Annotated in this window: 99 protein-coding genes, 1 tRNA gene and 1 pseudogene (1 of these 101 running past the window's edge); 23 read left to right on the top strand and 78 right to left on the bottom strand. The window is 35.8% G+C overall.

The window, feature by feature from the left end:
- The 5 genes from pheT to dnaN all read right to left on the bottom strand — a co-directional run.
- A protein-coding gene (pheT, locus tag OMO38_RS13735) for a phenylalanine--tRNA ligase subunit beta (RefSeq protein WP_264750770.1) crosses the window boundary here: on the bottom strand, nt 1-2,055 show its 5' portion. 348 nt of this gene lie to the left of the window's left edge; only the first 2,055 of its 2,403 coding nucleotides appear in the window; its start codon is at nt 2,053-2,055; its stop codon lies off the left edge, out of view.
- 184 nt (nt 2,056-2,239) lie between these two features.
- Complete coding sequence (locus OMO38_RS13730; RefSeq protein WP_264750769.1) at nt 2,240-2,965, bottom strand: LytR/AlgR family response regulator transcription factor; 726 nt, start codon at nt 2,963-2,965, stop codon at nt 2,240-2,242.
- Complete coding sequence (locus OMO38_RS13725) at nt 2,966-3,991, bottom strand: sensor histidine kinase (protein WP_264750768.1); 1,026 nt, start codon at nt 3,989-3,991, stop codon at nt 2,966-2,968.
- Nucleotides 3,992-4,344: 353 nt separating this feature from the next.
- Nucleotides 4,345-5,571, bottom strand: coding sequence for a dipeptidase (locus tag OMO38_RS13720; protein ID WP_264750767.1), 1,227 nt, complete (start codon nt 5,569-5,571; stop codon nt 4,345-4,347).
- A 312-nt stretch (nt 5,572-5,883) separates the two neighbouring features.
- Entirely contained in the window at nt 5,884-7,014 is a 1,131-nt protein-coding gene (gene dnaN, locus OMO38_RS13715; protein ID WP_056078450.1) for a DNA polymerase III subunit beta, read from the bottom strand.
- A gap of 231 nt (nt 7,015-7,245) precedes the next feature.
- Here dnaN and OMO38_RS13710 point away from each other — a divergent pair, with 231 nt between their 5' ends.
- Entirely contained in the window at nt 7,246-7,602 is a 357-nt protein-coding gene (locus OMO38_RS13710) for a diacylglycerol kinase (protein WP_264750766.1), read from the top strand.
- Between the two features lie 61 nt (nt 7,603-7,663).
- Here the strand turns inward: OMO38_RS13710 and OMO38_RS13705 are convergent, their stop codons facing one another.
- From OMO38_RS13705 to OMO38_RS13640, 14 genes are all read right to left on the bottom strand, one after another.
- Nucleotides 7,664-7,996 (bottom strand): gamma-glutamylcyclotransferase family protein, encoded by a 333-nt coding sequence (locus tag OMO38_RS13705; RefSeq protein WP_264750765.1) that lies wholly within the window; start codon nt 7,994-7,996, stop codon nt 7,664-7,666.
- A complete protein-coding gene (locus tag OMO38_RS13700) occupies nt 7,997-8,626 on the bottom strand; it encodes an SGNH/GDSL hydrolase family protein (protein ID WP_264750764.1) in 630 nt (209 codons plus the stop codon).
- Nucleotide 8,627: 1 nt separating this feature from the next.
- Nucleotides 8,628-9,014: a barstar family protein gene (locus tag OMO38_RS13695; RefSeq protein ID WP_264750763.1), complete on the bottom strand. Its 387-nt coding sequence runs from the start codon at nt 9,012-9,014 to the stop codon at nt 8,628-8,630.
- Nucleotides 9,015-9,144: 130 nt separating this feature from the next.
- Nucleotides 9,145-12,843 carry a phosphoribosylformylglycinamidine synthase gene (locus OMO38_RS13690; RefSeq protein WP_264750762.1) on the bottom strand — a complete coding sequence of 1,233 codons (3,699 nt, stop codon included), beginning with the start codon at nt 12,841-12,843 and terminating at the stop codon, nt 9,145-9,147.
- A 42-nt stretch (nt 12,844-12,885) separates the two neighbouring features.
- Nucleotides 12,886-13,902, bottom strand: a complete 1,017-nt coding sequence (locus OMO38_RS13685) for a hypothetical protein (protein WP_264750761.1) — start codon at nt 13,900-13,902, stop codon at nt 12,886-12,888.
- 38 nt (nt 13,903-13,940) lie between these two features.
- Complete coding sequence (gene purB, locus OMO38_RS13680; RefSeq protein WP_264750760.1) at nt 13,941-15,368, bottom strand: adenylosuccinate lyase; 1,428 nt, start codon at nt 15,366-15,368, stop codon at nt 13,941-13,943.
- A 399-nt stretch (nt 15,369-15,767) separates the two neighbouring features.
- Nucleotides 15,768-18,095: a beta-glucosidase BglX gene (gene bglX / locus OMO38_RS13675; protein ID WP_264750759.1), complete on the bottom strand. Its 2,328-nt coding sequence runs from the start codon at nt 18,093-18,095 to the stop codon at nt 15,768-15,770.
- Nucleotides 18,096-18,230: 135 nt separating this feature from the next.
- Complete coding sequence (locus tag OMO38_RS13670; RefSeq protein ID WP_264750758.1) at nt 18,231-18,797, bottom strand: hypothetical protein; 567 nt, start codon at nt 18,795-18,797, stop codon at nt 18,231-18,233.
- A 31-nt stretch (nt 18,798-18,828) separates the two neighbouring features.
- Nucleotides 18,829-19,536: a carboxylesterase family protein gene (locus tag OMO38_RS13665; protein ID WP_264750757.1), complete on the bottom strand. Its 708-nt coding sequence runs from the start codon at nt 19,534-19,536 to the stop codon at nt 18,829-18,831.
- 387 nt (nt 19,537-19,923) lie between these two features.
- Entirely contained in the window at nt 19,924-21,309 is a 1,386-nt protein-coding gene (locus tag OMO38_RS13660; protein ID WP_264750756.1) for a glucoamylase family protein, read from the bottom strand.
- A gap of 199 nt (nt 21,310-21,508) precedes the next feature.
- Nucleotides 21,509-22,903, bottom strand: coding sequence for a glucoamylase family protein (locus tag OMO38_RS13655; RefSeq protein WP_264750755.1), 1,395 nt, complete (start codon nt 22,901-22,903; stop codon nt 21,509-21,511).
- A 44-nt stretch (nt 22,904-22,947) separates the two neighbouring features.
- Nucleotides 22,948-23,931 carry a LamG domain-containing protein gene (locus OMO38_RS13650; protein WP_264750754.1) on the bottom strand — a complete coding sequence of 328 codons (984 nt, stop codon included), beginning with the start codon at nt 23,929-23,931 and terminating at the stop codon, nt 22,948-22,950.
- 15 nt (nt 23,932-23,946) lie between these two features.
- Nucleotides 23,947-25,410 carry a RagB/SusD family nutrient uptake outer membrane protein gene (locus tag OMO38_RS13645; protein WP_264750753.1) on the bottom strand — a complete coding sequence of 488 codons (1,464 nt, stop codon included), beginning with the start codon at nt 25,408-25,410 and terminating at the stop codon, nt 23,947-23,949.
- A 17-nt stretch (nt 25,411-25,427) separates the two neighbouring features.
- Entirely contained in the window at nt 25,428-28,220 is a 2,793-nt protein-coding gene (locus OMO38_RS13640) for a SusC/RagA family TonB-linked outer membrane protein (RefSeq protein ID WP_264750752.1), read from the bottom strand.
- Nucleotides 28,221-28,656: 436 nt separating this feature from the next.
- Here OMO38_RS13640 and OMO38_RS13635 point away from each other — a divergent pair, with 436 nt between their 5' ends.
- Both OMO38_RS13635 and OMO38_RS13630 read left to right on the top strand, forming a co-directional pair.
- Nucleotides 28,657-29,337: a DUF4197 domain-containing protein gene (locus tag OMO38_RS13635; RefSeq protein ID WP_264750751.1), complete on the top strand. Its 681-nt coding sequence runs from the start codon at nt 28,657-28,659 to the stop codon at nt 29,335-29,337.
- 38 nt (nt 29,338-29,375) lie between these two features.
- Nucleotides 29,376-29,681 carry a DUF493 domain-containing protein gene (locus tag OMO38_RS13630; protein ID WP_264750750.1) on the top strand — a complete coding sequence of 102 codons (306 nt, stop codon included), beginning with the start codon at nt 29,376-29,378 and terminating at the stop codon, nt 29,679-29,681.
- Nucleotides 29,682-29,733: 52 nt separating this feature from the next.
- Here OMO38_RS13630 and OMO38_RS13625 read toward each other — a convergent pair whose 3' ends face one another.
- From OMO38_RS13625 to OMO38_RS13540, 18 genes and pseudogenes are all read right to left on the bottom strand, one after another.
- The gene (locus tag OMO38_RS13625) at nt 29,734-30,084 is read right to left on the bottom strand and encodes an ArsC/Spx/MgsR family protein (protein ID WP_264750749.1); all 351 of its coding nucleotides are present in this window, start codon (nt 30,082-30,084) and stop codon (nt 29,734-29,736) included.
- Between the two features lie 87 nt (nt 30,085-30,171).
- Complete coding sequence (locus OMO38_RS13620; RefSeq protein ID WP_047446061.1) at nt 30,172-30,786, bottom strand: deoxynucleoside kinase; 615 nt, start codon at nt 30,784-30,786, stop codon at nt 30,172-30,174.
- 42 nt (nt 30,787-30,828) lie between these two features.
- Complete coding sequence (locus tag OMO38_RS13615; protein ID WP_264750748.1) at nt 30,829-31,731, bottom strand: hypothetical protein; 903 nt, start codon at nt 31,729-31,731, stop codon at nt 30,829-30,831.
- Nucleotides 31,732-31,818: 87 nt separating this feature from the next.
- A complete protein-coding gene (locus OMO38_RS13610; protein ID WP_264750747.1) occupies nt 31,819-32,844 on the bottom strand; it encodes a glutaminyl-peptide cyclotransferase in 1,026 nt (341 codons plus the stop codon).
- A 28-nt stretch (nt 32,845-32,872) separates the two neighbouring features.
- Nucleotides 32,873-33,895 (bottom strand): glutaminyl-peptide cyclotransferase, encoded by a 1,023-nt coding sequence (locus OMO38_RS13605; RefSeq protein ID WP_264750852.1) that lies wholly within the window; start codon nt 33,893-33,895, stop codon nt 32,873-32,875.
- 84 nt (nt 33,896-33,979) lie between these two features.
- Nucleotides 33,980-34,315 (bottom strand): annotated as a pseudogene (locus OMO38_RS13600) (VOC family protein); the annotation flags it as partial.
- Nucleotides 34,315-34,740 (bottom strand): SRPBCC family protein, encoded by a 426-nt coding sequence (locus OMO38_RS13595; protein WP_264750746.1) that lies wholly within the window; start codon nt 34,738-34,740, stop codon nt 34,315-34,317. The gene OMO38_RS13595 and the pseudogene OMO38_RS13600, both read right to left, overlap by 1 nt.
- A 106-nt stretch (nt 34,741-34,846) precedes the next feature.
- Nucleotides 34,847-36,457, bottom strand: a complete 1,611-nt coding sequence (locus OMO38_RS13590; RefSeq protein ID WP_264750745.1) for a Na+/H+ antiporter — start codon at nt 36,455-36,457, stop codon at nt 34,847-34,849.
- 116 nt (nt 36,458-36,573) lie between these two features.
- Nucleotides 36,574-37,578: a bestrophin family protein gene (locus tag OMO38_RS13585; RefSeq protein WP_264750744.1), complete on the bottom strand. Its 1,005-nt coding sequence runs from the start codon at nt 37,576-37,578 to the stop codon at nt 36,574-36,576.
- A 33-nt stretch (nt 37,579-37,611) separates the two neighbouring features.
- Complete coding sequence (locus tag OMO38_RS13580; RefSeq protein WP_264750743.1) at nt 37,612-38,286, bottom strand: DUF2490 domain-containing protein; 675 nt, start codon at nt 38,284-38,286, stop codon at nt 37,612-37,614.
- 114 nt (nt 38,287-38,400) lie between these two features.
- Entirely contained in the window at nt 38,401-38,793 is a 393-nt protein-coding gene (locus tag OMO38_RS13575) for a DUF1398 domain-containing protein (protein WP_264750742.1), read from the bottom strand.
- Between the two features lie 116 nt (nt 38,794-38,909).
- On the bottom strand, nt 38,910-39,359 hold the full coding sequence (locus OMO38_RS13570) for a VOC family protein (protein WP_264750741.1): 450 nt from the start codon (nt 39,357-39,359) through the stop codon (nt 38,910-38,912).
- 106 nt (nt 39,360-39,465) lie between these two features.
- A complete protein-coding gene (locus OMO38_RS13565) occupies nt 39,466-39,837 on the bottom strand; it encodes a VOC family protein (protein ID WP_264750740.1) in 372 nt (123 codons plus the stop codon).
- Nucleotides 39,838-39,954: 117 nt separating this feature from the next.
- A complete protein-coding gene (locus tag OMO38_RS13560) occupies nt 39,955-40,353 on the bottom strand; it encodes a hypothetical protein (protein ID WP_264750739.1) in 399 nt (132 codons plus the stop codon).
- Nucleotides 40,354-40,355: 2 nt separating this feature from the next.
- Nucleotides 40,356-40,826, bottom strand: coding sequence for a hypothetical protein (locus OMO38_RS13555; RefSeq protein WP_264750738.1), 471 nt, complete (start codon nt 40,824-40,826; stop codon nt 40,356-40,358).
- A gap of 11 nt (nt 40,827-40,837) precedes the next feature.
- On the bottom strand, nt 40,838-41,293 hold the full coding sequence (locus OMO38_RS13550) for a DUF1569 domain-containing protein (protein ID WP_264750737.1): 456 nt from the start codon (nt 41,291-41,293) through the stop codon (nt 40,838-40,840).
- Nucleotides 41,294-41,457: 164 nt separating this feature from the next.
- Nucleotides 41,458-41,946 carry a serine protease inhibitor ecotin gene (gene eco / locus OMO38_RS13545; protein ID WP_264750736.1) on the bottom strand — a complete coding sequence of 163 codons (489 nt, stop codon included), beginning with the start codon at nt 41,944-41,946 and terminating at the stop codon, nt 41,458-41,460.
- 42 nt (nt 41,947-41,988) lie between these two features.
- The gene (locus OMO38_RS13540) at nt 41,989-47,988 is read right to left on the bottom strand and encodes an alpha-2-macroglobulin family protein (protein WP_264750735.1); all 6,000 of its coding nucleotides are present in this window, start codon (nt 47,986-47,988) and stop codon (nt 41,989-41,991) included.
- Between the two features lie 18 nt (nt 47,989-48,006).
- Between OMO38_RS13540 and OMO38_RS13535 the strand changes: the two genes are divergently transcribed.
- From OMO38_RS13535 to OMO38_RS13525, 3 genes are all read left to right on the top strand, one after another.
- Nucleotides 48,007-48,762 carry a UbiA prenyltransferase family protein gene (locus OMO38_RS13535; protein WP_264750734.1) on the top strand — a complete coding sequence of 252 codons (756 nt, stop codon included), beginning with the start codon at nt 48,007-48,009 and terminating at the stop codon, nt 48,760-48,762.
- Between the two features lie 3 nt (nt 48,763-48,765).
- Nucleotides 48,766-49,869 (top strand): DNA replication/repair protein RecF, encoded by a 1,104-nt coding sequence (gene recF / locus OMO38_RS13530; RefSeq protein ID WP_264750733.1) that lies wholly within the window; start codon nt 48,766-48,768, stop codon nt 49,867-49,869.
- 92 nt (nt 49,870-49,961) lie between these two features.
- On the top strand, nt 49,962-50,258 hold the full coding sequence (locus OMO38_RS13525; protein ID WP_264750732.1) for a hypothetical protein: 297 nt from the start codon (nt 49,962-49,964) through the stop codon (nt 50,256-50,258).
- Here OMO38_RS13525 and OMO38_RS13520 read toward each other — a convergent pair.
- Genes OMO38_RS13520 through OMO38_RS13510 form a run of 3 tightly spaced genes read right to left on the bottom strand, consistent with a single transcriptional unit; the run spans nt 50,236 to nt 54,013 of the window.
- A complete protein-coding gene (locus tag OMO38_RS13520) occupies nt 50,236-52,269 on the bottom strand; it encodes a site-specific recombinase (RefSeq protein ID WP_264750731.1) in 2,034 nt (677 codons plus the stop codon). The genes OMO38_RS13525 and OMO38_RS13520 overlap by 23 nt on opposite strands.
- A gap of 13 nt (nt 52,270-52,282) precedes the next feature.
- Entirely contained in the window at nt 52,283-52,927 is a 645-nt protein-coding gene (mtgA, locus tag OMO38_RS13515) for a monofunctional biosynthetic peptidoglycan transglycosylase (RefSeq protein ID WP_264750730.1), read from the bottom strand.
- Between the two features lie 39 nt (nt 52,928-52,966).
- A complete protein-coding gene (locus OMO38_RS13510; protein WP_264750729.1) occupies nt 52,967-54,013 on the bottom strand; it encodes an ABC transporter substrate-binding protein in 1,047 nt (348 codons plus the stop codon).
- A 47-nt stretch (nt 54,014-54,060) separates the two neighbouring features.
- On the opposite strand from OMO38_RS13510, the gene OMO38_RS13505 reads away from it, so the two are divergent.
- Nucleotides 54,061-54,134 (top strand) — tRNA-Arg (locus OMO38_RS13505).
- Nucleotides 54,135-54,474: 340 nt separating this feature from the next.
- Entirely contained in the window at nt 54,475-54,630 is a 156-nt protein-coding gene (locus OMO38_RS13500; protein WP_264750728.1) for a hypothetical protein, read from the top strand.
- Here OMO38_RS13500 and OMO38_RS20325 read toward each other — a convergent pair.
- The 3 genes from OMO38_RS20325 to OMO38_RS13490 all read right to left on the bottom strand — a co-directional run bounded on the left by OMO38_RS20325 (nt 54,557) and on the right by OMO38_RS13490 (nt 55,953).
- Nucleotides 54,557-54,802, bottom strand: a complete 246-nt coding sequence (locus tag OMO38_RS20325; protein ID WP_406567328.1) for a PepSY domain-containing protein — start codon at nt 54,800-54,802, stop codon at nt 54,557-54,559. The two genes, OMO38_RS13500 and OMO38_RS20325, sit on opposite strands and share 74 nt — an antisense overlap.
- Before the next feature lie 78 nt (nt 54,803-54,880).
- Entirely contained in the window at nt 54,881-55,144 is a 264-nt protein-coding gene (locus OMO38_RS13495; RefSeq protein WP_319804250.1) for an SDR family NAD(P)-dependent oxidoreductase, read from the bottom strand.
- Nucleotides 55,144-55,953 carry an SDR family oxidoreductase gene (locus OMO38_RS13490; RefSeq protein WP_264750727.1) on the bottom strand — a complete coding sequence of 270 codons (810 nt, stop codon included), beginning with the start codon at nt 55,951-55,953 and terminating at the stop codon, nt 55,144-55,146. Before OMO38_RS13490 ends, OMO38_RS13495 begins: the two co-directional genes overlap by 1 nt.
- A gap of 1,109 nt (nt 55,954-57,062) precedes the next feature.
- Here OMO38_RS13490 and OMO38_RS13485 point away from each other — a divergent pair.
- From OMO38_RS13485 to ade, 4 genes are all read left to right on the top strand, one after another.
- Nucleotides 57,063-57,635, top strand: coding sequence for a hypothetical protein (locus OMO38_RS13485; protein ID WP_264750726.1), 573 nt, complete (start codon nt 57,063-57,065; stop codon nt 57,633-57,635).
- An 87-nt stretch (nt 57,636-57,722) separates the two neighbouring features.
- The gene (locus OMO38_RS13480; RefSeq protein WP_264750725.1) at nt 57,723-58,433 is read left to right on the top strand and encodes an ABC transporter ATP-binding protein; all 711 of its coding nucleotides are present in this window, start codon (nt 57,723-57,725) and stop codon (nt 58,431-58,433) included.
- A 55-nt stretch (nt 58,434-58,488) separates the two neighbouring features.
- Complete coding sequence (locus OMO38_RS13475) at nt 58,489-58,941, top strand: hypothetical protein (protein WP_264750724.1); 453 nt, start codon at nt 58,489-58,491, stop codon at nt 58,939-58,941.
- A 67-nt stretch (nt 58,942-59,008) separates the two neighbouring features.
- The gene (gene ade / locus OMO38_RS13470) at nt 59,009-60,640 is read left to right on the top strand and encodes an adenine deaminase (protein ID WP_264750723.1); all 1,632 of its coding nucleotides are present in this window, start codon (nt 59,009-59,011) and stop codon (nt 60,638-60,640) included.
- Between the two features lie 32 nt (nt 60,641-60,672).
- Here ade and OMO38_RS13465 read toward each other — a convergent pair whose 3' ends face one another.
- The 19 genes from OMO38_RS13465 to OMO38_RS13375 form a co-directional block, all read right to left on the bottom strand.
- A complete protein-coding gene (locus tag OMO38_RS13465) occupies nt 60,673-61,464 on the bottom strand; it encodes a patatin-like phospholipase family protein (RefSeq protein WP_264750722.1) in 792 nt (263 codons plus the stop codon).
- 79 nt (nt 61,465-61,543) lie between these two features.
- Nucleotides 61,544-63,118, bottom strand: a complete 1,575-nt coding sequence (locus OMO38_RS13460; RefSeq protein ID WP_264750721.1) for a membrane dipeptidase — start codon at nt 63,116-63,118, stop codon at nt 61,544-61,546.
- A 92-nt stretch (nt 63,119-63,210) separates the two neighbouring features.
- On the bottom strand, nt 63,211-63,825 hold the full coding sequence (locus tag OMO38_RS13455) for a PH domain-containing protein (protein ID WP_264750720.1): 615 nt from the start codon (nt 63,823-63,825) through the stop codon (nt 63,211-63,213).
- Between the two features lie 285 nt (nt 63,826-64,110).
- Complete coding sequence (gene lpdA / locus OMO38_RS13450) at nt 64,111-65,499, bottom strand: dihydrolipoyl dehydrogenase (RefSeq protein WP_056082259.1); 1,389 nt, start codon at nt 65,497-65,499, stop codon at nt 64,111-64,113.
- 176 nt (nt 65,500-65,675) lie between these two features.
- Nucleotides 65,676-65,948: a hypothetical protein gene (locus OMO38_RS13445; protein WP_264750719.1), complete on the bottom strand. Its 273-nt coding sequence runs from the start codon at nt 65,946-65,948 to the stop codon at nt 65,676-65,678.
- A 122-nt stretch (nt 65,949-66,070) separates the two neighbouring features.
- The gene (locus tag OMO38_RS13440; protein ID WP_264750718.1) at nt 66,071-67,381 is read right to left on the bottom strand and encodes a PQQ-dependent sugar dehydrogenase; all 1,311 of its coding nucleotides are present in this window, start codon (nt 67,379-67,381) and stop codon (nt 66,071-66,073) included.
- Between the two features lie 233 nt (nt 67,382-67,614).
- Nucleotides 67,615-70,278, bottom strand: coding sequence for a beta-glucosidase (locus tag OMO38_RS13435; RefSeq protein WP_264750717.1), 2,664 nt, complete (start codon nt 70,276-70,278; stop codon nt 67,615-67,617).
- Between the two features lie 247 nt (nt 70,279-70,525).
- Nucleotides 70,526-71,968, bottom strand: a complete 1,443-nt coding sequence (locus OMO38_RS13430; RefSeq protein ID WP_264750716.1) for an alpha-L-fucosidase — start codon at nt 71,966-71,968, stop codon at nt 70,526-70,528.
- Between the two features lie 927 nt (nt 71,969-72,895).
- Nucleotides 72,896-73,618 (bottom strand): YqjF family protein, encoded by a 723-nt coding sequence (locus OMO38_RS13425; protein WP_264750715.1) that lies wholly within the window; start codon nt 73,616-73,618, stop codon nt 72,896-72,898.
- A gap of 60 nt (nt 73,619-73,678) precedes the next feature.
- Nucleotides 73,679-74,128: an SRPBCC family protein gene (locus tag OMO38_RS13420; protein ID WP_264750714.1), complete on the bottom strand. Its 450-nt coding sequence runs from the start codon at nt 74,126-74,128 to the stop codon at nt 73,679-73,681.
- Nucleotides 74,129-74,227: 99 nt separating this feature from the next.
- Entirely contained in the window at nt 74,228-75,010 is a 783-nt protein-coding gene (locus OMO38_RS13415; protein WP_264750713.1) for a fatty acid desaturase family protein, read from the bottom strand.
- A gap of 567 nt (nt 75,011-75,577) precedes the next feature.
- Nucleotides 75,578-75,955 (bottom strand): hypothetical protein, encoded by a 378-nt coding sequence (locus OMO38_RS13410; RefSeq protein WP_264750712.1) that lies wholly within the window; start codon nt 75,953-75,955, stop codon nt 75,578-75,580.
- 100 nt (nt 75,956-76,055) lie between these two features.
- Nucleotides 76,056-76,457, bottom strand: a complete 402-nt coding sequence (locus OMO38_RS13405) for a hypothetical protein (protein ID WP_056078268.1) — start codon at nt 76,455-76,457, stop codon at nt 76,056-76,058.
- Nucleotides 76,458-76,463: 6 nt separating this feature from the next.
- Nucleotides 76,464-76,808 carry a hypothetical protein gene (locus OMO38_RS13400; protein WP_264750711.1) on the bottom strand — a complete coding sequence of 115 codons (345 nt, stop codon included), beginning with the start codon at nt 76,806-76,808 and terminating at the stop codon, nt 76,464-76,466.
- 528 nt (nt 76,809-77,336) lie between these two features.
- Nucleotides 77,337-77,840, bottom strand: a complete 504-nt coding sequence (locus tag OMO38_RS13395; protein ID WP_264750710.1) for a GbsR/MarR family transcriptional regulator — start codon at nt 77,838-77,840, stop codon at nt 77,337-77,339.
- A gap of 612 nt (nt 77,841-78,452) precedes the next feature.
- Complete coding sequence (locus OMO38_RS13390; protein ID WP_319804249.1) at nt 78,453-79,973, bottom strand: vWA domain-containing protein; 1,521 nt, start codon at nt 79,971-79,973, stop codon at nt 78,453-78,455.
- Between the two features lie 304 nt (nt 79,974-80,277).
- Nucleotides 80,278-80,754 carry a hypothetical protein gene (locus OMO38_RS13385; protein WP_264750709.1) on the bottom strand — a complete coding sequence of 159 codons (477 nt, stop codon included), beginning with the start codon at nt 80,752-80,754 and terminating at the stop codon, nt 80,278-80,280.
- Between the two features lie 4 nt (nt 80,755-80,758).
- Nucleotides 80,759-83,281, bottom strand: a complete 2,523-nt coding sequence (locus OMO38_RS13380) for a vWA domain-containing protein (protein WP_264750708.1) — start codon at nt 83,279-83,281, stop codon at nt 80,759-80,761.
- An 11-nt stretch (nt 83,282-83,292) separates the two neighbouring features.
- Nucleotides 83,293-83,811, bottom strand: coding sequence for an RNA polymerase sigma factor (locus OMO38_RS13375; RefSeq protein WP_264750707.1), 519 nt, complete (start codon nt 83,809-83,811; stop codon nt 83,293-83,295).
- A gap of 311 nt (nt 83,812-84,122) precedes the next feature.
- Between OMO38_RS13375 and OMO38_RS13370 the strand changes: the two genes are divergently transcribed.
- Nucleotides 84,123-85,325, top strand: a complete 1,203-nt coding sequence (locus tag OMO38_RS13370; RefSeq protein ID WP_264750706.1) for a C1 family peptidase — start codon at nt 84,123-84,125, stop codon at nt 85,323-85,325.
- Between the two features lie 118 nt (nt 85,326-85,443).
- On the opposite strand, the gene OMO38_RS13365 is transcribed toward OMO38_RS13370, so the two are convergent.
- Both OMO38_RS13365 and OMO38_RS13360 read right to left on the bottom strand, forming a co-directional pair.
- Nucleotides 85,444-85,782 carry a hypothetical protein gene (locus OMO38_RS13365; protein WP_264750703.1) on the bottom strand — a complete coding sequence of 113 codons (339 nt, stop codon included), beginning with the start codon at nt 85,780-85,782 and terminating at the stop codon, nt 85,444-85,446.
- A gap of 134 nt (nt 85,783-85,916) precedes the next feature.
- Entirely contained in the window at nt 85,917-88,349 is a 2,433-nt protein-coding gene (locus OMO38_RS13360; protein WP_264750701.1) for an alpha-ketoacid dehydrogenase subunit alpha/beta, read from the bottom strand.
- Between the two features lie 138 nt (nt 88,350-88,487).
- Here OMO38_RS13360 and OMO38_RS13355 point away from each other — a divergent pair, with 138 nt between their 5' ends.
- Entirely contained in the window at nt 88,488-88,784 is a 297-nt protein-coding gene (locus OMO38_RS13355) for a hypothetical protein (RefSeq protein ID WP_264750699.1), read from the top strand.
- Between the two features lie 53 nt (nt 88,785-88,837).
- Here the strand turns inward: OMO38_RS13355 and OMO38_RS13350 are convergent, their stop codons facing one another.
- From OMO38_RS13350 to queA, 5 genes are all read right to left on the bottom strand, one after another.
- The gene (locus OMO38_RS13350; RefSeq protein ID WP_264750698.1) at nt 88,838-89,815 is read right to left on the bottom strand and encodes a polyprenyl synthetase family protein; all 978 of its coding nucleotides are present in this window, start codon (nt 89,813-89,815) and stop codon (nt 88,838-88,840) included.
- Between the two features lie 72 nt (nt 89,816-89,887).
- Entirely contained in the window at nt 89,888-90,769 is an 882-nt protein-coding gene (locus OMO38_RS13345; protein ID WP_264750697.1) for a hypothetical protein, read from the bottom strand.
- A 542-nt stretch (nt 90,770-91,311) separates the two neighbouring features.
- Nucleotides 91,312-92,346 (bottom strand): dual-specificity RNA methyltransferase RlmN, encoded by a 1,035-nt coding sequence (rlmN, locus tag OMO38_RS13340; RefSeq protein WP_264750696.1) that lies wholly within the window; start codon nt 92,344-92,346, stop codon nt 91,312-91,314.
- Between the two features lie 77 nt (nt 92,347-92,423).
- A complete protein-coding gene (locus OMO38_RS13335; RefSeq protein WP_264750695.1) occupies nt 92,424-92,771 on the bottom strand; it encodes a four helix bundle protein in 348 nt (115 codons plus the stop codon).
- Between the two features lie 47 nt (nt 92,772-92,818).
- Nucleotides 92,819-93,868, bottom strand: coding sequence for a tRNA preQ1(34) S-adenosylmethionine ribosyltransferase-isomerase QueA (gene queA / locus OMO38_RS13330; protein WP_264750694.1), 1,050 nt, complete (start codon nt 93,866-93,868; stop codon nt 92,819-92,821).
- Nucleotides 93,869-94,067: 199 nt separating this feature from the next.
- Here queA and OMO38_RS13325 point away from each other — a divergent pair, with 199 nt between their 5' ends.
- The gene (locus tag OMO38_RS13325) at nt 94,068-94,760 is read left to right on the top strand and encodes an AIM24 family protein (RefSeq protein ID WP_264750693.1); all 693 of its coding nucleotides are present in this window, start codon (nt 94,068-94,070) and stop codon (nt 94,758-94,760) included.
- A 56-nt stretch (nt 94,761-94,816) separates the two neighbouring features.
- Here the strand turns inward: OMO38_RS13325 and OMO38_RS13320 are convergent, their stop codons facing one another.
- The 5 genes from OMO38_RS13320 to OMO38_RS13300 form a co-directional block, all read right to left on the bottom strand.
- On the bottom strand, nt 94,817-95,494 hold the full coding sequence (locus OMO38_RS13320; protein ID WP_264750692.1) for a hypothetical protein: 678 nt from the start codon (nt 95,492-95,494) through the stop codon (nt 94,817-94,819).
- A gap of 53 nt (nt 95,495-95,547) precedes the next feature.
- Complete coding sequence (locus tag OMO38_RS13315) at nt 95,548-96,036, bottom strand: DNA-deoxyinosine glycosylase (RefSeq protein WP_264750691.1); 489 nt, start codon at nt 96,034-96,036, stop codon at nt 95,548-95,550.
- Between the two features lie 144 nt (nt 96,037-96,180).
- Nucleotides 96,181-98,175 (bottom strand): S9 family peptidase, encoded by a 1,995-nt coding sequence (locus tag OMO38_RS13310; protein ID WP_264750690.1) that lies wholly within the window; start codon nt 98,173-98,175, stop codon nt 96,181-96,183.
- 377 nt (nt 98,176-98,552) lie between these two features.
- On the bottom strand, nt 98,553-98,897 hold the full coding sequence (locus OMO38_RS13305) for a phage holin family protein (protein ID WP_264750689.1): 345 nt from the start codon (nt 98,895-98,897) through the stop codon (nt 98,553-98,555).
- A gap of 99 nt (nt 98,898-98,996) precedes the next feature.
- Nucleotides 98,997-99,419, bottom strand: coding sequence for a PaaI family thioesterase (locus OMO38_RS13300; RefSeq protein WP_264750688.1), 423 nt, complete (start codon nt 99,417-99,419; stop codon nt 98,997-98,999).
- 175 nt (nt 99,420-99,594) lie between these two features.
- Here OMO38_RS13300 and OMO38_RS13295 point away from each other — a divergent pair, with 175 nt between their 5' ends.
- On the top strand, nt 99,595-100,350 hold the full coding sequence (locus OMO38_RS13295) for a hypothetical protein (RefSeq protein ID WP_264750687.1): 756 nt from the start codon (nt 99,595-99,597) through the stop codon (nt 100,348-100,350).
- Nucleotides 100,351-100,413: 63 nt separating this feature from the next.
- A complete protein-coding gene (locus OMO38_RS13290) occupies nt 100,414-101,721 on the top strand; it encodes a DEAD/DEAH box helicase (RefSeq protein ID WP_264750686.1) in 1,308 nt (435 codons plus the stop codon).
- A 159-nt stretch (nt 101,722-101,880) separates the two neighbouring features.
- Here OMO38_RS13290 and OMO38_RS13285 read toward each other — a convergent pair whose 3' ends face one another.
- A complete protein-coding gene (locus OMO38_RS13285; protein WP_264750685.1) occupies nt 101,881-102,771 on the bottom strand; it encodes an SMP-30/gluconolactonase/LRE family protein in 891 nt (296 codons plus the stop codon).
- 83 nt (nt 102,772-102,854) lie between these two features.
- Here OMO38_RS13285 and OMO38_RS13280 point away from each other — a divergent pair, with 83 nt between their 5' ends.
- Nucleotides 102,855-103,199 carry a MerR family transcriptional regulator gene (locus tag OMO38_RS13280; RefSeq protein ID WP_034757421.1) on the top strand — a complete coding sequence of 115 codons (345 nt, stop codon included), beginning with the start codon at nt 102,855-102,857 and terminating at the stop codon, nt 103,197-103,199.
- 477 nt (nt 103,200-103,676) lie between these two features.
- Nucleotides 103,677-104,981: a helix-hairpin-helix domain-containing protein gene (locus OMO38_RS13275; RefSeq protein ID WP_264750684.1), complete on the top strand. Its 1,305-nt coding sequence runs from the start codon at nt 103,677-103,679 to the stop codon at nt 104,979-104,981.
- Nucleotides 104,982-105,096: 115 nt separating this feature from the next.
- Here the strand turns inward: OMO38_RS13275 and OMO38_RS13270 are convergent, their stop codons facing one another.
- Both OMO38_RS13270 and OMO38_RS13265 read right to left on the bottom strand, forming a co-directional pair.
- A complete protein-coding gene (locus OMO38_RS13270; RefSeq protein ID WP_264750683.1) occupies nt 105,097-107,220 on the bottom strand; it encodes a type IA DNA topoisomerase in 2,124 nt (707 codons plus the stop codon).
- 94 nt (nt 107,221-107,314) lie between these two features.
- Entirely contained in the window at nt 107,315-108,061 is a 747-nt protein-coding gene (locus OMO38_RS13265; protein ID WP_264750682.1) for a metallophosphoesterase, read from the bottom strand.
- A gap of 348 nt (nt 108,062-108,409) precedes the next feature.
- Between OMO38_RS13265 and OMO38_RS13260 the strand changes: the two genes are divergently transcribed.
- The 4 genes from OMO38_RS13260 to OMO38_RS13245 all read left to right on the top strand — a co-directional run bounded on the left by OMO38_RS13260 (nt 108,410) and on the right by OMO38_RS13245 (nt 114,016).
- Nucleotides 108,410-109,438, top strand: a complete 1,029-nt coding sequence (locus OMO38_RS13260; protein ID WP_264750681.1) for a methionine ABC transporter ATP-binding protein — start codon at nt 108,410-108,412, stop codon at nt 109,436-109,438.
- Entirely contained in the window at nt 109,431-110,087 is a 657-nt protein-coding gene (gene metI, locus OMO38_RS13255) for a methionine ABC transporter permease MetI (protein WP_264750680.1), read from the top strand. The genes OMO38_RS13260 and metI overlap by 8 nt, the downstream gene beginning before the upstream one ends.
- A gap of 234 nt (nt 110,088-110,321) precedes the next feature.
- On the top strand, nt 110,322-111,131 hold the full coding sequence (metQ, locus tag OMO38_RS13250; protein ID WP_264750679.1) for a methionine ABC transporter substrate-binding lipoprotein MetQ: 810 nt from the start codon (nt 110,322-110,324) through the stop codon (nt 111,129-111,131).
- A 623-nt stretch (nt 111,132-111,754) separates the two neighbouring features.
- Nucleotides 111,755-114,016 (top strand): glycoside hydrolase family 3 C-terminal domain-containing protein, encoded by a 2,262-nt coding sequence (locus OMO38_RS13245; protein WP_264750678.1) that lies wholly within the window; start codon nt 111,755-111,757, stop codon nt 114,014-114,016.
- 93 nt (nt 114,017-114,109) lie between these two features.
- Here the strand turns inward: OMO38_RS13245 and OMO38_RS13240 are convergent, their stop codons facing one another.
- Nucleotides 114,110-115,054, bottom strand: coding sequence for an aldo/keto reductase (locus OMO38_RS13240; protein WP_264750677.1), 945 nt, complete (start codon nt 115,052-115,054; stop codon nt 114,110-114,112).
- Nucleotides 115,055-115,343 lie beyond the last annotated feature (289 nt).

The raw sequence follows: 115,343 nt of genomic DNA, 5'->3' as shown, positions 1-115,343 counted from the left end.
CTCGGCATAGAAACAATCCTGATCGATGTCAAAATCTTTCAGCATCTGAGGAGAAACTTTTCCGATTCTCACCAAAGTTTCACCTTCAGCCTCATAAGCCAGAGCATCTGAAAATCTGTCATCAGAAAGCGCGACCTCTTTGTAGTCTATCGCAACTCTTTCTAATAAAACCTTTACAAAAGCTTTTAAATTATAGAAATCAGTAGAAGATTTTGGCTGTAACCAGTTTTCAGAAACGTTTCTTCCACTAACTAAAATTGCCAGTTGCTTTCTCTCTTCGTACTTTTCTTTTTTGTGGTAAATTTTTCCAAATTCGAAGAACTTAATATCCTGATTTTTCCTGTTGATATTGTAGATTGCATTTTGCAGAAGCCCTTCCAATAAAGACTTTCTCATAAATGCCAAATCATTGCTTAATGGGTTTAGCAATTTTACAGCGTCGGTTTCATCTTTCACCGAAGTCAGCGAGTTATTCATCACTTCATTGAAGCTTAAACTCTGCAATGTTCTCGCCCAATTGTTCTCCAATTCATCCTGATCTTTTGCATTCAACTTTACAGGTGTAAATGCAATTTTTTGTGGAGCTTCAATTTTATTGTATCCGTAAATTCTTAAAATTTCTTCAATAACGTCGATTTCTCTGGTGACATCAGCTCTGTAAGCAGGCACCGAGATTTCAAAACCATTTTGAATTTCATTAAGAACCTGAATTTCAAGTGCTTTTAAAATTTCTTTTACTTTCTCTCTGTGAATTTTTGTTCCTAAAATCTGTTCGATTTTTGAGAATCTGATAATCACATAATTATCCTCAATTTTCTTTGGATACTGTTCTAAAAGTTCACCCACCAATTTTCCATCTGCCAACTCCTGAATCATTTTGATAGCGTGAGTAATGGCAGTTCTGGTGATATTCGGGTCAACACCTCTTTCAAATCTAAAAGAAGCATCTGTATTTAAACCGTGAGCTTTAGCTGCTTTTCTAACCGCAACAGGATTAAAATAAGCACTTTCTAAGAAAATAGTTTTTGTTTCAGAAGAAACTCCTGAAGTTGCACCACCGAAAACCCCGGCAATACACATCGGTTGATCTTTTCCATCTTTAATGATAATTTCCGAACCGTTTAATGTTCTTTCAGCACCATCCAAAGTGGTAAATTTAGTTCCTTCGGCTACAGTTCCTACTTTCACTTTTTTGTCTGCAATTTTATCTGCATCAAAAGCATGAAGCGGCTGTCCAAAGCCATGAAGGATATAATTGGTAATATCTACAATATTATTAATTGGGCTGAGGCCTATCGCTCTCAACCTGTCTTTCAACCAAGATGGAGACTCTGAAACTTTTACATTTTCAATCACAGCACCGATGTATCGTGGCGTCAATTCTACGTCTTCAACGTCTAAAGAGAATTCGTGAGAACCTTCATTATTTAAAGCTACAGAAGAAACTTTTTGAAAATCTCCTTTCTGCTGGTTGGTTGATAAAAATGCATTTAAATCTCTCGCAACGCCATAATGTGACATCGCATCAGTTCTGTTAGGCGTTAAACCGATTTCGAAAACTTCGTCATTCGTTAAGTCGAAATAATCTGAAAAATTCTTTCCTATTTCATACTTGGTGGCATCTAAAACCATAATTCCGCCGTGATCGTCGCTTAAACCCAGTTCGTCTTCTGCGCAGATCATTCCCTGAGAAACTTCACCTCTGATTTTAGCTTCTTTAATTTCAAAAAAGTTTCCTGTTTTATCATAAATTTTAGTTCCTACAACGGCAACAGGAACGGTTTGTCCTTCTTCAACATTCGGAGCGCCACAAACAATATTCAGAACTTTTCCGCTTCCAACGTCTACGGTTGTTTTCTTTAATTTATCGGCATTCGGATGCTTTTCGCAGGTCAAAACTTTTCCTACAACCACACCTTCCAAACTTCCTTTGATGCTTTCAAATTTCTCAATTCCTTCTACCTCAAGACCAATGTCTGTAAGAAACTCTCCTATTCTTTCAGATTTCAGTTCTGTTTTGATATAATCTTTCAGCCAGTTATTTGATATTTTCATCTGATAATTTCTATTTTAAAAACAATGCGGATGCAACCATTCGGCATCAGCCCGTATATTTTGAAAATTTTTACTCGAATTTTTCTAAGTGCAAATGTCGTGATTTTTTGAGAAACAGAAAAATTTATAGGTATCTACAATTCGAAATTTATTATGTATTGATAAGTCTAAATTCTAAGAAAAATTATAAATTTTTTCCATTGATGTAATCCATCAAAGCGTCTTTGTAATTTGGCGCGATGGCAATTTGTTCTTTTCCGATAACAATATGATTTCTTTCGATAGCTTCAATTTTATCCAGAGCAATAATGTAGGAACGGTGAATTCTCATGAAATTTCCAGAAGGCAATTCTTCTTCCAGTTTTTTTAAACTCATCAATGTCAAAACCGGTTTTGGATTGTCTTTCAGATAAATTTTAACGTAATCCTTTAAACCTTCGATGTATAAAATTTCAGAAAAACTGATTTTAATCTGCCTGTATTCCGATTTCACGAAGAAAAACTCCTGCTTTTTCTCTGGCTTTAACATTGAAACCGGCTGCTGAGATTCAAAATAATTTCTGGCTTTTGTGGCTGCGTTCAGGAATTCATTGTAATCAAATGGCTTCAGCAGGTAATCAAGTGCGTTGACTTTATAGCCATCAATTGCATACTGATCAAAAGCAGTTGTAAAAATTACCCTGCTGCTCTTTGGAACCAATTTTGAAAATTCCAGCCCTGAAAGATCCGGCATCTGAATATCTAAGAAGAAAAGGTCGATATTTTTATCCTCTTCCAGAATCTGCATCGCTTCGATTGCATTGTTACACCTGGCTTTCAATTCCAGAAAAGGGGTTTTCAGGACATAAGATTCGATCAGACTCAAAGCCATCGGTTCGTCGTCGGCGATTAGGCAGGTTATCTTTTTCATTTACTTCGTTTTCAATTTCACTTCTGCAATATACATTCCGTCGTTCAGGCAGGAATGAAACTCGTGTTTTTCTGGGTAAAGCAGATTCAGTCTTTTTTGCAGATTTTCAACACCAATTCCCGAACCGCTTTTGTCAGTGTCCGTTTTTGGAAAATTGGAATTGGAAGCTGTAAACTGAATTTCATCATCAAAAATCTCCATTTTAAAACTGATATCTGAATGCTGTGTAGCAGAAACACCGTGTTTGAAGGCATTTTCAACGATTGATATAAAAAGCAGAGGCGCAACTTCCAAATTTGGAATCTTTGTTGGAAAATTGGTGTACACTTTGGTTTTGTCATTCAATCTCACAGACATTAAATCAATGTATTTATTCAGAAAGTCGATTTCTTCTGAGAGTTTGATTTTTTCGACATCCGTCTTGTATAAAAGATGACGCATCAGTTTGCTTAAACTGTGTACGCTTTGTTTTGCTTTCTCAGAATCGAAATCGATCAGTGCGTAGATATTATTGAGAGAATTAAAGAAAAAATGTGGCTGCAACTGATATTTCAGATGTTTGAGTTCAGACTGCAGTTTAATATTGTCGGCCTCAATTTTCATTTCTTCCGCTTTCTGCATCCTTTTGCTTGCGTTGATGGCAATTGAAAAGGCAACCGGAATAAGGTAAATCAGGAAATCAAAAAAATAACGGATGCCATCCGGCGGACGTCTTCGTGGCATTTTTAATCTCTCTGGTTCCAGCCATTCAAAAATCTGACTTTTCAAAATCACGAGAATGATCAATAATAATAAATTGAATATAAAAAACCATAATTTTCTGTTATCAAAAAACCTTCTGACCAGAACAAAATAATTGACGTAGAAAATCACTGCAAGAAAGATCAGTTGCAACCAAAAATGTCGGAAAATTCCGTTCCAGTCAGTTTCTGAACCAATCGTAAATGCGGTGGGCAAAAAGAACAAAACCAGCCATATCAAAAGATGTAATCTGATTTCAAGGTTTCTGTTTTTAAGGTTTATCATTTTAATTGTCAACGGCTATTAAAGAATCAGATAATTAAGATCTGTCTCTCCATCTTTTTTTAAAACTTAAATCTGTCCAGTCCTTTAAAAATGCCGGACCGATGAAAGTTTTCCAGAAGTGAATTTAAGATTTTTTCAAGCATAATTCTTTTTCAATTCTCTTTTTATTTCTGAAACTGAACTGTTCAGATAATTATTTTTTAAAAAAACTTTTTGCAAAACCGACCTCTTCTCTACTCTTCATTTTCGGTTCTCATTTGCTGCTTCATTGCCTTTTCATTTCCTCAGCATTTCGGTTTTGCAAAAAAGTTCAGTTTATTATTTGCTCTTTATGTAATATGGCTCAGCACCATTTAATTTTTATGATCAGTTGCTTCACCAAAAATTCTGCAGTAGTTTCCTCCACCTATTTTTCCGATTGCGTTTTCACTGAAACCAGCGTTTAGTAAAGATTCCACCACGCTGTAATAAAACCCGCGTTTCTGGTCAGCCCAATTTGTATTGGTCGTTTTTTCAATGTGTTTCTGTTGCTGCTTACCAGAATTCTGTTCAGACTGATGATCTTTATCCGTATTTTTATTCTGCTTAGGTTTATTTTGAGACTGTCCCCAATTATCATTTGGTGAATGATAAGCAGGCGTCATTTTGGTATCGGTGCCTATCGCGACATGATCGATTCCGACCACACCAACCATTGCTTTGATATTCTCTGCAAAGTCGGAAGGTTTTTCAGCAAGGTGAGTCCATACTCCAATGACGCCACCATTTCCGGCAACTATTTTTGCCTGCTCTTTACTGATGAGTCTCGGAAGCATCATTTTAGACATCATTTCATTATTTCCAAGTCTGGTGTTGAGGCCGGAATGAGAAACGAGAACAGGTTTTTTTGCTATTTTGAGTACAGCATTGATGGTATTGTTATCGCAATGCGAAAGGTCAATTAAAATCCCCAACCTTTCACATTCTCTGACCACTTCCGCACCAAAAGCTGTCAGTCCACCCCATTGTGGAGGATTTGTAAATACATCACCCAACGGAACCGATGCATCGTTATCATGAAGCAATCCAAAATGTCTTAAACCTCGATCATAAGCAACCTTCAACCGTTCAATTTTTCCTTCTAAAAAATGTCCGCCTTCTACAGACTGAATTACGATGGGTGTTTTTGCTCTCTTTGCTTCTTCAAGGTCAGCAAGATTGAGAGCTCTTTTCATTGAATTATCTTCAAGTACCTGATCCATCGCTGTCAAACCATTTAAAAATCTGTCGTAAGCTTGGCCTTTTTCAGTGAGTTTTTGATAGTCTACTGGAAAGGTCATCACAATACCGGACAGACCTGATTTTTTAATTTCACCTCTCAAATCCAACTTCGGTCCGGGAAGTTCGCTCAAAATCAATGGAACATCGACATGATTGTGCGTATCAATACCAAAAGTTTTTGAAACAATTCTTGCAATCTTATCGTCTTTTGCACTGAAATCAGTCCATGACGAAAAAGGATTTATAAAAACAAACGCACCCGCACCGCCCATTGCAGCGATAAATTTACGTCGTGACCAATGATGCTGACTATTCTCCAATTTTTTATTTTTTTAAACAGTTTAAATTTAAAAAGATTACATTCAAGTATTGCACATGATCTTTTCTGATCAGGAAACATTTTAAACAGATTAATATTGTGATTTTCCTTGACTTTAATCTTACATCAATCACTTTTATCCTGTTTTATATGACAAAGTAAAATCAATTAAAACTTAATCTCAAATTTATTAGACGAACTTGCCAATTGTATAGACAAACGAAAGCATTTTATCCCGAAAAATTAATTTACAGAAACAAAAAAGAGGCTTTGAAAATTATCAAAACCTCTTTCAGTATTATTAAATTTAATCTTACAACCCGATTACCGGCATTGATAACATTAAAATGTTTTCGTTTTCTTCCAGACCATCCAACGGCTCAATGATTCCCGGTCTGTTGGGTTGAGACATTTTCATAGTGATATCGTCTGCTGCCAAAATACCCAACATTTCAGTTAAAAACTTAGAGCTGAAACCAATGTTGATATCTTCACCATTGTAGTCACAAGGAATCTGCATATCTGCTTTGTTTGCATATTCTGTATCTTCTGCATGAAGGTGAAGAATATTGGCAGACAGTTTAAATCTCACCTGATTTGTCGATTTATTTGACATGATAGAAGCTCTTCTGATCGCTCCCAACAGTAAATTTCTGTTAATCGTCAATACATTCGGGTTCTCTTTAGGAATTACAGCAGTATAATTCGGATATTTTCCGTCAATTAATCTACAGATCCAGATGTGTTTTCCGAAAGTAAATTTAGCCATATTCTCATTGAAGTCGATGGTTAGATCTTCGTTTGAGCTTGCTAAAATATTTTTGAAAATATTCAGAGGTTTTTTAGGCATAATGAATTCCATTGGCTCGGCATTCATCAAATCTGTTCTTTTATACACCACCAATCTGTGAGAATCGGTAGAAACAAAATTTGTTTCGTTTTCACCAAACTGGAACAAAACTCCTGTCATTACCGGACGTAGAGAATCGTTACTCGTAGCGAAAAGTGTGTTGGTTAAAGCTTCAGATAAAACTCCCGCAGGCATGGTCACGCTTTGCGCAGATTCAAATTCCGGAAGTTCAGGATAATCGTCTGCATTGTCTAATGCCACCGCAAAATTATCTTTCTCATCTAAAATCTCAAGTTGGCTACCGGTACCTTCAGCATTGTCTTTTACGACAAGCGTCAGCGGCTGTTCGCCATAGGTTTTTATAAAATCCTGAAAAATTTTGGCAGGAACCGCAAATTTACCGGCATCATCAGACTTTACATCCAATGAAGTTACCAAAGTTGTCTCGCCGTCAGAGGCGGTAATGGTAAGGTTATTTTCGTTTAACTCAAAAAGATAGTTTTCTAAAATCGGTCTCGACTGAGAGCTTGATATTACGCCACTTACAGTTTGCAATGCTTTCTGCAGTTCACCACTTGAAATAATAAATTTCATATGTAGATAATTATTGTTTTTAATTGGTCACATGTAATCGCAAAACTAAAACAAAAGTTTATTTTAGAAAACAAAAGCGATTTCATAGATTTAAAAATAAGTTTTTACAAATATAACAAATAGAACACAGATAGAAAAGAATAATACTGAGAGTTATTAACAACCATCAAAAGAATTATTTTTTTTCTAAATTATTTAATCAACTATCTTTGCCAAACATCAATTGTAAAAATGAGAAAACCTCCCATCCATAAAAGCTTTATCAACTCCTTTCGTGGAATTTGGATGATGCTTAAGTCTGAGAGAAATTTTCAGATTGAAGTGGTGGCTCTGCTGATTAATATTTTTTTGATTTTTTATCTGAAACTTTCTGCGCTTGACACCGTTTTGGTTTTAACAGTTTCTATTGGAGTTTTAGCCGCTGAAACTTTCAATACAGCCATCGAAAAGATTTGCGATATCATTCATCCGGAATTTGATAAAAGAATCGGTTTCATTAAAGATATTTCCGCTGGAGCTGTGACTATGATTGCGGCAGCTTCTGTTATTGTGGGCGTTTTTGTGTACTGGAAATATATTTTTGGTTAATTTTGTGTTCCCACAGATTTCACCGATTTTTCTGCTGTACTTCTTTTACGAACTTTTAAGCCTATTTTCCCACGTAGATAAATCCTTTCTTTCCGGATTTAAAAACAGTTTCAATTCTTTTGTAGTCGTCCACTTCGTATTTATCAGCCTGAAGAATTTCCTCATCGCTCACTTCAAAAAGAACACCTTCCACTTCATGTGCACTATCTCCTGAAAATTCCAAAATCGGATGGTATTTCTGATTACTTTTCCGTAGAACTTCGGGATCTTTTATTTCAAGCATTTTCAATTGATATCCAATAAGAATATCTTTTTCACCACTTAAAATTCTTCCAAATGTTTCGAGTTGAACCTGCTCTTTCTGTAAAGTTCCGTAAGAAAATAAGTTTGGCATTTATAAATATTTTTCAATAATTGGAATTGCGATTTCAGCCATCATTCCATATCCTTTTTCGTTGGGATGTACACCGTCTTTGGAAAGTAATATTTCTTTATCTTCTAAAAATGCCGAATGAAAATCAATATAATTTAAAGAATTTTCAATGGCAATACCTTTCAGAATTTGATTGTAAACCAAAACTTCTTCATTCGTTCTTACTTTTCCGGTTGCGGAAATTTTACCCGCTATTTCCTCTGAAATAGGAAGAATACTCACCAGATAAATCTCTTTTGAAAAATTCAGCGCCAGCAGAATTGCCTTTTCAATATTCACTTTAAATTGTTCAGGATTTACCATTTGCTTTTGATCTTTCACAGCCAAATCATTAGCACCATAACCAATGAATACAATATTTCCATCCTCGGCATTTCTGGCAGTCATTTCGTTTTGAATTCTTTTAACCAAACCTTCTGAAGTTTCACCGCCAATACCAAGATTGAAAAGAATTAATTCGTTTCCTCCTTCACTGTATTGCTGCAAAGCATACCGTTTGAGAATATCGACCCAGCCACCGAAAACGCCATCGTATTCGCCATAAGTTATACTGTCGCCGAAAAACAATCCGTACATCATTTTCTTCTTCATTTCAATCTAAAACTAAGGTTATATTTTTATGCGATTCAATAATTTCAATTAAAATATTGTACAAGGTCTGTCCGTTTCCGGAAATCAAATCATCCAGTTTTTGTTGAGCTAAATTGATATTAAAAGGCTTTCCTTGTCTGATTTTATCTTCGTAGAATTTCTTTGTTACTTCTAATCCTAAATCTTGCCTTGATTTTTGAGAATCTTTCCAGATCATTTCACCTTTAAATTCATACAAAATATCATCAAATCCATCGAGCGTACCGACTTTCCAATCTTCATCTTTCATTAAAACCTGGGAAACTTCTTCGTAAAATCCTGCTAAATCAGAAAAACGGCTGCCATTGATGACAGCCGATTCTCTTTTATTTTTATTTGAAGTATTCAATCTAATTATAAATATTTCAACAGACAGTTTTCCTAAAACCTAACGGGTTTTGAAAACCCGTTAGGTTTGAAAGTCGTATTTTAAACTCAGTATTTTTAAAGCCAAAAGCAAATTGCCAAAAGCAAGCTGCCTACTTAAAGTACTCCACTCCGTTTTTGAAGATATTATGATAATTCGCAGTCGGAATATTTTTCATTAAACCTTCTGCAAAACGTTCAGGGTGCCCCATTCTACCATAAATTTTTCCACACGGACTTGTGATTCCTTCAATTCCGAATAATGAGTTATTAGGATTGAAAGGCATTCCGTGAGCGATGTTTCCATCTAAATCTAAATATTGAGTCGCAATCTGTCCGTTCTCATACAACTTCTGAATTTCTTCTTGCGAAGCCATAAAACGACCTTCGCCGTGAGAAATTGGGATGGTGAACACCTGATCTTTCATTCCTTTTAACCAGGGCGATTCGTCATTCAGAACTTTCACATTCACCATTTGAGAAATATGTCTTCTGATCGCGTTGTGAGCCAACGTTGGAGAATTTTCGTCCAGATCCTTAATGCTACCGTAAGGCAATAATCCTGACTTCACCAAAGCCTGGAAACCGTTACAGATTCCAATGATCATTCCGTCTCTGTCGAGCAATTCGTGAACGGCGTTTTTCATCTTTTCGTTCTTCAAAACATTCACGATAAACTTGGCAGAACCATCCGGTTCGTCACCCGCAGAGAATCCTCCTGAGAACGCTAAAATCTGCGACTGTTTAATTTCTTCCACCCATGCATCGATGCTTTCGTCAAGCAACTGATGATTGATATTAATCAAAGGCAAGCTGCTAACAATTGCCCCTTCTTTTTGGAATGCATTCAGCGTATCATATTCGCAATTTGTTCCCGGGAAAACCGGTGCGAAAACTCTCGGCTGTACAATTCCGTGTTTTTTAATAACTATATTTCTTGGTTTAATTGAGTTCAGTTTTGAATCTAATTCAACCGTTATTTTTTCTTTTTCAACCGTTGAGAAAAGGTTCTCAAAGGTATTTGTATTCGCTTTAAGTAATTTTTCGATTTCAAAATTCAAACCACTGATTTTGAGAATATTTACATTTTCAACTTCACCGATTAATTGAAGATCAACAGAACTTAATTCTTCAATTGATTCAATGATCAGACTTCCGATATTTTTTGCCAATAAAACGTTCTCATCAGCAACAGTTATTTCAGCCCCTAATCTGTTCCCAAAACTCATTTTGGCTAAGGCAACTGCAACACCACCTTCCTTCACAGTCTTCACAGAAACGATTTTTCCTGCCTTGATATTTTCGAAAATCAATTCAAAAACTGTTTTCAGATTTTCATAGTTTGGAAGTCCGTTTTCCTGTGGAATATGGTTGAAAAAATACAGTTTATTTCCTTCCTGTTTAAATTCTGGTGAGATCACATTTTTCTTCTCACCGTTAGCACAAGCGAATGAAATCAACGTTGGCGGAACATTCAAATCCTGATACGTTCCACTCATTGAATCCTTACCACCAATGGCAGCCAAACCAAGGTTAATCTGCGCATCGTAAGCTCCCAAAAGTGAAGCCAAAGGCTTGCCCCATTTTTCAGGATTCTGACCTAATTTCTCAAAATATTCCTGGAAACTTAATCTTATATTTTTATAATCGCCACCCATCGCAACGATTTTCGCAACGCTCTCAACGACTGCATAAGAAGCTCCCAATAACGAGTTTTGCTTTGAAATTTCAGCATCAAATCCCCAACTTGCAAAGGAAACGGTTTCAATATCTTTAGCTCCTAAAATCGGTAAAGTCTGAGCGCTTCCTTCCATCAAAGTCTGCTGATATTTTCCACCTAAAGGCATCGCAACCGTAGTCGCACCAATTGATGAGTCAAACATCTCTAATAAACCTTTTTGAGAAGCAACATTTTTATCTGCAAGGATTTTCAAGAAATTCTCTTCGTTGAAAACGGGAGTGTCTTCTATCACTTCATTAAGATGCGTAATCTTAACTTCCTGACTTTTTGAACATCCGTTGGTATCCAAGAATTCTCTTGAAAGATCAACAATTTTATCACCTTTCCAGAACATCTGCATTCTCCCTGAATCTGTTACTTTTGCAACTTCTACAGCCACAATGTTTTCAGCCTCACAGAATTTGATGAACTGTTCTTTATCTTTTGGTTCAACCACAACCGCCATTCTTTCCTGAGATTCAGAAATAGCAAGCTCGGTTCCGTTCAAACCTTCATATTTTAAAGGCAAGACATCCAGATTAACCTCCAAAGAATCAGCGATTTCACCGATGGCTACTGAAACTCCACCTGCTCCGAAGTCATTTGATTTTTTAATCAGTCTCGTCACTTCAGGATTTCTGAATAATCTCTGGATTTTACGTTCTTCAACGGCATTTCCTTTCTGAACTTCAGAACTCATTGTGTGGATAGAAGTTTCATCCTGTTCTTTCGAACTTCCGCTTGCTCCGCCAACACCATCACGACCAGTCGCACCACCTAAAATGATGATCGAATCGCCAGCCTCAGGCTTTTCACGTCTTACCCAGTCTACAGGAACGGCGCCGGTAACAAAACCAACTTCCATTCTCTTTGCTTTGTAGCCTTCATCGTAGATTTCAGAAACCATTGTGGTCGCGAGACCGATTTGGTTACCGTAAGAAGAATAACCGTTTGCCGCCTGTTTTGTGATTGTTTTTTGAGGTAATTTTCCTGGCAATGTGTGACTTACAGGTTCTAAAACATCAGCAGCACCCGTCAATCTCATCGCTTGGAAAACGAATGAACGTCCGGACAAAGGATCTCTGATCGCACCACCTAAACAGGTTGAAGCACCACCAAATGGTTCAATTTCTGTTGGGTGATTGTGCGTTTCGTTTTTGAATAATAAATACCACGGTTCTTTTTTACCGTCGTACTCAGCTTCGATCTGGATCGTACAGGCGTTGATTTCGTCAGAAACCACCAGGTTATCCAGGTTGCCTGTTTTATGGAAATACCTTCCGCAAACGGTCGCCAAATCCATTAAAGAGATTGGTTTCAATTCGCGGCCTAAGAATTTTCTTTTTTCGATGTAATCATTGAAAATAGTTTCCAATGTATGTTTAAACTGACCTTCAAATTCAATGTTTGACAGCTCTGTTTCGAATGTTGTGTGACGGCAGTGGTCACTCCAATATGTATCTAAAACTTTCAGTTCAGTTTCTGTAGGATTTCTCTTTTCAGTTTTAAAGTATTCCTGAATGAATTTCAAATCATCCAATCCCAATGCAAAGCCGTGAGAATTAAAGAATTCTTCCAACTGAGCATCATCAAAACTGATGAAATTTTCGTGAACCAAAACCTTCGAAGGCGTTTCTTCTGCAGGAATATTCAGTGTTGACAAATCTTTTTCCTGAGATTCCACTTTATTGATCAAAAGGTCTTTGATTTTCACCAAATCAGCTTCTGAAATGCCTTCAAACTGCATAAGCTTACCGCTTCTTACTTTTGATTTCTCATTTCCAGTCAGTAAAGCGATACACTGCTGTGCAGAATCTGCACGCTGATCGTATTGTCCAGGCAAAAATTCCAATGCGAAGTAAACTCCTTCTGCAGGATTTTCTTCGATTAAAATATCGGTAACAGGATCCACGAATGTGCTGTTGACCACTTTTTCGAATTCACCGTCATTTAATCCAAAAATATCGTATACGTTGTACACTTTTACACTTTGGATAGACGGAACCACCGCTTTTACTTCATCAAAAATTTTTGGACTTTCTACATCGAAAATTCCTCTTTTTTCTACGAAAATTCTTTTGTTTTGAGACATTAGATGTCAGATATTTATATATTATTAGACTTATTTGTTAATTTACTCATCTTTATTCAGATCAGTTTTTTTCCGCGAATTTACAATAAGATAGTACTTTTGAGAAGTATTATACTCGATTGAATTTTCCTGTTTCCACTTTTGGTAGCCTTTGTAATCAAATTGATGATTTTCTGGAGGAACTAATAAATAATAATAACTCTCCATCAAAAATTCATCTATAAAGCCTGATTCTCTAAGCTTTGTAAAGAAGCCAATTAAATTATTTGTTTCGTAACCTCCTTTGCTAGGTTTTGGATTTTTTTCCGTTTTATAATCAATAAAGCTATTAATTCCTGCGATTTGATAGTTTAAAAGAATTCCCGGAATTCCTGAAGCTCTTTCATATTTATTTACATTTTCATATATCCATTTCATCTTATTAGTTGCACTACTCATAGCGCTTCTCAGCATTAAAGAATCACGGAAACAGGCTTTTGCATAATAAATATTCGAATATCTCGTCAAAGGATTTTTTTCAACAATTTTTGAGGGCATTATTTTTTTCAAAAACTCATCCTGTCTATTATCCAGAGCCAATGTATCATTTCCTTTCTGACTTGTTTCTGAAACAAATATCCAAAATCCGGCATCATAAACTCTTACATTGATTAATCTGTCAAGATGCGAAAAATAAGTGCTAATTCCATTGAGTTTAAAATTTCCGTCTTTAAAACTTATTGTTTTATTGATAGCCTCTTTAGGACCGTATCTTCTGCCTTTAAGATTTTCGAAATAATAATTAAAAAGTCTCTCTTCATCAAGACCTCCTAAAACTATTTTGAACTGAAAAGTAGCATCACTATTTTCATTTTTATATTCTGCGGAAAAAACACTATCATTTTTAGAGTTTGTAAATAAAGCTGTCCTTGAAAAACTCCCCAAATTCATTGGCACCGAAATTCCAGAAATAGAATGTTCGAAATCTGTAGTTGATTTTATTTTTTTATTCAGTTTTAACTCCTGCGAAAATATTATCACAGGACCTAAAAGCATTAGAAAAAAAATAAAAATCTTCATACAATTATTAAAAAAATATGCAGCCGAAGCTGCATAAATTATACTTTCAGATCAGATTCTAAACCAATCAACTCGCTGTTCGCATCCAAAATCGGCTGAACTTCATTGGCAATGAATTCTTCCGTTTGTATTGGTGCGAAACCGATAAAGTTTTTAGGATCAAGAACTTCTTTCAGTTTTGATTTATCAAGCTTCAGAGAATGATCGTTTAAGATTCTTTCGATCAAATCATTTTCCTTACCTTCTTCTTTCACCTGCTTGGAAGCTTCCATTGAGTGAACTCTGATTACTTCGTGGATTTCCTGACGGTCGCCACCAGCTTTTACTTCTTCCATGATGATGTATTCCGTCGCCATGAAAGGAAGTTCTTCCATAATATGTTTGTTGATTCTGTTCGGATACACCACAATTCCGTTCATGATGTTGTTCCAGATCAATAAGATTGCATCAACCGCTAAAAACGCCTGAGGAATCGTTAATCTCTTGTTTGCAGAATCGTCCAGTGTTCTTTCAAACCATTGCGTTGAAGCTACCATTGCAGAACTTGTCGTCAAAGACATTACGTATTTTGCCAGTGCTCCGATTCTTTCGCTTCTCATCGGGTTACGTTTGTAAGCCATTGCAGATGAACCAATTTGATTTTTCTCGAATGGTTCTTCAACTTCTTTTAGATTTTGAAGTAAACGTAAATCGTTGGTGAATTTATGTGCAGACTGTGCGATATTTCCTAATAAGGCAACCACTTTCGCATCAATTTTTCTGTCGTAAGTCTGACCTGAAACTCCGAAAACTTTTTCGAAACCGAATCTTTTTGACAATTCTTTATCTAAATGTTTTACTTTAGAATAATCTCCGTTGAAAAGCTCCAGGAAACTTGCTGCAGTTCCGGTTGTTCCTTTTACTCCTCTGAAACGTAGAGTTTCTAAGAAGAAATCAAGTTCTTCGATATCTAAAACTAAACTCTGTAACCAAAGTGTCGCTCTTTTTCCAACAGTCGTTAGCTGAGCTGGTTGGAAATGGGTAAATCCTAAAGTTGGAAGATCTTTATATTGAATTGAAAAATCAGCAAGATTTTTCATTACGTTCACCAACTTTTTCTTTAAAATTAATAGTCCGTCACGAATTTGAATTAAATCTGTATTATCTCCTACAAATGCCGAAGTTGCTCCCAGGTGAATAATTCCTTTTGCAGAAGGCGCCACATCACCATAAGCGTGAACGTGAGCCATCACATCATGACGGAATTTTTTCTCGTAATCTGCCGCTTTATCGTAATCGATATTATCAACATTGGCTTTCAACTCTGCAATTTGCTCGTCTGTGATGTCAAGACCCAAGTCTTTTTCAATCTCAGCCAACGCGATCCAAAGCTTTCTCCAATTCTGGAATTTGTTGTTGTGAGAAAAGTTAAACAACATTTCTTCGCTGGAGTAGCGCTCTTCCAATGGATTTTTGTAGGAATTCATTCTTTCTTTTACTTTTTAGATGCACAAAAATACGGATTTTGATTGAGAGAGAAAAATTGTGAGGCTGGTTTTAGGAGTGGTTTAGGGTTGAATGAAAATTTGCTTTTATCTCACGGCGCTTAGGCTCCTTTCGATTCATCTACGACGAATGGAAATATTAAGAATCAGTGGTAACATTTGATAGGTTTTTAAGGTGACAAAAAGTAGTCATTAAAGACAAAAACCCTAGCCACGATAGTAACGGTTACCCCACAGCACGCGCCGGCAAAAGCTTTGGAGCGAGGAGTATGAGTGGATAGCGTGAAAGAGCTTCTAATAGAAAAATTTAATATCATTACTGACATTTTATTTTGGTGGAGAAATAAAAAAGCCACTCTTTCGAATGGCTTTGTGTATAATTTATTTTGTCCAGTTAATTTTTGAGTGTTTAACTTCTTCAGAATTGGTGCCAATCATGATTTCAAAATCTCCGGCTTCCCAGTCGTATTTTAAATCTCCGTTGTAGAATTTAAGCTGTTCCGGAGTGATATCGAAGGTTACTTTTTTAGATTCTCCTTTTTTCAGCATCACTTTCTGGAATCCTTTCAGTTCTTTTACCGGTCTTGTAATGGTTCCTACCCAATCTCTGATGTATAACTGAACCACTTCTGCTCCGTCATAATTTCCTGAATTGGTAACCGTTACCGAAGCCTGAACCGTCTGATTTCCTTTCGGATTTGCGTTGGAAACTGTCACATCAGAATAGGTAAATTTAGTATAGCTCAAACCATAACCAAACGGATACAATGGTGTATTACATTCATCCATATAATTGGAACGGAATCTTTGATATTCACATTTATCAACCAGTTTTTGGTCTAAAGGCCGGCCTGTATTTTTAGCATTATAATAAATTGGAACCTGTCCAAGACTTCTTGGGAAAGTCATCGGAAGTTTTCCTGAAGGATTTACTTTTCCGAAAAGAACATCAGAAATCGCAGATCCCGCCTCGGAACCCGGAAACCACACATTCAGAATTGCATCAGGAGTATCTTTGATATTCGTTATAGCTAAAGGACGGCCTGTAAAAAGGACGACTGCGATTGGCTTTCCTGTCTTTTTCAATTCATTTAATAAATCAACTTGTGATTGAGGTATGGTGATTTCAGTTCTTGAAGAAGATTCTCCGCTCATTTCGGCAGATTCTCCAATAGCCAAAACAATGACATCAGCTTTGTTGGCAATATCAACAGCTTCTTTTAATAAGGCTTCTTTTGAACGGTTGTCTCTGTCGGTTTTCTTGCCGTGCGCTGCGTAGATTTCTTCGAGCTTAGCATCGTAATCAATGTTCGCACCTTTTGCAGAAAGGAATTTCACTTCTTTTCCGAAGTTTGCCTGAAGACCCTGCATCAGATTGACTGCATTGGCATGCTTCGAAGCAACACTCCATGTTCCCGGCATATTCATTGAGTTGTTGACCAACGGACCGATCACCGCGACCGTTCCTGATTTTTTCAATGGTAAAACCTGATTTTCATTTTTCATCAAAACCATCGACTGAGCTGCTGCACTTCTGGCGATATTACGGTTTTCCATATTGTAGACTTCTTTTGCAGCCAATTTTACATCTCCGTGTTTGTAAGGATTATCAAATAAGCCTAAGTCGTATTTAGCTTCCAGAATTCTTTTAGCAGCCATATCGATTTCCGCCTGAGTTACTTTTCCTTCAGCCAGAGATTTTTTTAATGTGGTTAAAAAGCCTTCTCCAACCATATCCATATCAACACCAGCTTTCAAAGCCAAAGCCGATACCTGCTGCAGATCTCCCATTCCGTGATCCACCATTTCGTTGATTCCGGTATAATCTGTAACGACAAAACCTTTGAATTTCCACTGGTTTCTTAAAACTTCAGTCTGTAACCATCTGTTTCCGGTTGCCGGCACGCCGTCCACTTCATTGAAAGAAGCCATCACCGAAGCAACACCTGCATCAACAGCCGCTTTGTAGGGTGGAAAATATTCGTTAAACATTCTCACGTGGCTCATGTCCACGGTGTTGTAATCTCTACCCGCTTCACCAGCTCCGTATAATGCAAAGTGTTTTACACAAGCTAAAATATTGGTTCCATTCGCTAAATCTTTCCCCTGATAACCGTAAACCATGTTTTTCGAAATTTCACTTCCTAAATACGGATCTTCACCTGAACCTTCGGAAACCCTTCCCCATCTCGGTTCGCGGGAAATATCCACCATTGGCGAGAAGGTCCAGTTGATTCCGTCTGCTGCGGCTTCTCTTGCAGCTACTCTTGCAGATTGCTGAACCAGATTCATATCCCATGAAGCTGCCAATCCTAATGGAATTGGGAATGTTGTTTCATAACCATGAATAACGTCCATTCCGAAGATCAAAGGAATTTTCAGGCGGCTGTTTTCTACCGCTACTTTTTGCACAGCTTTAATTTTCTCAGCACCTTTTATATTGAAAAGTCCACCGACTAATCCCTGCTCTACTTTTTTTCCGATGTCTGAACTTTTTGCTAGACCTGTGGTAAAATCACCTGAACTTGGCAAATTTAATTGTCCTATTTTTTCGTCTAAGGTCATTTTAGCCAAAAGTGCATCGACAAAAGCTTTTTTCTTTGCCTGATACTGCGCAGTCTGATAAGACTGAACGGGCTTCGTGACCATTTCCTGTGCCGAGAACATTGGTGCCAATGCCAAAGTGGCGATTACAATTAACTTTTTCATGTATCTTCTTCTTTAATTATATTTCTTTTTTTTTTAATTTTAATTTTTCGACGCAACGTTTGCTAAGATTTTTTTCTAAATCGTCCTTGCTATGTTTTCGCAAGGGAGTTTCCACTCAGCAAATGTTATTTTCAACTAAACATATACTTCTCGGATATATTGCATTATGTTTTTTAAAATAATCTTGTTAACAAAATCTTTCTTAACAATTCCATTTTCATTGTTTCTTCTCCAAAAATCATAAACCTGTTCGATTTCTTCAGAAATTAAAAAATATTCATATTGCGCTTTTTTAAATTCCTGCAATTCGGAATAGTTGAAAATTCTTTTTTGCTTAAAGTTTCCATTAAGAATTTCTAAATATTCAAATATCCCATCTTTTGGTTCATCTCCAAATTCACCTTTGAAATCATCTATTCTAATAAGCCCAGAATACCATTCAAACTTATTTTCCGGGAAAATTTCTTCTCGTAAAGATTTCATATTAAAATCTATGTCAGTTAACCATTCCAGTTTATTGATACACAACTCATCATTTTTCACTTCAAACTGTGCAATATATCCTTTCCAAAGCGCACTACACGAGATTTCGAATTCAGGACGTTTCTCTGGAAATTCAAGGAAATATCCTTCGATTAATTCAACATCTAAGTAAAATTCCTGATTTTCGTAAATAAGTGTATCTTTTATCTGTTGAGTCATTTTATGAATAGATTTTAATGAAGTCCTAACATTATTTTTCTTTCTTCTTACTTAACATCCATTCGTACAAGGCAGGATTTGAATAAGTTGAATCCCAGGAGTTGTGATTATCATTCGGGAAGATCGTCAATTCTGCTGATGGATTGACCGGATGGAGTTTTTGGTAGAAATTAAAAGCATTTTCGGGCAAAACAACATCATCCATTCCGCCGTGATAAATCTTCATGTTGAGATTTTTGTACTGATGAATATTTGCGTACATCACTCTGTCGGTCGGTGCACAAACAGAAACAACTGCTGCAAACATTTCGGGATGTTCCATCGCTAATTTCAGAGTTCCCCAACCACCCATTGAAAGACCGGTAAGGTAAATTCTGGAATCGTCGATCTTGTACTTTGACTGAATTTCTTTGATTAAGTGATACACCGTCACCGTGTCCCACCAAGTATCTGCCGGACATTGAGGTGCTAAAATTGCGACCGGCTCTTTGATTAAATTCTTATACGTAAAAGGACTGTGCGCTTTTACTTTTTCGAGATCATTTCCCCGTTCGCCGGAACCATGCAGGAAAACCACCAACGGTATTTTTCCTTTTGCATTTTTAGGATAATCGAGGATATAGGATATTTTTTCTGCACGTTTTACGTCTTTACTGAATGTGGTTTTTAATTCCTGAGCATTTAAGTTCAGTGAAAATGGTAGGAGTAAAAGTGGAAGATGTTTTAGTTTTAAACTCATATTTCTTTAAGTTTTGGCTAAAGCCGTTTGATTTTTTTTTTGATCGGCTGTGTTGGTGGTTATTTAAATTGAACCCTTTCAGGGTTCTGAATTTAACAGGTTCTTTTTCCATCGGTTTCACCGACGGCTATTCAAATTAAACCCTTCGGGTTTATATATTTCAGCTTTAAATACTCTGTCACAGTTTGAAACTTTATCTGACCTTCCAGCTTTATACTTTTGGCGGTCAGATGTCACTAGCCCTGATGGGAACGGCATCCTTTTTTTGTGGCAGACGGAACAAAGTGGAGACTGACACAAAAAAAGATACAGTGGACAGCAGGATTAAGCTCCTAAAAGGCAATTGGCTGATGGCTTTTGGCTGTTAGCATTTCGCATAACTGACGTTTATTTGATGTTGTATTTTTCTGATTTAAAACTTAGTTTTTTCAGTCCCTGCTGGATTTCGGGGGCATTCATAAATAATTTCCACAAAAATCCGGTGCGGTAGTTTTCAATCATCGGGGCAATTGTTCCCTGATCGATGGCTAAATACCTTGGCGTCGTCCAGTTGTCATAATGAATGGACGTCGCATCGTAAGGACCTGCAGAGCCGATGAATTCTGGCTTTTGAGTATACATAAATCTCAAAAAGTCCATAGATTCTTTTGGTGTATACGGGAAACTGCTCAAAGCGGCCGTTGGCGTGATAACACCGTGGTCATTTTGTGGAAAATGCGCGTCATACCCCACTCCGCCATCTTTGTTTCGTGAATAACCTGCCGTTAATCCCCAGTAGTTTTCACCGTAGCCTTTCCATTGCTTTGGATTTTCGACGCAGTATTTGTAGTCGATTAAAACCTGATTTTTATTTAAATCAAAATAGTTTTTGATCAATTTATCCGACAGATTTGTAGGATCTAAACCGATGTAGGAATAATGTGCCCAAAAAAGTGGCCCGCCATATTCTTCGGCTCCGTTGTGCTTGACAAACATTGGAAGTCCGTACTTTTCTCTGTCTGATAGATAAGTCCCATTTCTCGTCCATCCTTTTTCATACGTTTCTGCATCGATGGAAAAGGTTGGTGATGACGCCGCAAGAATGTAGGTGATCAGACATTCATTGTAGCCCTGCAACGGAAAATTCATTTCCCACTGATATTCCGGTGACCAGTGCCAGTACAAAACTTTTTCGCCGCCTTTGGTATACCAGTTCCACTGAATTCCTTTCCAGAGTTCGTCGCATTTTTTGGCTAAAGCTTTTTCTTCGGCATTTCCGTTTTTGAAATATTCGCGAACCTGAATGATACCTGTGGTCAAAAAAGCAGTTTCTACTAAATCTCCACCGTTATCTTTCTTTCCAAAAGGAACCGTTTTGCCGGTTTCTCCGTTGATCCAGTGTGACCATGCACCTTTGTGACGGTCTGCTTTTGCAAGGAAATCCATCATCTTGGTCAGTCTTTTCACAGCTTCTTTTCTGGGAATAAAACCTCTTTCTACACCCACTAAAATAGTTGCCAATCCAAATCCTGAACCGCCGGTGGTGATAACGTGTTTGTCGTTATCCGGATAAATATTGTCTTCATGGTAGCGCTCTCTCCCCAGTTTTGAATTGGGTTCTGCGTAATCCCAGAAGTACTTTAAAGCATCTTTCTGAACTTTATCCATCAACTGATTGTCTGAAATATTATCCCCAACGGTTTTGTTTTGAGAAGTATTTTGAGTGGTTGATGATGTTGTTGTGCAGGATATGATGGTCAATGCTGCAATTCCTGTAAGTGCTAATTTTTTCATTCTAAATTTTATTTTTAAAAACTTTGCTAAAGATTTTAAACTTTAGCAAAGCTGTATTAACCGGTTCAATTTCTTATTTCCATATGAATAATAATAACCTAAGTCTTTTTATATTAAAACCGTTTTATTGTTTTAACAAGCTGCTAACATTTTTAAAAGTTAGTAAGCCTGAATTTATTTCAGCCTGATATCCTCAATTTTAAAAACCATGTTGTGAAGAATGGAAACCTAACTTAAGAAGTCCCTGTCGTATATCGGGAGCATTCATGAACAGATTCCACAGAAACTGGTTTTTGTGATTTTCAATCATTGGCGCGATAGTGCCCTGATCAATTGCCAGATATCTTGGCGTTACCCAGTTATAATGCACGGAGTATGCATCGTATGGTCCTGCAACTCCCACGTATTTACTGTAATTTTCGTTATACAAAAATTTAAGCATATTCATACTTTCGGTTGGCGTATACGGCATGTTTGACAGTGCAGCTGTAGGTGTAATAACTCCCAAGTCATTATTCGGCTGATGTGCAGAATATCCGGTAGAACCGTCTGCATTTCGGGAATAACTGGCGGTTAATCCCCAACTTTTAGAGTTGTATCCCTGCCATCCTTTTGGATTTGTAACCGAGTACTGATACATGATTTTTGCATGATTGGTCGTGGCAGTGCCGTAATTTACATAATCATCCGTTAAACCTCTTGGGTCAAGTCCTAGGAACGAATAATGTGACCAAAACATTGGTCCGATGCTTCCCGGAGCCCCGTTGTGAGCAACTACGACAGAATTTCCGTAGACGCTTCCGCCGTTGGCAATGCTTCCGTTTCTAGCCCAACCTTGCGTGTAAACTGGTTTATCTATGGTAAAAGTAGGTGAAGCTGCTGCCATTACATAGGTAATTAAAGTTTCATCAAAACCTTTCAACTGCATATTCATCTGAAAATTGTAATTCGGAGACCAGTGCCAGTACAACGTGTTTTCTCCTTTTGTATACCAACTCCATTCAATACCTTTGAAAAGGGTGTCTGCTTTTTGTGAAAGAGCAAGTTCTGAAGCATCAGTAGAACTTTTAAAGTATTCTCTAACACAAATCAGTCCCTGCGCTAAGAATGCTGTTTCTACCAAGTCACCACCATTATCCTGTGAACTGAAAGGAATTACCTGTCCGTTTGTGCCATTCATCCAGTGTGGCCACGCCCCGTGAAATCTGTCAGCATTTTGAAGAAAGCTGAGTGCAGTAGTTAATCTTGAAACCGCTTCTGCTTTGGTCACATACCCATTTTTTATACCTACTAAAATTGTCATCAAGCCAAAACCTGATCCTCCCGCAGAAACAACGTTAGCATCCTGTCCAGGATTGTCGGTGTGGTATCTTTCTCTGGCGAGTTTTGAATTGCTTTCTGCCAAATCCCAGAAATATTTGAGCGCATCTTTCTGCACCATCTCGAGAAGTTGGGTGTCTGTGTAATTGTTAGGAACCTCAGTACCTGCGCCGCCACCGCCAATAGGAGTTCCTTCGCTTGGAGTACCATCATCTGAGGAACAAGATCCCATAATGAGACCTAAAAATAATATTGCTGCTGTAAGTTTTTTCATGTTCAAAGATATAGAAAAGAGCCCGATAGAGGGCTCTTTTGAGATTATCGATTGTCTTTTTCGAGTTTATATAACGCAATTGCTTCAGAAGATTTCAATGCGACATTGTAAAGTCTGAATTCATCCAGCTGACCCGCGAAACTTGTTGCCCAATCCTGTTGTGATCCGTTATTTAGGGGTGGTACTGTTTCAAACTGATGTGAACCAAAAACTACCTTACCATTAGTACCAGACATTTGGAAAGCTCCATATCCAGAAGCTCCACTTGGATTATTAGCTCCCCCTGGATCTGATGCAAACCATGAGGCTGAACCACTAAGTTCCCCACCAGCAGGTGAATATGCAAATCCATCTAAATTTTTAGCCGCTTCACCATCTTGATAAACATAACATTTGCTTGTAGTTGCATCATAAGCAAAAACCATGTGAACCCATTTGCCTTTATAGCCATCCAAATTGGCGATAACACTTTGTCCTTTCCATGCAGCTGCTGGGTTGCTTCCTTCAACTCCTAACTTTAATCGGATTCTATCAGGTTTAGAAGAGTCAGGATTCTCAATAAATAAATTAATCCCACCCCAAAATTCTGTTGGACGAACAATTGAAAAAATTCCTTGGGCACCTTTTCCCTGTCCCGGCGTAGCTGCGCTTACGGTTCCATCGCTTTTCATCCAAAATGCGATCGTGAAACTTCCATTCAGTCCCGTTATAGCTGTACTGGCATTTCCTACAGAATATTTCATGTCTGTCGCCGATCCATTATAAGCCATACCTTTGGCACCAGTCGCATAATTTACAGCCATAGGCATTTGATTAGTAATATTATTTTTACTATCAAGTAAATTGTTCTCAAAACTCATTTTAGCAATTAAGTTTCCAGAAGCAATAGCATCTGAGTTTGCAAAGCCCCCAATATCAACGTATGGAATTGCGGGATTATCTTTATCAATACTATCCTCACAGCTCAGAAACAATGCACCTAATATCAATGCAGAGCCAAAATATTTCAAATTTTTGTATGTTTTCATTTTTTTGTATTTGTATTAATAGCCTAAGTTTTGCGATGCAAGTCCTTTTGCTTCAAGTATAAACTTATTGGGTACTGGAAATACTTCATGTGTTCCAACTTTAAAAGTCTTACCGTCAGCAGCCATAGCCGCCTGTGCCTGACCGGTTCTCACGATATCAAACCATCGATCATGCTCCATAGCTAATTCCAGCCTTCTTTCCTTGTAGATGGCAGTTCTCATGTCTGCCTGAGATACAGCTGTGGTGTTTGCTAAACCTGCCCTATTTCTTACCTGATTAAGGAAAGTGGCAGCATTAGCAGTTTGTCCTAATTCATTCATTGCTTCAGCTTTCATTAGCAATACTTCTGAATATCTTAAATAACGAATGTTTGCATCTGAATCATCATCACCTGTAAACGCAGATGAATATGCTTTATAATTATAATAATTATTTTCTACCGTTGCAGGAACTAACCTGCCATCATATAAAGTTACAGGTTTAATAATAATTGTTGCGTCTCTTCTTTCTGTATCACCGGCTGCGTTAAATGCATCTACTAAGTTTTGTGAAGGAGTGTTAAAGCCCCAGCCCCATCCACCAGCACCTCTCGCTCCCTGAACTTGAGAATACTGCTGAATTCCTGGTTGACTTGGACCTCCTTTACCCTGAATTTCAAAAACAGATTCAGCATTATTTTCTCCTGACACTTTATAGATATCTTGGAAATTAGGAGTCAAAGAATAACCAACGACTTGGTCACAATGATCAATTACTTGTTGCCATTTTTTTTGATACAATGCAACTTTTGCTAATAATGCATGTGCTGCACCTTTTGATGCTCTACCAATATTAGTTCCTGAATAAGCATTTTTTTGAGGTAGTGTAGCAATAGCAGACTGTAAATCACTTTCGATAAATGCGTAAATTTCTGCTTTAGATTTTCTGGTAAAAACCATAGTTCTGTCTGCTTCGGTGTTCTCAAAAACTTTGTCCACCAATGGTACGTCACCATAACTTCTCACTAAGATAAAGTATGAAAAAGCTCTCAAAAATTTAGCCTCCCCTTCTAGCCTACTTCTTAATGATGCGTCTGCTTTGTCTAGAAGTGGCAGATATTTTAAAGCTTGGTTTGATCTGTTGATAGCCTGGTAGTGACCTTCCCAAACATCTTGGAAAGACGGAGACGTTGAAGAAAAAGTCAGTGCATCCAGCACATCTTTGTCACTTCCTGAATCTCCAGGTGAAGAACCTTTGTCAGCATCATCTGTTACAATACTGCTCATTCCAATCCATGCAAACGAACTGATATTCCAATCAAGATATTTAGAATAGATTGCTGTTACAAAACTTTCTGCTCCTGCATCATTGTTATACTCATTCAGCAAATCCTCTAATGCAATCTGCTGAGTAGGCGTAGTATCAAGAAAATCTTCACTACAGCTATTATTAATAAAAGTAAGTGATAATATAGATAGTAATACGATTGTTTTTTTCATAATAGATAACTTAGTAATTAAAATTTAACATTTACTCCAAAAACGAACGAGCGAAGAGATGGATATGCATCTAATTCTACCCCGGCAAGTTCATAAGGGTCACCATTTGCGTTAAGTTCTGGTGAAAACCCTGAGAATTTTTGGAAAATAAAAGGATTGATTGCACTCACATAAAATCTAAGTGAAGAGATATACTCTACAGGCTTCTGAAGATTAAAACCTAATGTAATATTATTGACTCTAAAGAAATCTCCTGATTCTAAATAATACGTAGATGCAATCGGAACCGCGTTAAACGGTGCTGGATTTCCTGCATTTGTATTTGTCGCAGTCCAGAAATTAGATGCCACATCATACTCTACATTTTCTCCTGAAAATCTCTGCGCCTTCTTACCATTATATACCTTATGCCCAAACGCACCAAATCCATTTACTGCTAGATCTATATTTTTGTAACGTAAGTCTATATTGATACCCATTGTAGATTTTGGAATGTAAGATCCAAAAAACTTTCTATCCTCGGCATCCTGAGAGCCGGTTCTGCCATTTCCATTGGTATCTACATAGGTCATATTTCCGTTAGCATCATAGCCGTTTGTTTCCCATAAATAGAAGCTTCCTAAAGGTTGTCCCACAGCTTGTTCTCCAAAATATTTTGTCCATTGTCCGTTCCCAAGGCTGCCTCCCTGTTTAATATTTACATTAGAAAATACTTCATCAAGATTATTCTTGTTCTGCGAAAAGTTTGCATTGATCGAATAGCTGAAATCTTGTCCCGCTGTATCTTGCCAGCCTAAACTAATCTCATATCCTTTATTAGAAACCTGACCTAAATGAGAATATCCTGAAAGTCCTATACCAGCCGGAGAAGGAGGTAAAGATGCCAAGATAATATTTTTGGTTATTTTATTATAGATATCAACAGATCCTGACAATCTTTTGTTTAAAAAGGCAAAATCTACTCCACCACTTGTTTCTTCGGTAATCTCCCAACCCAAACTTGGATCTAAAAGCTGATTATTAGTTGTTCCGTTTGAATTACTAACCCCACCGAAAGAATAATTATATTCTGCTCCTGAAGAAAGTGTAGCTACGTTCAGTGGAACATTTTGATTACCTAATCTACCCCATCCTCCTCTGAATTTAAGTAGGTTGATAACATTATTCCCTTTTAAGAAACTTTCTTCAGAAACAATCCAGCCTGCACCGAAAGATGGGAAGTTACCCCACTTCTGACCTTCTGCAAATTGAGAAGAACCATCTCTTCTAATTGTTGCTGTCAACAAGTAACGATTCATTAATTTATACTGAGCTCTTCCGAAATAAGACACTGTTCTATTTTCGTTAAAATCAATACTGTTAAAGTTTTTTAGACTACCATTTGTAACATAGTCAATACCTTCCAAGTTCCAATAATTGCTGTTTCCTGAAAGATTTTGTCTTACCATTCTTAATCTGTCGATACCTGATCTGAAAGAAGTTTCTGTACCGGCAGTTGCTTCAATATTATGAATATCCGCAAAAGTTTTAGTATAAGTAAGATAATTTGTCAACTGCCAATTATAATAATTTTCAGTGACATTGGTTAATTGGTTTGTGAATGTTGCAGGAGCCTGACCAATGAGTCTTACACCATTATCGAAAATATAATTCTTGTAATTATAATACTCTCCGCTGAACTGTGATGTAAATTTAAGACCGTCAAACAAATCCATATCTAGCTTCAAACCACCCTGCATCTGCATAGATTTTTGTCTTTCATTGTTTAGCTCAAGCTGTGCCAGAGGGTTTCCGACATTATTAAATGACGACAATCCTGTAGGTGAAGCAAATCCGTTTCCACCTACTAAAGAAACACCATATTGCCCATCTGCAAAACGAACAGGAACAATTGGCGACTGCTTATAAGCAGAAGTGAAAACACCTAGAGGTTTTGGAGTAATGTTAGAAAACGCAACGCTTAAATTCTGTGATAAAGTAATACCCTTAGAAATTTTAAATTCGTTATTAGTTCTTACAGTTGCTCTATTGTAATCTGTACCTCGCAAAATAGCTTTCTCGTCATAGTTATTTAAACTCAAAAAATACTTTGCTTTATCAGAAGATCCTGAAATACTGATATTGTGTTGATTATAAACACCTGTTCTAGTAACTGTATCAAACCAATCTGTATTTACTGGTTGATCTTGAGAAAAACGTGTTGTGCCTAATGCAAGATTATTATAAAGTGAGAAAAGATTGCTTCCAGCCATCTTAACTTTTTTCAAAGGATTTCTAATACCAATAAATCCATCATATTCAAGCGTAATACCCCTACCTCTACCAGATTTTGTAGTGATAATGATAACACCATTCGCTCCACGATTACCATAGATTGCCAGTGATGAAGCATCTTTTAATACATCATAGGTAAGAATATCATTTGTGTTGATATTGTTAATATTATCAGCAAACAATCCATCTACCACATATAAAGGATTTCTACCTCCTTCAACAGTACCTAATCCACGAATTAAGATTGTCGGCGTTGATCCTGGTAAGTCAGATGCCGTAACTTGTACACCGGCAACTTTACCTTGAATTGCTTGAGAAGCATTCAAAACTTTAGTTTTAGAAACCTCTTCAGCTTTTAGAGAACTTACTGCAGTAGTATTATCTACAGCTTTTCGGGATCCATATCCAATCATAACAACCTCCTCAATCTTCTGCTCTCTGGAAACAGTATCTTGGGTCGTTGTTTGCCCGTTGACGTTCATACCAAAGTATAAAACAGCAATCAGACAAGAATACTTTAAATTAGTTTGTTTCATATAGTTTAATTTTATCTTGTACAAATCAAATGTGTTAAGTCTTCTTAACGAAGATGTTTTTCTTTATTAAAGGAAGACCTGCTCAAAAATATAAAAAATATCAGATGATGTTAAATTTAGTTAAATAATTTATTAACAACCTATTAAAATGAGAAATATCTTAAAAAAAACTAAATTTTAATAAATTCTGCAACATAATATTTTAATATAGATAAATATTTCACATTGAAGCAAAGCACATATTTACTGAAAAATGCACCAAAACAAAGCTCTAATGTCTCATTTTTGTACAATCCACTCATTTGAATCAGTAATTGTCCAGAGATGCTGTTGAGTGGATAATTTTAGATTCAAATAATATCAATGTAATTTTTTGTTAAACACGCAATTGTATTTACCTTTGGTGCAGTTTTTGACAGCGTTAAAAAAATTGAAAATGAAAAAATATATAATTGCCGTTGCTTTAGTTTTTGGTACCGGCGCAGTAATCACTACAAGTTTACAGTCTTGTTCCACTTTGGCAACTTCAGACTTAGGCTTAGCAGTAATCAAGAGAGTTTTGCTGGGTGGCATTAATAAAGGGATGAGTATCTACGGAAACAAAGAAGCATTTCTTCAGAACAATTTGGTAGATAAGGCTTTGCCAAAACAACTGCGTGACATCAATACCACTTTAGAAAAAATAGCTCCATCAATTGTTGCCAAGGAGAGGGAGTACATTGCCGATGCAGCTGTGTACACGGTAAATATTTCAAGACCTATTTTGGAAAATGCAGTGAATAGTTTAAATGCTCAGGATGTGACAAGAATCATTCAGGGTGAAAAAGGGACTGCTACCCTTATCTTAAAAGAGAAAACGTCTCAGCAACTTGTTGCAGCCATCGCACCGAAGGTTGAGCAGGAGCTTAATAAGTATGGAATTGTGAAAACGATCAATACTGCTTTATCGGGAAGTAATCTTTTGGGAAGTCTTTTAGGTGGTGGATCCAGTAACAACGTTAATGCAGGTGGATTGAGCATGCTGGCATCAGAACAGATCGTGAATGGATTATTCAATATCATTGAAGATCATGAAAAGCAGAATTCAGCATCACTTCTGGGACCGCTTGGAAAATAATTAAATTTTCAGTATATTTATATAAATAAGTATCAATAATGGACATATTACAAGGAAATCAGCACGCAAATCCTGAAGAATTTTACATATCATTAAAAGAAAAACTTGAAGGTCATCACGATTTTCCTGAGGATTATCTTTTCAAATTTATTATTCCGACAGACGACGCAAAACTAACCGAAATATATAAGGTTTTTGACGGTATTAAATTTACACTTGGTAACCGTGAAAGTAAAAATGGAAAATATACAGCATGCAACATCAACGCATTTGTTTTGGATGCAGATCAGGTTGTAAGAATTTATAAAGAAGTCGCCAAAATAGAAGGCGTCATCTTATTGTAAAAAGAAAAGTCAGCAAATAATGCTGACTTTTTTATTTATGAGATTGAATTATTTACTGTTCTATAAAAAATTTTACATTCTCTACAGGTCTTCCAAGCATCGCTACAGAACCTTTGATGAGGATTGGTCTTTGAATCAGTGACGGATTTTCAGACAGAATTTTCAGCCACTCATCTTCGCTAAAGTCTTTTCCGGCGTATTTTTCCAAATAGAGTTTTTCTTCTTTTCTGATAATGTGAAAAACATTTTCATTGAGTTTTTTCAAAACCGTTTTCAGCTCCAAAACACTCAGTGGATCTTCTATCATGTTGATAATTTCAAACGGAACTCCGTTTTCGTCCAAATACTCTAAGACGGCATTTGACTTTGAGCAATTTCCGTTATGCAGAACTTTTACCAGCATTTTTTTTATATTTAATTTTATCTTTCTGGTCTAAAACAAATTTAGCACCACAGTCGTTATAGATCTAGATTTTTTCAGAATAAAATTTTAAAACAGACCGTTCAGTTCTGTTTCAATTTTTTCTAAAATCAATCCGAAATCTTCAGGCTTTTCAACAAAATCAAGATCATCGACTTCTATAATCAGAAGTTTGCCTTCTGTATAATTTGAAATCCATTTTTCATACTTCTGATTCAGTTTAGACAGATATTCTATGCTGATTGAAGCTTCGTATTCTCTTCCTCTTTTATAAATTTTCTTCACAAGATTCGGAACATCAGATTTTAGATAGATCAACAAATCCGGAGCGGAAACAAAAGTCTTCATCAAGTCAAAAAGAGATGCATAATTTTTATAATCTCTGTCTGATAAAAGTTTCATGTCATTCAGGTTTTCAGCAAAAATGTGAGCGTCTTCGTATATCGTACGATCCTGAATAATATTTTTACCACTGTCTCTGATCTCTTTTACCTGACGGAATCTGCTTCCCAAAAAGTAGATCTGTAGCGCAAAACTCCACTTGCTCATATCTGCATAAAAATCTTCCAAATAAGGATTGTGATCTACATCTTCAAACTGTGCATCCCAACCGTAATGCTTTGCCAACATTGTGGTGAGTGTTGTTTTTCCTGCTCCAATATTCCCGGTAACTGCAATGTGCATACTTCGTCTTCTGTATTATTTATTTTAAATATTTATCACAAACTAAAAACCAAGATTCTGAATTTCATCTAAAAGTTTCAGCATATCCGGTTTTTCAGATTTTTCGTTGATCAATTCTTCCACCGTTTTTTCTGTATCATTTTTTTTACTTTCAATGACGGTCTGTACTTTATCTCTAATCTTTTCCAGGCTGTAAAGATAAAGTTTGTTGCCTCTGATTTCAAAATAAGCAAGGGAGTTTTTTTCCACAATCTGCACATCAGAGTCTTCAAATATTTTTACCAGTTCTTTTTCCGGAATATATTTAAAAACAGAATTTTTAGCTACAATCAATATAAATTCATTTTCTCTTCTTAAACGCTTCCCATTTTCAACAGGAGCTTCATATAATTTTTCAAATTTCAGATTATAAACTTTAAACTGATTTTTAGTTAAAACATAAACTTTGTTTTCAAAAACCAGCAGATCGATCAAATCGTCAAAACTCGCATCAAATGGATAGGAGTTGATGGTTGTATCATTTCTGAAATTATATTGGAGAAGACGCTTCGTGCTTTCATCCAGCAGCCAGATTTGCTGTAGATCTTCGGCATACGCATGTTTGATGTAAGTGAATTTCTGCTTAAAATCTATTTTCTGTATTTCATTTAAATTCTGATCAACAAACTTCATTTCCTGAGCATTTTCAGAGAAAAGTGCAATGCTCAAAGGATTCTGAACACCCTGAACCCGGAACGGAACCGTGAACATTAATTTCCCAAGCTGCTTGCCTACAGAATCGTATTTTGTAAAACTGAAGTCTTTATTTTTATACAGATAAATATTCCCGTAATCGTCTGCAAAAAGATCTCTTACTTCTTTGATTCTCAACGTATCAAACGGAAGAACTCTCTGCGCGGAAATTGAACAGAAGATAAGAATCAACAATAATTGTAATAATTTCAAAAAAAATCTATTTTACGAATGATAGCGCTCCATAGGAACGCTACCAATTTACATTTATTTTGTTTAAAAGAATTAAATAACTTAAAATTATTTAGCTGCAATCTCATAAATTTTTGACCATTTCTTACCTGTCACTAACATATTATTACCTTTAAAGGCAATTCCGTTTAACACATTTTCAGTATCAGCATCAAGAAAAGGTTTTGCAATTTTGCTAAAATCAAACTTCCCCACAACTTCGCCATTAGCAGGATTAATTTTTAGAATTATTGGCTGGTGCCATATATTTGAATAAATAAATCCTTGATGAAACTCCAATTCATTAAGTTGATTAAATATATCATGACTACCGCCTACTGATAAAATTTTCACAATTTGGGAAGCATCATTTATATCTAAATAGTAAAGCTTATTTGATCCATCTGTGGCAACAAGATTTCTACCGTCGAAAGTTAAACCCCAGCCTTCCACCATTAAATTAGGAATTAGGAATTCAGAAATCTTCTTAAAAGTATTTTTATCATATATAAACCCTAGTCGATTCTTGTAAGTCAATTGAAAAATCTTATCTCCTACTATTGCACAGCCTTCTGAGAAAATTCCAGCCGGCTGCTTTTCAATCATCGCTGGCAAGGTTTGACCTAGCTTATATTTTATTAACTGTGACGAACCGTCCAATCCGTCACTTTCGTAGATCATATCACCATCCATCAGAAACCCTTCCACAAAATTATTTGCATCATGAGGATATTCAGCGACGATGTCGTATGAAATATTTTTCTCAGGATTTCTGGTAAAAACATTTATCGTAGCATCCTGATTCAGTGTCTCTCCATCTTTTGTTTTAACTTCCAGTGTAATCCTGTTTTCACCAAAAGTAAAATACCGAGGATCTACAGTAAGATTATCTGTTTGTTTATCCCCAAAACTGATGGAAATACTTTCGGCATTTTCTAAAACATCTTTGGGAAGATCAAGTTTATCTCCAAAATGAAAAGCTTTCTGCTCAGCCGCTACGTTATATTCTTCTAGAGCACTGAGAATTTTCTGTTCTTTATTACAAGATATCAATGATAAAATTGAAACAAAGCTGATCATGAAGAGTTTCTTCATTTAAATCTATTTATAATTTTGTAAAAAATTATTTAGCTGCAATCTCGTATATCTTCGACCAGTTTTTACCGGTGATGACCATATTATCACCCTTGAAAGCAATTCCGTTTAATACATCATCACTTCCTTTGGTATTCTGTTTTGCAATTTCTGTAAAATCATACTTACCAACGACCTCACCGTTTGCAGGATTAATTTTCAGAATAATTGGTTTCTGCCAAACGTTTGCATAGATAAAACCTTTGTAATATTCCAACTCATTTAACTGATCGTAGATTTCAGAATTTCCGGCAACAGAAATATATCTAACTACTTTGGAAGGATCACTTGTTTTAAGGAAATACAGGTTTTTGGTTCCGTCTGAAGCAATTAAATTTTTGCCATCGTAAGTTAATCCCCAACCTTCGCCCATCACGTCCGGATAAGGAAATTCGGACAGTAAGCTTAGAGAATTTTTATCGTAAACAAATCCCTTTTTATTTTGCCACGTTAACTGATAAATTTTATCACCAACAATTGCACTTCCTTCAGAAAAGATATCTTCAGCCTGCTTTGTAGAAGCAATTGGTGTAGTATCACCCAAATTATATTTCAGAATCTGAGAAGATCCTCTCTGACCGTCGCTTTCGTAAATTGTATTTCCTTCGATCTGAAATCCCTGAACAAAATTTGCCGGATTGTGCGGATATTCTGCCACCACTTCATAATTAATATTCTGAACCGGATTTTTTGTAAAAACATTGATTGTAGCATCCTGAGACAGGGTTTCTCCACCTTTAGTTTTAATATTAAAAGTTACCGCGTTATCTCCTAAAGTAAAATATTTTGAATCTACTACAAGATTTGAAGTTTCCTTATCTCCAAAACTGATGGAAACTGATTCTGCATTTTCTAAAACATCTTTTGGCAGATCAAGCTTATCACCAAAATGATACCCTTTGCTTTCCATAGAATTGTTATAATCGGCTAAGGAATTAAGTATTTTTTTATCGTTATTACAAGACACGAACAACAGAAGTGCTGCAAAACCTACTATTATTTTATTTTTCATCTTTATTTCTAAAATATTCCCCAAAAATAGCAAAATTTGTTCCTCTTTACTAATTTCGGAGACAGGTTGACCGAATTGTAATATGTAACCATTGTTATCATAGATCGCAAATTCTCTGACCCCCCACTCAAAAGTTTCAATACTATAACAGATTTTTGTTATGGTGTGAAGGTCTTTCCAAAGGTCATCTACATGGTCTACATTAAAATAAAAGGATCCTGAAAAGCAAATCCTGTCCATTTTTCCATGTTCATTGGGTCTTGTGAGCATAATCTGTACACCGTCTTTTGCTAAAAACGCCCAATGCGCGTCGATGTTGGCATCAACAAGAGTGAAATTTAAGATATGAGTATAGAATCCGATAGACTCTTCCAAATTTTTAGTCCAGATAACAGGATAGAGAGATTTAAATTTTATCATTATGTTTGCAAATAAAGATTCAGACTCTGTCCGATGATGGAATTCCAGCCCTGTGTAAAACTTTCTTTAGAAAAACCTTCTCCCAAATCTTTCAGCTTTTCTGTTCCTTCGTGCGTTAAAGTAATGAGAGTGCCACTGTCATCAGATTTCAATTCCCAGGTAACAAAAGTTTTTTCTTCAGAAAATGTAGGATAGGTCCATGTATGTTTCAGTTTCTGATTTTGAATGACTTCAAGAATTTCAATTTGGTGCAGATATTTTTTCTCCTCACCAGGCTCATAAAATTCGTAAACCTTTCCTACCTCAGCTTCAAAATCTGCAATATCAAAATACCATAACGGCAGTTCTTTTTTATCCGTCAGCGCTTGCCAAACCCTCTCAACAGATTCATTGATTTTCTTTTGTACGATGATTGAATTTTCCATGTGAAATGTATTTTGTTGTAAGGCTTATTTTAACTCAAATCTTGCAAATATATTTTCAAAGTGAAACTAATCTTCATTAGCCGAAGTATCAGTAAAAATTCAACAACTAATGGCTAAATCCGGTAATTTTTGCTTCATCAAAATCAAGCTGCATCTCAATGGTTCTCATCACATGATCATCAAATGTTTTTTCACGTTTCATGCGGTGAAGTTCGTTTCTCTGAGCCTGAATCACCTGTCTCAAAACATCTTTGTTCTCGTTCATTGCAGTGGCATAATCTACAGCAGAACCCATACACTGAGCTTTGTCAGCAATCAGTTTCATTTCATTTTCCAGCTTGTAAATCTGATGTCTCACGAGACTGTTGCTTTCAGACAGTTCAGAAAAATCTGCAGTCAATTTCTGAAGAGCTGTTTCTTTCAATTTTTTCAGTAAAATAGCTTCCTGCTTTTCTTCCGGCAGATCGCTTCCAGCATCATTAACTTTTAAGAATTTTAAAATCGGCGTCAGCATCAATCCCTGTCCCACTAAAGTTATCAAAATTATCACGAAAGTCACAAACAAAATAATATTCCGGTGCGGAAATGCATCTCCATTGGGTAAAAACGCAGGTATAGAAAGCGCTGCAGCCAGTGAAACCACTCCACGCATTGCTGCGAAACTGATAATAAAGGGTTCCCGCCAATCGGGTTTTGGATTTTCGGCTCTCACCTTTTTAGACAAAAACCAGGGAAAATACATTAGAGAATAACTGTAAAGTAATCTGGTAAAAATAATAGCGCCACCAATCACAATGCTGTAGAAAATCCCTTCTGAAATGGTGTAATCTTTCATTGCCGCCACTACAAGAGGCAGTTCTAAACCAATTAAAATAAAAATAATTGTATTCATTAAGAAAATGAGAACACTCCACACATTTCCGGACTGAATTCGGGAGGTATGACTGAGATAGCAGTGCGAGTTGTAAGACATCAGCAAACCACCTGCTACTACAGACAGCACACCCGAGAAATGGAAATGTTCTGCACCCACGTACATTACATACGGAACAATCAGCGTGATTACGGTGTCAATATTTGAATTGGAAGGAATAAGTCTTAAAAAAAATCCGAAAAGAAGTCCAAAGGCAACACCAATAGCAATTCCACCAACTGCCATGCTGAAAAAATCACCAATGGCATCTCTCCAGATAAACTGTCCGGAAATTACAGCCGCTAAGGCAAATTTAAACACAATTAAACTTGAGGCATCATTGATTAAACTTTCGCCTTCCAAAATACTGGTTATCTTTTTTGGAATTTTCATGTGCTTTAAAACTGAAGTAGCAGCCACTGCATCTGGCGGAGAATTCACACCACCCAACAGAAATCCCATCGCTACTGTCAATCCCGGAATGATAGATGAGGATAGATAAGCCACAACAACAGAGGTCAGAAAAACCAAACCAAACGCCATTGAAAAAATCTGCTTTCTCCATTTGTGAAAATCCTGCCAGGAAGTAAACCATGCCGCTTCGAATAAAATTGGCGGAAGGAATATCAGAAAGACCAAATCTGGCTCAATCTCAATATGAGGCATTCCCGGAACGAGACTGATGATCAGTCCGGCAATCACCAAAAAAATTGGATAAGCCACCTTGAGCTTCTGACCTATCATTACGAGGATCATTACAGATAAAATCACTGCAATTGATATGATAACGTATGTGTGAATCATGGTTTTCTGATTTTAGTTAATGTTTGAGTTAGCAGCTGAGCACTACTTCACAATTTCTTTATTATTATGGCGCAAAGATTTTGGTCTTTCCACTCATGATTAATTTATATGATCTTCTAAAGAACAATATTGTTTTTCGGAGTGATCGCAGGCGGAAGATTAGTTTCATCCAACATATCTCTCATATCAATCTCGATTGTACGGCTGATCTGTGTAATCGGGACGTCATTCGGGCTTCCTTCGAAAGGATTTACTGAAGCTTCACCTACACTGTCTAAAGTATGAAAACACCAGGTCACCAAAAGTGAGAACGGAATATTAAACCACAGCGTGTAATTTTCAAACAGAGTGCCTTCTCCCATTTTGTCAAACTCTTTGATTAATCCGAACGGAACAAAAACGATAAACAGTAAAAGCAGATACGTGGTAATGGAAGAAAAATTTCGTGGATAGGGAAAGTTTTTAATACGTTCTGCCTTACCTTGATTATCTGTAAATTTCACCAGCTGCTGATTGATCTGTGACCATTGAAAATCATTGATTTCACCATGTGCATAAGCTTCAGACAGATCTTTACTCTGCTTAGCCATCAGTTGTGTAGCTCTGTTTTTTTTGCTTAAAATATATTGAAGTTCCTGATCAGAAAGATAGTCTTTCAACTCATTGTCGATTATAGTAAGTCTTTCCGGAATATCATATTTCTGAGCGTATTCCTTGAACTGTGCAGTACCCATATTCTCCCAGTTTCTGGATTCGCGAAGCTGAAAGCGCAGTGCAGTAAGCCATGCATAATGACGTTTAAACATCACTTTTACTTTATCTGAATTTTTTTCTGACAGAGAATCCCGTAAAATATATCCGAAACTGCGGCTGTCATTAATAATTGCTCCATAAATCTGTCTTGCTTCCCAAAGTCGGCTGTAACTTGCATTGTTTTTAAATCCGACAATAAACGCCACGGCTGTTCCCATAATCGCAATCGGCTGCCACGGAAACGAAATAAAGGTAAACCCTACATAATAGAGAACAGTAGGAATCGTTGCTAAAATCAATAAAATATAGATGCTTCTCCTCGTCCACATGGCGAATTCTAAAGCGCTGAATCTTTTTCCTGAGTGCATTTTTTTGTTTTTTGTGTTTTAAAGTTATTTAATTTAGTTTTTGGTAAAGGGAATATTGTTGTAAAAACCGATCTGTATCTGTCCGCGGTTTTTGTTTTCCTGAATCTGATTCATGTAACCTGCTTCAATTCTCATATTTTTATTAATGACAAATCCTAAAGCTCCGTACACCCGATTCCTATCGAAGACCGGACTGTCTGCATGCAGAAATATCTCGTTGTAAGCTGAAATGTACAGAGTTTTCGGCAGCATTTCTTTATTGGTAACAGGAATATTCAGGCCTAAGTAATATCGGAATCTCATTCTGAAGTCATCCTGTAAAAAACGTTCTTCTAAACGGTAACGGTGCTGAAGATTGACTCTGCCCAATTTCTGTTTCGTAATATACTGCTGGAAAATACGGTGCTCGATATTCTCAGATTTTTCACCGTTGACGTAAGGCTGGCTCAAAATAAAACCATAACCTAATAAAATATTGTTGTTATTTTCAGTTAAATCGTATCCAATTCCTGTACGGATGAGAAGCTGTTCCAGATCACCGATACCATCAAAGTTTCGGTATTGAATTTCATTATGAAAATTCAGTTTTTTAGTGATCTTATTATTTCCGAAATACATATACCATGCACCCAGATCGCTATTCTGAGCAAAAGAATATGTTGAAATACTTATGAAAATAAGAAGCGTCAACTGCCTGAAAATCTTCATGTTATGTTCTTTTATAATTATTATCTATCGTAAGTAACAAATTTAATACTTTAAATCAATAACGACAAATAATAAGTTAAAAACTGAATTTTCAGACAGTAACAAAAAAGTAACCTATGAAGGAACTATTTCTTCTAGAATATGATTTCCTTTTAAATCAAAATATGTACAGGTCATTTCATTTAAATCCATTTTCCAGCCTTCTACTCCATTTTCTGCGCAGTCTTTACAGAATGTCATATAATCTGTACCTCCCTGCTGGTGAAGTTTTAAACGTAATTTAAAGTTGTCCAGATTAAGATCTTCTGAAACAGACAAAGCTTCATACTTGCTTCCGGTATCTGCAGAATGATTTTCAGAATCAAAATATTCCGTATTGCCATCTGCAACGTAAGCGGTGTAATGGGAAACACCAAGATCTTTGATTGCCTGAATGTACTTAGGGAAGTCGGCTCCACTTTTTACTTTTTGGTGCTCTGCTTTAATTTCTTCAATTGTGAATTTCATTTGTTTGTATTTTAAGTGATAATAAATTTTTAGGAGTGCAAAGATATATTAAAATCAAAACCGACAAAATAAGTGTCGGTTTGTTTTTTCTATTTCGTTTACTCAAAAAATAAATACTAAGGGTGCTGCTCCATTTTCGCAGGATCGTCATAATTCACCATCCAATTTATGCCAAACTGATCGGTAAACATTCCAAAATAGGCGCCCCAGAAAGTTTCTGCAAGAGGCATGGTTATTTGTCCGTTCTGGGATAACCCGTTGTAGAGCTGATCTGCTTCGTCTTTAGAAGCTGCATTGATCGAAACTGAGAAATTGTTTCCCACCTTCAGACTGGAAGCCCATTCACCGTTGGTATCGCTTCCCATCAGAACAGTTTCTTTTGAAATCGGGAGAGTTACATGCATGATTTTGTCCTGATCTTCCTGAGACATTTCTTTTCCTTCCTGCGGAGGCATTTCTCCAAAAGTTCCGATGTATGGAAATTCGCCACCGAAAACAGATTTGTAAAATTCAAATGCCTGCCTGCAATTTCCGTTAAAGGTTAGATAAACGTTTACTGTTGCCATAATTTTTATTTAAAGTTTTTGTGTTTATTTTTTTTGGTTAATGGTTGATAGTTGATAGTTGATGATGAAAATATCTTATCCTATTACTCATTACTCACTCTAACTATTATCTATGCTGGTCTATCAAAATCATATTTCCGTCGGGATCTTTAAGGAAAATATGTTCGGGTCCTGAAGTTGTTTCGTCTGCTGATTTTTCCAAAACAACCTGATTTTCTTGCAGGTGTTTCTGAATATCCCGCACATCATCAAACGCTTCAAGATTTTGAGCATTTTCATCCCAACCAGGATTAAAGGTCAGCATATTTCCGTCAAACATAGCTTTGAAGAGACCAATTAATGTACTTCCGTTTTTCATGATAAGATAATTGCTCTCCATACTTCCGCCCATCGTGGTGAAACCTAATTTTTCATAGAAATCTTTAGACTTATCTAAATCTTTCACGCTCAAGCTGATGGAGAATGCTCCTAATTTCATATGTTGATGTTTTTTAAACCTAAAAAATAAATATCTTTCTCAAAGTCAAACATTTAAGTGCGATAATCTGATATTACTATTTAAAATAATACTAAAATTCAATTTGCTTACTCGTGGTTATTTCTTTGATGAAGCCAATCTATATCCTGCTAACACTAATGTCCAAACCAAAATTCCTAAAATCCAGAACCAAATGGGTGTAGGTAAAACCATCATATTGTAAATGGTAAACGAAAGAAAAATCAGTCCGCAAATAACTGCCGCTGTAGGTTTTCCGTTTTTTGCGATTTTCGTGGAAATAAATCCTGAAACTAACGCTCCTACCGCATATCCCACAATCACCATAAATTTACCGAGGAACGGCAGATTCTCGATGTACGATTTGAATGCTTCCATATCATTTGCCTCCATTCCGGCAGGATAAGGATGTAGAATATGATTGAGCGTTTCCACGCCCCAGATACAGAGGGAACCGGCAATAATTCCTCCGACAACTCCTAATATAACTCTTAACATGATTACTGGTTTTTTAAATTGGTTTTAAAATCTAAAGTTCCATCATAGCTTTTCCAGTTTCCGATGAATTCGATGTATGGATTTTCAATTTTTTCGGTCTTTTTATTCCACTTAAAAGTATAGATAAACTTTCCTGTAAAAATGCCTGAATGTTTGCCTTTGTTTTCTTCAGCCAACTCGTAATCACCATAAACGACCCCTTTTCTCTTTCCGTCTTTGTACTTGGTGATCTTCAACTTGCCTTCATATTTTGAAGTATTGTTTTCAACCAACGAATAGCCGGAAACAAAGTACTCCTGATCATTTTTTCTGTTCTGTTCAGAGATTTCTATTTTCAGTTTAATGGTTTCATTATCAGTCCCGATTGTTCCGATATAAGGTCTTGAATTGTTTGTCCAGACATTGGCAATGTTGGGCATTTGAGCCCAGATAAAACTGGACATCAAGACGAATAGCAGTAAAAGTTTTTTCATCTTTATTTTATTTAAACTCCAAACTGTGCCAAATGATGATTCAAATGTTTTGCAAACATATTGTTCCATTCGTCTGACTTCAGTTTTCCAAAAGAAAACGATTCTTTCTCATGAAAAGCTGATGCTCCCAACTGCTGTGTTTTCTGAATAAACCCGATCAATCTCTTTTTCTCGTCATCAAAACTTCTCCTTCCAGTGATCACAAACTGTGGTGCCGTAGGAGAATCTCTCGGATAGGCTTTATCGCCTACCACTTTAGGTTTCACAAATCTTTTTAAAATAAATTTTGCAATAGATCCGGGTTTTTTATGTTTTTCTGGTTCATAAACCATTTCGTAAGTGATGCAGCAGTGCGCCAACATCTGATCAACCGTCATCCTGCCCCACAAACCGTGTGTATCTTCCACTAAATTATTTATTCTATTGATGTAATTCTGAGCATCTTTCGCATCAAATACGTTTTCCATAGTTTATCAAATTGTATAGAAACAAATATAATATTATTTCAGGTGATTTTAATAATTGTTTTTAATCTTGAGTTGTGAATTACAGAATAAATCATTGCTTCAAATTGCAACAAAAAACTCCCCACAAAATATGTGAGGAGCTGAATATTTTATTTATTTAGGAACTACTTCTGAACCGCTTTTTTCATCGCAGCATCCGGACGTAAAATTCTGTACCGAACTTCCATATCTTTAGGAATGTAAAAAACCAGAGGCAATTTACTGTTGTATCTAACAATTTCAGGTTGTAGAGAAACAAATTTTCTGGTCTTTTTCTGATCCGGACAACCCATCAGCGTACCGCCCGTTTCCCCTTTATATTCTACTTCATAATAATTGTAGCCCCAACCCTGCAAATCCTGAGTAGTTACTTCTCCTAGTAAAAAATGCTTATTGCAATCCAGTAATTTTTCAACTCCAACGAAAAACTCTACTTTTAAATCACTTTCGTTTTTTGCAACTGGCAATTGGATGTACACTTGTTTTAAGCCTTCTTTTGCTTTTGGAAACATTTCAATCTGAAGCTTTTCAAACTTTTCAGTTTTCTTCTGAGCCGAAATATTTGCCATAAAAAATATCATCAAAAAGGCAGATATGGTTTTTAAAAATTTCATAATTATATCAGTTAAAAATGAGTAATTCCTTAAAGTCAAAAATTATTCCACAATTTGCACTTTAGTGCCTTGCGTGTGCGCATTCATTTGCGGTGCGTAATAGTTTTGCATGGTGGTAATTCCGTTTGAGAATTTACCGGATGCATTGGCTACAAAATCATACTCAAACACATATCTTCCTTTCGGCATCGACTGAATATAAAAGTTGGTTGAAGCATCCTTCGTCGACTGGTAATAGCCCAAATTATTTTTCCACTGATAACCGGAAATCACATCCAACGGTTCAAATCCTGCCGCTCTCATATCTTTAATGTGGATAAATTCCATCGCGCGATCGGTGTTTAAAATCATTCTTACCGTCACTTTATCACCAACTTTCAACGGAGTTTCTGCTGATATTTTCTGCAATTCTTCGCCGTTTACTGTTTTGATTTTTCTGTACAGTTCTTTCGTTATGGAGATATAATTTTCAGAAGATTTTATTTTATCTAAATCTTCATAGTACTGCCAGAATAAACCACCCTGAACGATTCCAGCACCTGGTTTAGTTACGGTAACTGTCGCTAAATTCTTATCTAAAACATCAGTTTTCAAAGTTGATTTTACATAACCTGTTGCCTGCGTTTCCGGTTTTACTTCTTTTCCTCCCCACACAATAGTCGCTTTGTCGCTTTCTGCTGAAGTCCATGACTTCCCTGAATTTAGAATCGTAAAAATCACTTCTGATGTTCCTCTGGAACTTCCCCAAGAATTCACTTCTTTCTGCGTAATCAGCCAGATTTTCATCTCTTCGATGAATTTCTGATCGTTTGGTTTTAGTTTATTAAAAGCTTCCAAAGCACCTGCATGATTCACTACTTTTGAACTGAACCATCCCCAGTCATCCAAATTCTGTTTCCAGTAAACACCTTGAGTTTTTGAATCCACTGAAGTTTCTTTTAAATAATTTAATAATTTATCTGAAACATCTTTCAAGCCATAATCGTTCATCAACAAAGCGACACGATACAGTCCGAAGAAAGTAAAATCAGTGATTTTTGTTGTTTTTGCTTTTTGTTTTACCAAAGATTTCAGCGTTGCTCCTTTTTCTTTTAAAGGATATTGTTTTTCCCAATAATTTCTGGTGTCGAGATAATCTAAAGTCCAGTTGTTGATGACATTTTCTTTGCCTGCACTGAGCTTAGCCGAAGTATCATAGTATTTATTGATTTCATTATCAACGTAACCAATCAGTTTTGCAATCAATTCGCTCTGCTCTGATGACTGATAGTCTTTCGCCCCATCTTTTAACCAAAGATTGATTTTTCCTAAATTTTTAAGAATATATAACGAAGTTCCGTAAGAACTCGGGTAACCCTGATACCAAGAGAAACCGCCATCCGGATTTTGCAGTTTTTTGAAATCATCCCAATCCTGACCGATTGAATTTTTCATGGTGTTGGCATCAAACAACAATGCCAGTTTTTGCATTTGCTCTTCCTCATTTTTACTTTCCAAAACCCAAGGAGTTTCATCCAATAATAACTGTTTCAGTTCCTGATTTTTTTCAAGATTTGAATTTAATAATCCTTTATTTTGATATTCTTCAAAAACAGTTTTCAGTTTCGGATTGGCTTTAAAAATTTCAGAAGCCAAAACATCAGCAAACCATTTATTGAAAATTACATCTGCAGAATTGTTCTGATCATTTTTCAGACTTGGAAGCGCAAACATAATTTCCCAAATTGGGTTTGTTGTCAATTCCAGAGTATTTGAAACATTTGAAATCGTTGTTGAATTGGTATTTTTAAGATTTTCCAGGACAAAAGTTTTCGTTTCACCTTCTTTTACAAAAATCGGCAAGGCATCTGTCACTAGCATTCTGTTTGGAAGAATAGCGATTGCTTTCTGTTCGCCATCAGAATACTGTCCTGCTTTGGCAACCACTTTCAAAATAATTGACGAAACATTGTTGGGAACTTTTACTTTCCACGTTAATGCTGAATTTCCGTTTTCATTTAAATCAAAATTCTGAACGCTTGAATTTAAACCAAATTTTGAGGAAATATCTTCATTGGTAAAAGCATCTAAGATCTGTAAACTCGCAGAACCATTTAATTTTTTGCTCGTTAAATTTGATAATTTAGATTGCAGATTCAATTCATCTCCTTCTCTTAAAAATCTCGGATAATTTGGAGTAACCGAAAATTCTTTCTGCGTTATCACTTCTTTCTCCAAAGTTGCTGCTCTTGCGTCTTTTGTGTGAGCAAGGAACATCAATTTCCACTTTGTCAAAGCTTCCGGAGAAGTAAATTCGAAGTTGACGTTTCCTTCTGCATCGGTTTTTAAATCTGGGTAGAAAAATGCGGTTTCGTTAAGATTTTGACGGACTGGGATTTTACTAAGTTCAGCTTCAAATAATTTATTGGGATCAAATACATCTGTATACTGCATTTTTTCAGCTTCTGTCAACTGTCTTCCAGAATTCAAAATATTAATTGCAGCATCATCTACTCTCAAACTCTGCAATTTCATTCTTGAAGGTGCAGGATAAGCAATGCTTGATTCTACCTCCATTGCTGTAGCCATTTTAGGTTTTGGACAACCACTGTATTCTGAATACCCAGGAACTGTAGGACACGCATCAACTCCATCTAAAATACCATCTCCATCATGATCAAGTCCCGATCCTAGAAATCTTCCGTCAAACCAGTTAAATTGCGGAACTGCTACAAATTTCTTATTATAATATTCAGTTCTTTTCTGATAATTTTTCTGCAATAAATATTCTCTAATATCATAAGAACTATTATATGAATAAGGCATATACAATTTTTCCCAATAAAAAGTATTTACATCAAACTGATCCAAAGACATGTCATACATATTCGCTAAAACTTCAGCATTGACTTTTTCCTTGTCATTTCCTGAAATTTTTACCGACCATTTTTCTTTAGAATTGGGCTCTATTTTATCTCTAAATGTCACTTTTTCTATTTTCAATGGCTGTTCGGTATCTTTTATTTTTAAATTAACTGTTTTTGTCTGTACATCATTGAAAGCAACAACCTGAAACTGAACATTAACACTGGTCACACTTTTTTCTCTCGGAACAATAATGCTATATTCTAAAATTCCATTTTTAAATTTCTGAACTTCGGAAATCGTTTTTCCTAATCCATCCTGTATGAAAACATTCGCCAAGGCATCAGGAATTGCAGAATACACAAAGATCTTCGCCTTTTCACCTCTTGAAAATTCATCTTTAGGTTCTAAAACAGTTAAGAAAGTTTTCTGATTTGGTTGTAAAGTTTTTTTATCCCAAACACTGAAGTTCTGAGTTGATTTTATCGTGTCTTTCCCTTCGATATTATATAACTCCAACTGATAATCTCCGGCTTTTAATTTTCCTAAATCAAGATTGTTTGGTTGCTTTTCACTGTCAGTTGTTGGTTGCTGAGTCTTTTCAAAAACAATTGTTGACTTCCAATTTTCAAATTCATCATTTTTATCAAACAGATCATGTGGGAATTTGCTGATAAATTCTTCTTTTGAAAACTTCGGTAAATTCTGAATTTCAGTTTTAAAATTATCTCTGAAAATCCTATTCGGAGCTTCAAGTTTTGATAATTTTACTTCATACGATTTTTTCAGGTTTTGTTCGTTGTAATTTTTGGTTTCAACTTTCAGCTTCACATTTTCATCAGCAAAAGTATTTTTAATATCATCAGTTTTTATGTAATGAGAAACTGAGGCAACTTTCAGATTCGTGTTTGCCGTTTGTGTTTCTCCATTGATGTCAGTTGCAGAAGCACTGATTTGGTAATTATCAATTTGAATCCCTTCTAATTTTTCATCTTTTTTAAGATCTAATTTTATGGTAAACTCCCCTTTTTCATTCGTTTTCACATCTCCAAGAATCGAGTTCTCATTATCGTTATCGTTGGGATACCATGGGAAATATCTCCAACGGATATTTTGCTTTTTGATTTCGTAAGAAACGTATGTATTGCTTAATGCAACTCCGGAAAACATCATTGCTTTTCCTTTCAGTTCAATGGTTTGTCCGTATTTATATTCCTCTTTTACCGGTTCAAAAGTGACTTCAAATTTCGGGCGCTTGTATTCTTCAACCTGAAAATACCTGTACCCACTTGAATTTCCATCTGTTGAAATGGTAAAACTCCCGTTCAGTTTTCCTTTAGGCAACATAAAACTTCCATGGTAAGAACCAAATTCATTGGTCGTAAAATCCTGAAAAGAAACCTCCTGATTATTAGTGTCTTTTAAAGTTATTTTCTGCTTTAAATTAGATACAACAGATTCAATATCCTTATCAATTCTCGTATTAATTACTTTAAAATAAACGGTCTGACCCGGTCGGTAAATGGAGCGATCTGTAAAAATCTGAGCTTCGGTACGGATTTCAGCATGAGGATTATACTCTACAACATTTCCCCGATTACCATACACTTCCATGATCTGAAAGTCATTCGTCTTAGGTTGCTGAATTAAAAATGTTCTGTAGTAATCTGTACTGGCTGTTGCCGGAAATTTGAAGACACCTTTTTCATCAGTTTTACCTGCAATCTTATTTAAAGTTTTATTTTCTACAAACTCATAGAAAGTCAGATTTTCATTGTTAACAGGCTTTCCGTTTTCTGCACTCACTAATTTTAATTCATTCGAAGATTGGTTTCTGTCATTCTTAGATTGATAGATAATCTTATGATTTGAAACAAAAAAATGAAAATTCTGGTTAGAATCTAAATCTTTTTTATCGGACCCAGCAACAGAATATTCTGCAACATAAATTCCTGAAGGCAAAGATTTCACTTCAAGTGAAGTTTTGTGAATCTGATAATCTTTTGGGTCAGACAAACTAAAAGTTTCTTTTTTCAACAAAGTTTTTTTGACCTTTGCGAAAGCATTGTTGTAAGGATTTCTCGCATATTGCATAAAAGAAAAAAGATCATCTTTCACTTCATAGATACTTAAAGAAAATTCTGAAACATTCTTAAACTCCGCAACCAAATGAATCGGTTTATCCGCTTGCGTTTGCTGTTCGTATTTAATGCTTAGATAAGGATTAGCAATTTGATTCTCTTTATTTTTTATATTATTTAAAAAAGCAGATTTCGGAAACTGAGTTTTAGCCTGATTTGCAATTGCGAGCGCCTCTTTCTGTTTATTTTTAATGACTAATTCATCCATGATTTCTTCCATTACGAGAACTTTGTAATCGCCATCAATATTGGATTTAGCTAAATTCTGAAGTTGCTCTAGTTTATCTTTACATTGACTAAACTGGCAATTCTCAGATAACTTCTGGTGCATAAAATACAGCTTGGCATTTCCCTCATTTTGAGTAATCAGTTCATCAAAAATAGTATTGATCGTACTTCTGTTTTCAGTTAATTCATTTTTTGTATACAATCCGCTGTCAGATAAAAAGCTTACTTTTTTAAGTGAGTACCAATCCAGCAAAGTCGGGAAATATGAAATATCAGTCGTATTAGAAAAAGCATCTTTGTACTTTCCAAGAGAAACTTTTTTCAGCGCCTGACTTTGTTGATCAAGCTCATTAAAATTTTTGTTTAAATAATTTTTAAAATCAAGTTTACTCCACGTTTCAATCTGAGAAACATCCTGAGAATTCATATTGGTTCTTCCGTTAATCTCCCAGGAATGCTCATTGTAATAATCCAACAAAAAACCCGACATCATAACTTTATAGAACAATAAATCATCTCCTTTCAGATTTTTTTCCACATTCTGAAGTTTTACAAAAAATTGGGAAGCCGAATTGTTTTTATCATCATCAGAAGTTTGATTGACAATTATAAATTCCGTTTTTAAAGAGCGGATTAATTGCAGAGCATTATTTTCTTTCATGGCTTTGTTTTGTATCTCTAAAATAGTGGGCAGATTAGATTTATATGTTCCTTTGGCTGAATTTTCCTGAACTTTTTTCCACTGCTGGTCGTAGTAGCTCTGTGAAAAAACCAGTGAAAAATTCAACAACAGAAGGATTGGGAACAAAATCTTGGAATATCTTTGCATATGTGTTATTTTTACTAAATGAATTGCTTAAAAGTACTGAAAAAAACTGTTATAGACAGCCAACTTTACGTATCCTCAATGGGAACTTTTTTTGCAGTATTTTTCATGCTTGAGCAAAACACATTCCGCTTTCCTTCTGTACTTTTGATCTTCATTACCTATTTCAGCGGGTATCTTTATACCAAATATCAAAACACAAAATATTTTTACAGGATTTTTTTTCTGAATGTTATTACGGGTATTATATCTGCCGCATTAATCATCTTTAATCATAATGAAATACGTTTGGTAAAATGGGCTGTCATCGTTGTTTTAGGACTTCTGTACAACAGCTTATTTCTGGAGACATACATCCGAAAAATCCCTTTACTGAAAGTATTTTATGTGGGTTTGGTTTGGGCACTGGTAAATTCCTGGCTGACTTTACCGGAGTTTAATTTCCCGGTATTTTTGATCAGTTTCTTCTTCGTCACGGCACTCGTTCTGCCTTTTGATATTCGGGATATGGAAAGTGATACGGTTCAGACCTTTCCGAAATTAATTGGAGTTCAAAACACCAAATTTCTTGCCTACATTCTTGTTTTTATCTCAACAATTTTATCTGTTTTTTATCTTAAAATTCATTGTGCAGTCAGTTTTTACCTGACCTCAGTTATTACTTTTATTCTTATTTATTTCTCTGAAAGCAAAAGAGATGATGCGTATTATTCATTCGGAGTAGAAACCTGTTCTGTACTTCCTTTTTTATTTTTCATAATAATGGAGTATTTTTGACAAATGATTATCAGGAAACTCACCCTCTACAATTTTAAAAACCATTCTGAAAAAAAGTTTGAGTTTTCTCCGCAAATCAACTGTTTTGTAGGAAATAACGGTGCCGGAAAAACCAATATTCTAGATGCTTTACATTATCTCTCTGTAGGAAAAAGCTTTCTGGGGAATACCGACACCAACAACATTAAACAGGACGAAGATTTCTTTACGATCGACGCTGAAATTCAAAATGATGACAGCGAAGATATCATTAAAATCTCCCAACCCAAAGAGGCCAAAAAAGTCATCAAAAAAAATGACAAAAGCTACGACCGAATGGCAGATCATATCGGTTATCTGCCGAGTGTAATGATCTCTCCGTACGACTCAAATCTTATTTCAGACTCCGGGGAAAGTCGCAGGAAGTTCCTGGATTCTATGATTTCTCAGACGGATTCCGGATATCTTTTTGATTTAATTCAGTATCAAAAAACCATTCAGCAGAGAAATGCTCTGTTGAAATATTTTGCAAAAAACAGAACCTGGGATAAAGATTCATTGGAGATTTATGATGACCCCATCACAAAATCAGGAACTAAAATATTTGAAAAAAGACGGGAGTTTGTTGCCAAATTAAATCCGATTGTTCAGAACTTTTACCAAATAATCTCAGGCGGAAAAGAAACCGTTTCAGTTATCTATGAATCCCATCTATTAGAAGGCTTTGAAGTTGCGCAGCCTGACAAAAAGTTTCGTGATCTTTTAACAGAAAGTTTAGAACGCGACAGAATGCTAACCTATACGTCTAAAGGTATTCACAAAGATGATTTGCTTTTTGAAATGGATGCGGTTCTCATCAAAAAAATCGGTTCACAGGGACAGCAGAAATCATTTTTAATTTCACTAAAACTGGCCCAAATGAGCCTGGTAAAAGAGCTTACTGGGAAAACACCTATTCTTTTATTGGATGATATTTTTGATAAGTTGGATGACACACGTGTTGCGCAATTGATCAATCTGGTGAATCAGGAAAATTTCGGGCAGATTTTTATTACAGATACGCATAGAGAAAGGACGGAAAGTGTGGTGAAGAAAATCAATGAGGAAAGTATTATTTTTGAAATTTAATTTCCATGGATGACACAGAATTGTATAAAAATTTTTAATTTTTAATACGAATCAAAACCCAAATCGATAAATCTTGAACTCAGTATCTCATCATGAAACGAAATAGAAAACGCGAATTTCAATCCTCAGAACTGGTAAAATCTTTTGCCAGAATTCATGGTTTTGAAGATAAATTATTGGCTTTTGAAATTAAAGATTTTTTAGATGAATATCTTGATGAAAGCCTCTTTAATGAAATCAACAGTGTGAATATTGAAGATAAAATTATCGTTATCAAAATTGATTCTCCGCTACTGAAAAATGATTTTCAGATGAGAAAAAGTTTTTATCTAAAAAAGTTTCAGGACAAATTCGGAGAAGATAAATTTACTGATCTTCAGATTTTGTAGGCATGGTATTGTGCACCATGTCATTCGTTTTGTAATCAAAACGTGAACGCAGCGGTATGAAAAACTTCAGCGGATTTCTTAAGAAATATCTAAAAATCTCTTTGTAAATCTCACTCACTTCACCGAAATTCAGTTTTCGGGATCTGAATGCCAAAAACATCGACAAACTGAAACTTACCAAAAAATTGAAGAAACCAATGATGAAAACCGTAAGTAGCGCAATCCAAAACGTATAAGAATCTACATTGAAATCTTTGCCATATAATCCCAGCGCAAAGTTTCCTGCTGCAAAAGTGATGTGACGGATATCGAGATCTAAGCCAAAAAACAAACCTACAGGTGCTGTAGCTCCAAGGAAAACACCAAACCAAAAATTAGAAACTATGCCAGCCCAGTTTTTTGCATAATATTTTGAAAGGCTGTTGGCAAATTTTGCCCCAAAAACTCTTTTTATTGACTGATTTTTTGCAATCCTGTCCGGAATCTGAAAGAAGATTGAGTTATTGCCAATATTTCCAGAAATAATCCCGGAAATAAAGAGATAGAAACCCGCAATACTCGCATGCAGAATCGCTTTTGAATTAAACGGATCTAAATCTTTCAACAGTTTTTCTGATTTTTCAACCGCCAGATTCTGAGAGAAAAACACATCCAAACCATAAATAATTGCCATCGCAACCGGAAATGCAAGTAAAACATTCCCCACAAAAGCGATAAACTGACTTCTGAATAACTTGGAAACCAAATCTGCAAATTCGGTGTTGTTCCGCTGGCCGCTTCCCTGCTCAGAAAGAACTTTAGTCATAGTCGCAGCCGTCATTGCAGGCTGTTTCGTTGCCAATGTGAAACCCATCAGGTAAATCATGACAAATCCCATGGCATAATTTAATGAATACAAAAACGCATGGAAAAAGTCACTTCCCGGCATAAAACCGTAGAGCATTTTCAGAACGCACAATGCACCCACAATAATTCCGCCGCCACTTGCTTTGTAGAACATTTTCATGTACTGCTTACGGTTTGACGTTATATAATGGCTTCCCGTTTCGGCAGTGTGGTTTGTGATCAGATGAGAAATCATTCTCGTACTGTCATTGAAGAGCTCTGAGATATTATTTTTATGAGATTTATAACTTAAAACATTAAACATTAACTGTTTAGATTTAAGAACAATATCATCATTAGAATCAATGACCAGCAACTGTACAATTTCGTAGATTCTCTGCGTCTGCTGACGGATTTTCAGAAGAGACTGATTGATCTTCCCTGAAATCCCGTATTTAGAAGAATTTTTGAAAGCTATATTTACAAAGTCGAGACATTGCTCGGTGTAAATTTTTATCTGCTTGTATCGGCTGTCTTTTGAAGTTAACTGAATCTCAGGATTCAACTTAAATTCATCGGCTAAAGTTTCCAGTTCTTTCTGTAAGGCTAAAAAAGGATTGTCGAAATTCCGGTATTCGGGAGCCATTCTCACGACTTCTACATCTAAGGCCATCCCAGTCACACGCCATGAGAGAATATTCATTGAGAAAATAAGTTCTCTTTTAACCTTAGGTTTCTGAATAAAATTAGTAAGCCCTAAAAGATGAAAAAACTCATCCATTTCATTTTCGGGAAGATTATGAAGAAATTCGAGATCTTTTTTAGGTCTGAAACTGATGTTATCAACCAGATACCAAACCGTTTTTTCGTTCTCTACGGGCGGTAAAACTTTGTTGAGAATTCTTTTTTTAAGTTCGGGAAAAAAGGCATTTTCAGACAATATATTAGCCTCTGTCAAAGATAAATTGAAAGGTCTTCCTTCAAAAATACTGTGAATATAGTACCTGAAATTGTCAGCTAAGTTTGGATTTGCCTTAAAACAATTAAGAACGTCGGTAAAGTCGGCTTTCTTGATGCTCTCTAGAAACTCGGCAAAAGGCTCCAGAGAGAGGGTTTCATTCTTAAAAGAAAAATATTTTTTAAGAACAGCTTCGAAATTATTTGTACTTGAACTGAGAAATTTCATTAGTACAAAGATACTATTTCAAACTTACATTTCTCATTTGTCTCATAATCCACTTGTGTTTCTTTCTTAAATAAGCAGAAGGATTTTTAGGATCATATTTTTTCGGGTTAGGCAAAACGGCTGCAATCCAGGCTGCTTCTGATGTATTGAGATCTTTTGAAGCTTTTGCGAAGTAGTACTGAGAAGCGGCTTCTATGCCAAAAACGCCCTGCCCCATTTCTATTGAATTCAAATATCTTTCAAGAATAATATCTTTAGACCATACTTTTTCGATGATGAAGGTATACATTGCTTCCAGCCCTTTTCTGATCCAGCTTCTTCCCTGCCAGAGAAAAACATTTTTTGCAGTCTGTTGCGATATTGTGCTACCACCTCTTAGTTTTTTCCCCTTTTCATTATTCTTCATCGCTTTTTCAATAGCAGTATAATCAAATCCGTTGTGAGTAAAAAACTTTTGATCTTCAGATGCAATCACAGCTTTTTTTACATTACTACCCATTTCATCGTAGGAAATATAGTCCCTACTAAGCTTTCCGTACTCGAAAAGACCACCAATCTGAGTAATGGTGATGGGAGGATTAAAAAATCTCCCCCAGATAATAAATACTACGTTCAGGACAAGAACGATAAAAATGAATTGTTTTATTTTCTTCCACATAAGCTAAAAACTACTGCAAAAATATAAAATTCCTGAGACCTATTGTAATTCTTTCATGTAAGTCAGTTGATAATCCGGTAAAAGCTCTGGGTGAAGGATCTTTATATAATCTTTCAGGATAAGATCAGCTCTTACCACTCCACTTTCAAAAAAATCGTTTGATTTCTGCTTTTCTTTTGCAGTGATACCATAGATCTTTCCTTTATTAAAAACTTCAAGTTTACCGTAGTACGGATTGATGTTCAGCAGTTCCTGTTTTGAAAGATGATTCCCTGCATTCACCCAGTACTGTGTGTTTTTAGCTTTCGAATAAACTTCTTCAAAACTCATCGTTACTGCTTTTTCTTCAGTATTTCCTTTTAAAATGTAATCTGCATGGGCATCGGCAATATAATTGGCTGTGAAAGTTTTTCCTCCCGGGAGGTACCAGATGTCACCATACATTTCGTTCGCCAAAACTTTGGGTTGTGACTTTGATGTTGATGCCAGCCTTTTCAGATCATTATAATTTTTTGCAATGTCTGAGTATTTCTTTTCTGCAATCTCTTCCTTTCCGAAAAGCTTCCCAAAAAGTTTGAGGTATGCCGTTTTCTCCAATGGCTTCTGCTCCATATATTCATCTAAAAATATGACCTGAATTCCATTATTTTTCAAAAGCTGGTAGGTATTGTCAAAACTTGCGATATAGTTGGTGAAAATAGCATCCGGTTTCAGTGAAATAATTTTTTCAACATCATATTTCTGTTCATTTCCTACGGTCTGTATCTTTCCCTGTGTTATTAAATTATTAACTTTTCCTGAATAAATATATTCCGGACTGGAAACTCCAATCACCGAATTCTCCGCTCCAATCTCAGAAATATACCCAAGTAAACTGGAATTTAACAAAATCACTTTTTTTAAGGGAAGTTGATCAGTTTTAAAATCATATCTAAACTTTCCTGATTCAAAATGAAAATTATTGCCATCTTCTGTAAAATTTAAGTTTGAAGAAAGAGCGACAGCCTGAGCCGGTGAATTTTTTTGTTCTTGTTTACAGGAGATTACCGAAAAAAGGGCGATAAAAAATAAAAATTTCAGTTTCATCTTTCAAAGAAAGCAAAAAAGTCTTATATTTGCAAACCTTTAAACAAGGCCTCGTGGCGCAACTGAATAGCGCATCTGATTACGGCTCAGAAGGTTACAGGTTTGAATCCTGTCGAGGTCACAAATAGCCAAATGGCGCCACTTGAAGACAAGTGGCGCCATTTTTTATTTTTAAGCTACATTAAAATATTAATAGTTTTTATTGTAATAAATTATTCCAGAGCTGGAAATACAAAAATAATACTATTTCTAACTAATGGTTTTTAATTTAATAATTTCTTTTCAGCTAATTGTTCTTAATAGACAATATCATAAATAGCGAAAAAAACAACCATCAATATTCTAATTAATGGAATAGATAGGTTACTGTGAACCTGTGAGTGACAGATCTTCTTAACCAACTGTTATAGTATTTAAAATACATTTGGGAATTTAGCATTTTAGAATCAAATGAAAAAGAATTGCATTTCATCAGCGGGAATGATGTCTATATTGCGGGAACTGGCAGTTTGCCTATTAAAATACTGGAAGATGTTTCAAAAGTTACTTCGGGTTCAGACGATTGCGCAGCGTTGAGCCTTGATGTCTCCGGAGATGATATTTATCTTGCATGGTAGCAAACAGTTTCTGCAGGAGGATCTGAGCCATTATATTGGAAGAATTGGAAAGCCGACAACCTTCATCTTCAAAAACGAAAATAGTTCCTGTAAGACATCCAATCAAAAAGAAAATTCCAAAAGTGAGACCTATGTATAGATGTAATTTTCCGGATATTTTTTTAAGAGACATATGATCTTACAGCTTTATATTTTTAGAATAAATATTATTAAGCTGCAAATATACTTGGTAGAATATAAAAAAATAAGGTCAGTGCTTCTTTTTTACACAAAGATGTAATTTTAAAACAACATCAACGGAATGCATTTCTAAGATTCCGGCGATTGTGCTTTGTATTTGTTCTTTATTCGTAACATCGAGCGATATAACAGTTACATTGTCTAAATATTTTAATACATTTTCCCGCTCATGATTTCGCATAGTCGCGATTACATGCCACCCCTTAGCCTGAAATAATTTAGCGGCAGCTTTGCCTAATCCGGCTGACGCTCCGGTAATAAAAATGGTTTTCATTATGAGTAAAGTTTGCTAATCTGTTCAAATTGTTTCTGCTGACCCAATTCTTGGCGGTCTTTTGCTATTTTTTCTGCGTCCGGACCCACCACGTATCTAAGTTGTGGTTTATTGTCTGTTGCTGCTTCAAATACAACCTTGGCAACATCATCCGCTGAAGAAAAATGAACATCCGTACTGCCATCTTTAAATCCTGCCAGCATTATATTCCACAGGGGAGTATAATTTTTATTCTCAACATAATTTAGTGAGCGACCGGCATAATTGGTATCCATGCCTCCTGGAGCTATTGTTTTCAAACGAATATTAAATTGGTTTACCTCATAATTGACAGCTTCACTCCAACCTTCGAGTGCAAATTTGGTAGCACTGTAAACAGATGCTAATGGATTAGCAGCTATTCCCGCAGCGGAAGTAGTTGTGAGAAGAATTCCTCCCTTGTCATGCTTTCTAAAATAAGAGATAAAGAATTTGGAAACTCTGAAAACTCCTAATAAATTGGTTTCAATTTGGCTATGAATATCATCTTCAGAATATGCCTCAAAGCCACCAACCAATCCAAAACCTGCATTGTTAAAAACCACATCAACTTCAAAACGTTTTAAAACTTCGTCGATTGTTTTTTCGACCTGTTTTTTATCTGTAACATCCATTGCATATAAATAGACATTCTCAAGCTCGTTGAGCTCTTTCTCATTTTCTGGTGTACGCATTGTAGCGATAACGTTCCAGCCTTTAGACTGAAATAACTTAGCTGTTGCTTTGCCCAATCCGGAAGACGCTCCGGTAATAAAAATTGTCTTTGACATAATATTAAGTATTTATTTACTATGCAAAGTTGTGAATACCACAGGTAAGAAATGTAGCTAAAATGGTAAATGAATAAGTCTAAATGAATAAAGCTAATTTTTTTATAATAGTTAACCCAATAAATAATATTTGTTCTGATATTGATAAGATAGATATTCATAAATCCTTAAAATACGACGACGCCCTTTGTTTGGAACAAAAAGGTTTTATCGCAATAACCAATAAATTAACATATTTCATTATAATGTTGCGATAGCAATTACGAAACGGTAGCGGATATTTCCCTTTTCCATTCTACCAAACGCTTTATGAACATTTTTAATATCAATTGGTTCTATCTCAGCATATATTATACTCTGAACAGAAATCCATCATTCTTAACTTCCTACAAAATTATGATATTGCCTACTGCATCCATAAAAAAATGCTTGTCAATCAACTTGTGGATTGATGAGAAGATAACATCATCGAGTATAAATTTTTTCCGAAATCACACCAAGATTTGAATATTTTATTCTTAAGTTAGAAATCCTCAACTTCCGATCATGTAACTATTAAACGATCGGAAGTTGAGGATTGGAAAGACTGATATTTTAATATTAATAATTCCTTTTTTCATCAAATTAAATATCATTGCCAAATTTTACATCGATTATTTTACATCAAAAATTCTTGAAATTCTTGTTAAATCTTCTACCAAATAGTTCGATATTTCTTCGGTTATGGGTACAAGACCGGAACAGCCGATTAAAGACTTACTATTCCTCTGCTGATTATTATTAATTTTTTAAATTAAATTGCGACAGAAAAAAAATTAAAAGAATTTGTTTGATGAAATTGGACATTGTAATTGATTTTTAATTTGACCTAATCGAACCAAATCATCGATAAAAGTGTTTGAAGATACGCTCGTCGAGGTCACTAATTTTGAAACCGCTTTTACGAGCGGTTTTTTTATTGGTGGGAAGATGTTAAAATTATCTCAATCTTAACAGATAAAAAATAAGAGTCAAAAAAAAATTATATTTTTGTCCCAGAAAAAAGTTGTTGTTTATGGTAGATTATTTAATTTAGCATTACCATAGCACATAATATTAAAATCAATCAAATGAGAAAAATAATTCTACTATTCGCCTGCATGTTCAGTATATCTGCATTTTCGCAGATTAAAGTGCTGAAAAATGAGACCTTGGTGGAAATCGGTAAAGAAAATTCTGTAGGCCTGTATAAGAAAGAAAACAGATTTACTTTCAATTACCAAGATATTAACACAAGTAATCTTAATACATTCAGATCTTTTTCCTTTTTAGATGTCAATGGCGACGTAACTGATTTGTACAAACTGATCACTGACGGTTTTATCGACGAGCCTTCAGGAAATGTTACCTTAGAACTTCCTAATGATATTATTGAACTTCATTATGAAAAAAACTACGGTCAGCCAACCGTACAATTTATTCAGTATATCAATAAAAACAAGAAATACGTTGGAAAATCTCAGTTTTTGAATAAAAAACAGATTGACAAAATTTTTGGTATTGGTACGAACAAATCTGCTTTGTATAAAAAAGCTGTACAGAGACCGACGCCGGTTGCAAATGTATCGGCTACACAAAATCATGTTGCTGAAACACCTGCAACACCAAAACCTGCAACACCAAAAAAGAAATCAAGAAGATAATCTTAATTTTTTTTTCACAATACTCAACTCATTCAATGCGAATGAGTTTTTTTATTTTTATTTTTGTAAAAAGATTATCATTAAATTATGTCTCTTCAAGTAATCAATCTCACTAAAAAGTTTGCTGAGCAAACTGCACTCAACAATATTAATATTTCAATTGATAAGAACGAAATCATCGGTCTTCTCGGTCCCAACGGAGCAGGAAAATCTACACTGATGAAATCTATTGTAGGCGCTTTGACAATTGATGAAGGTGAAATTATATTTAATGGTAATAACATTTCGGAGAACGAAATTGACAGTAAGAGAAATATTGGTTTCCTACCGGAAAACAATCCGCTTTACCTCGAAATGTATGTAAAAGAATATCTGCAGTTTGTAGCGAATATTCACAAAATTTCCGACGCGAGAGTGGATGAAGTAATCGAGTTGGTAGGAATCACACCTGAAAAATCAAAAAAAATCGGTCAGCTTTCCAAAGGATATAAGCAGAGAGTCGGTTTGGCTCAGGCGATTATTCACCAGCCTGATCTGTTGATTTTGGATGAGCCAACAAATGGTTTAGATCCCAATCAGATTCTTGAAATCAGAAATGTTGTGAAAGAAATTGGCAGAGAAAAGACTGTTTTACTTTCTACACACATTATGCAGGAAGTTGAAGCACTGTGTTCAAGAGTAATTTTAATTCATAAAGGAAATATTCTTCAGGATTGTGCAATTGATGAATTTAAAGGAAAATTCAACAGTTTGGAAGAGGCTTTTGCTCATTATACTCAGGCAGAAACAATTTCTTAAATTGGCTCTAAATTTGATAACTCTTTGGTGAATAATCTTAAATAACACCAATACAATGATTAAGAAAATTATCCTGAGCGCATGCCTAGTGCCTCTTTTATCTTTTACCAAGACGAAAGATAATTCGGAAATCAGCAATCCAACTGAAAAAATTGCCAACAGCAGAGATAAGAAATTTCAGGAAAGAATTCCGAAGACTGTCATTATTAAAACTAAAAAATTTAAAATAAAGATTGACAAGCAACCCAACGGAAACTATCTGTATCAATCCTGGGGAGCCAATACGAAGATATCTGCCAAGCCAGCGATGATTATCTCTGACGGAGATGTGATTCCTGATGGATCTGGTGGAAATTACTATTTTGAATTTAACAACAATGGAACCCTTTATCAGGTTTGGAGAAATTATTTAACAAACTCGACGAAAAAAGCACCTTATACACTGGTGGTCATCGACAGCAATGGTGAAACCATCGTGAGACAGGATGCGCAGGTGGTCAAAAATTAATTTAAAACAAAATCAAATAATAATTCCTAATTTCACGATTAGGAATTTTTTATTTTAATCATTCAGAATGGAATTTATAGTAAAAGCAAATTTAATCGACATCATTGCAAAGGAAATTTTTCCCGCAGAAGTATCAATTATCAATCAAAAAATTGCATCTATCAAAAGAATTGATGAAAAACTGCACACCTACATTCTGCCCGGATTGATAGACGCCCATGTTCATATTGAAAGCAGCATGCTTGTCCCTTCAGAATTTGCCAGAATTGCTGTGAAACACGGTACGGTAGGAACTATTTCTGATCCACATGAGATTGCCAATGTCCTCGGAGTTGCGGGCGTTGATTATATGATTGAAAATGCCCGACAGGTTCCATTTCATTTCTATTTTGGCGCTCCTTCCTGTGTTCCGGCTACAAATTTTGAAACGGCAGGCGCTGTGATTGATGCGGATGATATTAACCAGTTGTTAAGCAGAAAAGAAATCGTTTACTTAGCTGAAATGATGAATTTTCCGGGTGTCATTTATAACGATGAGGAAGTTTTAAAAAAATTAGAATCTGCAAAAAAACACAATAAACCTATTGACGGTCACGCTCCGGGATTGATGGGAGAAGGCATGAAAACGTATTTCGACGCGGGAATCACTACTGACCACGAATGTTTTGGTCATACCGAAGCTCTTGAAAAACTCAAACATGGCATAAAAATCATGATCAGAGAAGGAAGTGCCGCGAAAAATTTTGACACATTAATTCCTTTACTGAAAGAGTTTCCGGAGCAGATTATGTTTTGCTGCGATGACAAACATCCGGATAATCTGATTGAATCTCATATTAACGATCACGTAAAACGTGCTTTAAAAGCTGGTTATGATTTGTATGATGTACTTCGTGCGGCATCGCTCAATGTAATTCAACATTACAATTTACCGATTGGTTTATTACAGGTTGGTGACAATGCTGATTTTATTGAAATTGATGATCTGGATGATTTTAAAATTTTAAAAACCTACATCAAAGGTGAATTGGTCGCAGAAAACGGACAGTCATTCATTCAGTCGGTTGAAGCTCCAGTTGTCAATAATTTTAACTGCAGTTTAAAACAGCCTTCAGATTTTAAAATTAAAAGTGAAGGTGATTTAATTCGTGTAATAGAAGTACTGGACGGACAGTTGATCACGCATGAACTTCATATAAAATCTCTGGTAAAAGACGGTTTTGCAGAATCAAATATTAAAGAAGATATTCTGAAAATTGCTGTAGTTAACCGTTACAATGATGCTCCTGTCGCCACAGCTTTCATTAAAAATGTAGGCTTAAAAAGTGGTGCCATCGCATCCTGTGTGGCTCACGACTGTCACAATATCGTCGCTGTGGGAACGAATGATGATGATATCTGCAAAGCTGTGAACTCCATCATTAAAGCAAAAGGAGGAATTTCTTTAGCGACAGAACATGAAGAACTCGTATTAGAATTACCGATTGCCGGGATTATGACAGACCTTCCCGCTGAAGAAGTCGCTGAATCATATATTAAATTAGACCGGAGAGCCAAAGAATTGGGAAGCAAACTGAGAGCACCTTACATGAGTTTATCATTCATGGCACTTTTGGTTATCCCTGAACTGAAACTGAGCGATAAAGGTCTGTTTAATGGTAAAAGCTTCGAGTTTACAGATGTTTTCGTGAACGATTAATAATGATAATTGATCTGTAAAATTTTCAATTGTTAATTTTCAATTTTACTTAAAAAATCGCTTTCTACAAAACTGCTTTTGGCAGCTTCGTAACCGATATTGTAAATTTGTTCGAGACGGTCTTTTTTTCTTTCGAAATTTCCATAAGCTGAAAGATCTTTCGGGGAAATCAGCCAGTCGCAGTATTCGAATTTTACTTTTTCGACCCGGTATGAAAACAGATCAAAAGAACGTGCAACGATAGATTTAATCGTTTTCAGATCAGTAATTTTAATATCGTGGGGCGGAGACACGAATACGCCAATCAGTTTATCACAGTCATCTCTGATAATATCTGCCGGAAAATTATTGAGCACTCCCCCATCACAGTACATTTCATCTCCCAAAATGTATGGTGTAGTGATTCCGGGAATTGAGCAGGAAGCAATCATGGCGTCAATGACTTTAAAATCTTTATCAAAAACTTTCTCGGTTCCGGAAACCAGTTCGGTTGCGACAATTCTTACTTCTTTATCTAAATCACCGATTTTCATATCCTGAAAAATTGGTTTCAGATAATTGGCAAATATAATGGAGGAAACCAATCCGGGTTGATTGAATGCAAAATGCTTCCAATTGAAAAAATATACTGACTGGAAGAAATCTAAAATCTCTTCCGGTTTTTTCCCGATTGCGTACAGGCAACCGACAATTGATCCGGCGCTGCAGCATGACAGAATATCAACATCGATATTTTTTTCGCTTAAAAATTTCAAAACTCCTGCATGAGCAATACCTTTTGTACCGCCTCCCGATAAAACCAAGCCTGTCTTTTCAAAATTCATTGAATAAATTTAATGAAAACTCTCTGGAATGGAAGGATAAATCAGCGTGAAAAATTATGTAAGCCTATTTAATTTTGAGTTACATTTGAAATCTCGATTTCACAAAACGGTATCCATTATTATAAAAAAGATCTTCCACAAAAGTATCTACATTCAGTTCGTCTGACCATTTTTCAGAATTATCAAAATCTTTCAGAAAAAATTTTAAATTCATTCGGATGTAACTTTTTACATCTGCCATTCTTCTCACGGTCGGCATATTGATAAACGGATTGATTAAGCCGTCGTAATCTGTTCCGATGGTAATCTGCTTTTGAGCCACAGCAATTGAAATTCCATGGTCTTTACAAACCTGAAAATAGTGTTTGATATGATTCAGAAGGTGATCGTAGAAATATTCATCACGTTGAGGAATACTTGTTTCAGTACATTCTTCAAGCTCATTCATAAAAAGACAGTCATCATCATCAATGGCCTTCCCAATCTCTGAATCGTTTATTCCCAAAACATTCCATTCAGATTTTGAAAAATATTCTTTATCGACAATTCTTTCCATTCCGGTAATTCCAATTGGATCGTCATCGTGTTTGTCTACATAGCCTAAAATTCTTCGGTCTAAAGAAATTCCAATCACGCCACCGTTTTTCACAATCCACACAATTTCTTCATCAAAAAGGTTTATCGTAGAAGCGTTGAAAGTCGGACAACCTGGTCTTTTCGGATTATTTTTTGTGTGCAGTGATTTGGTAATTTCTAAATATAAAGCTCCGGACAGTGGTTTTTTAAGCTGAATATGACCTGCCCAATCCTTAAATGAAACTCCGGTGAATCCGGCATGCGTGCAGACCAATGGCTGAACATTGTTAAACTTTCCTGAATCGATTTCATTCATAATATCTTCTCTTGATTTGTAGCTCATGTGCTTTACATCAACGCAGATTTTACGGTCAAAAATCCCCTGAACGACCTTTCTTCCATCATCTTCAAAACCATTTCCTGATGGGAAAAATACCGTAGAATCGGCAACCTGCATTCCAAATGCCTGATTGCATAAACTCGACTGTTGCAGATGGGTGATATTAATCGAAAGCACTTTCACTTTCTCCTCAACTTGACCTAAATTATTCAGAATATCATCTGGGTCATATTTATTTGTCGCATCACAGAAATTCGGACTGTCAACCAGAGAGTGACACCCTTCAATGGTAAAAAATACATTCACTTTATTCTTAGGAAGAGCGCTTTTAAAACTTTCTTCCGTCAAAATATGAAATGAAGAACTCGCCTCAAGATACTCATTCAACGTCCGCTTCATTAAAAAATCTGAAAACGGTTTGTTGTTATTCTGAACAATATCCTGAAGAAGCTTCTCTGAAAGTTTAAACTGTGACGCTTTTTTGAGAAAACTCCGCAACGGAATGACAGTTTCGGCAACATTTCGTTCTACACTGTATAAAACTGCACCGACTATTACCTCATCATTAAATTCGGCAAGCTGAGACTGATGGGTCTGCGTTTCAATAATACTCGGAAGATCAGAGCAGGCTCTTGGAAGTCCTGCTACATCGGATCGGTAAATAAAAGAATCAATGTTGGGATTGTCGCTGAAAAGCTGTTTCAAAACCGGATGGCAGTGAAAGTCAAAATATTTCATGATCAAGTTTTTTGGTGTAGTCTAAGTTAGAACTTTTTCACAAAAAAACCACAGACAAAAATCTGTGGTTCATTTATATTTTTAAGTCAATCTTAGTTATTAATATACTTCTCAAAAATTTTAGAAAAATCTTTCTGCGTATAACGGTCAAAACTGTTGGTATTCCAGGCGAAAATATATTCGTTAATCGCTTTCAGTTCCTGACTTTTTGATACATTTTCCTGCTTTCCTGAGGCAACACTTCCAATCGCTTTCGAAATACTGTCATTGGAAAAATTTAATAATGAATGATTATGATGAACTTCCTGCTGGATCGCCAAAAGTGCCTTGTACAAATCTTTCAACTGATCAATCTGACCTTTCGCAACGCTGATTAACAAAGGTACATTTCCAACATTGAATGAGATCTCAACATCTAAATCTATTGTTCCAGCAGTTTGCAATGCGATATTTGAAAAAGGGAACTGATAATACTCGTATCTTTTCAAAACTCTTTTTCTGTCCAAAGCACTTGCTCCGTCAATGTGAATCAAAGCCCTGTTGGTAAAACAGTATTCGTCTCTTTTAGATTTAATTAAAAAGAAGATCTTTTCATTATCCTCCGATAAAATATAATCGTCAGAATCTACTTTGTCATAATCCTGAGACGGAATAATTTTTCCGATATCTCCCAATCCTAAAGCTTCGGCAGCTAATTTTTTAAACATAATTTTATTTTAATTTGTAGTTTATTTAGTAAATAAAATTAAGAAAATAACTGAAATAAAATATAACGTAAGAAAAATTTAATGACCATTCATAATTTAAACACAAAGCGCACGAAGTTTTTTTCCTAATAAACCCTTTTTAAGGCTCACAAAGGCGTTAACACTTTACCAGAAACACAGAGATTTTTTTATTAATATATATTGATTAATGTTTAAAGATTATTCAGAAAAACAAAACCACAGACGAATCTGTGGTTTTGAATATTTAAAATAAATGATTTCAAATTAAATGTGAATCACTTCACCATAAGCAGCTGCAGCAGCTTCCATAATCGCTTCAGAAACCGTTGGATGCGGGTGAATAGATTTGATGATTTCGTGACCTGTAGTTTCCAGTTTTCTGGCAACAACAGCTTCGGCAACCATGTCAGTTACTCCTTCACCAATCATGTGACAACCTAACCATTCGCCATATTTAGCATCAAAAATTACTTTGATGAAACCGTCAGTATTTCCGTTGGCAGTGGCTTTTCCGCTTGCAGAAAGAGGGAATTTACCCACTTTGATTTCGTATCCTTTCTCTTTAGCCTGCTTTTCAGTAAGACCAACAGAAGCCACTTCAGGGTGACAGTAAGTACATCCAGGAATATTGCCGTAGTCGATTTTCTCAACGTGCATTCCTTTGATTTTTTCAACACAAGTGATACCTTCAGCAGAAGCAACGTGTGCCAAAGCCTGAGTTGGAATAATATCTCCGATTGCATAGTAACCAGGAACGGAAGTTTCGTACCATTCGTTGACCAAAACTCTTCCTTTATCTGTCTGGATGCCCACTTCTTCAAGACCGATGTTCTCGATGTTTGCAGCGATTCCGACAGCTGATAACAGGATGTCAGCTTCAAGAGTGATATTTCCCTTTTCTGTCTTTACAGTAGCTTTCACACCGTTTCCGCTTGTGTCTACGCTTTCAACAGATGCGTTGGTCATAATTTCGATCCCTGTTTTTTTCAAAGATTTCTCTAAGTGTTTTGAGATTTCCTCATCTTCCACAGGAACGATGTTTGGTAAGAATTCAACAACAGTTACTTTCGTCCCCATTGTGTTATAAAAATCAGCAAACTCAACACCGATAGCTCCAGAACCTACAACAATCATAGATTTTGGCTGCTCAGGAAGAGATAATGCCTGTCTGTATCCGATTACTTTTTTACCGTCTTGTGGAAGGTTTGGCAACTCTCTTGAACGTGCTCCTGTAGCCAAAATAATGTTGGTTCCGGTATATTCAGTTACTTTTCCGTCTTTATCGGTAACAGAAACTTTTTTACCTTTCTGTACTTTTGCAGTACCAAGAATTACGTCGATTTTGTTCTTTTTCATTAAGAACTCAATCCCTTTGCTCATTTTAGAGGCAACACCACGGCTTCTCTGGATTACATTAGGAAACTCAAAACTCGCTTCCACTTTGTTTAAACCATAATCTTCAGCGTGATTGATGTAATGAAAAACCTGAGCCGATTTCAATAAAGCTTTTGTAGGAATACATCCCCAGTTAAGGCAGATTCCTCCTAAATTTTCTTTCTCGATAATTGCAGTTTTAAAACCCAACTGTGCTGCTCTGATTGCTGTAACATATCCACCAGGACCACTACCGATGACAATAATATCGTAATTCATTAGCTTAAAATTTTTATGCGAATTTAAGGAAAAATATTGGATTTGTATGTCTAAACAGATGGATATGACCATGCTTTGGAAAAAGTCATATGATTTTTATTATAAAGCAAAAAAGAGAACACTTTCGCATTCTCTTTTTTATATTTTTAATTCGTTTAAATGATTAATCCCGAAGATTATCTCGCCGCTCTCAGCAGTTTCTTCTCATTCTGATATCTCAGGTTTAAAGCTCGCAGCTGTTCATTTTTCATTTTCTTAGTAGCCACCGGATGATTCATAATCATTTTCTTTTCTGTTCGGTACCGTTTATCCAGCTCGCTCGCTTTGCTGTTTGTCAATTGAGTTTTTGACGGATGTGGCGGCGCAGGCGGTCTTGGCGGACGTTTCTGACCATAAGCATTCAACGATAATCCTACTAAAAGAATGGTTGATATCAATAACTTTTTCATGACGTTTAACTTTTATCATTAAAATTGTACAATTTCAATGGGTTATAAGCTGAATCTTACATATTTCATACCACAAAATTTGAAGTAAATTTTTTAAATGAAATTGGGATTGACACAAAATTTTATTTTTTAGAATGTGCCACTCTCCACACAATTCCGCTGACATCATCAGCAACCAAAAGAGATCCGTCAGCGATTTGCAAAACACCTACAGGTCTTCCGTACACGTCACCTTTCTCTTCATTCGCTATAAATCCGGTTAAAAATGGCTGATACGGTCCTGAAGCTTTTCCATTGGCAAAAGGCACAAAAGCTACCTGATAACCCACTAAAGATGAGCGGTTCCACGATCCATGCTGTCCTATAAATGCTCCGTTTTTATATTTTTCAGGAAACTGATTTCCCGTGTAGAAAGTTAGTCCTAAAGATGCAGTGTGGGACCCTAAAGGAACATCCGGAACAATGGTTTTTGCAACCAAATCAGGCTTCTCACCTTTTCTTCTTGGGTCTTCATTTTTTCCGAAGTAAGCATATGGCCAGCCGTAAAACTGATCTTTTTTCACACTGGTCAGATAATCCGGAACAAGCTCGTCACCCAATTCATCTCTTTCATTCACAACCGTCCAAAGCTCTCCGGTTGAAGGATTCCAGCTCATTCCGACAGGATTCCGAAGGCCGGCTCCGTAGATTTTTTCTCCGCTTCCGTCAGGATTGACTTCCAAAATATTGGCTCTTCTCACTTCATATTCCATTCCGTTTTCACCGACGTTACTTCCGGAACCAACGGAAATATAGATTTTAGACTGATCTTTATTGGCAATTAAATTTCTCGTCCAGTGATTGTTGTAACCTCCGGCCGGTAAATCAACGATTTTCTTTCCGGCCTGGGTAATTTTCGTATCGCCTTCTTTATATGGATAAACCCAAAGCCCATCGGTGTTGGCAACATAAAATTTATCTTTAATAATCAGCATTCCATACGGCTGATTCAGATTATCCAGAAAAACAGAAGATGATTCTGCAACTCCGTCTTTGTTGGTATCTCTGTATAAAATAATACGGTTGGCTGATTTTCCTCCGACTTCAGCATCGCTTTTCCCGCTGATATCATTTTTAATTTTTTCGGTTTTTGTTCTTTCAGAATTGGAAAGGACGACAAAAATATCGCCGTTTGCAGCCTGAATCATGTTTCTCGGACTTTTAATATTTTCCGCAAAACGGGTAACTGTAAATCCTTCAGGAGCTGTCGGAGCCTTTCCCGCAGGCCATCCGATGACGTTACTGAATTTATTTTTGGCACCTTTCTCGTCGGGTGCAGGAAGTTTTATAGTATCTGTTTTGGTAACGACTTCGGTTTCTGAAGTATTCTGATTTTTATTTTCTTTACAGCTGAAGAACAGCACTGCGACTGCCGGTAGAAGATATTTTTTCATAAAATAATGATGTGATGTGTTAAATATTTTGCCTCAAAAATTGCAAAAACCGTTCCCTAAAAAGAAAACGGTTGCAAAATGATGGATTAGATTTCTATATAATTTTTTATTTAACGCAAAGTCAGACAAGAATTTTAAATATAGGTCGTTATTAAGTTATACAAAGGCATAAACTTAATCAGAAAATACTATTTTTTATCATTACAGCTACTCTTCAGATTTAATCCAAAACATTATTCAACCTCAATATTTTGCTTTAAAGGAAGATTTTTTGATGAATTTCCGACCATAATTCTATACGCTCCCTTTTCCACAATCCAGTTCATTTTTTCATCTAAAAACTGCAACTCTTTTACCGGAATTTCAATTGAAATTTCTTTGGATTCACCGGATTTCAGATACACTTTCTGAAAACCCTTCAGTTCCAAAACAGGTCTTGAAACAGAAGCCAACAAATCTTTTATATAAAGCTGAACCACCTCACTTCCTGCTTTTGAACCTGTGTTTTTAACTTTGACCTTTGCAATGACCGTCTCGTTTTCTTTAAATTTTAATTTATTTAAATGCAAATCAGAAATTTCGAAAGTCGTATAACTTAAACCAAAACCAAACGGATACAATGGCTCACCGCTCAAATCGTGGTAATCATTTCCGCGACCCGTCGGATGATGATTGTACGTCAAAGGTAACTGACCCTCTTCAACGGGAAAGGTGATGGGTAATTTTCCTGAAGGATTTTCTGTTCCGAAAAGCACTTTTGCCACAGCATTTCCGCCTTCTTCGCCGGGATACCAGACATCCAGAATGGCTCCGACTTTATCCTTCCAGCCTGTAGTTTTTATGGCAGAACCACCCACCAAAACTACGGTTGTCGGTTTATTTAATTTGGAAACTTCATTAATAAATCCTTCCTGATTTCCCGGCAGACTCAGTGAAGAACGATCCTGAAATTCACCTTCATGAATTCCGGCTGTCACAATGATGTAATCTGAATTTTGAGCAAGTTTTAAAGCCTCATCAAAATCTTTTTGATAATCTTTTAAACCATAATTCCAGACCAATTCGATGTTGGCCTCACCTCTGTTTTCATGGAATTCAATGCTAATATCATATTTCTGAGCTTTAATTAAATCAATATCAATGGTTTTGGTTGAATAACTCAGCTTTTCCCAATTGTCGATAACCATTTTTCCATTTAAATACAGTCTGAAACCATCATTCCCACGCAATCCCAACTGGTATTTTCCGGAATCTGGAGCTTCCAGTTTTCCTGTCCAGCGAACGCTGTAACTGTCCGGCTGCAGCTTTTCAGGATTTGGAGAATATAAAGTCCATTTGAAATTGATCTGTTCGTCCTGCTTTTCAAATTCCGGATTTCCTTTTAAATCAGGATTGGAAAAGTAAAAACCTTTCAAACCTTTTTGATTTTCTGAAGATAAAAATTCAGCGGGAACGGTTGCAAAATTCTTTAAATTCCAGTCAATTCCTTTTGAATAGGTGATCTCAACATTTTTATTTTTAACGAAATTTTTAATGCCATCCAAAATACTCACCTTTTTATTTCCGGGTCCGGAATAACCGCCCAGTCTCGCATCCACAGCGTCAGTTCCGACAATTAAAATCTTTTTTACCTTTTCTGAAATCGGAAGCGTCTGATGATTGTTCTGAAGCAAAACAAAAGATTCGACCGCTGTTTTTTCTGCTAAAGGTTTGTGATTGATCTTCTTTAATTCATCAATACTTTTTTGAGAAACATAAGGATTTTCAAAAAGACCGAGTTCAAACTTTGCTCTTAAAACTCTTGCCACTGCATCATCAATTCTTTCCTTTGAAATTCTGCCATCCAAAAACGGCGGCATAAACAGTTTATAATGCTGATATTCTGTCTGGAAAATCACGTCAAGTCCTGCATTGATCGCCTGTGCAGAAGCATCGTCGTAATCTTTTGCCGTAAAGTGCAGAACGTTGGCACCACCCACCGCACTTGCGTCGCTGATGACAAATCCTTTAAAATCCCATTCTTTTTTTAATTTTTCAGTCAGCAACCAGTGATTTGCTGTTGAAGGTCTACCATCCAACAGATTATAGGAAGTCATCACCGAACGGCTTCTTCCCTGTTGAAACGCTTTATGAAACGGAACCAAATGCGTTTCCTCCAAATATCTTTTGCTCCAGTGAATCGGATAGGAATCTCTTCCGCCCTCGCCGACATTGGCTAAAAAATGTTTCGGAGTGGTAATAATTCCCATATTTTCAAATGAACTGACGAAATTAACGCCCATTACAGAAGTCAGAAACGGATCTTCACCGTATGTTTCCTCCGTCCTTCCCCATCGTACATCATTCGCAAGATTCACCACGGGAGTCAGGATCTGACGGATTCCCCGCAGTTTTGATTCTTTTGCAATCGCCGTGGAAACTTCTTTCATCATATCAGGATTGAAGGTCGCCGACAAACCGATTGCCTGTGGAAAAGCAGTAGCTCCTTCCCGCATCAGTCCGTGTAAGGCCTCATCAAAAGGGATAATTGGAATTCCTAGTCGGGATTCTTCAACGAAATATTTTTGAATGGTGTTGATCTTGTTTGCCAGTCTTTCTTCATCTTCGTTTGCATTGTATTTCAGCAACTGTCCGGCAGCTCCACCGCCCTGATTTCCTGCACTCACCTGCAATCCGAAAATTCCATGAGAATACTGACCTTTCGGAACGTTGTCCAAATCACCGGGAATCATGAAGCACTGCCAGAATTTTTCTTCCGGGGTCATGCGTTTCAGTAAATCCTGAACTCTTGTTTCTACCGGTTGTTTTGAATCTTTGTACAGCGGTTTTTGAGCTGAAATAAATGTTGTGCTCAAAAATGAGAATACTATAATTTTAAATCGAAGTTTAAAATGCATTGCTAATTTTATTTTTAATGATTGTTCTTTTGTCTTGAAACAAAAGAAACAAAAATTCAAGACTTGGAACTCTCCGCTAAAATTTTGAAAAACTTCCTAAAATTTCCAAAACTCGGGCGGGAAAAATATTTTTCATTTTTAGATTAATCTGTGCCGCCACTCAAACAGTGGAAATTTCTTAACGGAATTTTTTCAAAATTTCTTAACGCTACGATTTCCTATGTCATTTTAAAGCAGTTAGAATCAACTATTTCGTTATTTGAATTACGGTTGAATATTTCAGTTGAGTTTTTTCTTTAGGTAAAGTAACTTCAATTGAATTACCTGATTTTTTCCATTGAATTTTATTTTTTAAACCTAAAACTTTTAGTGATTTTGGTTTAAAATGATCAGGAATTATAAAGTTTAAAGTTGATGGTGACTGATAGTTTACGTTATCATCCAGATGAAAAACATTCAGCGTTTTACCGTCTTTGCTTTGGGTATAATAAAAATTACCATTGTGGTAGGGTGTCACTGCTCTGGTCGCAAAAACCGCCGATTGATTGTGATCCATCCAACCTGAGATTTCTTTTAATCTTTCATAAACGATGGCATCGTAATCGCCATTCGGTCCGGGAGCGATGTTCATCAGATAATTTCCGCCCCGGGAAATGATTTTCACCAAAGTTTCAATAATTTTTTGAGACGATTTGTAATTGTCATTTGGAACGTAGGAAAAAGAATCACCCATCGTGATGCAGCTTTCCCACGGAATGGAAAGTGCTTTTTCAGGAACTGCCTGTTCGGGCGTTACATAATTTTCCCACTTTCCGGGAACCGTGCGGTCTACGACTATAATTCCGGGTTGATTTTTTCGCGCTATCGTTCCGATTTTGTCCATGTCAATGTCCTGTTCGACCTTGATGGTTCTTTGCCATTCCACATTTTGGTCGATGGTGTGAAACGGACGAACCCAGCCTCCATCGAGCCAGAGAATATCTATTTTACCGTAATTGGAAGTGATTTCGTTGAGTTGGTTGAAAGTGAAATTTTTAAAACTGTTCCATCTTTCAGGATATTTTTTCGGATCATAATTTACATTCCGGTCTTTCGGTGGAAAATACGGCCACCAATAATCATCAGAATGCCAATCTGGTTTTGAAAAATAGGCTCCGATTTTAAAGCCATCTTTTCTGAATGTACTGAAGATTTCCTCCGTCACATCCGCCTTAGGATTTTTGGAAAAAGGTGTATTTGAAGACGTTATTTTATAATCAGATTCTTTAGTATCAAACATCGCAAAACCATCGTGGTGCTTGGTCGTAAAAACGACATATTTCATACCTGCCTTTTTCGCCGCATCTGCCCATTTTTGTGGATTAAACTGAGTGGGATTGAATGTTTTCTGCAGATTTTCGTAATTTTCTACGTATTCATTGTACGATTTTCCATGTTCAGGTTTTCTCTGGGTCCACGATTCGTCTTCCGGACAAAGGCTCCAGCTTTCCACAATTCCCCATTGACTGTAGGTTCCCCAGTGCATGAAGAGCCCAAATTTTAAATCCTGCCAGTTTTCAAGATTCTGAATAACAAGTGGATCTGTAGGTTTTTGGTAACCGTCTGAAACGTTGTGTGTCTGTGATAAAAAGGTGGATGAAAGTAATAAGGATGAGAGAAAGAGCGTTTTCGTTTTTGGCTTGGTGAACATGAAGTTTAGTTTTTGCTAAAATAATATTTAACCGGAAATTTTCTACCACAAAAGAGACAAAAGTTTTTTGACACATAGTCACATTAGTTTTAAGTTTAATGGATTGAGAATATTTAGAGCACATAAGATTGAAAATCTGAGATTTTCTGTGAGAGTGCAAACCAGGCAGAAAATCAGGACAGAGAATATCTAAAAATTAACCACAAAAGAGACAAAAGTTTTTTGACACATAGTCACATTAGTTTAAGTTTGAATGATTGAGCATATTTAGAGCACATAAGATTGAAAATCTGAGATTTTCTGTGAGAGTGCAAACCAGGCAGAAAATCAGGACAGAGAATATCTAAAAATTAACACAAAAGTTTTTTGACACATGAGTCACATTAGTTTAAGTTTAATGGATTGAGAATATTTTAGAGCACATGAGATTGAAAATCGAAGATTTTTTTGTGGGATTGTTTACTTTAGTTTTTTAACTAAAACAGAAATCTGTGAGGGTAGAAACACCCCTGTTTTAATTAAAACAGAAAATTGTGAGAATACAAACACATGTGTTTTGACTAAAGTGGAAATCCATGTGAATACAAACAGCCCTGTTTTAATTCTAGCAGATTTGTGTGAAAGGACAAACAGTCTTGTTTTAATTTAAACAGATTTGTTTTTAAGACAAACACCTCTGTTTTAACTCTCGCACAATTGCAAGAAAGGAAAAACACACCTCTTTTAATTAAAATTAAATTGATTTTAGTTAAAACATTACTGTTTGGACTTGATGTAAATTGATTTTAAGTACAAACATACTGGTTTGGACTCAATGTAAGTTTTATTTACATAAAAACACATTTGTCTGGACTTAATATAAAATTTGTTTGAATACAAATATTCCGACTCCACCCTTGGCTCTTCTAACTTTTCACTTGGCTCTTTTTACTTTTTACTTGGCTCTTTCCTTAGATACTTCTTCATTCTCACTTCAATTTCTGAGCCTTCAGCAAGCATTACTGAAAGTGGTTTCTGATGATTGAGACATTCGAAATCTTTTCCGTAGACCTGTTTGAAATCTATTTCAAGTTGATGGTTTTTCACCATATACCATTCCCATTTCGGGTGGCAGACTTCGTACTTGGAAGTTTTGTGGTCTCTTTTGGTAAAACCCCAGTAGTGCTCTGTGATAAATTCAAATTCAGACTCGTCTTCCATCGTTCGGGAGGTGCTTTCGGCAGTGATTTCCATGGAGTACCAGTCTTTGTCTTTCCATGAATATTTTACAATCAAATCATCTTCGCTGTAATGCATCTGGTTTTTCATTTTCATGGTCTTATAATTTTCTTTGTAAACCGAATTGGCAACGATGCTCAGGGCATATTTCGGCACAATTTCTTTGATGAAAACTACGCCTCTCTTCCACTCATTCCCTACTTTTTTCTTCACATAAAATCTCAGGTTGACCTCTTCAAAGTTTCTGTGAAAAGGAATCGGCAGTCCGAGCAGTTTTGTATTCAGAAACATAAATCCTACGAGACTTACGTAACATTTATCTTTATAAAAATCGAGTTCGGTGCCTTTGGGAAGGTATTTTGTGAGAATTTCGGGATCTATTTCGTAGTTGATGATGGCTAATTTTCGCCATTCGGCCTGGAGGAATTTCATTGCAACTGGATTTGAGATTTGAGATTTGAGATTTGAGATTTGAGATTTGAGATTTGAGATTTATTGTTCAGCGGTGATTTTGATCAATTTATTGCGTTCGATGAGAAATTTAGTCATATAATTTTTCAGAAAAAAATAATTAAACAATTTACCAAAAACTCCAAGGGGAGATTCGAATTCTAAAATATCTGTCATCACTGTGTTGCTGCCGTCCTGCCTGAAAATATGCTGATGTCTAAAGGATTTAAAAGTTCCTTTCAGCATAATATCTGTAAAATGATATGGCTTTTCCATTGCTGTAATTTTTGAAGTGTGGGTTTGTACAACTCCCAAATGTTTTGCCCTCCAGGTTACTGTTTCTCCCAATTCAATCAAGCCTGAAGTTCGGCCAGCGATGGCAACTTCTCCGGTTTGGAAAGTGGATTTTTGGTGGAGATCTATGTCTCTTGCCAGATCGAAAACTTTGCGGATATCGGCTTTGATAAAGGTTTCCAAATGAATTGTGGACATTGATTTTAATTTTTAAATAGATGAAATGATATTGACATTTGTTGATAGGATTTCATCCTATCCTTTATTATGCCGTCCCGTTGGGACTTCTATGTTTGTTTAAAATGTTTGTTTTTTACATAGTTCCGGTAAAACTTTATCTATTCTTTCTGCCAGTTCAGGTAATTTGATGGTCGGTACAGCGGGGAAAAGATGGTGTTCCATATGATAAAACATGCTGAAAGTCAATTTATTTTTCCAGAATCCACGTTGGGTTCTTGCAATATTTGGGTTGTCGTGAGTATCGTGATGCACCGTCCAGACTGCAAAAAATGCCATTAAAAGTTCTCCGAAAAACATAACTGCGATATGATACAACAGGAAATCTATTTGAAAATAGAATGCTACAGAGATAAAAACTGAAATTGAAACCAACTCAAAAATCAAATTTCTTCTGTAGTTTTTATTCGCCAGTTTAAATGTCATCCAATGGATTAAAAACATATGTTTCGGGCCGTATAAAATCGCCTGAAACCATTTCATTGATGCAGATTTCCCTTCATAATCGTCATCGGAAAGACAATATTTGTGATGTCTGATGTGATTAAATTTTACAGCATGAATCGATGCCAGCATTGAGATACTGTTTAAATACATCGACAGCCAGGTCAGGAATTTTCCTGTGCCTAATGAATTGTGAAAGCCGTTGTGAACCTGCCTCAGAGCGGTCAGAAAATAAAATCCGGAAAACGGAAGCGCTGCCCAGTAATATCCTTTGTATGCGAAAAATAAAGAGATTAAAAGCCAAGGCAGACTGATGTTGTTTTCAATCAACATCTCTTTTGTTGAAAGAGAGCGCAGGTCTTTCCACTCTACTTTTTTTGTCAGTTCCAAATGATTCATTTTTTTGAGTTTTAAAGGTTAATCTTAAATGAACATACAAAACAGTCATTCTGAAATTATTTCTGAAATGGCTGGAAGACGGATCGGTTTCAAATCTTAGATCTTTTCAAATATTCTATAATCCTGGTTGAATACAGCAATTTGATTTTATAATTTAAGTTTTCTGATTTTTTACTGCTGTGTGCAGATAAAATAAATAGAATATTAAAAAATAATAATAAATAAATCCGGTGTAAATGCTTAGCTGGAGCCAAATACCTTCTAATAAATACGAAAATTTAAACTTTGATTTTTCGTACAGAATATACATCCAAAAAGAAAAGGAAAACAGCAGATAAAAATAGAAAAACAGTCCATTTTTGCGATTCATCATCAATCGTACTATCATGCTTGCCAACTGTAACATGGATATGTATAGAAATGCTCTAATAAAAATAAGGAATTCTTTAGTGACAAAACCTTGCACAGTAAAACCTAAAAGTAAAATTATAAATCCAAAAATCTGAATTTTATAATCAATTTTTAGAATAGTTTTCATGGATATTTGTTTAAAAGTCAGACTAAAGACTAAAGCTTTAATGATGTATGTTTTGAATTATCCCGGCAATACAACAGATAAAAAAAGGCCATGACAGGACTGGTTAACAAGCCATAAAACGGGATAATAAAAAGCGCATCAATGGTTACATAACATTTCTCAAGCAGAAATACGAGCCAAATTGGTAAAATCATTAATCCATAAATTTTGATAAAAAGGTCTTTCCAGAATCCCAGAATAATCTTAACAAAATAGCTAGCCAGCTGGAATCCTCCGACCACGAAATAAAATTTGAACCAAACCTGATCAAATCCATTATGCAACAGTGAATTGATCAAAGCAAAGATGATATATCCGCAGAACACGGTGATTTGTACGTAGTAATCAATTTTTAGAAAAGTTTTCATGGCACTTAACATTAAAAGTTGATTCTCTTCGTTTTTCCTCCGAAGTAAAAAATGAGGAACAGATGAACGATTAGATTTTTCATTATATCAAATTTTAAAATTACAGTTGAGAAATTTCTTCAGTTTGCACTTTGTCTTTATTCATCGCGTGTTTGCGGCCTTTCAAGAAAAGTAACAAGTTTAGAAGCATCATCACTCCTAAATAAATGGAGAATCCGCCTATTTTTTTGCTTAATGCGACGACCAGTCGTTCAACAGTTTCAATCTGGAAAAACTCAATGATACAAAGGGCAAAACCAAGATTGAGAAGGTAAAAACCAATTTTAAAAAGTGAGTTGGTTGCCATTGCAATATCCTGTTTCTGATGAAAAATATCAATCATAAAAGTTTTGGAATTTTTAAACAGAAACTGAGAAACGAGCACAGTTAAAGTAATGACAATTGGCAGGTAAATCATGTACGCTGAAAAATTGTACGTTTGGGTAAGGATGGTTGCTGTCATGATAATTTATTTTATTGTTAATTTTTTTCTCAGAATATAAAGCGTAAACAAATTGATAAAATGTAATGCGCAGAGGATTAATACTATGATTCCGATGCGGTTGGAAACAGTGTACACCAATTCTTCGATGCTTGAAACTGTACCCCAGAAACTCAAACTGATGGAAATGTAACCGAGATTGACGAGGTAGTAACTTCCGAGCAGAATTCTGTTGACGGTGAGGCAGAAATCTTTGTCTTTAATCAAATATTCCAGATACAGTTTCCCTGAATTGAAGCATCTTCTGCCCACGTCAACCGTGATGTACGAGGTGATGGCGAGGAAAATAATGTATGAAATAATGTTAAACATTTTATAGTTATTATAGTTTCAATAATTTTTGAAAGATAGGTTTAAATAAAAAAGATTAGTGATTAATCTTTGTTTCGTCTGATAACTTTTTAATGTTGATAAATCCGTAAATCAGATAATACAAATTGAAAAGTACACCACCGATTCCCAAAAAATTAAATATAATTTCTTCGCCAAAATCAAATTTGTAGAGCACAAAAGTCATGACGAAAAATATTACAATGCCGTAGAAATAATATTTGTTGAATGGGCTTTCAATTGTGGAAAGTCTGATAAAAAAACCTAATAAATTACCAGCTCCAACAAAGAATAATGCGATGAAAAATGCCAGAAGAAATCATTTTGGAAATATTGATAAATAACACACAGAGTACTTCCAGTACTTAATAAAATTTGAAAGACCAATTCTGTAACTAAAATTTTGAGTTTCATGATTTAAGTTTTTAGCAATTAATAAATTTTATTTACTATACTTTCAGTTATTTTTGAAAGTTAATTTGAAATAAAAAAGGATTTTTGAAGCCCTTTCTATTTCAATAAGTTGGTTATTTTTCCTACCAGCCAGTGATCATCGCTTTTGATTGCAAGATCCATAATATTATTGATTTTGCTGGTCACGCTGCTGAAATCATCCATCAATCTGATAAATTCTTTTGCTTCTGCAGAATCGTTGTCTTCAATATTTTTTAATTCCTCCAGAAAGGCAACTACCGGTTCAATTTCTCTCTTTCTACGTTCTTTCGTGATTTGTTTAAACAAAAACCAGACATCTTTTTCTGCAGTAAAATATTCTTTCCTGTCACCTTTGATAAATTCTTTTTTCACGATTCCCCAATCCATTAGTGCCCGAAGGTTCATGTTGGCGTTCCCTCTTGAAATTTGTAGCAATTCCATAACCTCATCGGTGGAAAGTGGTTTTCCGTTGGCCAAAAGCAGAGCGTGAACCTGCGCCATTGTCCGGTTGATTCCCCAACTCGTTGCGAATGTTCCCCAGGTTTGGACGTATTTTTCTTTGGCTTCTGAAAGTTGCATTTTCGTTTTATTAAATTTCTATTACAAATATAATAATAGTTTTTGAATTTTCAATAATTTTTGAAAGTTTATTTGAAATAATTCTTTCCTTTATAAAATCAATTTTTCTAATACTAAAATTTAACGCAAGGTCAGACAAAAAATTTAAAATGTTTACCGATCTGTAAGTTATACCAAGGCATAAACTTTACGAAGAAATACAAAGTTTCTACACTGACCACACATTTTGATACTGAAAATTTTTTTATGAATCTCCGTTATTCATTATAACGCTAAATCAACAGTTTTTCATCTCTCAAGAAACTCATTGCACTGAAAGTGAAGCAGTTTAGATTCCTAGGGAATGACAAATAAAGTGTTCTTACTAATTACAGAAATTCACTTTTTAATTAAGATTTTTGAACATTAGTCATCTTCTAAAGTTTGGCTAAAGCCTATCAGGGATTCTAATAATTAAGGCGGGCTAAAAGCCCGCCCCTATTGATATTTATTAAACGTTTAAATCGAAACAACCTACTTTTTAAAAACACAAAAACTTTACTGATGTTTAGATCTAACAACACTTAAAAACACGCACTTATGCAAATGTTTTTGAGAATACTCGATTAAGCACTACTTTTTAATGGTTTTATATTGTTGTACCAGCCCTATAAATTCAGAACGGTAGCCTTCTTCATCACTGCTTTTACCTTCCTTAGCTAAGTTTTCAACAGCATTAAGGCTTTTATTTTTAATCAGTTTTGAATCTCTTAAAACCAACCCGAACCAAGCGACAGATGTTGCAAATTTAAAATCAGGACTTGCAGAAGAAATTCGCAAACCTGAATTTCTCACAATCTGACTAATCTCTGTACTCTTCTCTCCATCCGGTTTTTTATACCTGAATTTCACGGTTGCCAATTCATCTCCAAAACCTTTTGAAGCAGCATTTGAAGAATATTTTAATTTACCTTCTTTAGGCAAAAACTCAGAATTTACATTGGCTGGAATAATTTCGTACAAAGCCGTTACTGTGTGCCCACTTCCCAATTCTCCCGCATCAATTTTATCATTCTCGAAATCTTCATTTCTTAGTTTTCTGTTTTCGTACCCAATCAAACGGTAAGATTTGACATATTTAGGATTAAATTCAATCTGAACTTTTACATCTTTGGCAATTGTGTAAATACTTCCTGCAAACTCTTTTCCGAGAAATTTGCCGGCTTCCTGAAGATTGTCGATGTAAGCGTAATTTCCATTTCCCTTGTCTGCTAAAGTTTCCATTTTATCATCCTTGTAATTGCCCATTCCGTAGCCTAAACAAGTAAGGTAAATTCCTGATTTTCTTTTTTCTTCAATTAATGTTTCAAGATTTGCCACGGAAGATGTTCCGACATTGAAATCCCCGTCTGTAGCCAAAACCACTCTGTTGTTTCCTTTTTTTATGAAGTTTTCTTTTGCCAATTTGTAAGCTAACTCAATTCCCTCTCCTCCTGCAGTGCTTCCACCAGCCTGAAGCATTTCAAAAGCTTCAAGAATTTTATTTTTGTCTGTGGCGGATGTTGAAGGTAAAATTACTCCCGCACTTCCGGCATACGCTACAATTCCAACTTTATCCTGAGGTCTTAACTGATTGAGAAGTATCTTTAGAGACTGTTTCAGCAGAGGTAATTTATCTTCTGCCTGCATTGAGCCAGAAGTATCAATGAGAAAAACGATATTAGAAGGTGGTAAAATATCTAAAGGAATATTTTTTCCCTGAAGTCCGATTTTCAACAATTTATGTTGAGGATTCCAGGGCGAATCGCTGTACTCCGTGTTGATTGAAAAAGGATCATTATTTTGAGGCTGCGGATAATTATATTTAAAATAATTCACCATTTCCTCAATTCTGACCGCATTTTTATCTACAGTCTCACCATTGTTGATCATTCTGCGGATATTGGAATACGCAGCCTTATCAACATCAATTGAAAACGTAGAAACCGGTTGACTTTTGGTGAGTTCAAAAGGATTTTCAATTAGAGAAGCATACTCTTCATCATTCTGATTTGTTTCTATATTTTTTCCATTATCATCCAGAGACTCTTCGAATTTCATCTCTTTATCCATTGCAGGTGTTTCCATGATTACATCCATCGAGGCTGCATTCACTGTCTCTTCCTTTTTTTTTTCCGCAACTTTCCAGTAAAACTATTGTCAGAATTGCTATACTTAGTTTTTTCATATTTTTTATCTTTGTGAATTGATTCAAGAGATTGATAATGTGTTGAGATGTAATATTTCTAAAAATAGAGAAAAAAAAGAAATCTCCGAAGAAATTTCTTTAGATTAAGTTGAAGAGATTATTTATCCTATCTAATATAAATTGTATTTGCTTTTTTTACATTTTCCGGAGTCCTTGTCAGAATTTTCAAATAAATTAAATCTCCATTTAGATCAACTTTATCTAAACTAATCACAGTGATTGCATCAGATTGGATTCATCGAAATACATCGATTCTGCATTTTCATTAACTATTTCTCCGTCGATAGAAAAAATCATTCTGTCAGTTTTCGGAATTTTATATTTTTTGAGCAGATTAGGCAGAGAAATCGCAGCGTTCGACGTCTTTGACTTCGTTGTTATAACCAGTCTATCTTCTCTTTGTACTCCATCAACGGTGTTGCCTTTCTCAACAGAAATCGATTCTAAGCTGTCAGATTTAAGTGATTTAATCAACTCATAAGTCGTTTCTTTCCCATTTAAAATCAAAATCGGTTTTTCTTGCTGAGCGTGATAGATAATTCTCGGTTTTCTTTCATCCATCGTGTAAGGTCGAAAGCTGCTTATGTTCAAACCTTCAGATACGATAATTTTTTTTTCGTTTTCCTTTTGCTGAGCATTGACTGAAAAACTGAAAATAATTAATACTATACTTAAGCCTTTACACATCTGTCTAATTATTTTTCAAAGTTGAACGATATGTTTCCACCAATCTCACAAACTCTGCTCTATACCCTTCTTCATCGTTTCCTCTGCCCTTTTTTCCCAGCTTTTCAACCTCCTTCAAATCTTTATTTTTAATTAAATCTGAATTTCTCAAAACCAAACCAAACCAAGCTACAGCAGAAGCAAATTTGAAATCATCACTCGCAGAAGATAGATTTTCATTTGAATTTTGCACTATCTGTACAATTTCCGAACTTGTATCGCCATCAGGTTTTTTGTATCTGAATTTTACGGTTGCCAGTTCATCACTGAAATTTCCATCATTTGTGTTTTTAGTATATTTTAAGTCAGATTCTTTCGGTAAAAATTCAGATTTCACATCAGCCGGTATAACTTCGTACAAAGCCGTTACAGTGTGTCCGCTTCCCAGTTCTCCCGCATCGATTTTATCATTTGAAAAATCTTCATTCTTCAGTTTTCGGTTTTCATAACCAATCAGACGGTAGGATTTTACGTATTTCGGATTAAACTCGATCTGAATTTTCACATCTTTAGCAATTGCGTACATATTTCCGGCAAATTCTTTCCCCAGAAACTTATTGGCTTCCTGCAGATTATCGATGTAAGCGTAGTTTCCGTTGCCTTTATTAGCTAAAGTTTCCATGCGGTTGTCTTTAAAATTTCCCATTCCGAAACCTAAACAGGTCAAAAACACGCCGGATTTTCTTTTTTCCTCAATCAAAGTCTGAAGGTCGCCTGTGGAAGAAGTTCCCACGTTGAAATCTCCGTCTGTTGCGATGATCACACGGTTGTTTCCGCCTTTGATAAAATTTTCCTGAGCGAGTTTGTACGCCAGTTCAATTCCAGCACCGCCCGCTGTACTTCCTCCTGCTTCGAGCTGATCCAAAGCTTCAGTGATTTTATTTTTTTCTTTGGCTGAAGTCGGTGGCAAAACCATTCCTGCACTTCCGGCGTAGACTACAATTCCTACTTTGTCGGTCGGTCTTAACTGATCCAAAAGCACTTTGAAAGACGATTTCAATAAAGGTAACTTATTGGCTTCATTCATTGAACCGGAAACATCAATCAGAAAAACAAAGTTTGAACTCGGCAATTTTTCCATCGGTAAATCTTTACCTTGAAGTCCTATTTTCAATAATTTATGATGAGAATTCCAAGGTGAATCGTTGTATTCAGTGTGGATCGAAAATGGCTGATTGTTTTTTGGCTGCGGATAATTATATTTAAAATAATTAATCATTTCCTCGATTCGAACAGCATTTCTGTTCACAACTTCACCATTGTTGATCATTCTGCGGATATTGGAATACGCAGCCTTATCAACATCAATTGAAAACGTAGAAACAGACTGATTTTTCGTCAGCTCAAACGGATTTTCTACAAAAGCATCGTACTCTTCTGAATTCTGCTGCTGAATCTGTCTCGCCCGATTGATGCTGTCCTGAACTTTCTGCAGTTTTTTAAATGCCTTTCTCTCTTTTCTTGAAAGTTTTTTGGTGGTCACTACGACTACTCCATGGGCAGCACGGCTTCCATATAAAGCCGTTGCAGAAGCATCTTTCAAAACCTGAATGCTTTCAATACTTTTTGGATCGATTTTACTTAAAATATTTCCAGTTTGAGGGACACCATTAACTACATATAAGGGTTGCTCCTTCCCCGTCAAACTAACAGATCCTCTGATCGTAATATTTCCAGATCTTAAAGTTCCATCTGATCCTGTAATTTTCAAACCGGATAATTTTCCAGCTATAGCTGCGGGTAAACTATTATTTGAATTAAATTCATTCCTAATATTGTAATTTGGTGCAGAAGTCTGATATGGAACTTCATTGTTACCCAATGCGAGTGCAGGCGAAGAATTAATAGGTCCTCTTAACCTATTTGATCGCTTATCGCTTACAATTTCTTTAGACACAATTGATGTAGCATTTGACGTGTAAGATTGTTTTTGAACAGTGCGATAGCCTGTCATTACAACCTCTTCAATTTTCGTTTCTTTATCATCTTTATCTAAAACTCCGTCATGATCTGTTTCCATATAAACCCTATTTCCTTTTACAATATCTGAACTCTTTGATGCTACTCCATTATGATACACCGGAGAAATTGCAGACTCAGGAATGATAGATTCATACGCTATAACTTCAGGATTTTGAATTGCTTTTGGGGACTGAATTTGCCTCTGAATATTAGACTTCACCAAACTGTCAGTTGCCTGAATATTCGTTTTGAGTTTTTCCGAAACCTTATTTTCTACAATCTGAGGTTTTGAAATATCTACAACTTCTTTTCTATCAATAAAATACAAAGCTCCCAAACCAATAATCAAACTCGCCGCGATTCCGTAAGGAAACCAAACAGGAACAGTCCGTTTTTTATCCTCTTTTTTATCTAACTTTTCTTCAACTTTCGCCCACACTTTATCAAACCCCGGAAAAGTTGCCGGTTCTTCTGAAGATTGAAAAGCTTCGTTGAATTTTTTATCTATATCGTGATTGTTTTCCATTGTAAAAAGTTTTAAATATTGTGATTAACCAGAAGTTCCTGCAGTTTTTTTCTCGCAAAGTTCAGTTGAGATTTTGAAGTACCTTCGCTGATGGAAAGCATGCTAGCGATTTCTTTGTGAGGATAACCTTCGATCGCAAAAAGATTGAAAATGGCTCTGCAACCTTCAGGAAGAAAATTCAACAGCTTCAGAATATCCTTTTCAAACGAGATACTGTCTGTAGGTGCTTCCTTTGACTCTACAAACTCTACATCTAAAGAAATTTCCAGCGCTTTCATACTTCTTAATTTCTGTAAACACTCATTCACGGCAATTTTTCTAGCCCAGGCTTCGAAAATTTCATGATTTTGCAGTTGATTCAGTTTTGTGAAGATTTTGTAGAACGTGTCGGCCAATACTTCTTCGATATCTTCATCGTTTTTCAGATAACGTTTGCAGACCGAGTACAGCTTTCCAGCCATTTTTTCGTAAACCTTCCGCTGGGCGTTGCGGTCGTTCCGCTGGCATTCTATCAGTAATTCTTTTTCCATAGTTAGGCTTTATACTCTTATAGATGCAGAAAATTTCAGAAAGGTTGGAAACATTGTAAACTTTTTTCTAAAAATAAGGAATTATTGCTCACTGTGAGTTTATTCAAACTATATTGAAGATCATCTGTAAATTTTAAAATATCAGAATTCTCATTTTAGATTTAACCCTTTTTAACATTCAAGCATGTAACAAATACTTAACATCAGCGACTATTCTGATATAATTTTTACACATATGAAACTGTTTTGACAGTCTTTAAAACTTTTTAATGGCAGTTTTCATATCAAAGTAAAATAATTAATCGTTTCTTATGAAAAATAAAAGATTTGCATCATTGCTTGTTATTTTATGTACAGGAAGTATGATGTTTGCTCAGGATGACCTGATCAACAAGTTGAAGAACAATCAGTCTCAAAATGCTAATTTCCAGTTTACTACTTTAAAAGATGTAGGGGCAACTTCGGTAAAAAACCAGGGTTCATCAGGAACTTGCTGGAGTTATTCCGGAAACTCTTTTTTGGAATCTGAAATGCAGAGAATGGGTAAAAAGCCTGTTGATCTGGCAGAAATTTTTACGGCAAGAAATTCTTATCACGACAAAGCAAAATTATATGTCTTGAACGGCGGAGCCATCAGTTGGGGCGATGGCGGAGAACTGCATGACGTAGTAAATATGTACAAAAAATACGGTGCTGTTCCGCAGGATGTCTATACAGGTTTGAAATCCGGACAGACTTTAAATAATTTTAAAGAAATGCAGGGAAAACTGAAGCCGGTCTTAGAAGGCTTGGTTGAAGCTTCATCAAAAGGAAAACTTCAGGATAACTGGATGGCTTCTGTAGATGCAATTCTTGATGAATATCTTGGAAAAGTTCCTACAAACTTTACATATGAAGGAAAAAATTACACACCAAAAACTTTTGCAAAAGAAGTTGTAGGGATTAATCCTGAAGATTATGTAGAACTGTCTTCTTACAAAGACTATCCTTACTATCAGAAATTCGTAGTCCCGATCCCTGATAACTGGAGCCACGATTCTGACTGGAATATTCCAATGAATCAAATGACGGCTATCATTGACAATGCTGTAGCAAAAGGATATTCTGTAGGCTGGGCAACCGATGTTTCTGAACCTTATTTTTCTTACAAAAACGGTGTTGCTTATGTTCCGGATGTAGATCTGGATCAGATTACTCCGGAAGTGAAAAAAGATTTATTCACTCAGCCAAAAAAAGACAAAACCATCACTGAAGATCTTCGTCAAAAGGCATTAAATAATCTTTCTACAACCGATGATCACGGAATGCATATTGTAGGTTTGGCAAAAGATCAAACCGGAAAAGAATATTATATGGTGAAAAATTCCTGGGGTGTAACCAATGATTTTGATGGTTATTTATATGTGACTAAACCTTATGTTGAATATAAGTCTACCGCTATTTTGGTTCATAAAAATGCAATTCCAAAGAACATCAGAAAGCAACTGAAACCAAGCAAAAGTATTGGTTTATAGGGAATCATTATTGTCATTATTTTGACAATTTTAGATATTTTTAAACTTGTTAATAGGCCGCTTTGAGATTTTTTCTTGAGGCGGTTTTTTTGCTCTTATAATAATCTGAATATGATATTCACTTACTAATATTATTCAATTTTATCTCAACACTCTCATGATATTTGCCATTGAGATAAATTACAAAACCATCTTTAATTACTGCCATTGAACCCGCTTGCGGAATTGAATCTTTATATTTAAAATAAACCGTATCACTTTTTATATAATAACTTCCCGAATAAATATTTTCATCTCTTAAAACTCCTCTTGATATAAAATCAAAAGTAAAATCATCATACATTTTAAGATATATCCAACCTAAAGGAGCTTCACGATCAGCTAACAAAACATCTTTTTTTTCTTCTTTACAGCTAATAGTAAGTAAAAGAATCAGAATAATTAAATTAAATTTCATGGTTCTCTCTTGATAAATAATGACATAATTAAAAGATAAAATCTAAATTACAATTTCTATTTAATTAAAAGTTACAACTCATAAAAAAACCGCTCCCAAAAAGAAAGCGGTTTCAAATATATCTAGAATCTCAATTAAAATATCGCTGGATATTTCTCAGGATTTGTTTCATTAAATAAGGCGTAAATTCTCTCTACCATATCATCTGAAGATGGCTTAGAGAAATAATCACCATCACTTGCATATGCCGGTCTGTGATCGTTTGCAGCAATTGTCAAAGGATCAGAATCTAAATATCTGAAAGCTTTTTGCTTCTCTAAAATCTGCTGCAGGATAAACGCTGAAGTTCCTCCTTCCACATCTTCGTCGATCACAACCAATCTGTTGGTTTTCTTCACTGATTCAGCAATTTCATGTGTTAAATCGAAAGGAATTAATGACTGAACATCGACAACTTCTGCAGAGATGCCAAGTTTTTCAAGTTCTTCCGCTGCTTCCATCACAATTCTCCATGTAGAACCGTAAGTCACCAAAGTAACATCCTTACCTTCTTTAGTCACTTCAATTTTCCCGACAGGAACCGTGAATTCACCTAAGTTATCAGGTTGTTTTTCTTTTAATCGGTAACCGTTCAGACATTCAACAATCACAGCCGGATCGTCGCTTTGAAGCATGGTGTTGTAGAATCCTGCAGCTTTCGTCAGGTTTCTTGGTACCAATACCAAAATTCCCTTAGAAAGATTAAGAATTCCTGCCATTGGTGAACCTGAATGCCAAACTCCTTCCAGTCTGTGACCTCTCGTTCTAATGATTACAGGAGCTTTCTGACCGCCTTTTGTTCTGTACTGAACCGTCGCCAAATCATCACTCATTCCCTGCAAACAATACAGGATATAATCTAAATACTGGATTTCAGCGATTGGTCTTAAACCTCTCATTGCCATCCCGATTCCCTGACCAAGAATGGTCGCTTCACGAATTCCGGTATCAGCCACACGAATGTCACCGTATTTTTCCTGCATTCCTTCAAGACCCTGGTTCACGTCACCGATATTTCCGGCATCTTCACCAAAGACCAAAGTCTGAGGATATTTTTCAAATATTTTATCGAAATTATTTCTTACCACTACTCTTCCATCTACATCCTGAGACGCTTCTGTGAATACCGGTTTTACTTCTTTCACATTTTCAGCTTTCCACTGAGACTGTGAATATAAATGAGAGGAATAATTATCTTTTTCAACTTCAAAAACTTCGTTGTACTTGTTCATCAACTGAGTTCTTTCTGCAGAAGTTGTTCCTCTCGTTGCCAATAAAGATTTTCTGATCAAATGGAAAACATCTTTTTTAGCTTTAGAAACCAGTTTATTATATTGATTGATGTATTCCTCAATTTCAGCGTGCTTTCCTTTTAAATTTTCCACTAAAGGTAAAACTGAAAAAGCTAATTCTGTAATCGTTTTCTGATAGTTTTCCCAGGCAGCTTTCTGTCCGGCTTTTACTTTTTTCTTCGCTTCCTCGTCTATTGCATCCAGTTCTTCAACACTTGCTATGATTTCCTCTGTTCCTTCAATTTCGATTGAATAGTTTAAAATCCATTCTCTGAATTTTACCAATCCGTCAAAATCAGCTTCCCATGATAAACGGTCTTCATTTTTATATCTTTCGTGTGATCCTGAAGTCGAGTGCCCCTGAGGCTGAGTAACCTCAATCACATGAACCACCACAGGTACAGATTCAGTTCTTGCAAAATGTTCTGCTTTCGCATAAGCATCCAACAAAGCAGGATAATCCCAAGCTTTTACCTGAATGATTTCGCAACCTTGGTTTTCACCTTCTTTTCTTTGGAAACCGCTCAACATTTCAGCAATATCGGCTTTTGCTCTCTGTTTCATTGTTGGTACAGAAATTCCATAACCGTCATCCCAAATTGAAACAATCATCGGTACTTGAAGCGCACACGCAGCATTTAAAGTTTCCCAGAAATGACCTTCTGCTGTAGAAGCATCACCAATGGTTCCGAAGGCGATTTCGTTTCCTTTGTCGGAGAATTTTTCAGAACCGTCAAACTGTACAGTTTTGTATACTTTGGAAGCTTGTGCTAAACCTAATAATCTCGGCATCTGCCCAGCAGTAGGAGAAATATCAGAAGAAATATTTTTCTGAGCCATCAAATCTTTCCAGCTTCCGTCTTCGTTCAAACTTCTCGTGGCAAAGTGACCGTTCATCTGTCTTCCGGCAGATGCGGGCTCTCTATCAACGCTGGTATCTGCGTACAATTGGGCAAAGAAACTTTCAACAGTCAAAGCATCTGCAGCCAGGGCAAACGTCTGATCTCTGTAATATCCTGAGCGGAAATCTCCATTTCTGAAAACTTTTGCCATTGCCAATTGAGGCAACTCTTTTCCGTCTCCAAAAATTCCAAATTTGGCCTTTCCGGTAAGTACTTCTCTTCTGCCCAGATAAGACATTTCACGAGAGATTCTTCCTAATTTATAGTCTTCAAGTATTTGATTTTTAAAGTCTTGAAAAGAAATCTGTTGAGTTTCAATATAGGTTGTCTGCATAGCCAAATATTAAATATTTTTTAATTCTGAAGTATTTTGCTAATATACACTTTTTATATTAATTTTAATTTTCAAGAATGTTTTTTATAAATTTGATAATGAAAAAATGGGTAACTCATTTGGATAAATCACTGTAATATGGAAAAGAAATCTACTCATATCCTTAATGCGTCGAGTAATCTTTTAGGATTTTCAATGCTTATAATCACTTCATTAAAAATCACTAAAACGAGCCATCACACATTCTTAGACGAGTTTGCGGGGATTTCATCTGTACTTTTTGCCTGCAGCTGTTTTTTCTCATTTATGGCGATAAGATCTAAGAAAGAAAGTCTGGGAAACAGATATGAGAGTATTGCGGATTATTTATTTTTAATCGCTTTATTTTGTATTGTTTTGTCTGTGGTAATTATAACAACGTCGATAATTGATTAAAATTCAGGTTTTTTTATTTCTTTAAATTAATATTGAAATTTGATTCCTATTTACTAAAATTTTCTTTCAATTACATAATCTAACATCATATGTAAAGATTTTCTGACCTCAGAGTCTGGAAATTCATCCAGAATATCTTTTGCTTTCTGCTGAAAATCTTTCATCACGGTAATTGCATAATCCAATCCGCCTGAACTTTTCACAAAAGCTATCAATTCTTTCACCCGTTTTTGATCGTTATTGTAACGTTTTATGGTGTTGAAATAATATTTTCTGTCGGTTTCGCTGGCAATTTTTAAAGTATGAATTAAAGGCAGCGTCATTTTCTGTTCTTTAATATCAATTCCGACCGGTTTTCCAATCACGTTAGAACTTAAGTAATCGAATAAATCATCCTTGATCTGAAAAGCCATCCCGGTATATGTTCCGAACTGCATCATTTTCTTCGCTAAATTTTCATCAGCATCGTTTGATAAGGCTCCAATTTCACAGCATGCAGCAATTAAAGTAGCCGTTTTCTGACGGATAATTTCGTAATAAACATCTTCGGTAATATCGAGTTTCCTTGCTTTTTCCAATTGAAGAAGTTCGCCCTCAGACATTTCTCTGATGGTTCTGGAAATCACAGAAAGTAAATCGTAATCTTTATGATCCGTAGAAAGCAAAACCGCTTTTGAAAGTAGGAAATCACCTACTAAGACAGCAATTTTATTCTTCCATAAAGCATTGATCGAAAAGAAATTACGCCTCTTAAAACTCTCATCCACGACATCATCATGTACCAGAGTCGCGGTATGAATCAACTCGATCATCGAAGCACCACGGTAGGTTTTCTCGTTAACATCCCCTATCAGTTTTGCACATAAAAATACAAACATCGGACGCATCTGCTTGCCTTTTGTGGTAACAATAAAACGGGTAACTTTATCAAGTAAAGCGACTTTGCTCTGCATAGATTCATAAAACTTCTGTTCGAAAAGTTTCATTTCCTCATTGATCGGTCGTTTGATTTCTTCTACAATATTGGCCACTATCTGAGAATGATGGGTGAGTATTTATTAATTCTCACAAAGATAATTTTTTTTAGTCAATTGTAACAGCAATTAGAATTTGAGTTTGTCTTTCGGGATAAAATAGAAAAACGGCTTAGTTTTTTTAATGGGTGAATAGAATTTTTCTCCGGAAATGTAAATTCCCTTGTCGTCAACCGCAATTCCTTCAATCTGACCAGTCGTCAACGCACTTCCCAAATATAAATGTTTCGGATTCTCCTTGAAAAATATTCCCGGTTCAGTTTCATTAAAGATAGTAAGAAAAACTTCAGTTTTCTTGGTATATCCCACGACGTAAAGTTTTTTATCAAAATAACAGGCATCGCTGATCATAAAACCTGTCTTGTAAGATTCTACCTTCTGAGCGGCCTGATTTTCATAATTTTCAGGATCAATTGTGTAATGGGTCGTAGCTTTTGAAGCCCATTCTTTGGTAAAAATATGGATTTTTCCATTTAAATAAATCATCGATTCCAAATCGTAATCTGTGGAGATATTTTTTGAGGTGAAATCATTCTGTTCTGGATAATAAAATGAAATTATCTTCATTAAATCATTCTGCAGCTGATTATTCTGAAATTGAATTTTATAGATCTTTAAATCTTTTCTGGTGCCGGCATTGTTGCCAAAATCTCCAATGTAGAAATTGTTCCCGTCATTGGTTAAAGCTTCCCAGTCTTTGTTTTCAGCATTTGTTTTTAAAACTTTAAGAATTTTTCCCGAGTTTTTATCAATTTCATATAATTCAGCGGGGTTCCCACTGTCGTTGAAGGTATATAAGTTTTCATCAAAGAAATTCAAGCCTGAAGTTTCCTGAATGGAATCATTTAAAACAGCGACTCTAAACTTTTTAAGCTTAAAAATTTCTGCCTGTTGAGAAAAAGCAGTTTGAAATGTGAGAACAATAAATAATAGAAAAACCTTCTTCATCATGCAAAATTAAGAATTTTGGTATGAATTGATTGTTAATTTCTTGTTGAACCACTTCGTGGTTCTTGTGTCTTCGTTGATTATTTCCATGGGTTTCACCCACGGCTATTTATATTGAACCACTTCGTGGTTCTGGGATACGCCATCTGATTTCCATAGGTTTCACCTACGGCTATGCAAAATTGAACCACTGCGTGGTTCCCCTTTCCTCGGTTATTATTTCCTAAGTTTCATCCACGGATATTTATATTGAACCACTTCGTGGTTCTGGGATACGCTATCTAATGTCCATAGTTTCACCTACGGCTATGCAAATTGAACCACTGCGTGGTTCCCTTTCCTCGATTATTATTTCCTAGGGTTTCACCCACAGATATTGATATTGAACCTCTTCGCGGTTCTGAAATTGTGGAATTGGAATTGGAAATCTTTGTTTTCGGTGAGGCGTGAAAACATCGTAAACTGAGTTCACTGGTCTTCAACCTATGCTTTGATAAGCGCCATATTGTCGCTCGTAATTAATTTAAAAAGATAAAGTGAAAAGATTATTCTGCGTTTTTATTCGCTAACTGTCCGCAGGCTGCATCAATGTCACCGCCACGGCTTTTTCTCACCATCACGGTAATTCCTGCTTTTTCAAGTTCACGAACATACTTTTCTTCAGCGGCAATGCTTCGATGGTCAAATTTCCCTTCACCGATTGGGTTGTATTGAATTAAATTGACTTTAGAAGGTACCTGTCGACAATATTTAATTAAAGACTTAATATCTTCATCTTTGTCGTTAATTCCTTTCCAGACGCAATATTCGAAAGTAATTACAGAACCTGTTTTTTTGTACCAATATTGAAGAGCCTCCATAATATCCGTCAGAGGAAATTTATCTGAAAACGGCATAATCTCATTACGGGTTTGTTCAACCGCAGAGTGTAATGATAGTGCAAGTTTTACTTTTAATTCATCATCTGCCAACATTTTTATCATCTTCGGAATTCCTGATGTAGAAACGGTAATTCTTCTTGGTGACATTCCCAAACCTTCTGGCTGCGTGATTTTTCTGATGGCTTCAACTACATTTTTATAATTCATCATCGGCTCCCCCATTCCCATAAAAACTATGTTGGTAAGCGGACGATTGTAGTATTCTTTACTTTGTTTATCAATAAGAGCAACCTGATCTACGATTTCTGCAACTTCAAGATTTCTCATCCTTTTAAGTTTCGCAGTAGCACAGAATTCACAGTTTAACGAACAGCCTACCTGTGAAGAAACACAAGCTGTCGTTCTGGTCTCTGTAGGAATCAAAACAGATTCTACCATCAATCCGTCATGAAGTTTCACTCCATTTTTTATCGTTCCGTCTGTAGATTTCTGAAATTGATCTACGGCTGCAGGATTCATTATAAAGTCACGGATAAGATTTTCTCTCAGATCTTTCGAAAGATTCGTCATTTCTTCAAATGAATGAAGATTTTTACTCCAGATCCAGTCATAGACCTGCTTGGCACGAAAAGGTTTTTCACCAATAGTACCAAAGTAATCTTTGAGTTGGTCTAGGGATAAGGTTCTGATATCTTTCATTGTTAAAGAGGCAAGGAAAAAGGTAAATGTAAAAAGGAAAGAGCCAAGTAAAAGGGTCAAGGATAGGTTTATTGTAATTATATTTTAGTGTTCTTTACAATTGTTGCGAGAATATTTTTTAATTCGCTACATTCTTTCAACAAATTTTTAAAGTCTTCAGAATCGTAAGCGTCAAGTTTTTCTAAGATTCGTAACCAAAAATGAGTTTCTCTAGCTTCACGCAATGCAATTTTCACTTTATTCCTAAAGTCTGCCTTTGAAGATCCTGCTTGGGACTCCTCATAATTTGCACCAATTGAAGTTGCAGATTTTCCTAATTGAAATCTTATCAATTTACTTTCAGAATCATTTGGAAGCTTTCTTAAAAATTTGAGACAATCAACGCCAAAATCAAAAGTTCTTACTAGCAGATCATTTTGTTTCATTACAAACCCTTACTTTTTCCTTTTTACTTGGTTCTTTTTACTTATGATTATAAAATTAACATTGCGTCACCGTAAGAATAGAATTTATACTTTTCTCTAACGGCTTCTTCGTATGCCTGCATTAAGAAATCTTTTCCTGCAAACGCGGCAATCATCATCATAAGAGTAGATTTTGGCGTATGGAAATTGGTAATCATTGTATTGGCAACTCCGAAATCGTGAGGTGGATAAATAAATTTATTGGTCCAACCCTGGAATGCAGAAATTTTTCTGTTGGAAGAAACTGAAGTTTCAATCGCTCTCATGGTAGTAGTTCCTACTGCACAAACTTTTCTGTTTTCCTGTACAGCTTTGTTGATGATTTCAGCATTTACTTCATCGATGATGATTTCTTCAGACTCCATTTTATGTTTAGAAAGATCTTCTACTTCAATCGGATTAAAAGTTCCCAATCCCACGTGAAGTGTTACCTCAGCAAAATCGATTCCTTTGATTTCCAATCTTTTCATCAAATGTCTTGAAAAATGCAGACCAGCAGTAGGTGCTGCAACTGCTCCTTCCACTTTTGCATAGATCGTTTGGTATCTTTCAGCATCTTCCGGCTCTACTTCTCTTTTGATATATTTTGGAAGTGGCGTTTCTCCCAATTCTTTCAATTTAGTTCTGAATTCTTCGTAAGAACCATCGAATAAAAATCTTAAAGTTCTACCTCTGGAAGTTGTATTATCAATAACCTCAGCAACCAAAGATTCATCTTCTGTAAAGAATAACTTGTTACCTATTCTGATTTTTCTTGCAGGATCTACCAAAACGTCCCATACTCTCGTTTCTTTATCTAGCTCTCTCAACAAGAATACTTCGATTTTAGCTCCGGTTTTTTCTTTATTTCCGTAAAGACGCGCAGGGAAAACTTTTGTATTGTTGAAAATGAACAAGTCTTTTTCGTCAAAATAATCCACAACATCTTTGAATGTTTTATGCTCAATGGTTTGAGTTTTTCTGTCAAGAACCATTAATCTTGCTTCATCTCTGTGTTCTGATGGATGTTCTGCCAATAATTCTTCAGGGAGATCAAAATTAAAATCGGATGTCTTCATTTTTTAAATTACGGTTTAAAAATTATGTAAAAATTACGGATGTAATTTTCGGACTGCAAATATACAACATTCGATACCCCTTTGTCAAGTCTTTATTTTACTATCGGTACTGGCAGGGATTTCAAAGCATGACATTTTTTTATTTTAGTAAATTATTCAATAAAAATGACTATTTTAGTGAGAATAAAAAATTACATTGATGAGCAAATATTCTTTAGACGAATTCGTAAGAGAGACCAAAGAAAATCCACTTGAAAAAGATTATTTTGAGCTGGAGAAACCTGCACTTTTAGAAATCAACCTCAACAATCAGGCGGTTTGGACAAAAAACGGAAGCATGGTTGGGTATGTAGGAAATGTAAACTTTGAAAGACAGGGAATGCTTTCCGGCGGACTTGGAAATCTTTTGAAAAAAGCATTGAGCGGAGAAGGGGCAAAACTGATGAAAGCTGAAGGAACAGGCAGGCTGTATGTTGCCGACTCTGGAAAAAAGGTCAGAATTCTTTATTTAAACAATGAAACCCTTTTCGTCAACGGAAATGATGTTTTGGCACACGAACAAAGTGTTAAAAGCGATATTACGATGCTGAAAAGTATTGCAGGAATGATGTCTGGCGGACTTTTCCAGGTAAAACTGTCAGGAACCGGGCATATTGCGATTACTACTCATGGTGAGCCATTGACATTAATGGTTACTCCCGATGCTCCTGTTTTCACTGATCCCAACGCAACGGTTGCCTGGTCTGGAAATCTAAACCCTGAACTGAAAACGAATGTTTCTTTTAAGAGCTTGATTGGCAGAGGAAGCGGCGAAGAATTTCAGATGAAGTTTTCCGGGAATGGATGGGTATTGATACAGCCTTATGAAGAGGTGTATGTTATGGAGAAATAGTTTTGTTCTACATATTGAAAAAGCGACTTAATTAGTCGCTTTTTTTAAGATCAAAATTAGTTTAATATATTAGATTTCTTTTTGGGGGGAGGGGGGCCTGCTAAAAACTTTACATTTATTTTTTCACAGTTTGAAAAGTCATCATACATAATTACTCCATTTTTGTAATCAGTTACAACATCAACAATTCTATAATTTGGAGAATCTAAATGTAACAAGAGTGCTTTGTAAATTTTAGAATGAATATTATCCGTTAAGTCCATAAATCTAATTTCCGGCATTGGAAAATTACTCTTCTCTACTTTAATTATCAACTCAAGGGTCGAGTTCTTTTTATCTATTGTCGATGCTTTGATTATAAATACATTTTTTATAATATTTTCTACCTCTATATTTTCTACTTCTATTTCATCCCTATACTTGTTTAATGTAGAAACTTCTAAAAATTTTAAACTCAGAAATTCACTCTTTTTATTGATGGAATATGAGCTCAACTTACCTCTATAATTATCTCTTAAAAAAAATCTTCTTTTTATTTCTCCTGAAAAACTGTAATCGTAAGCAATAAAACTTTTATTCTGTGAATTAAAATAAACTAATGTGGTTCTCTTTTGTCCTTTATAAGAACCTTTTAGCTGTGTTTCATTCTCATAGCATTTATAATCAAAATGATATTCTTGAGATAAAGAAAATATCGACAAGAAGGAAAATAAGAATATAAGACTTTTTTTCATATTAAAAACATTTGCGAAACACAAATATATCTTTTTCAAATGAAATATTCACCTTAAAGATATGTTGAAATCTTTTTCCAATCTTCCAGTTTTTTATCGAAAGAAATCGTGTGAAGTGGACTGGTTGAAGGTAATAGGTAAATCGGAACTCTAAAATTTTTGCCTAAAATTTTCTGTAAATTTTTATAAGATTTTCCTCCATTACAGAAAATTGCCTGAATGTTCGGATGATTATCCAAAAGAGCTTCAATCTGATTAGCCTCTTCGAATTTAATTTCGGAATCTAAACTTCCCTTTCTTTCACAGGAATCGATAACATCCCAAAGTGCGATTTTATGTTTCTTTAAAATATTGATTTTATCCACATAATCATCTGTGAATTCTTCAGAAAGCAGTTCAAAAATAATTTTCCAAAATTTATTTTGAGGATGACCGTAGTACTGCTGTTTTTCCAATGATTTTACACCTGGAATTGAACCTAAAATTAAAATTTTTGAGTGCTGGTCGATGATTGGCGGAAATGAAGAAATACGGTTTTCCATGATCCAAATATATAAATTTTGGCTAAAGCCTTCTGCTTTGAAAACAAAAAGCGGGCTAAAGCCCGCTCCTATTGATTATTTCATTATTACCACTTGAATTTTCGCCACCCTTTCAAGAGAGAGGAATTCTAGTGGGAATATTTGCTACAAAGTTTCTTTTAACCAATCAAAAAACTCTCTCTGCCAAACCAAACCGTTTTGCGGGTGTAAAACCCAGTGATTTTCGTTCGGGAAATAGACAAATTTTGATTTCAGACCTCTCAGTTTTGCAGCCTGGAAAGCTTCCTGCCCCTGCTCGTAACCAACTCTAAAGTCAATTCCACCCTGGAAAATCATGATAGGCCTGTTCCATTTATCTACAAAGTTGCTTGGGTTAAATTCGGTGTAAGCTTTTGGAAGAGGTTTTTCCCATGGAGAACCTAAATCCCAGTTGGCAAACCAAAGTTCTTCAGTTGTTAGATACCATGATTTCATATCAAACAAACCATCGTGAGCGATAAATGTTTTAAATCGGTTATTGTGAACTCCAGCCAGCATAAATACACTGTAACCACCGTAGCTTGCTCCCACTGCTGCTACCCTTTCGCCATCAACGTAAGGAAGAGTTTTAGCAAAATCTGTTGCCGCCAGATAATCTCTGATCGGTTGTCCGCCCCAGTCTTTAGAGATTTCTTCATTCCATTTCGTTCCCCAGCCCGGCATACCTCTTCTGTTTGGGGCAACAACGATGTATCCGTTGGCTGCCATTAAAGCAAAATTCCATCTTGTGCTGAAGAATTGAGTTAATGCAGATTGTGGTCCGCCCTGGCAATATACTAAAGTTGGATACTTTTTATTTGGATCAAAGTTAGGTGGATAATGAAACCATACTCCCATTTCTTTTCCGTCTGTGGTTTTCACCATTTTCAGTTCAGATTTCCCCTGTGCTAACTTTGCATAAGTATCTTTATTGGCATCGGTAATCTGCTTTAATTCTCCATTTTTAAGATTGACAGAGAATATTTCTGAGGCATGATTTATGTCAGTTTTTGAAACCAAGAGTGAATTTTTCTGATCTGCAAATATTTCATTGATGTCGAAGTCACCTTTGGTAATCTGCTGAACTTTTGAATCTTTAGGATTTAAAGTAAACAGCTGCTTTGTTCCTCTGAAAGCTGCAGTGAAGTAAATTGCTTTTGAATCTCCTCCCCAAAACACATCTCCGGAAACACTTTCATCCCAAGCCTTCGTTAGGTTTGAAGTCTTTCCTGACTTCCAGTCCATCAGTTTGATATCATTTTTATCGGCTTCGTAGCCGTCTCTCTCCATACTTTGCCAAAGCAGAGATTTTCCGTCCGGACTGAATTTCGGGTTGACGTCGTAACCTTTATTGGATTCAGTTAAATTTTTTGTTGTTCCTGAAGCTAAATCGTATGCAAAAATATCGGTATTGGTGCTTGTTGAATACTCTTTACCGCTCTTTGGTTTCGTAACATATAAAAGTTGGGTAGAATCCGGACTGAAAACAAAATCTTCCGCTCCGCCAAAAGGTCTCTGCGGAGAATCCCAGGTCTTCCCTTCCAGTAAATCTTTTGCTGAATCTATATTTGAAGATGTTTCAACCACAAATACGTGATTGTATTTTCCTTCATTGAAATAATCCCAGTGTCTGTGGTTCAAATCAGTATAAACCTGCGCCGTAGTCTTTGGAGTGTCAGCATATTTATCTTTTCCCATGAGTTTTTCAACCAAAACCTGCTTGCTGAACGCTATTTTCTTTCCATCAGGAGAAATTACAATATTATCCACTTCCCCAATGGTGTAAAATTCTGCCCACGTTTTTCCACTGTCTTTTGAAAGGAAAATCTTGTCACCTTCCTGAGCGTACAGTCCATTTTTATCCCACTGAATTAATGCTTTTTTGCCTAAATCAATTTTAGAAGACTGATTATTGATCACGTTCAGAAAGTAGTTTTCACTTTTTGTTTTTTCAGTTTTTAGATCTACCTGTCCGACTTTATAAATCAGTGAAGAATGATCGGGAGAGACTGCCTGTACTCCCACTTTTTTCAAAGTCCAGAGGATTTCAGGAGTCATTACTTGTTGTGCATTCATTAAAAGTGGCGCTGCCAAAGCGAGCAGACTGTGTTTTAATTTCATAAAAGAATCATTTTAAAAGAATTTCAGAATTTTTTATTCATCAATTCATATTAATTTCAAAGAATGCCAAAGTTAATATTTAAAATAAAATTGAGCGAGGAAATTATCAGTTTAGTTTAATTCCAATTGTAAGATTCTGTAATTAATTTTTATCAATGCTTTGGAATTTGAACACAGAGCACGCAAAGTTTTTTATTAAAAAAAATATATCAGTTTCACTAAACTGCTAGCGCTTACATAAGGTTTGAAAGAATTTTCTGAAAATATTTTATTCTTTTTTTGTGATACTAGCGAAACAACCCTGCCAGCGTTTAAAACGCTGGCAGGGTTGTTTGTATTATTTGAATTTCTTAAGCTATGTTTACGTAGAAAATTCTTTAATCTTTATCTGCAAACATCGAATTAGCTAAAGAAGTCACAAGAGTCAATAAGATACTGAATACAAATGCCCACCAGAATCCATCAACTGCCATTCCATCGATAAAATAATCGGCAATCAGAATTATTGCGGCATTAATGACCAAAGCGAACAGTCCTAAAGTGATAATCGTAAGAGGCAGACCGAAAAGGCTTAGAATAGGTTTCACAAATAGATTGAGTAATCCCAAAACAACGGCAAAGATAATAGCGGTTCCAAAGCCAGCAAATTCTACCCCCGGTAGAATTTTAGTCAGTAAAAAAGCAACTACTGCCGTGATCAAAAGTCGAATTATTAAGTTCATAATTTATTTTTTTAAGGTTATGCTATTTTAAACAAATGTCATTCCAAGTCTTCGCAAACATCGATGAATTCGAAATTCATAACCAATCTAATTTTAAATTTATTTAATTTTCATCATCGTTACCAAAGAAGTGGCAACATGACTTTCTGATGTACGGTCTTCACTCACGGTATAAATTTCTGTTCTTATAACACTTATTTTACTGCCGCCTTTCACAACGTAAGCTTTTGAAATGAGAGCATCACCAATTGCAGGACGAAGGTAATTTACTTTCAGTTCAACCGTTACAACATATGCATCTTCAGGATAATGACTCACCGCTGAGTAACCGGAAGAAACATCAACAAGCGAGGCAATCATTGCGCCGTTGAACATTCCTGCACTTCTGGTCATCATTTCCATTCTAGGAATTTTAATCGAAACAAAATCGGTTTCTACTTCAAGAAGTTCGGCATTGTAAAATTTTAAAGTTTCTGAGCGGTTGAAACTGTCGGTCATGAGTTGTTTTTTCTCGGGAGTCATGGGATAATGGTTGATGGTTACAAAGTTCTTTAAAATAATCTTTAATTCATGCAGATTGTTTTTTTATATTCGCTTCAAGGTTACATTTTTCATCTTTGTCAATGATGGTATTTTTGATTAATGGCAATTATTAAATACTTTTATTTTAAATCAAATAATTTAAAACAATAATGAATTGAATACTTTCGAAGAAAAATCCATTTTCAAGCTATTCCAAAAAGCATTTAAAAACATGCCGTTTGGAACAGCTGAATTTAGCGATGCTCCTGACGTAATTTACAAGTTGCCAAGTGGGAAGATTATTGGAATTGAAATAACAGAAGCTGTTTACGATGAGAAGTCTATCGGCAGTAGAGAGGGACAAATCAAATTCAACTATGATGTAATAGAAAAACTCAAAGATGAATTACCTTTCAAATTTGTTATTGATATTACACTGAATAATAAGATCAAACTTAAACAGAATAACAGAAAATTAGTCATTGAGAATCTAAAAAAGTTTTGCGTTAAAGAGTTTGCTAGCTTAAATTCATATGAAACAATTCATTTTGAAAATCTGGAATTAGATTGGGGTGATTTAAATAATGAAATAAAAAAACAACTTCTGGCTCAAGGCTACCGCAAACTCCCCATTGAAATTTCAACAATTGCTATAACAAGAAATGATAATATTACTAACTCAACTCATTTGGAGTCAACATTCGGAGTCATTCCTGATTTCACTGATGAAAATTTAGATAAAATATTAGCAAAAAAAAATAACTCTTTAAAAAAATATAAATTTTGTGATGAGCAATGGTTGCTTATCATTGAAGGTTGGGATTTTTACAGTTATTATCAGGAAATAAATATTACGAAAAAAATTACAACTTGTTTTGATAGAGTTTTTATGTACAGAAGATTTAGCTCCGAAGTATCAGTGTTAAAGTAAATTTAAAATCGCTTCTCGAAATTCCTTCAGCAATATAAATCCAAAATCTCCTACCTTTGCAAAATGGAATTAGAATCTATTTACAAAAAACTGCAGATTCAGGATATGAATCAGATGCAGAAATCTACATACAAAACTACGGAAAATAACACGGATGTTGTATTACTTTCGCCTACAGGTTCGGGGAAAACACTGGCTTTTCTGTTTCCAGTTCTCAGAAATTTAAAGAAGGAATCTACAGGAATTCAGGCTTTGATATTGGTTCCGGCAAGAGAACTGGCTTTGCAGATCGAGCAGGTTTTTAAATCGATGGGAACAGATTTTAAAGTAACAGTCTGCTATGGAGGTCATGATAAAAAGATTGAAATGAACAATCTTAAGGTAGCTCCGGCAGTGTTAATCGGAACTCCGGGTAGGATTGCCTATCACATGAGAAATAAAAATCTCGATGTAAAAACCATAAAAAATTTAGTTTTAGACGAATTCGATAAGGCTTTGGAATTAGGCTTCCATGATGATATGGAATATATCATTGAAAATATGTACAACCTTTTTCAGAGAATTCTGACTTCAGCAACTTCGATGGACGAGATTCCGAAATTTACAGGTCTGAAAGATGAAAAAACAGTCGATTTCTTAAAATTGGGTGAAAATAAGCCTGATATTCAGTTAAGAAAAGTAATGACAATTTCTGAGGAAAAACTTGATACATTATTCCACTTAATCTGTAAAATAGGAAATAAAAGGACATTGATTTTCTGTAATCACAGAGAAACAGTAGACCGTATTGCAGATTTGCTATTGGATAAAGGAATTGCCAGAGAAACTTTCCACGGCGGTATGGAGCAGGATGAAAGAGAGCGCGCTTTGCTGAAATTCAGAAATGATACGGCCAGAGTTTTGATCACAACCGATTTGGCTGCGCGTGGTTTAGACGTTCCTGAAGTTGAATCGATTGTTCACTATCAGTTACCAACGACAGAAGATGCATTCATTCACCGAAACGGCCGTACAGCGAGAATGAACGCCAAAGGATTTGCTTATCTGGTAATGACAGAGGAAGAAAAGTTTCCTTTCATCAGAAAAGATACACCTGAAGAATCGGTAAAGGAGTTTTCGAAAGTTCCTGCCAATCCGCCTTTTCAGACGATTTACATCAGCGCCGGAAAAAAAGATAAAGTAAATAAAGTAGATATTGTTGGGTATCTTTTGAAAAAAGGAGAACTGCAGAAAGAAGATTTAGGTCTGATTGAAGTGAAAGACACGACATCCTATGTGGCGGTTTCAAGAACTAAAGTGAGAGAATTACTGAAAAAACTGAGCACTGAAAAACTGAAAGGTAAGAAAGTGAAAATGGAAGTGGCGTACTAAATTTTTCATCAAAAGAATCACACAAGGAAATACCATTGTGATTATTTAAGGTATAGAATCAAAAAAGAAGGACTCGTAAGATCCTTCTTTTTTTCTTTAATTCTAAAGTCTTTATAATTTCAATGTAAAAAACTTTTGCTAATTTTTTGGTAAAACAGCTTACTTAAGTGCAGATGTTTTCGTCGGTAAAGTATACACCGATTTTGAAGCGGTAATAAACAGAATATTATTTTTTTCGCCGCCAAAAGTTATATTCCCCGTCCAGTCTTCAGGAATTTTAATGTGGTGAACTTTTTCGCCTCTGCTGTTAAAAACGGTCACGCCATCTCCAGTGATATAAATGTTTCCTTCTTTATCCAAAGTCATTCCGTCAGAACCCATTTCGCAAAATAATTTCTTTTCAGATAATTTTCCGTCGCCTAGAATATCGTAAACATACGTTTTCCCGGCATCAATATCGGAGACATAAAGTTTTTTCTGGCTGATACTTCCGATAATTCCGTTAGGTTGAACGAAAGTTTCAAGCTTTGTAATTTTTCCATCTTTATTTCTGTAATACAGATTTTTCTCAGGAATTTCTACTTTGAAGTTTTCCCAATAATCTCTTTCGTACAGAGGATCTGTAAAATAAATCCCACCGTTTCCATCAAGCCAAAGATCATTAGGACCGTTTAATCTCTTCCCTTCAAAACCTTTGGATAAAACTTCTACTGATTTATCTTTACCGATTTTCCAGATTTCACCTTCGTTATCGGAGCAGGTTATTAAACGATCATTTTCGTCGAAATAAGTTCCGTTGGCGCGACCTGTTTTATCTGAAAAAAGTTCGATTTTGTCAGTCTTCCAGTCCCAAACATAGATTTTATCGTTGGGCTGATCGGTAAAGTATACATTTCCTGATTTGTCGGTTGCAGGACCTTCGGTAAATTTAAACTGATCTGAAATTAATTTCGGTTCGGTGTTTTCAAACATAGCTTCGTATTTTGTTGATTTGCAACTGAGAAATGCCAAAACTAAACCAACAAGAGCAACATTCAATATATTTTTCATTCTTCTAAATTTAAAGTTTACAATTTACGATTTGCGAAGTGGTTTAAAAAATAATTATCTTTGAATTTTCAGGATTATCAAAAATGAAGACAAATTTACCCGACAAACTGTATTATTCGATAGGAGAAGTTGCCAAAGCATTCGACGTAAACGCTTCATTGATAAGATATTGGGAACAGGAATTCCCTATCATTAAACCTAAAAAAAACAAGAAAGGAAACCGCTATTTCACACCTGAAGACATCAAAAACCTGAAAATCATCTATCATTTGGTGAAAGAAAAAGGCTACACGCTTGATGGAGCGAGAATCGCGCTGACGACCAATTCAAAAATCTCTGAGACGGTGACCTTAATTGACCGGTTGGAATTTGTGAAAGCTGAATTGCTGAAACTAAAGGATTCTCTGGTTGAAAAGGATTCCGAGTAAAATACTTTTTTCGAATGATTAAAATTACAAATCAAAAATATTTAATATCGATTGCCTGGATTTTATTATGCCTTGTCATCATCAGTTTTATTTTTAAATTTAATATGTTTCTGAGAAGTGCACTGATTGGACTTTTTCTAGGTTCGATGGTACAGTTAATCAGTAAACAAAGAACAAAGTCTTAATTTTCATTTCAAAAATTTTAACTTAGAATCAAATCTTAATTTTTACAACTACAGAAATTCTAATTTGATTATTCACTAAGATTCAAAATAATTCCCTTTTCGAAAACCCCAATTCTACGGTAAAACATCTGATTACCAAACGTTTGTTTAAATAATTTTTTATTTGAATTAAGTTTTGAATTAAATAAATTCTTAACTTTATTCTAAGATATTTCACTTTTGAGATATTTCATCTGACGATGAAATTGCTTAAATCCTTGATATCTCACCATAGAAAACATAAAATAAACAGATGAGAAAAAGTTATTACCAAAAGATGGCAGTGCTCGGACTGCTCCTACTTATTCTTCTGGGCTTTCAGAAATATACCGAGAAATCTGACGAACCATTTCCTAAAGTCACTTTTATTTCTGAAAGTTTACCCATAGAATCTCTTTCTGAATTTGATCCAAATGACTTAGACGAAAACCAATGGCAAAAGCTCGGATTTTCACAAAAACAGACAGCAACGATTTTAAAATATAAGCAGATTGTCGGCGGAAAATTTATCTCGAAAGAACAGTTTAAAAAATGCTACGCAATTTCGGAAGACAAATTTAATCAGCTTGAAACATTTATTTTACTGCCTGAAACTAATGCCGAAGCGAAAGGAAATTCAGGTTTCAAAACCTTTGAAAAGAAATCTTTAAACATTACAAGAAAATTTAATCCGGATCGGTTTTCGCAAAACGATTGGGAAAATATGGGATTTTCTGAAAAGCAGGCCGCCGCAATTTTAAAATATAAAAATTATCTCGGTGGAAGTTTTGTAAGTAAAGAGAAGTTTAAAGAATGTTTTATCATCAATGAAGAAAACTACGCGAAACTTGAGCCCTATCTGATTTTACCTGAAAAAACTCCGCCCAATTTTAATGCTTATGCAGGAAAGTCAATTTTAATAAAACATAAAACTCCACAAAGTTCTTTTGACCCAAACACATTGGATGTGAACGGTTGGATAAACTTAGGATTTTCTGAAAAACAGGCAAACGTTATTGTCAATTACCGTGATAGAAATCTAAAAGGAAGCTTTAAAACATTAGATGATATTAAAAACTGTTTTGTGATTTCAGCCGAAAAATTTGAAGAGTTAAAACCTTTTATCAAGTTCAATACCGCTACCATGGCAAAAAGTTCTGATGAGAGAAAGCCGGAATTTAAACAGGAAAAAACCGATTTCTCAAAAGTTGATATGAATTCTATCACTTTCAAACAGCTGTTAGAATTTGGACTAGATGAAAAAAGTGCTGGCTCAATGATTGGTTTCAGAAAAAAACTGGGCGGCTTTATGACCAAAGAACAGATTTTGGAAACTTATAATATTGACAAAGAACTGGTACAGAAATTACTCAGCACTGCTCCACTCGACAATTCGAAAGTTGAACGGCATACTTTGGTAGATGCACCCGAAGAATGGCTGAAAAATCATCCTTACTTTAAATATTCTGCGGATAAAATTATCTTCTACAGAATCAGTAATCCTGATGATAAAAAGATTTGGAAATTACTGAAAACCAAGCCTGAATATGAAGCGAGGATGAAACTTTATTTGAAATAGACGGATGTTTAAAGTTCAATGTTTAATGATTGCCATTTTTCTATAGCAACCAAGGATTCACTATTGGACAAGGTCTGATTTGATGGCTACGTGAACTTCCAGCGTCCAACCTTTACTACTGCAAAACCGTTAAAAACTCGGGAGAAAGCGAGACCATTCCCTCTGTGATACTTTCAGGATGCTTGGTAAACCCTTTTAATTTTGAAGTTTTTCCTTTTAAAACCAAATCCATCAACTGTTTATCTGAAAGTTTTTTTCCGAAAATATCAAAAGATACTTTAAAGCCGCAGTTTTTAAAATCGGAACATCCGACTGCGGTTTTTCCTTTCATCAGGTTGTGTGCTTTGCATTTCGGGCATTGGGTTTCTTCCCAGGACTGCAATTCTTTTTTAACAGACGGTTCGCGTTTTTTCTTCTCTTTTACTTCTTCTTTTTCCTCATGTAAGGTGAAGACTTTGGCTTTTCCATCCACTACTTTTTTGGTCAGTTCCGTCACCATCTGAATCAACTCATCCTTGAACTGGTTGGCTTCATATTCACCACTTTCAATTTTACGGAGTTTTAATTCCCACTCTCCTGTCAGTTCTGGACTTTTCAGCAATTCGTCTTCAATAGTATCAATCAGTTGAATTCCGGTTTGCGTGGCAATAAGATTCTTTCTTTTTTTCTCGATGTATTTTCTTTTGAAAAGTGTTTCGATGATGTTGGCTCGGGTCGAAGGTCTTCCAATTCCGTTATTCTTCATCATTTCTCGAAGCTCTTCATCATCCACCTGCTTTCCTGCGGTTTCCATGGCTCGAAGTAAAGTTGCTTCGGTATAAGGTTTTGGCGGCGATGTTTTTCCCTGATGAATCATCGGTTCGTGAGGTCCGGATTCCCCTACTTTAAACTCAGGAATCGTCTGTTCTTCCTCCTTCTCTTTATCTTTATCGGTCGGTTCTTCTTTGGCATCTTTAGCATAAACAGCTCTCCAACCAGGTTCAAGAATCTGTCTTCCGCTTGTTTTAAAAGGAATCGTTCCTACCTGAGCTTCCACCAAAGTATTTGAAATCTTACATTCAGGATAAAAAACAGCGATAAAACGTTTTGCGATTAAATCATAAATCAATTTCTCTTCCCGTGTCAAATTTTGCGAAGGCGGAATTTCTGTCGGAATAATGGCGTGGTGGTCCGTCACCTTAGCATCATCGAAAACCGATTTCGATTTCGGGATCGGCTGTTCCAGTAAAGGCGAAATCAATTCTTTGTAAATGACCATGCTTTGAAGAATTCCACCAATTTTCGGATATAAACTTTCAGATAGATAGGTCGTGTCAACACGCGGATAAGTAACGTGTTTTTTCTCGTAAAGACTCTGAATATATTTTAAAGTGCTGTCTGCTGAGTAGCCGAATTTTTTATTGGCTTCTACCTGAAGTCCGGTCAGATCAAACAGTCTTGGATTTTTTTCTTTTCCTTCTTTAATTTCGAATGAAAGAATTTCAAAAGGATTGACCTTCAGATACTCCAAACCTTTTTCTGCCCGGTCTAACGTTTTTAAACGATCGATTGCGGCATTGAAAATAACGTCACGGTACTTTGTTTTCAGTTCCCAATATTCTTCGGTAGAAAAAGCATCGATTTCTTTTTGACGCTGAACAAGCATCGCCAAAGTAGGTGTCTGCACCCTTCCAATGGATAAAACCGCTTTATTTCCGCCAAATTTTTTAGTGAAAAGTCGGGTCGCATTGATTCCTAATAACCAATCTCCGATTGCTCTTGCATTTCCTGCGAGATAGAGATTTTTGTAATCTTCGGCAGGCTTTAATTTTTCAAAACCTTCTTTAATGGCTTCCTCTGTCAATGAAGAAATCCATAAACGCTGTACAGGTTTGTCGCACTTTGCCTTCTGCAAAACCCAACGCTGAATGAGTTCTCCCTCCTGCCCGGCATCTCCGCAATTGATGACTTCATCACATTCGGCAACCAGTCTTTCAATAACTTTAAATTGATTTTCAACCCCTTTATTGGGAATTAATTTTATCCCGAAACTGCTGGGAATAATCGGCAGCAAAAACAAATTCCAGGATTTATATTGCGGGCCGTAGTCATGAGGTTCTTTGAGCGTACAAAGGTGCCCGAAAGTCCAAGTCACACAGTAGCCGTTTCCTTCCATGTAGCCCTGTTTAGGCATGGTTGCGCCCAATACTTTGGCAATATCTCTGGCAACGCTGGGTTTTTCGGCAATACAAAGTTTCATGAATAATCGGGTTATAGAAAGGGGTGCAAAAGTCGGGATTTTTTTTGAATTTTATGTTTAGGATGACGAAAAATATTGTTTGAGAAATTTTATATCAGACCTCAATAATAAGTTCCTTTTCATAGCTATTATATTTTTCAGTAACATAACCGTGAGGATTGCAGATTATTTCGGTTCCGCCAATTTTATATCTTGAAGGCGTATGAATATGCCCATGAATCCAATACATCGGCTGATGTTCTTCAATGAAATCTTCCAAGTTGGAAGCATACGCTGAAGTGACAGGGTCGTTTTTAAAATGTTCAGGAACAGATTTCAGACTCGGTGCATGATGCGTAACGACAATATTTTTCATTCCTTTTGAAGCTTCGAGACTTTCTTTGAGCCAATGTTTTGATATCTGATGAATTTTGAAAGTATCAATACTCCGCATTCTTGAATATGACGGATCGCGCCTGATCAATTTGTAATCATTCATCTGAGCTTGGCAAAGACTTCCGTAAGCCATCGGACTTCCAAAAATCGAAAAATCTGTCCATAAGGTTGCCCCATGGAATCTAATTCCTTCAATGTCTACAAAAGAATCTTCCAATACCTGCACATTGGAATTTTTTGATGCTTCTTTAATTTTATTTAAAGTTTTTGGATACGATCCTTTATAATATTCATGATTTCCAAGGACGTAAATGATCGGCTTATCAGGAATTTTATTTTTAATCCATTCGACTCCTTTTGTTCCCAAATTGACGTCACCTGCCAATACGACTATATCCGAGTTATCAAAAGATAAATCAGTAAGACCAAATTCCTGATGCAAATCGCTGATGATTTGAATTTTCATGATTTTAAAATAATTTAATTTAAATGAAAACTGAAATAGTAAATCAAATTAAAAATAATGAGCTAAAAATCAAAAGCTTACAAACGAAACAATAAAAAGTCTACCAAAAAAGTAGACTAATAAAGATTTATGTTCTATATTTGCAACCGTAATGAGTTAGGAAATGAACAGGAGTATAAAATTCAGATACCATTCTATGAAGATGATGACCATCAATTATTTGATGATGCTATGCTGTGTGCCTTTATATGTGAATTTTAGTGGATGACCTTACTTTTTATTATGACATATTTTTAAAGGCTTTACCACGTTGTAGAGCCTTTTCTATTTAACAAAGATTCATTAAAAATGATTGAAATTAAAAATATATCTAAAACTTTTCATCAGAAGAAACAGTCTTTTAAAGCTTTGGAAAATGTAAATCTCAGTATTGAAAAAGGTGATATCGTCGGCATCATTGGATTTTCTGGAGCCGGAAAAAGTACTTTAATCAGAACAGTCAACCTTCTGGAGAGACCGGATGAGGGACAGATCATCATAAACGGTACCGACTTTACCCAATTAAGTTCAAAACAGTTGGCGAAAGAACGCAAAAAGATCGGGATGATTTTTCAGCATTTTAATCTGCTGTCGTCAAGAACTGTTTTCGAAAATATTGCGCTTCCACTAGAGCTTGATAATTTAAGTAAAGAAAAAATCCATGGAAAGGTAAATGAACTTTTAAAAATTGTCGGGCTGGAAGACAAAGCGAACGACTATCCGAAAAGCTTATCTGGCGGACAAAAGCAAAGGGTTGCGATTGCAAGAGCTTTGGCCAACGATCCTTATCTCCTGCTCTGCGACGAGGCAACCAGCGCACTGGATCCCGCAACGACGCAATCTATTCTGCAGTTACTGAGAGACATCAACCATCGTCTAGGAATCACGATTTTACTGATCACTCACGAAATGGAAGTCATCAAAGCGATCTGTAACCACGTTGCTGTCATTGATAAAGGACATTTAGTAATTAAAGGAACTTTGAGTGAAATTATTTCCAACAGAGAAAATCCTATCATCAAACAATTTTTAAACTCAGGAGTTATGACCATACCGCAAGAACTCAGCAAAAAACTGCAGAAAGAGCCGCAAGACGGACTTTTTCCGCTGGTTGAAATTGAATTAAACGAAAAAATAAGCGTTGAAGAACTGCTTTCTATTATTTACGATCAGTATAAAATTCCGTATAAACTTCTGAAAGCTGACGTGGAATATCTGGGCGATTCCAACTTTGGAAAACTTCTTTTGCATCTGAAAGGTAAAGGTGATGAAAATCAGAAAGCCATTTATTATTTTAATCAGAATAATATTCAAAATACTTTAAAAGGATATGCTTAGTGACTCTGTAATTTCGCTTCTTTCAAAAGGAGTTTGGGAAACCGTTTACATGACTTTTGTTTCAGGATTTTTCGGTTTCGTGTTAGGTCTTCCGGTGGGGATTCTGCTTTTCGTTACCCGAAAAGGACAGCTTCTGGAAAATACCATTTACAACAGAATTCTGTCGGTTTTGGTGAATATTTTCAGGTCAATTCCTTTTATTATTCTGATTGTGTGGATGATTCCTTTCACAAGATCAATCGTCGGAACTTCCATCGGAATGAATGCTGCACTGGTTCCATTAAGTATCGGGGCAGCTCCGTTTATTGCAAGACTGGTAGAAAACAGTCTTCTCGAAATTCCAAATGGACTGATTGAAACTGCGAGAGCTTTGGGAGCAACACCGCTTCAGATTATTAAAAAGGTTTTATTGCCTGAAGCTTTGCCTTCACTCATCAATAATGCAACGATTACTTTAATCACATTAGTCGGCTACTCTGCAATGGGTGGCGCTGTTGGAGCCGGTGGATTGGGACAGATCGGGTATCAGTACGGATATATCGGTTACGATGCTTTAATAATGAATCTCGTGCTTGGATTGCTTGTCGCCTTGGTGTTTATCATTCAATTTTCGGGCGACAGATTGGCGAAAAGGGTTGATCATAGATGAGTTGGAGAGTGAGAGAGTTTTAGGGTTTGAGAGTTTGAGAGTCTGAGCGTTTGAAAGTTCGTTAAACGCGGACACGCTAGTATTTTTTTTTCTGTTTAGCGATTTAAGGTGCAAGGATTTTATCAGAGATAAAATTGATTGAGAATAAATAGTGAATTAGATTTCTCCTTGCCCTCCTCTTCCAGCACCCAACATCCCTCACCCAACCATTAAAACAAAAAAAAATAATTTACAATGAAAAAAATAAAAATTCTAAGTTTAGCAGCAGGACTGCTTTTGTTCGGAGCGTGTAATTCTCCAAAAAAAGATGATCCCAATTTCATCAAAGTAGGAATCACTTCCGGACCGGAACAGCAGATTGCCGAAACTGCAAAAAAAGTAGCGAAAGAGAAATACAATCTTGAGGTGGAACTGGTTTCATTCAATGATTACGTAGTTCCGAATGAGGCACTGAACAATGGCGATATCGATGCCAACGCTTTCCAGCACGTTCCTTATCTTGATGAGCAGTCTAAACAGCGCGGTTACAAATTAGCGGTGATCGGAAACACTTTTGTCTACCCTATTGTTGCCTATTCAAAAAAGATAAAAAACGTCAGTAAACTTCAGAACGGAAGCACAATCGTTATTCCTAATGATCCTACCAACGGCGGCCGTTCGCTGCTTTTACTACAGAAAAACGGTTTATTAAAATTAAAAGACGGCATCGGATTACTGCCTAAGGTAACCGACATCGCTGAAAATCCAAAGCAACTGAAAATTCTCGAGATTGAAGCACCCCAACTTCCGAGAGTTCTGGATGATAAAGAAGTTGTGATTGCGATTATCAACAATAATTTTGCAGCTCAGGCCGGTTTGGATGCTGATAAAAACGGAATTTTTAAAGAAGATAAAGATTCGCCCTACATGAATGTCGTTGTTTCAAGAGAAGACAATAAGAACGAGAACAAAGTAAAGAACTTTTTAAAAGCCTACCAGTCTAAAGAAGTGGAAGACAAAGCCAGAGAAATATTTAAAGGTGGGGCGGTGAAAGGCTGGAACTGATGTTGGATGATTGATGGTTGATAGATAATGTTTGATGTTTGATGTTTGTCCGTGAAATTAAAATTCCTCTTCTGTGAAGGGGAATTTTTTTTGAACTAAATCCTGCTATAAAAAGATTTTTTACCACTACAAAATTTAGCTATTCGAATCTCCGTCGTAGTATACAAATTCTCATTAAAACATCTTTACACCTGTAATAATTACACTTTAATAGTAAAACACGCTAATCTTGTAATTCCCCTTCTTCGAAGGGGTGGATTTTTGCAAAGCAAAAAGACGGGGTAGTTTTAAAACGTCCAAGATTTCTTTCTACAATACAGCTTTAGCTTTTGCCGAACATACTACTGACATAAGATTTTATGAAATCCTGCATGTATCAACATTTCCATGCACTACAAAAAACTCATCTCAACATATGATCACATTTACACATCTAATTAGAAACATCAGAACACCTAATTTCAAAATTCAAATCATAAACCATAATTTATAGTCTCGAGTCCAATATCTCAGATCCTTAACTCCATGGTTATAAATAACCATTTGCATAAAAACTCATTTTCTCAATTTGAGATAATAATTATTTTACCTACTTTTGTAATCAATCAAATAAAAAGTTTTTTATGTTGAAGAAAACTGTACTCTTAAGTTTGTTTACGCTAATATCTGCCTCCGCAATGGCTCAAACCAATACTACTCCTGTTTATCTAGACGAATCAAAACCTGTTGAACAGCGGGTTCAGGATGCATTATCCAGAATGACGCTTGAAGAAAAAATTGCGATGCTTCACGCGCAGTCAAAGTTCAGTTCGCCCGGAGTTCCAAGATTGGGAATTCCTGAATTTTGGACTACCGATGGACCGCACGGCGTTCGCCCCGAAGTTATGTGGGACGAATGGGATCAGGCCGGATGGACGAATGACTCCATCATCGCCTACCCTGCTTTGACAGCTTTATCCGCAACATGGAATAAGAAAATGTCTTGGAACTACGGTAGAGCATTAGGTGAAGAAGCAAGATACAGAAAGAAAGATATCCTTTTAGGACCGGGAGTTAATATTTACCGTACACCTTTAAACGGTCGAAACTTCGAATACATGGGTGAAGATCCCTATTTAACTTCTAAAATGGTGGTTCCTTACATTCAGGGTGTACAATCGAATGGGGTGGCAACTTCTGTAAAACATTTTGCTTTAAACAATCAGGAAATGTTCCGTCATACCAGCAACGTTATTGTAGACGATAGAACGCTATATGAAATTTACCTTCCACCTTTTAAAGCGGCAGTGACTGAGGGAGATTCCTGGACGATTATGGGTGCTTATGACATGTATAAAAACCAGTATGCCAGCCAAAACAAATTCCTTTTAAATGATATTCTTAAAGGAGAGTGGAAATACAAAGGTGTAGTGGTTTCAGACTGGGGTGCGGTTAATAATACCGAACAGGCCATTCAAAACGGGCTTGATGTTGAATTTGGAAGCTGGACCAATGGTCTCTCTGCCGGAACCAGAAATGCTTACGACAACTATTATTTGGCAAAACCCTATTTAGATCTAATTAAATCAGGAAAAGTAGGAACGGTTGAGCTTGATGATAAAGTGACCAGACTTTTGCGTCTGGCTTACAAAACAACGATGAATACCAAAAAACCTTTCGGAAACATCGCTTCTGAAGAACATAAAGCAGTCGCAAAAGAAATTGGTGAAGAAGGAATCGTTTTGTTGAAAAATCAGGGAAATATACTTCCAATCGATTTAAATAAAACTAAAAAAATTGCAGTCATTGGTGAAAATGCGATCAAAGTAATGACCGTCGGCGGAGGCTCATCTTCATTAAAAGTGAAATACGAAACTTTACCATTAGATGGAATCAAAGCAAGATTCGGTAAAAATTCTGATGTACAGTTCGCAAGAGGATATGTAGGCGATGTGGGTGGAGAATACAACGGTGTGAAATCCGGTCAGGATTTGAAAGATAACCGTTCCCCTGAGGAATTATTAAATGAAGCGGTGGAGCTGGCAAAAAATTCTGATTATGTTATTTTCGTTGGTGGTTTAAACAAATCCGACTTTCAGGACAGCGAAGGAAATGACAGAAAAAGTTATGGACTTCCGTATAATCAGGATAACGTGATTTCGGCGCTGGCAAAAGCCAATAAAAACTTTACTGTAGTTTTGGTAAGTGGTAATGCAGTAGCGATGCCGTGGATCAAAGATGTTCCGTCAGTAGTTCAGGGCTGGTATTTGGGTTCTGAGGCCGGGAACTCAATTGCTTCTATTCTATCAGGTGATGCGAATCCTTCAGGAAAACTACCCTTCACATTCCCTGTAAAACTGGAAGATAATTCTGCTCATGCCATGGGAGAATATCCCGGAAACAAAGAAGAGCTGGCTGCCGGAAAAGGTAAAGATCAGAAAAACCCAATCAACATAAAATACAACGAAGGCATCTTTGTAGGCTACCGTTGGCATGATACTAAAAAAATCAAGCCTTTATTCAGCTTCGGTCACGGTTTAAGTTATACCACTTTTGAATTTGGAAAAGCAAAAGCCGACAGGATAAGCATGACTCAAAATGATAAAATTACATTCACGGTTACGGTAAAAAACACAGGTAAAAAGGCCGGTGCTGAAGTAGCTCAGCTGTACATTAGCGATGTAAAGTCATCTGTCGAACGCCCTGCAAAAGAGCTGAAAGGTTTTGAAAAAATATTCTTAAATCCTGGCGAACAAAAAGAAGTGAGTTTTACTATCGATAAAACGGCTTTGAGTTATTTTGATATCCAAAAACATGATTGGGTCGCAGAACCCGGAGATTTTGAAGCACAAATTGGAAACTCTTCAGATGCTATTAAAACAAAAATAAAGTTTACCCTTAAATAAGTTGCGTTATTTAATTCACAACAGTTATACAAAAATCCCGGTCACTGAAGTTTCAAAGTGCCGGGATTTTTATTTTATGCTTTTATTAGACCTTTATTGACTCACTTTATTCAAAAGTTCAATGTCCTCAGAGCTTAAATTTAATTCAGGAGCCTGAAATAAAGTTTCTAACTGCGATTTGCTCGTAGCACTTACAATAGGTGCCGTAACTAATGGGTTTGCCAACAGCCAGGCCAGAGCCACAGAAGCCTGCGTGGTTTCATGTTTTTCGCTGATTTGATCCAATGCCTTTAGAACTTCACTACCCTTTTCATTAAGATACTTTCTTACGCCTTCTCCTCTAGCACTTTTCGCGAGATCTTCTTCCGTTCTGTATTTTCCCGTCAGAAATCCTGCAGCCAAAGACCAATAGCTAAAGACACTCAGATCATATTCTTTCACTAAATCAGCATACTCAGTTTCAAATTTTTCCCTTTCCAGTAAATTATAGTGTGGTTGCAGAGCAACGTATTTAGGAAGATTATTTTTATCAGCAACTTCAAAAGATTCTCTCAATCTTTCAGGAGTAACATTTGACGCTGCGATATAACGAACTTTTCCTGCTTTAATGATTTCGTCGTAAGCTTCCAACGTTTCTTCAACCGGAGTCTTATGATCATCAAAATGAGTATAATAAATGTCAATATGATCCGTCTGGAGCCTTGCCAAAGACTCGTCAACAGATTTCAAAATATGTTTTTTACTGATATCAAAATCATGCTCCTTCGTCTCAGAACCAACTTTTGTCGCAATGACAAGTTCATCACGATTTCCTCTTTGCTTCATCCATTTGCCAATAATTTCTTCAGACTGTCCACCTTTTCCATTGACCCACCATGAGTACGTGTCTGCTGTATCAATAAAGTTAAAACCACCTCCTGTAAACAGGTCTAAAATATTGAAAGACTCCTGCTCATCCAAAGTCCAGCCAAAAACATTCCCACCAAAATTAATTGGAGCTGCCAACAAATCTGTATTTTTTATTTTTCTCTTTTCCATAAATCTATTTATTTAATAAGGTTTTGAACTACCAATTTACAAAGGATTTCACACTTTATCTGATCAAAAAAGTGGTAAAAAATAATTAGGGAGATAGAGAAAATGAATTGACCGAAAAGCACGCTCCCTATTAAATTTATTTTAAGTGTCCCGAAAGCTTAAGTGAAATTGACAATTCTAATCCCGGATGCATTTTAAAAAAACTATTGACCTATACTTGACGAGAATATTAAATGATAGCAAAAATTTTCGCCTACTAATATTTAGGAGCTCTATCCAGCTCTCCACT

Source organism: Chryseobacterium kimseyorum (assembly GCF_025971945.1).
In the GTDB taxonomy this organism is placed as follows: Bacteria; Bacteroidota; Bacteroidia; order Flavobacteriales; family Weeksellaceae; genus Chryseobacterium; species Chryseobacterium kimseyorum.
This window is presented reverse-complemented; position numbering and strand designations above follow the sequence as displayed.

Bases quoted from the DNA above. Each gene is read 5' to 3' on its own strand.
- OMO38_RS13690 (WP_264750762.1), bottom strand. From the start codon at position 12,843: ATGTCTCAAAACAAAAGAATTTTCGTAGAAAAAAGAGGAATTTTCGAT.
- OMO38_RS13590 (WP_264750745.1), bottom strand. From the start codon at position 36,457: ATGATTCACACATACGTTATCATATCAATTGCAGTGATTTTATCTGTA.
- OMO38_RS13730 (WP_264750769.1), bottom strand. From the start codon at position 2,965: ATGAAAAAGATAACCTGCCTAATCGCCGACGACGAACCGATGGCTTTG.
- ade (WP_264750723.1), top strand. From the start codon at position 59,009: ATGGAATTTATAGTAAAAGCAAATTTAATCGACATCATTGCAAAGGAA.
- OMO38_RS13560 (WP_264750739.1), bottom strand. From the start codon at position 40,353: ATGTTAAGAGTTATATTAGGAGTTGTCGGAGGAATTATTGCCGGTTCC.
- OMO38_RS13465 (WP_264750722.1), bottom strand. From the start codon at position 61,464: ATGAATTTTGAAAAGACAGGCTTGGTTTTATCGGGAGGCGGTACAAAA.
- OMO38_RS13275 (WP_264750684.1), top strand. From the start codon at position 103,677: ATGAGAAAAAGTTATTACCAAAAGATGGCAGTGCTCGGACTGCTCCTA.
- OMO38_RS13455 (WP_264750720.1), bottom strand. From the start codon at position 63,825: ATGTTTAAAAAATTAGCTGCCGAAGCTTTAGGATTGGGAGATATCGGA.
- OMO38_RS13605 (WP_264750852.1), bottom strand. From the start codon at position 33,895: ATGAAAAATAAAATAATAGTAGGTTTTGCAGCACTTCTGTTGTTCGTG.
- OMO38_RS13725 (WP_264750768.1), bottom strand. From the start codon at position 3,991: ATGATAAACCTTAAAAACAGAAACCTTGAAATCAGATTACATCTTTTG.
- OMO38_RS13260 (WP_264750681.1), top strand. From the start codon at position 108,410: ATGATTGAAATTAAAAATATATCTAAAACTTTTCATCAGAAGAAACAG.
- lpdA (WP_056082259.1), bottom strand. From the start codon at position 65,499: ATGAATTACGATATTATTGTCATCGGTAGTGGTCCTGGTGGATATGTT.
- OMO38_RS13645 (WP_264750753.1), bottom strand. From the start codon at position 25,410: ATGAAAAAAACAATCGTATTACTATCTATATTATCACTTACTTTTATT.
- OMO38_RS13595 (WP_264750746.1), bottom strand. From the start codon at position 34,740: ATGGAAAATTCAATCATCGTACAAAAGAAAATCAATGAATCTGTTGAG.
- OMO38_RS13430 (WP_264750716.1), bottom strand. From the start codon at position 71,968: ATGTTCACCAAGCCAAAAACGAAAACGCTCTTTCTCTCATCCTTATTA.
- OMO38_RS13440 (WP_264750718.1), bottom strand. From the start codon at position 67,381: ATGAAAAAATATCTTCTACCGGCAGTCGCAGTGCTGTTCTTCAGCTGT.
- OMO38_RS13410 (WP_264750712.1), bottom strand. From the start codon at position 75,955: ATGAAAACTTTTCTAAAAATTGATTACTACGTACAAATCACCGTGTTC.
- OMO38_RS13320 (WP_264750692.1), bottom strand. From the start codon at position 95,494: ATGAAAAAAAGTCTTATATTCTTATTTTCCTTCTTGTCGATATTTTCT.
- OMO38_RS13335 (WP_264750695.1), bottom strand. From the start codon at position 92,771: ATGAAACAAAATGATCTGCTAGTAAGAACTTTTGATTTTGGCGTTGAT.
- OMO38_RS13310 (WP_264750690.1), bottom strand. From the start codon at position 98,175: ATGAAATTAAAACACAGTCTGCTCGCTTTGGCAGCGCCACTTTTAATG.
- OMO38_RS13360 (WP_264750701.1), bottom strand. From the start codon at position 88,349: ATGCAGACAACCTATATTGAAACTCAACAGATTTCTTTTCAAGACTTT.
- OMO38_RS13370 (WP_264750706.1), top strand. From the start codon at position 84,123: ATGAAAAATAAAAGATTTGCATCATTGCTTGTTATTTTATGTACAGGA.
- OMO38_RS13665 (WP_264750757.1), bottom strand. From the start codon at position 19,536: ATGAGTTTAAAACTAAAACATCTTCCACTTTTACTCCTACCATTTTCA.
- rlmN (WP_264750696.1), bottom strand. From the start codon at position 92,346: ATGAAAGATATCAGAACCTTATCCCTAGACCAACTCAAAGATTACTTT.
- OMO38_RS13290 (WP_264750686.1), top strand. From the start codon at position 100,414: ATGGAATTAGAATCTATTTACAAAAAACTGCAGATTCAGGATATGAAT.
- OMO38_RS13385 (WP_264750709.1), bottom strand. From the start codon at position 80,754: ATGTGTAAAGGCTTAAGTATAGTATTAATTATTTTCAGTTTTTCAGTC.
- OMO38_RS13565 (WP_264750740.1), bottom strand. From the start codon at position 39,837: ATGAAATTAGGAGCATTCTCCATCAGCTTGAGCGTGAAAGATTTAGAT.
- OMO38_RS20325 (WP_406567328.1), bottom strand. From the start codon at position 54,802: ATGTCTCTTAAAAAAATATCCGGAAAATTACATCTATACATAGGTCTC.
- OMO38_RS13395 (WP_264750710.1), bottom strand. From the start codon at position 77,840: ATGCAACTTTCAGAAGCCAAAGAAAAATACGTCCAAACCTGGGGAACA.
- OMO38_RS13655 (WP_264750755.1), bottom strand. From the start codon at position 22,903: ATGAAAAAACTTACAGCAGCAATATTATTTTTAGGTCTCATTATGGGA.
- OMO38_RS13575 (WP_264750742.1), bottom strand. From the start codon at position 38,793: ATGAAATTCACAATTGAAGAAATTAAAGCAGAGCACCAAAAAGTAAAA.
- OMO38_RS13345 (WP_264750697.1), bottom strand. From the start codon at position 90,769: ATGATGAAGAAGGTTTTTCTATTATTTATTGTTCTCACATTTCAAACT.
- OMO38_RS13460 (WP_264750721.1), bottom strand. From the start codon at position 63,118: ATGAAATATTTTGACTTTCACTGCCATCCGGTTTTGAAACAGCTTTTC.
- OMO38_RS13495 (WP_319804250.1), bottom strand. From the start codon at position 55,144: ATGAAAACCATTTTTATTACCGGAGCGTCAGCCGGATTAGGCAAAGCT.
- OMO38_RS13670 (WP_264750758.1), bottom strand. From the start codon at position 18,797: ATGACTCAACAGATAAAAGATACACTTATTTACGAAAATCAGGAATTT.
- OMO38_RS13540 (WP_264750735.1), bottom strand. From the start codon at position 47,988: ATGCAAAGATATTCCAAGATTTTGTTCCCAATCCTTCTGTTGTTGAAT.
- purB (WP_264750760.1), bottom strand. From the start codon at position 15,368: ATGAATTCCTACAAAAATCCATTGGAAGAGCGCTACTCCAGCGAAGAA.
- OMO38_RS13555 (WP_264750738.1), bottom strand. From the start codon at position 40,826: ATGAAAAAACTTTTACTGCTATTCGTCTTGATGTCCAGTTTTATCTGG.
- OMO38_RS13300 (WP_264750688.1), bottom strand. From the start codon at position 99,419: ATGACTCCCGAGAAAAAACAACTCATGACCGACAGTTTCAACCGCTCA.
- OMO38_RS13365 (WP_264750703.1), bottom strand. From the start codon at position 85,782: ATGAAATTTAATTTAATTATTCTGATTCTTTTACTTACTATTAGCTGT.
- OMO38_RS13535 (WP_264750734.1), top strand. From the start codon at position 48,007: ATGAATTGCTTAAAAGTACTGAAAAAAACTGTTATAGACAGCCAACTT.
- OMO38_RS13280 (WP_034757421.1), top strand. From the start codon at position 102,855: ATGAAGACAAATTTACCCGACAAACTGTATTATTCGATAGGAGAAGTT.
- queA (WP_264750694.1), bottom strand. From the start codon at position 93,868: ATGAAGACATCCGATTTTAATTTTGATCTCCCTGAAGAATTATTGGCA.
- recF (WP_264750733.1), top strand. From the start codon at position 48,766: ATGATTATCAGGAAACTCACCCTCTACAATTTTAAAAACCATTCTGAA.
- OMO38_RS13420 (WP_264750714.1), bottom strand. From the start codon at position 74,128: ATGTCCACAATTCATTTGGAAACCTTTATCAAAGCCGATATCCGCAAA.
- OMO38_RS13580 (WP_264750743.1), bottom strand. From the start codon at position 38,286: ATGAAGATTTTCAGGCAGTTGACGCTTCTTATTTTCATAAGTATTTCA.
- OMO38_RS13480 (WP_264750725.1), top strand. From the start codon at position 57,723: ATGTCTCTTCAAGTAATCAATCTCACTAAAAAGTTTGCTGAGCAAACT.
- OMO38_RS13415 (WP_264750713.1), bottom strand. From the start codon at position 75,010: ATGAATCATTTGGAACTGACAAAAAAAGTAGAGTGGAAAGACCTGCGC.
- metQ (WP_264750679.1), top strand. From the start codon at position 110,322: ATGAAAAAAATAAAAATTCTAAGTTTAGCAGCAGGACTGCTTTTGTTC.
- OMO38_RS13305 (WP_264750689.1), bottom strand. From the start codon at position 98,897: ATGAACTTAATAATTCGACTTTTGATCACGGCAGTAGTTGCTTTTTTA.
- OMO38_RS13375 (WP_264750707.1), bottom strand. From the start codon at position 83,811: ATGGAAAAAGAATTACTGATAGAATGCCAGCGGAACGACCGCAACGCC.
- OMO38_RS13700 (WP_264750764.1), bottom strand. From the start codon at position 8,626: ATGAAGAAGAAAATGATGTACGGATTGTTTTTCGGCGACAGTATAACT.
- eco (WP_264750736.1), bottom strand. From the start codon at position 41,946: ATGAAATTTTTAAAAACCATATCTGCCTTTTTGATGATATTTTTTATG.
- dnaN (WP_056078450.1), bottom strand. From the start codon at position 7,014: ATGAAATTTATTATTTCAAGTGGTGAACTGCAGAAAGCATTGCAAACT.
- OMO38_RS13630 (WP_264750750.1), top strand. From the start codon at position 29,376: ATGGACATATTACAAGGAAATCAGCACGCAAATCCTGAAGAATTTTAC.
- OMO38_RS13685 (WP_264750761.1), bottom strand. From the start codon at position 13,902: ATGAAGATTTTTATTTTTTTTCTAATGCTTTTAGGTCCTGTGATAATA.
- OMO38_RS13475 (WP_264750724.1), top strand. From the start codon at position 58,489: ATGATTAAGAAAATTATCCTGAGCGCATGCCTAGTGCCTCTTTTATCT.
- OMO38_RS13585 (WP_264750744.1), bottom strand. From the start codon at position 37,578: ATGCACTCAGGAAAAAGATTCAGCGCTTTAGAATTCGCCATGTGGACG.
- OMO38_RS13325 (WP_264750693.1), top strand. From the start codon at position 94,068: ATGAGCAAATATTCTTTAGACGAATTCGTAAGAGAGACCAAAGAAAAT.
- OMO38_RS13400 (WP_264750711.1), bottom strand. From the start codon at position 76,808: ATGTTTAACATTATTTCATACATTATTTTCCTCGCCATCACCTCGTAC.
- metI (WP_264750680.1), top strand. From the start codon at position 109,431: ATGCTTAGTGACTCTGTAATTTCGCTTCTTTCAAAAGGAGTTTGGGAA.
- OMO38_RS13510 (WP_264750729.1), bottom strand. From the start codon at position 54,013: ATGAAACTGAAATTTTTATTTTTTATCGCCCTTTTTTCGGTAATCTCC.
- OMO38_RS13640 (WP_264750752.1), bottom strand. From the start codon at position 28,220: ATGAAACAAACTAATTTAAAGTATTCTTGTCTGATTGCTGTTTTATAC.
- OMO38_RS13380 (WP_264750708.1), bottom strand. From the start codon at position 83,281: ATGGAAAACAATCACGATATAGATAAAAAATTCAACGAAGCTTTTCAA.
- OMO38_RS13245 (WP_264750678.1), top strand. From the start codon at position 111,755: ATGTTGAAGAAAACTGTACTCTTAAGTTTGTTTACGCTAATATCTGCC.
- OMO38_RS13405 (WP_056078268.1), bottom strand. From the start codon at position 76,457: ATGACAGCAACCATCCTTACCCAAACGTACAATTTTTCAGCGTACATG.
- OMO38_RS13660 (WP_264750756.1), bottom strand. From the start codon at position 21,309: ATGAAAAAATTAGCACTTACAGGAATTGCAGCATTGACCATCATATCC.
- OMO38_RS13355 (WP_264750699.1), top strand. From the start codon at position 88,488: ATGGAAAAGAAATCTACTCATATCCTTAATGCGTCGAGTAATCTTTTA.
- OMO38_RS13445 (WP_264750719.1), bottom strand. From the start codon at position 65,948: ATGAAAAAGTTATTGATATCAACCATTCTTTTAGTAGGATTATCGTTG.
- OMO38_RS13625 (WP_264750749.1), bottom strand. From the start codon at position 30,084: ATGCTGGTAAAAGTTCTGCATAACGGAAATTGCTCAAAGTCAAATGCC.
- OMO38_RS13485 (WP_264750726.1), top strand. From the start codon at position 57,063: ATGAGAAAAATAATTCTACTATTCGCCTGCATGTTCAGTATATCTGCA.
- OMO38_RS13240 (WP_264750677.1), bottom strand. From the start codon at position 115,054: ATGGAAAAGAGAAAAATAAAAAATACAGATTTGTTGGCAGCTCCAATT.
- OMO38_RS13570 (WP_264750741.1), bottom strand. From the start codon at position 39,359: ATGGCAACAGTAAACGTTTATCTAACCTTTAACGGAAATTGCAGGCAG.
- OMO38_RS13610 (WP_264750747.1), bottom strand. From the start codon at position 32,844: ATGAAGAAACTCTTCATGATCAGCTTTGTTTCAATTTTATCATTGATA.
- OMO38_RS13650 (WP_264750754.1), bottom strand. From the start codon at position 23,931: ATGAAAACATACAAAAATTTGAAATATTTTGGCTCTGCATTGATATTA.
- OMO38_RS13520 (WP_264750731.1), bottom strand. From the start codon at position 52,269: ATGAAATTTCTCAGTTCAAGTACAAATAATTTCGAAGCTGTTCTTAAA.
- OMO38_RS13705 (WP_264750765.1), bottom strand. From the start codon at position 7,996: ATGCCAAACTTATTTTCTTACGGAACTTTACAGAAAGAGCAGGTTCAA.
- OMO38_RS13425 (WP_264750715.1), bottom strand. From the start codon at position 73,618: ATGAAATTCCTCCAGGCCGAATGGCGAAAATTAGCCATCATCAACTAC.
- bglX (WP_264750759.1), bottom strand. From the start codon at position 18,095: ATGAAAAAGTTAATTGTAATCGCCACTTTGGCATTGGCACCAATGTTC.
- OMO38_RS13525 (WP_264750732.1), top strand. From the start codon at position 49,962: ATGAAACGAAATAGAAAACGCGAATTTCAATCCTCAGAACTGGTAAAA.
- OMO38_RS13315 (WP_264750691.1), bottom strand. From the start codon at position 96,036: ATGGAAAACCGTATTTCTTCATTTCCGCCAATCATCGACCAGCACTCA.
- OMO38_RS13285 (WP_264750685.1), bottom strand. From the start codon at position 102,771: ATGAAAAATATATTGAATGTTGCTCTTGTTGGTTTAGTTTTGGCATTT.
- OMO38_RS13265 (WP_264750682.1), bottom strand. From the start codon at position 108,061: ATGAAAATTCAAATCATCAGCGATTTGCATCAGGAATTTGGTCTTACT.
- mtgA (WP_264750730.1), bottom strand. From the start codon at position 52,927: ATGTGGAAGAAAATAAAACAATTCATTTTTATCGTTCTTGTCCTGAAC.
- OMO38_RS13490 (WP_264750727.1), bottom strand. From the start codon at position 55,953: ATGTCAAAGACAATTTTTATTACCGGAGCGTCTTCCGGATTGGGCAAA.
- OMO38_RS13270 (WP_264750683.1), bottom strand. From the start codon at position 107,220: ATGAAACTTTGTATTGCCGAAAAACCCAGCGTTGCCAGAGATATTGCC.
- OMO38_RS13550 (WP_264750737.1), bottom strand. From the start codon at position 41,293: ATGGAAAACGTATTTGATGCGAAAGATGCTCAGAATTACATCAATAGA.
- OMO38_RS13620 (WP_047446061.1), bottom strand. From the start codon at position 30,786: ATGCACATTGCAGTTACCGGGAATATTGGAGCAGGAAAAACAACACTC.
- OMO38_RS13635 (WP_264750751.1), top strand. From the start codon at position 28,657: ATGAAAAAATATATAATTGCCGTTGCTTTAGTTTTTGGTACCGGCGCA.
- OMO38_RS13710 (WP_264750766.1), top strand. From the start codon at position 7,246: ATGAGAAAACCTCCCATCCATAAAAGCTTTATCAACTCCTTTCGTGGA.
- OMO38_RS13435 (WP_264750717.1), bottom strand. From the start codon at position 70,278: ATGCATTTTAAACTTCGATTTAAAATTATAGTATTCTCATTTTTGAGC.